This is a genomic window from Enterovibrio paralichthyis, from assembly GCF_019209835.1.
Lineage (GTDB): Bacteria > Pseudomonadota > Gammaproteobacteria > Enterobacterales > Vibrionaceae > Enterovibrio > Enterovibrio paralichthyis.
The window spans coordinates 57672-173014 of the sequence record NZ_JAHUTS010000001.1 but is presented as its reverse complement, the minus strand read 5'-3'; the positions used below and the strand labels follow the sequence as shown (position 1 = coordinate 173014).

Here is a 115343-nt window from a genome sequence, read left to right as displayed (position 1 = left end):
GCCTTTTCTCACCAAATACGCGGTGCCTGATCGCGGCTTAGGATGTAAACGTCGCATCAATGACCAGCCCTGATACTGGTTGGGATTCAGGTTGCCCAGACGTGATGGTATGTCTTCGCCAAATACGCAGTGACCCCCACCCTCACCTTGGTTTTTCAATACCCATTCATCCAGTGGTCTTTGCGCAATCCAGCTCTGGCTGTTTTCGTTTACCGCAATCATCTCACCCAGAAAGTGCTTCACGGTTTGCGCTTCTTCCAGAGAAAGACCAAAGCGTGACAATGCTTGCTCTGGCATGGAAGAAAGCAACATTTGGACTCGCTTGCTGGTCGCCAACTGCTGACTGACGGTGGCATTGACTGCCACACAGTGTTTTTCAATCATCACGCGGGTTTGGGTCAGCGCTTCACAGCAGGCTTTTCCGATAATGTCATGGGCGACATAGTCACTGTATTGGTAACCGGCACGCAGATACACACAATCAATGGCACCAATGCCCTCCAGCATCAGGCGGTGCCCTTCACCTGTCGACAGGCCGTCGTAAAGCTCTCGGAATGTCCGGCGAACGGTTCTCACACCACGTGATTGCAGGGCATGTTCCAGCAGGTGTTGGTCGTAAACATTGTCTTCGTTGTCTTGTACCACCATCAAGAACGTTGGGCGCCCTTCATCACCAAACTGATTTTTTATTTGGCGCGCAGCCTGTTCAATGCCTTCTGCCAACCGGCTTAGAGCGAGGTTTTCAACAAAATCATCGGCATCAAAACCTGCCCATTCTTTGTAAGGTGTCGGCCACTGGACGGACAAATAGCGGTGTAATTCATGAATGCGCTGTCCAAACGGGCCCATTCCCGCAGCAATGCCGTTAAACTCCACCAGCTTCGGCCCCAACGCTTCATCATCCATAAAGTCACTGCGCATAATCAGCAGCGGCACACGGCGTGCGGGTTCTGACCCATGGTGGATCTCGCTGTGCATTTGCAGCAATGCTTTGAAGAAGATGTCACCTGACGTGATGGGGGCAATCGCTTCCTGAATAAACCCGGCATCTTCGGAGGCAGCGTGAATGAGCTTTGCCAGCAAAGGAACGGACGATTTGAGTTTCTCAAATCGCGGACGTGCAATGGCTGTTGGTGTCAGCGTGAAGGCAGGATGCCTTGCAGAATCGGAGGTTTGTTTGATTGCCATGCCATGGGTCAGCGCCCATTCGACAGCTTCGTTTTTTGCTTTTTCTGTGTTTCGGTAAGCCATAATCCGGCCTCAATGAGGAGTAAAGCTTGAGGCCTTAAGTATACCGAAACAAATCATGGCTGGCACAAAGCTGGGTCTAAATGGCAGAGATCAACGGGCGACAAGGCAGCAGCCTGGAAATAGCCCCACACTGACAAACAGAAAAGTAACAGTGGCATGAGGATTTGCACGGACGATTGAAGGGTCGCCATGGCGCCAAAACGTATGGCGGTTTTGCGATAAACCTTGGTGCCTTTCGGTGGATATTGCCCATCCTGCAATCCACGGACGCCGAATGGTATCAATGGCAATGTCAGGAGAAACACGCTCAGCGGTATGCCGCATAAGATTAAGTACCAGATATATTTGCCTATCTGAATATCGAAAACCTGATAGCAGTGCGGCTTCACTGCAAAATCTTCTATCAACGGAAACAACCAATATTCGCTAAAAAAGACCACTGCCGCCCCGATAGCGCCAATAAGTCCCAGTCGGATCAGTTTTTCTCGTTTCGTATATTCTTCCGCGTACATATCCATGACTTCCCTGCCTGTGGTTCAACACGCAGTGTGTCGATTAGCCATGTGCAGAGAAGCGGGGAAAAATTGAATTCCAACCCAGATCCCAAAGGGAAACGTTGAAATCCGTGTCATATCCCGGCCATTAAAAGAAGAAAGCCCGCGTTGCAGCGGGCTTCAGGATTTACTTGTAAGTGATCTCGCCGTTTGGCTCGAACTTGTTTACGTCGATTGGGGAGTGCTTCTGGATGTACTCTTTCAGCACTTCCGCATCAACATAGCCAGTGTTCACAAACGCTGGGTGGGTAGAGATTTTCGGGTAACCGTCACCGCCTGCCGCGTTGAATGAAGGGATGGTGAAACGGTAAGTTTTTGCTGGGTCCAGCGCTTCACCGTTAATCTTCACGTTGCTGACTTTGTCTGCTTCAACCGTCATGCTCACACCCGCGAACTGCGCGTAGGCACCAGAGTCTTTGGTTTTGGTACCCACAACATCCAGGTAGTCCTGAATTTCAGCGCCTGACATATCCACGTAAGTCAGGATATTGCCAAATGGCTGAACTTTCAGCACGTCTTTGTATGAAACATCGCCCGCTTCGATAGACGCACGCACGCCACCAGAGTTCATTACCGCAAAGTCTGCTTTCGCGCGTTCTTTGTGCGATTCAGCAATCAGACGGCCCAGGTTGGTCTGGTTGTTACGTACAATGCTACGCTCACCGATCAGCGCACCGTTGGTGTTGCCGATAACGATTTCCAATGCCGCCTGGCCTTTCTCTTTGAATGGCTTCAGGGTGTTGTAAACCTCTTGATCCTGCGCGATTTCATCTTGGATAAACACGCGCACTTGCTTGCCGTCTACTTCAACTTTTTTCTTCAGGTTAACTGGGATCAAGTCGTAAGATTTCAGCTCAAACTCACCATTCTTAAAGGTGAAGTCTGCACGGCCTACGTATTTACCCCACTCATGCGCCTGAACAATGGTCGTACCGTTTTGGACATCAGGCTTACATTCGTCGCCAGGTTTGAAGTCAGCGTATTGGTTTTCGCCTTCCATACACACAGGCTCTTGCGAGTGACCGCCAACGATCATGTCCAGATCGCCTTCGTTCAGGTAGCGTGCCAGCAGCACATCACCCGGTGCATTTGAACCGTGGTTACCGTCTGCATAGTGACCCATGTGCGTCGCGGCAATGATGACGTCCGGGTTGTGATCGCGCTTAAGCTCGGCAATCACTTTTTTTGCTTCTTCTTTAGGGTCAGTAAAGTCCACTTGTGCAATGAACTCAGGGTTACCGATCTTCGCCGTGTCTTCAGTCGTCAGACCGATAACAGCGATTTTCACGCCCTGCTTTTCGAAAATCTTGTACGGCGCAAACATACGTTTGCCATCTTGGTAGATGTTCGCTGCCAGGAATGGAAAGTTTGCCCACTCAACTTGCTTTGCCAGCACATCAAGTGGGTTGTCGAATTCGTGGTTACCAACGGCCATTGCATCGTAACCGATCATGTTCATGCCAAGGAAATCTGGCTCTGCATCCTGCAGGTCTGATTCTGGCACACCGGTGTTGATGTCACCGCCAGACAGCAGAAGCACTGAACCACCTGCTTTTTCCACTTCTTCACGGATTTGCTTCACCAGTGTGGCGCGAGCTGCCATGCCCAGTTCACCATTGCCATTCTGCCAAAAGTTACCGTGGTTATCGTTCGTGTGGATGATGGTGATGTCGTAAGACTTATCCTGCTCCCATGCTGGAGCGTTGTTGTTGCTTGCTGCACAGCCTGCCAATACAGAGGTCGCCAGCAGGGACAGCGCAAGGTTTCTTTTTTTCATCATTGCCTCAAAGCGTTGAAAAGAAGCCCCCCATTTTGGGAGGCTGCGTTAATTCGAAAGGAAAGTGATTAGAACCAGTAGAAGGCTTTCGCGAAGAACAGCGCGCCTGATTCACCGTTATCCATCACGTCACCCGCTGCCACTTCTGCTGCCAGCTTGATGTTCTTGGCGTACATGTAGTCCGCACCAAACACACCGAAGATGTTTTGATCTTCAGCACCTTCAATGTCTTCGTAGTTGAAAGTCGCGATCAGGTTGGTTTTTTCATTCAGCGCGTATTTACCGCCAATGTTTGCCGCGAAGGTGTTAGTGTCTGTGCCGCCATTGAAGTTCTTGGTTTGGTCAAACACCAGGCCGCCCAGTGTGAAATCACCGAATTTCGCTTCTGCGTGTGCAGAGTAGATCTTGGTTTCGTCACCGGTTTCACCCGCCAGGATCACCGTGAACGTCTCACCGTAGTAGCCGATGTAACCGTTGGTTACCGCGCCGTACAGAGAGTCAGTCACGTAGCTGTATTGCACAGGCTGGTTGCCCTTTGTTGTTTCGCCATCCCAACCTTCCAGTGAGTGGGATACAGACAGTTTGATCTTACCGAAGTCACCGATGTAGCGAATGGTGTTGTCCTGGTCACCTGCTTCAGAAATGCCGGTAGACAGTTCGTTAGACAGATCACCGAATGAATCAACTTTGTCGTACGCAGTATCCGTACGGCCGAACTCCAAAGCGTGGTGTTCGTTGAAGTTAAAACCTACCATCAGTTTGTCGATAACCAGACGCAGGTTGTTGTCACGGGTCCAGTCCTGACGCTCTGCATCAACTTCGAACTTACCGTAGAAACCACCGGTTTGACCTTTCAGGCCGATCGTTGCGAAAGATTGATCAACGTAGGTTGTATCTGTACCAAACGGCGTTTTGTCAGTGTCAGAAACAAATGTGCCACCAACTTCTGCACCACCATAAAGTTTAATGTTGTCGCCATTATCATTTTTATAAATGGTTGCAGCTTGAGCAGTGCCCGCTACCAGAGAAGACAAAACCACCGCTAATACTTTCTTATTCATTTTCTGTCCTTAAAAAATACCACTTTCAGGCGGAGCGGACAGTATATGAATTAAATCTCACAAACAAGATGGAATCTCAAAAATATTAACTTTCCTGAACGAAAACTTACGAAAAACGGAAAGCAATCGTTTTCCCACGCTAAAATCAGATTATTTTTCGATCATTTAAAAACATAGCGTTAACAAATTACACAACACAGACTATTCGGGCGCTCCTCACACAATAAACAGAATTACATCCACAAGGTGAATAAATGCCCTGCCACAAAAAATTCGGGCTAGATTATTTCTCACCCACAATGTAACTAAATATTTCGCGTTTGATTATTTTAAAGTCAGATTTAATTAATCATGTGACGCTCTCATTCCTTTTCTGTGATTATATTTTGAACTCATAAGAGACATTATTTAACCAGCTTAAAATCTTGGTTATTGCTGTTTTTATTGAAACGGGAAATGAAGAGGGAAAGATTTGAGATAAGAGATGGAAGACAAGAGAAGGAGATTGGAGATTGGAGATTGGAGATTGGAGGTTGAAGCAAAGAATAGAAGACCAAACCAAGAATGCTCACTACCAAGCCACACATTCGTGACGGCTATCATTCCCAACAATTAATAAACATATTAAAGTCAAGGGATTGTATGGATTGCAGTGAGTGATGAAATGGCAACAAAGTTTATTGTGTGGTCAAAAATCTTCGAATCCGGCGTACCTGAGATAGACGCCGAGCATAAAGTGCTGTTTGAAATTGCCAACAAGTTCTATGACAACATCCGCCATGGCGATTCAGAGGCTGTAGTATTTGAAACGCTCAATAAGCTGGTGCGCTACGCCGAACAACACTTTCGCCGTGAAGAAAAGATGCTTGAAGAAATTGGGTATCCCGAAGATAAAGTGATGCATCACAAAGCCCAGCATCAGCGACTGATCACCCAAATCTTCGAAGTGTGGGAAACACAGTATGAGATTGTGGGAGAGCGTTTGATTGACCAACCCGAGAAGATGAAACACTTCCTGACAGACTGGCTGATCATGCACATCCTGATTGAAGACAGGGACTACTTCCAGCATGTCGAAGAGCAAAAGGTTCGTGACCTCACCACGCTCGGCATTAATTAGCCCCAATTTGCTGGCTGTGTGTCTGGACTCCAGCCAGTAGATTGCGTTGATTACTACAGACAGAACCCTGCTTCCCTTGCTCTAAACTCTGCTTCATTGAGAGACAACTCAAGAAACGGGTGCCAAATGGCATCAGAGCCCTTAGAATGCGGCCATTGAAATTTATACCGATGTAGAGTGCCCCAATGTCTCGTGATTACACCTTTGAATGTCTTGTCACCATGCCACGCCATGAACTGGAAGAGTTCAGCGCCCGCATTATCAGCCGAATGGTGCCAGAAGATGTGATGAGTGAAATTTTCACTTTTGAGCAGGAAGAAGTCGATAGCGAAGAGCGTGCGTTGTCTGCAAGACTCGATGCTATGTTGCGTATGACCGCCATCGCACTGTACGAAATCCAGCAAGCGTTTGATGATTCTGAAAACGCCAAGCAAAACAGCGAACGCATGACCCGTCTGGTGCTGTGGCATTTCTATGCGATCTCGTTCCGTCTGGAGGAAGCCATTTCGCTGGAAACCCACTGCGAACACGTTGAGAAACTGCTGCAAAACATGCCGAAAGACATCTTTGGCTGGGTGAATACCCTGACTGAACTTCTGCACACTTACGCAGACATTAACGCGAAGGAAAACCCCGAAGCCTAAGTGGGCGCAGCACCAAACGAGAGATCAATAAAAGCTTCCCTCAGCAACAAACGCTTTGGGAGGCTTTTTCATTTCAGTGGGTTTAGTGCAATTACCAGATTTCTGGTTTGTTCATTGCCGCTACACAACCCGTTTCACCTGCGATAGCTTCAATCTCTTTACTCACCAGAGATTGACCCAACCACCCTTCCGGGAAGCTCAGTTTGCAAGGCGCTTTGACCACGTCTTCACTGATTTGCTTAAAGCCGACGCGGCCGTAGTAATTCGGGTCACCGTAAGTAAACACCAGTTCAACGCCTTCGCTTTTCAGTACGTCCAAAGCCGCGTTTATCAGCGCGCTGCCAACGCCTTGTTTTTGGTAAGACGTTGCTACAGCCACAGGTGAAAGCAGAAACGCCTTCGCGCCGTTTGCTGGCATCAGGCGTGTAAACACGATGCTGCCTGCCAGTGTTTCGCCGTCCATCGCAACAAAACCGTAGAGGTCTTGGCTGTCTGTGGTTGTCAGTGCTTCGTAGGCCAGCTCGCTGACCATTTTGCCTTCCGCTTCACCTTCTGAGTCAGTGAATGTGTTTTGGAAAAGGGTTTTGATCTCTTGCAGCTGTGCTGCGTCGTATTGTTTAAATTCCACAATCATTTCCTATTTCTGGCTGCTCTTTAAGGGACATAGTCTTACTTTGCTTTCGCCAGGATAAACAGTTGGTAGTTCACTTCACCGAAGTAAGCCGTCATCAAGGCTACTTCGCGTTTAATTTCATTTAATGCCGCCGAATCCGGCATGCTTGTTTCAAGTTCAGACACGCGCTCGCCCAGCGGCGTGTAATAGGCGTCCCATGCCTCTTTACTCATGGTGAAGGTATCAAGCACCGCATAACCAGCAGCTTTTGCCTGTTCAATGCGCACCGCTGCGGTCGTCAGGTCGGGATATTCCCCAGCCAAAAATTCTTGGATTGCCGGATTGGGTGATTCCACAGACCATACCATGTCGCTCAGCACCAATACGCCATTACCTGACAGCAAAGAACGCCATTGCTTCAATGCGTTATTCACGCCCATCACATAGGCACTGCCTTCTGCCCAAATCAGATCAAACTGACCTTTTTCAAGCGGGATATCGGTCATGCTGGCGCAGACAGTCTCAATCCTATCTGCCACACCGGCTTGTGTGGCGCGTTCCATCATCCTCGCCAGCGCAGTGGTTTCGTTATCCAGTGCCGTGATCTTGGCATCCGTATTTTGTGCAAGCACTGTGGTTGCAATGCCCCGGCCGCAGCCGATTTCCAGAATGTTTTCTGGTTTAAAAGGCACCGCTCCCAAGGCGCGTAGCGTGTCTTCTTCCGAGCCAGGCCCCCAGCGATCCAGCGCGTTGAAAACGTGCATGAAATCCGCCATGTATTGGTCGTGTTCGTTCATGTTCTTAGATAACCACTTCAACCGCAGCGCCTCTTTTTCATTGAAGCCCTGCTTTATTAACCACTCCAGATGCGCATCCGGCGCGCTCTTACCCGCCTCGGTATGCCAAGCTTTGGTGTCACCTTCGCCCAACAGCGCCGCAAGCAAATTGCGCGAACGCTGTTTCTGTGCGATTTCGTCATCCAAGGTTTTCAGCCTTCCTTGCAGCAATTCGCGGTCAACTTTGGCATCTAAGCAAGCCTGACACTCTTTCAGCGTCAACCCACCCGCCTGAAGTTGCTGAATCAGTTTGAGGCGCTGAAGATCTTTATCGCTATACATGCGATAGCTATTTTCCAGCCGCTTGCCTTTGATCAGGCCAATTTTTTCGTAGTACAGCAGCGTGGTACGGGAAAGCCCCACCCGCTCTGCCAACTCAGAGATACGATACACCCCGGCACTCCTTATCTCTCATCATGGTGCGCAGCATAAACTGTAGAGTAGTAGACAGGTCAAATGTATTTTGAGGATGAGACAAACAAAAAGCGCCGTATACACTGGCGCTCGTTTAAAATTGAAGGCTTGGAGTAGTGAGCAGGAAATTTGCCTCAGATATCTCCAAGTGGTTATCGCATATCAAACAACTCTTGGTGAAATTGCTTGCCCACATCCATACCGATGCGACTCAGCCCTTCCCGCAGTGAGCGGGAAAACGCCTTTGGACCACAGAAATAAACCTGTTGTTTGTTTAATGTCGCATGATCATGCTGAAGCTGATTAACATTCAACAACTTGTCGCACTTGCTATTGACGATGGTCAGCGTCATACCATGTTGTTCGCAAAGCTGGGCCAGCTCTTGTTCCAAGATTTCATCATGACCATGGGTACAATAGTAAAGATGTACCGGCTGCGTGTTGGTTGCAGCATCACCTTGCTGCGTGCTTTTTCTTACCGACAGCGCTGACAGGAAAGGCGCAATGCCCACCCCGCCCGCTATCCAGATTTGCGGCTGCTCGAAATCAAAACTCAGCTTTCCGTAAGGGCCTTCCAGCTCCACCTTATCCCCTGCGGCCACACGCTTATGCAGGCCATTGGTAAAGTCACCAAGCTCTTTTATCAGAAATCGGATTTCTGCTTCCTCCGGCGAAGACACAATAGTGAATGGATGTGGCTCCTCACCCGCCACACGTAAATAAGCAAATTGACCGGCTTTATGACCTGCCCACTTTCCGTCTGGGCGCAGCGTCAGCATCAGGGTACGGGAATCTGCAAAATACCTGCTATTGCTGACAGTCGCAGCCACACGACGATGCCGCCCCACCAATCCCAATAAACTGTAAAACGCAGCCATTGATCCCAGGGCGATGATCGCCAAGGTAACCATTCCGATCGGCTGACTGTAGTAGCTGACTTTCATTAACAGCGCCGAATGGAAGGCGACCATCAAATATGCCGCTGCCATCAAACGATGAGAGAATTTGAAAGGCTTGTATTTCACCGCAGCCCACAATGACACCACCACCAGAACCAGCAGCAGGTAGAACCCCTTTTCACCAATCTCCAGCGCTGGCTCACGAATCTGCAGCAACCACTCCTGCCACTGGGGCAACACAGCATTACTGGCGCCGGCGCTGCGGGCAGGACGGTTCAACCAACCCGCAGCCACTAACCATTTAGGAACCTGATACCAAAGCCAATGCGTCACACCCAGCGCCGCGCCACCAATACCCAGCCATTTGTGGATTCGGTAGGACTTATCAAGCCCCCTTGTCCACTGTTCAATAAAAGGTAAGCGCAATGCCAGCACCATGGTCAGCGACATTAGGACAACCGCGATAATCCCTGAATACTGGATTATTGCCGCGCGCCATTGAAAAAACTGTGTCGAGCCAAAGAGATCTGGCTCTGCCACAAGCCACATTACAGAAAGGATACCCAGTGAGAGCCAAACGGGTTGGAGTGTTTTGTTCATCGTTTTTATTCCGCAGGAAGGATAAGCGTATCGTAGCGAGCGGAAAGTAAAGAAAGGTCAGGCGATGTATAACAGCGTAAAACCCAGTAAATATTCAGACCAACAATACTGGGAATTCAAGTCGTCCAACCCTCTGAGCAGCATGTATTTTCTTGACGATACTGGTAGGCTGTCTCTCTTTTCCATTTATATTTGTCATTACAAGGATGTGATTAATGAGCCGCTCTCCGTTTGAAACGTTTGTCTGGCACAGTGACATTTTCAATTGCAGCAGCACGGATATTCACCGTTTTTATTCTTTGCTTGAACAAGAAAGAAACCGCCTGGGTTTGAGTGCAACAAAACTTGCTGACGCCGCGGGCTATCCAATTTGGTTGATGCAATCGCCTCAGCACCACCCTGAACGTCCAAACCTTCTTATCAGCACCGGTTTTCACGGTGAAGAATCTGCCGGCCCTTGGGGATTGCTGTATCTTCTCGCGCAGCTGGACGAGCGTATGTTTAAACGCGCCAATCTGAGTTTGTTGCCACTGGTGAATCCAACCGGATTTGCCAATGGCCACCGATTTAACGAATTGGGCGAAAACCCTAACCGCGGTTTTTATATCGAAAACGATAAGCCTAAAGTGGGTAATGACACCTCATTTGAAGGCAAAGTGTTACTGGAAAATGCCGCTATGCTCTCTGAGCTGAGTCGCGATGGCATTCTTACATGCCATGAAGATGTGCTGATGACAGAAACCTATGTCTACACGTTTGAACCAGAGCAATCGCCGGGGCATTTCAGCCACCGTTTACGGGATGTACTCGGTCAATACTTTCCTATCGCCAAAGATGGCGACATTGATGATTGCCCAGTGAAAGACGGGGTAATTTTCAATCACTACGATAGCTCTTTCGAGTCATTTCTGGTGCGCCGAAGCGCCTCAGTTGGTTGCTGCAGTGAAACGCCGGGACAGATGCCACTGGATCAACGCATCAAAGCGAATTCGGAAGTGATGAGTGCATTTTTGGAATTACGCGGGGCGTAGTACTTTCTTTGTAAGCCAATGTTCAAACGCTGGAACTTGGGACAGGTGGAACTTGGGACAGGCACTTCTAAACTGCTCTGCCAACTCAGAGATACGATACACTCCGGCACTCCTTATCTCTCATCATGGTGCGCAGTAAAAACTGTAGGGCGGTAGACGGGCAAAATGGAAAGTGAAGATGATTTGAGATTGGGATTTCAAGTGACGTTTCTGATGCGAACGTACCCCAAAAGCCTGAATACGCCTCCAGCTTTTTAGTCCCTTCCCCTTTTCAAGGGGAAGGTTAGGATGGGGTTGGTTTTGCTCCTACTTGTGTCAGGTCGGTCTACTATGCCCGTTCATGCTCCGTTCCATGTTGGCGAAAGCTAACGTCATCATTCTCATATCGAGATATTTCCATAGATTTTCTAATCCAGTGGTGAGGTGTGGAGAAAATACCCCACTTTTTGTCGTATTTTCTCGTTCGTGATTTTGTGGAGTATGATGATACTCTATTCAAAACATGCGCTTATGCTAAGTACAAGTGTCCGGCGTGTGTACGAAAAATCCCAAAGTGGGGTGTTTAATTACCCCACTTTGGGATCTAATAAATTGTTAGGCTTTTACGAGGTATAAATTGACTTACGAGAATAATATAACAGAGTTACAACAGCTATATGCACAGTATGCAGGGGCTGTCGCTTATGTTTCTGTAGAGAACGCTGATGGAACTGCTGGCATCGGTTCAGCTTTTCATATTGGTGATGGGATCTTTGTTACAGCGAAGCATGTTATTGAGTCCCAAACGATTGTAGAAGTCGCCACAACTAAGAGAGTTGAAGTAACTAGAGATAGTGATGAGGTTAATCAGAATACATACCATATCAATCCTCGGATCTTAGAGATAATCGAGGGTCCTTACGAGCATGCCTCTGAAGATGTTGCAGTATTCCGAGTTGAGTTAGTTGACGAATTTTTACCTAAAGTTCAATTGGGCTCACACACATCACATGAAATACAAGACAATGAGTTCATATTAACGGATGCGTTGGTAATTGGTTATCCTCCGATACCTTTCACTACAACCCCAAATCAAGTAGTTGCTAGCGGTCAAGTTAATGCTGTTATTGATGTTCGACATTCTGAATACGTACACTTTGTCTTATCCACTATGGCTAGAGGTGGATTTAGTGGAGGTGTTGCTCTAACGAAGTCCGGTATTGCTCTTGGCTTAGTTACGGAGAGCTTGGGAACAAGTAGTTCTTTGGTCGAAACTGGCTATATGAGTGTCATGTCAATTGATGCGGCTATTGAATTGGCGAAAGAAAAATTTGATATAAACCTTGTTGAGTTTGAGATATATCGAGATTTGGATTCTCTAATAGAAATAAAAATGGTTAACGATAATTTAGGGCGTTTGAACTCTAGGCTATATAACGCTTGTGTTTATGTTTACGATGATGATCGAGATCTTTTTATGGAAATTCATTGTGATGACCGATCCTTACTTCATTCTGCTTATGAAGTATTTAACTCATTCACCCCAACGTACATTATTGAATCAATGAGCAAAGAGGATTTGATTTTTTTCCAAGCCGAGGATAATCCATCAGCATCTGTATTGGTAACCGCAGCTCATGCAGTTAAGCAATTTTTTGAAAATGCAGGCTATAAGGAAATGTCGATTAAGAAAAATACGTGGCAAATAAAAGGGTAAAGCCTAACACATATGAGCCCTTCTCCGGTCAATAGGCAATAGCTTTCTGTTGGCTGCGCTAGCAGCCAATGCTCCCGAACAACAAAGTCGTCTACTTTGCTTTTCCCAATATGAAATTATGCGAAATAGACGCTTTGAGCACCAACTCTAGGTCACTCTTTTCCCTTTCCAATTCGCACGCGCAAAGAGCCAAAACCCCCTTCTAACCTCCCCCTTAAAAAGGGGAAAGAACCAAGAGCACGTTCCCTTCAAGCCGCCTGCGAAAAATGCTTCCCTAGCAGCGCATGATAGAAATCATTGTCTGACAGCACGCCGACCACTTTTTCATTATCGGTGAGCAACAGCGGCAATCCGGTTTGATAGCGTATTTCCAGTGCGTTGCGCATTGAGATATCGGCATTCGCCATTACCACTGCATCTTTCGACAGCGATGAGATCTCCCCTTTTTCCTGCCACTGGATAATCTCCAGCGCTTGCGCGCCGCGCATTGCACCTTGCAGTTCGCCATTGTCATCGACAATCAGCTTGGTGTTTTCGTGCTTGTTGAGCACCAGCGCATTGCCCTCTTTTTCGAGGTCGCTGAGCGATGTCATCAGCGAACGGCCGCGCAGCACATTTAGTGGATTGGTATGGGCGACAAAGTCTTCGACATATTGGGTTTCAGGGCGCAGAACGATGTCTTCCGGTTTGCCGTGCTGGATGATCTTGCCGGATTCCATAATGGCGATATTGGTGCCTATCTTCAGCGCTTCATCCAAATCGTGGCTGACAAACAGGATGGTTTTGTTGAGCTTGCGTTGAAGTTCTAACAGTTCGTCCTGAAGCTGGTTTCGGATAAGCGGGTCCAGTGCCGAGAAAGGTTCGTCCATCAACAGGATGTCGCTGTCCATACAAAAAGAAACATGGGACAGGCACTTCAAAAACAAGAGAGCTTGAAGCTGCCTCAACGAGTGTTTTTAATCCCTAAGGCTATCTATTTGAGTTCATTTTTCAGCGTGATGGGGAATATAACGGACAGTTTGCGAATTGAAGAAAGCACAAGGCTCAGACGTCTGTCTGATCGTGTTTTTGAGCTAGCTAGCGGATTCGAATCAGTGGTCGGGCAATCGCAGCCCAGATATCCGACGTCGTTTGAGATGAGGAAGGGCGGCTTGAATAGACGTTTGCGTGCCAATGATATTTCCACGCTCAATGCGTGTGCAGGTATCAAGCCAGCTGTCAGGCTCTAAACCTAATCGTTCGAGTAGGGGCGGCAATGCCTTATCAATATGACCAAATTTGTCATCGCGAAGTTGCCGTCCAGTCCATTCAACCAATTCGAGGTAATCCATCAGCCGGAATGGCAGTCCAGCAGGCATCTTTTCTCTTGGGTTGCCGACAAAAGGAAACAGAAAAGGCGCAGTTGCTTGTTCTTTCCTAAGTACTTCGATTCGAGCTTTGACGGAAGTGTGTTCTGATTGTTCTGGCGTCTCTGCGATAGCGGCACGAACGGGATTCAAATCAACGTAGGCCATCGCAGCAGCCAACGCCTTTTCGTCCAATAACGCCTGGCTTTTAAACCGCCCCTCCCAGAAATGCCCAGTGCACTCATCTTCCCGATTGGCTTCCACCGCAATATGCTGATTAAGGAGCCGCATAAACCAACTGATGGAGGTTAAGCGTCCACGCCAGCATTCCACTATTTCAAGGCAACGGGCTGTTTCAGCGTCTGACAGTTCACCACCTTGCAACCAACGTTGGATTAAAGTTGGCCCTTGATGAAACGCCAACCACCGCTCTGCAACTTCCAAAGGCGATAGTGCATTCGCTTTGTCGGTATTGATGTGCAGCACAACGTGGTAGTGATTGCTCATAATGGCGTACGCACACACATCAACGCAGAAAGCCTGAGAAAGCGCCAAAAGCCGCTTCTCTATCCATCCACGGCGATGCTCAAAACTCTTTCCCGCAGATTCATCAACACCACAGAGAAAAGAACGACGCACACAGCGTGACACGCAATGATAATAAGGCGTGGCGTCAATGGAGATAAGGGATGAACGTGCTTTAGTCATTCTGCCTGCCGTCATGTATGAAGATTCACAATCATTTGAAAGTAGCGTGGCCGCGAAATGATTTCAGCTCAGATTACCGAGAGTTAGAACGGGGTTTCGAAATGATGAAAATGACAGATTTGTGCTTTTCTTATAGTGTCTGTCCACATAAGAACTTACTTATAGTGTCTGTCCACATAAGAACTTAAATACGCCTCCAGCTTTTAGTCCCTTCCCCTTTTCAAGGGGAAGGTTAGGATGGGGTTGGTTTTGCCTCTAGTCGGGTCAGCTCGACCTGGTATGGGGCGTTAATCCCCCAAAACTGGTTAGAACAAATTCTCATACACATACAGTTGACTTACACCCCCACTAAAAGTTATGAGAATGCTGCACATGTATAAATTAGGCATCCATGAGCGAGCCCCCAAGGGCTGAAGGTAAATAATTGATTTAAATTGAACTATAAAATAAAAGGAAGCAGTATGTAGGGATTAAGAGTGGTCTAAGTAGCGTTAGCTTACGTTGTTAACATTGGAGTGTAACTTGAACAAAACTGGCGGCATTCAATCATATTGGAATTTGCACTTATCTAAACAAAATGGAGCCAAGCCATACTCAATTTTTGAGGTGCCACTTTTCACAGATAGTTATATTACTGGGGAATTCCTAGCCAAGTCAGTACCGTATAGCATATTGAATTTAGTCCCGAGGCACCGAATTAGCGGTCAGATAGCCGAAGCTATGATGTTGCGCATAGAATGGTATTTGACGGTTGACCGCAACTACGATTTGGCTACTGACAGTTCGTCATATCATGGCGGGTGGGCTCCAGATGAAATTGCTGCACTAATGTCATTAACATTAGGAATTCGTGTTAAGGCTGGAGGAGTGGCAAGAGAGTTCGGGGGCTATCATTCAGACCCTTTAGGGACACCACGTGCGTCAGATAAAATGGCTCCAAGTTATGTAGCTAGATCAACAAAACCGATCGTTCCAACAGCAATCAAAACGGTTAACATTACCAGCGCTTTCTGCTTTGGTAAGTTACACGAACTAGATGAAGAACACTATGTGGCATTAATTCGCAGTGCAAGGATGTATCAAGAGGCATTGTGGATGGTTGAAAGTGAACCTGAGCAAGCATGGTTAATGATGATCTCCGCGTTAGAAACTGCTGCCAATTATTGGGACAATACAGTTTATTCGCCATCGACGAAACTTAAGGCTAGCAAACCAGATCTGTATAAAGAGTTGGAAGCCAGAGGCGGTGAGGAACTATGCAACTTAGTTGCAAAGCATGTAGAAAAGTCACTCGGTGCTACCAATAAGTTCGTAAAGTTTTGTTTGAAATACATGCCAAAGGCTCCCAGTGAGAGACCTAGAGTGTGGGCTCAAATAAAGTGGTCAAAGACAAGCTTCAGAGAGATTTTAACTAAACTTTACGGCTATCGTTCCAGTGCATTGCATGGAGGCATTCCGTTTCCTGCTCCTTTATGTAGCTCACCAGATCAGACAGAAAAGGATATGCCTCCATCTGAGAAGGGGATGCTGGGGTTGGCAACTCATTCTCTTGGGGCTACTTGGTCAGCCGAAGATCTGCCGATTTCAGCGAATACCTTTTTTGGATTCGCTCATGGAGTGCTAAATAATTGGCTCAATGAAGCACTTAGTGAAAAAAACATATAAGCGACTACGACGTCAATGATTGATTTTTAGCATTGTTTTCATCCCACATCACCTCTGACCTAGTCGATTAGCAACGCTAGGTGGTGCGTCACTAACCACTTAAACGAGCGTGAGCCTTCTCGGTTAAATATTTTTGTTGTTGCATGTAAATTCGTTAGCCAGATAAAATTCGCCCCCCTCTCTAATTGATTGGAATTTATGAACTTAAATCACACAAAACACAAAGAAATTATCGATAAGGTCGAGTCTCTAAAATACGATGGATATCCTTTGATTACCAAAGAGCAAGAGTTGATGGATTTTATCGACGAATTAATCCCTAACGTCGATGGTGATATCAAAGATCAGCTAGTCGAGTATTTTGTTGAGGGTAAGCCAGTCGATTGGAGTTCTTATTTGCCTATTTTATTACAAGCAGTGGCGCATCACTTTGAGCCCAAAGGTTAACGAATCAGATTAAGTTTAGCTCAGCCGAAACTTCATTCGGGTAACTAGCCCACCTCGTAGCTATGGGTTGAGAATTTTCCCCAATCTGAAGTTATCCGAAGTGACCGCTTTAGGGCAAAAGGTCTAACTTGTTTTTGTCCCTTTCCAATTCGCACACCCAAAACGCAAAGAGCCAAAACCCCCATCTAACTTCCCCCTTGAAAAGGGGGAAGAACCAAGAGCACTTTCCCATCACGCCGCATGCGAAAAATGCTTCCCTAACAGCGCATGATAAAAATCATTATCTGACAGCACACCGACCACTTTTTCATTATCGGTGAGCAACAGCGGCAATCCGGTTTGATAGCGGATTTCCAGCGCGTTGCGCATTGAAATATCTGCATTCGCCATTACCACTGCATCTTTCGACAGCGATGAGATCTCCCCTTTTTCCTGCCACTGGATAATCTCCAGCGCTTGCGCGCCTCGCATGGCACCTTGCAGTTCGCCATTGTCATCGACAATCAGTCTGGTGTTTTCGTGCTTGTTGAGCACCAGCGCATTGCCCTCTTTTTCGAGGTCGCTCAGCGAAGTCATCAGCGAACGGCCGCGCAGCACATTCAGTGGATTGGTATGGGCGACAAAGTCTTCGACATATTGGGTTTCAGGGCGCAGAACGATGTCTTCCGGCTTGCCGTGCTGGATGATCTTGCCGGATTCCATAATGGCGATGTTGGTGCCTATCTTCAGCGCTTCATCCAAATCATGGCTGACAAACAGGATGGTTTTGTTGAGCTTGCGTTGAAGTTCTAACAGTTCGTCCTGAAGCTGGTTTCGGATAAGCGGGTCCAGTGCCGAGAAAGGTTCGTCCATCAAGAGGATGTCGCTGTCCATACAAAACGCACGTGCCAAACCAACACGTTGCTGCATACCGCCAGAAAGCTCGTGCGGCAGCTTGTCATGCCACTCGCTCAGGCCAACCATTTCCAGCTTTTCCATCGCCCGTTGGCGGCGTTCTGCTTTGCCAACACCTTGCATTTCAAGGCCAAAGGCGACGTTATCGACCACACTCAACCAAGGCATCAGGGCGAATTTCTGGAACACCATAGACACGCGGTGCGAGCGGATGTGGCGCAAGGTAGTTTCATCAATACCGTTCATTTCCACCAGCTTGCCGTCGTCACAGATTTTCAGTGAACCGCGGGTAATCGGATTAAGGCCATTGACTGCGCGCAACAAACTGGATTTACCCGAGCCGGATAACCCCATCAGCACGCAGATTTCCCCCTGCTCTACCGAAATGCTGGCGTTACTGACGCCGACCACATTGCCGGTCTCTTCCTGAATTTCCTGACGGCTTTTGCCTTCATCCAGCATGGCGACGGCTTTATCCAGACCATAGCCAAAAATCACATCGAGGTTTTCAATCGATACTGCTTTCATCTTTTAGCCCTCTTTTCCTTGTGATGCCGGAGCCTTACACAGGCGATCCAAAATGATCGCGACCAATACAATCGCAAGTCCTGCCTCGAAGCCCTGGGAAATGTTTACTGTGTTCAGGGCGCGAATAACCGGCTTGCCGAGACCGTCTGCCCCTACCAGCGCGGCAATCACCACCATAGAAAGTGACAGCATGATGCACTGGGTAATGCCCGCCATGATGTTTGGCATGGCCGCGGGCAGTTCGACTTTAAACAGCAGTTTACTTGGGGTTGCGCCGAAGGCTTTGCCCGCTTCAATCAGCTCCTCCGGTACGCTGCGAATGCCGAGATACGTCAGTCGGATAGGCGCGGCAATCGCGAAAATTATGGTCGAAATCAGTCCCGGCACCACGCCCAGCCCAAACAACACCAGCGTGGGAATCAGGTAGACAAAGGTCGGGATGGTTTGCATCAGGTCGAGCACCGGACGCATAAAGGTATAAAGCCACGGCCTGTGCGCCGCAAGAATGCCCATCGGCACGCCAATCAAAACCGACAAGGTGGTCGCTGTCAGCACCAGTACGAAGGTTTCAATCATCTCCGTCCAGTAGCCCAGATTCAAAATCAGCAACAAAGCAGTGACCACAAAAACCACCAGCGAAATACGTCGGTGCAAAAGCCATGCAATGCCCGCCGTCAGTGCAATCGGCACAAATGGGGGGAACCATTGCATCAGGTCAACAAGGGAGAGGATCAGCCATTCCAGTGAGATTGAAACAGCATCGAAAAAGCCTGCGGCGTTGTCTGTCAGCCAATCAACAACGGTTTCCATGTAGTCGCCGAGAGGAATTTTATTGTCAGTTATCCAGTTCATGTGTACTCCAAAATCCATTCTATATGGACGGACTGGTCACCAGTCCGTCCTCTGCTTCCGCTATTACTGCCTGCGGAGAGCGTTTACTGGATATTGAGGTGAGCTTTCACTGCTGGCAGGGCGTCTTTGCCATCTACCGTTTTCACACCATCCAGCCAAGCTGTCAGTGCATCCGGGTTGCTTTGCAGCCACTCTTTTGCTGCCACATCTGGCTTCACGCCGTCGTTCAAAATGCCGTCCATGATTTCGTTTTCCATCGGCAGACTGAACGTCAGGTTGGTCAGCAGCTTGCCAACATTCGGGCATTCGCTGGTGTAGTTCTGGCGAACGTTGGTGTACACATTCGCACCGCCGTAGTTAGGACCGAAGTACTCGTCACCGCCATCCAGATACGCCAGCTCGAAGTTGCTGTTCATCGGATGTGGCGCCCAACCGAGGAACACAATCCACTGGTCACGGCGAACGGCGCGTTTCACCTGAGACAACATGCCCGCTTCGCTTGATTCCACCAGCTGGAACCCTTTCAGGCCAAAGGCATCAGAATCGATCATGTCCTGAATAAGGCGGTTACCATCGTTCCCCGGTTCGATACCGTAGATGCGCCCTTTCAGCTGGTCTTCAAACTTGGCGATATCGGCAAAAGTTTTCACGCCGCCTTCAAACGCATATTTCGGCACAGCCAGGGTGTATTTCGCGCCTTCAAGGTTGCGGTGAATGGTTTCAACGGTACCTGCATCGCGATATTTGGCGATATCCGCTTCCATGGTCGGCATCCAGTTGCCCAGAAAGACATCGATGTCGCCGTTTGCCAGCGAGGTATAGGTAACAGGGACAGACAATAATTGGATGTCTGTTTTGTACCCCATACCTTGCAGTACAAGCGTGGTCGCCGCCGTGGTCGCGGTAATGTCTGTCCAGCCTACATCGGAAAAACGTACCGTTTCGCACTGGTTTGCCATCGCAGGTGCTGCTACCAAAGTTGCCGCCAATGTGATGCTCAAACCTGCCAGTCGCTTGGTCTGTTTAGTTTCCATGATTGCTTTCCTCTTCCTTTCTTTTTTGGCTGCAGGACATGGTGATCACGTCCCATCAGATTTTTAATTTCGTGTTTACGCTTTCTCTTTTTCGATTGCTGTTTGATTCGTTGTGGATGGATTCAGTCGTTGTTGTGTTTCCCAGTTCGGGTCAATCCACACGCCAACATTGGCAGGCGCTTGCAACGGTTTACCCAAAATCATGTCTGCGGCGCGCTCTGCCACCATGATGGTGGGGCCATTGAGGTTGCCGTTGGGAATGGTCGGGAAAATGGAGGAATCCACCACGCGCAGGTTGGCAATGCCGCGCACGTGAAGTTCGCTGTCCAGCACCGCCATGGGGTCGTTATCTGCGCCCATTTTGCAGGTACAGGACGGGTGATACGCGCTTTCTACATTGGCTTTCACCCAGGCATCGATCTGCACGTCGCTTTGGACGTTATCGCCCGGCTGGATTTCGCCATTGCGGTAATCGGCCATGGCGTCCTGCGCCAGAATTTCTCGGGTCAGGCGGATGCAATCGCGCCAGTCCTGTTTGTCCTGCTCGGTGCTGATGTAGTTGAAAACGATTTCCGGTTTGTCGTTGGTATCTGCGCTGGTTATGCGCACATAGCCGCGACTTTGCGGTTTGTTGGGCCCAACGTGAACCTGAAAACCATGCCCTTTGACGGCGGATTTCCCGTCATAGCGGATCGCCGCGGGCAGGAAGTGATATTGAATGTTCGGCCACTTAATTCCGGCGCGGCTGCGGATAAAGGCGCAGGACTCAAAATGATTGGTCGCACCCAAGCCGCCTTTAAACAAAATCCAGCGCGCACCGATCAACCCTTTGCTGATCAGGCCAAGTTTGCCGTTCAGGGTGATCGGTTGTTTGCAGTAATACTGGAAGTAAACTTCAAGGTGGTCTTGCAGGTTTTCGCCCACCCCCGGCAGGTTGTGTTTCACTTCCACGCCCGCGTTTTCCAACACGGCTTTGGGGCCTACACCGGAAACCTGAAGGAGTTGCGGTGACCCAATCGAACCCGCCGCGCTGATCACTTCTTTACGCGCTTTTGCTTCAAACTGCTGACCGCCTTTTTCGTAGGCCACGCCTGTTGCCGTCAGGTTTTCAATCAGGATCTTTTTGACCGTCACGCCTTTGATCAGCGTGAGGTTTGAACGCTTAAGTGCGCGGCGCAGATAGGCGTTGGATGTGGAAGCACGAACCCCACCATCTACCGTCATGTGCATGGGGCCGAAGCCTTCCTGCTGGTAGCCGTTATAGTCTTCGGTGACCGGATACCCCGCCTGTTCACCTGCGTCGATAAAGGCGCGATAAAGCGGATTCAGCGCCATGTCGTTACCGTTGCAGGTGCCAACGGGGCCATTACCGCCGCGGTAATCATCTTCACCACGCACCCAGGTTTCAGCGCGTTTGAAATACGGCAGGCAGTTCTGGTAATTCCAGCCTGCTGCGCCGTTTTGTTCCCATTCGTCAAAGTCGCAGGCGTGACCGCGTACATACACCATGCCATTGATGGATGAGCTGCCACCCAGTACCTTGCCGCGTGGGCAATGCAGCTTGCGGCCATCCAGCCCTGCTTCTTCCTTGGTCTCAAATTGCCAGGCGTACTTTTCCGTATTCATTGGGTAGGAAAGCGCCGTTGGCATCTGTATAAAAATGCTTTTGTCTGTGCCACCCGCTTCAAGGATCAGCACCTTGTGCTCGCCGGATTCAGTCAGGCGATCGGCCAGCACACAGCCTGCCGACCCTGCGCCTATGATGATGTAATCAAACTCTTGCTTAGACATTGCGACTCCCATTTCCATTACGCATAAGGACTGTCTACATCGCCCAATTCGACGTAGACACTCTTGGTTTGGGTGTAGCTGTTGAGAGTTTGGAGTCCGTTTTCACGGCCAATGCCGGATTGCTTGTAGCCACCAACCGGCATTTCCGCTGGCGATGCGCCCCAGTTGTTGATCCAGCAAATGCCCGCTTGAAGCTTGGCAATCACACGGTGGGCACGGGAGAAATTGGTCGTAAACACACCGGCAGCAAGGCCGTATTTCGTGTCATTGGCGCGGGAAATTACTTCTTGCTCGTCGCTGAAACGCAGCACGGACATCACCGGGCCAAAGATTTCGTTTTGCACGTGTGGCATATCGTCGGTGCAATCGGTAAAGACTGTTGGCGCAACAAAGTTGCCTTTCGCCAGCACGCCCTCTGTCACCTGATAACCGCCACACAATAGCGTTGCGCCGCTTGCTTTACCTGCTTCAATAAAGCCGAGCACTTTTGAAAGATGGTCTTTGGAGATCAGTGCGCCAATCTGGGTTTCGGGATCCGTCGGGTCACCCACCACCAGCTTTTCTGTGCGAGCTTTGAGCTTCTCAATAAAGGTGTCGTAAACAGTGTCATGAACAAACACGCGGGTGCCGTGGGTACAGACCTCACCCTGGGTGTAAAAGTTGGCGATCATGGCACCGGAAACAGCGTTATCGATGTCAGCATCGTCAAACACAATCAAGGGTGATTTACCGCCAAGCTCCATAGTCACAGGTTTTAATGTGCCCGCTGCATCCGCCATCACTTTTTTGCCTGTACCGCACTCACCGGTAAACGACACTTTGACGATGTTTTCATGGCGCGACAGCATTTGCCCCACGCGGTAATCACCTTGCACCACGTTGAACACGCCATCTGGCAAGCCAGCCTCGGTGAAGATCTCTGCCAGTTTCAGTGCGGTCAGCGGGGTTTCTTCTGACGGTTTGAACACCATGGCATTGCCCGCCGCCAACGCAGGGCCTGCTTTCCACATCGCAATCTGGATGGGGTAATTCCACGCGCCAATTCCTACGCACACGCCCAGAGGCTCTTTGCGGGTGTAGAAAAACTGGTTTTCGCCCAGGCTTTGTTGCTCACCCTGAATGGCAACCGCCAAGCCTGCGTAGTATTCGATCACGTCCGCACCGGTCACGACGTCTACATACTGGGCTTCCTGCATCGGCTTGCCGGTATCCAGCACTTCCAGTGCGGCCAGTTCGTCGTTGCGTTCACGCAAAATAGCAACCGCGCGGTTCAGAATAGTGCGGCGCTCTGCCCCGCTCATTGCCGACCAAACCTGAAAGCCTTCCCATGCAGACGCCACTGCAACATCCACATCAGCCTGACTGGCTTGCTGTACCTCAGCCAGGGTTTCTCCAGTCGCTGGGTTCAGGGTTGGAAACGTCTCCCCGGATGTCGCGCTAACGTACTTTCCGTGAATATATAACTGCTTAATATCCATTTAGTTTTGCCTTTTAGATATGGACGGATGGTGAGAGCTGGCGCTCGAGATAATCTTCAATCGTTGCCACTGCCATTTGCGGATCGATGCCGCTTGGCCTCAGGGCGCCACGCAGCCAAATACCGTCAACCAGTGCAGCGATCCCTTGGGCAACAAATTTCGCCTGTTCAGCAGGCATCAGTTTTTTGAGTTCAATGCGAAGGTGGGAAAGAAGGCGTTTTTCATTCACGCGCTGCAACCTGAAAAGGGCGGGGTCATGCATGGCGTGAGACCAGAATGCCAGCCAGGTTTTGGTGACCTTACCGTTGACTTGGTTTGGGTCGAAGTTGCCATCCACAATCGCCATGATGCGGGCTTTGGCATCATCGGCGTGTGTGGCATTTAGCCTCATCTGCACACCGCGCGAAAGTTCACGCAATACGGAGCGCATGGTTTCTTCAAGCAGGCCATGTTTGCCGCCAAAGTAGTGGTTAATGATGCCCGCGGAGACACCGGCTTTGCGGCTGATCAAGGCCACGCTGGCACCGGCAAGACCGACTTCGTCAATCGCCGACATGGTGGCAGCAACCAGTTGTGGTCGCCGAATTTCGGGCATTCCTACTTTTGGCATTCAACCCTCCTTGATTGAACAAAAATGTAGCGTAAATGTTTCTTAATTGAACGTTCAATTAAAAACAGACTTACAAATTATTCGTTTGATGTCAAAACAAGATGAATGCTGTAAACATTTCCGACACAAAGACATTTCAATGCAGACAGCGCCATAGCTGGTGATGCAAGCTATAAAATCCGCAAATTTATTTTTCATCCATTTTGATTAGACATCTAACTTTTGCAGCGCTATTTTTCCGTCCCCTTTCGATGGCATAACCTGCTGTTTTGCATCTGTATCATTTACGAAGAATACCCAGACGCAGCAACTGCTCTATGCTGTTGAGTAGCATCAATTCCTGCACGGTAATGAGACGTATGACAACCGAACCTGCCGAAGAAACGCCGATTCAAGATCTCCCCGAAAGAAAGCCACCTTCGGGTGTCATGCGGCGTTTTATGGCCGTGCACCGAAGCCCTCTCCATATCCTTATTTTGTCGGCATTTGTCGGCCTGCTGGCCGGGTTGCTGTGTACCTTTTTCGATATCGCCATTGACTGGGTGATCCACCAGCGCGAAACCTTGTTGGATGCCAAATCCGGGCTGGATATTTCAACGATTCTGCTGGTGATCGGCAGCAGCACTTTGCTCGCAGCATTTGGTTTTTTCCTGGTCATTCGCATTGCACCGGAAGCCGCAGGTTCCGGCATTCCCGAAATAGAAGGTGCGTTGGATGGCGTACGCCCCGTGCGTTGGTGGCGGGTCATTCCGGTGAAGTTTTTTGGCGGGATTGGCGCTATTGGTTCTGGACTGGTACTCGGCCGGGAAGGCCCGTCGGTTCAGATGGGTGCAAGCGTGGGCAGAATGCTGTCTGACACTTTCCGTTTCGACAACGACGAGAGCCGTCACACCCTTGTCGCATCCGGTGCGGCGGCAGGTTTAGCGGCGGCGTTTAACGCTCCGATGGCGGGCATTATGTTCGTCGTTGAAGAGATGCGCCCACAGTTCAAATACAACCTGATATCCATCAAGGCGGTGATGATTGCATCCATTTGCGCCACCATCACCTATCGCTATTTTCAGGGGCAAGGGGCAATGATCCCCCTGCCCGCGCATGATGACGTCCCGCTGCAGGCACTGACCCTGTTTCTTGTCCTGGGGCTGATTTTTGGCGGGATTGGCGTGATGTTTAACCGCTTGGTCATTTTTTCGATGGATCAGTTCGAGCGCATTCACCGCCATGAAACCAAGCGCTATGTCGCGCTGGGCGCAATATTGGGTGCCACCTTCGGCGCACTGACCCTGATCATTCCCAAAATTACCGGCGAAGGGGTTGAATTGATACCGGACTCCGTCAACGGCGTTTTCTCTTTGTCGCTGCTGATGATGCTGTTTTTGATGCGCACCCTGACGACGCTGGCCTGTTTCTCCTCCGGCGCTCCGGGTGGCGTATTCGCCCCAATGCTGGCGCTCGGCACTCTATTTGGCACTGCGTTTGGCGCTTTGTGTATGGTGCTTTTTCCGGAAATGAAAATATCGGTTGGCATGTTTGCGGTGGCGGGTATGGGTGCGTTATTCGCAGCAACGGTGCGCGCCCCGATGACGGGAATTCTGTTGGTAATTGAGCTAACCCATAAATACGAGCTGATCCTGCCTTTGCTAATCACCACGGTTGGCGCGACCATGACAGCCCAGGCGCTTGGCGGCAAACCACTTTATGCCCAATTGTTGCAACGTACGCTGAGTAAGCAAAAAGCGGCGCAGGCAGAGTCTGCGCCGACCGCTGAAAGCTAAACCCCCACCTTCTTTGCCTTGCGGCGGTTTAAAATCAGGGTGGCCATGTAGGCAACAACCACAAGGTTGATCAGCAAGGCCGCCCAATCCAACCAATGTCCGCGGGTGATCACCGCATCAATTTCAAACGGGAAGTAAATTGCGCCGCTTGCCATGGCAAACCATTCTGTCCAGGCAAAGGCGTGCCATAGGCCATAGGCTTCCACCATGCGAACACTGGCATACAGCACAGTGCCAGCGGCAATCAACGTGATATTGTTGTTATTCACCTCATGGATGGCGTGATAAATCGCGCCCGGCAGTTGGCTGGAAGGGTTCAGGTGCAGGTGCGACACCAGTTCGACAAAAAGCTTCTGGATTTCGACGCTACCCAGCTCGTGCAACGTAAAGCCCACAATCAATGCCAGAATACCTTTCGAGGCTTCCAGCGCCGCAATTAATCTAAGCGCCTTGGGTTCTTTTTCCATTAACTCTATTCACTGTTTTCAGACTTCTAAATCATGGTCGAAGGGATACTCTCAATTCGTCACAATGGCAAGACTCCCCTTTTCTACCGCGCAAAGTTTGGGCATTCGAAACAACCGCGACCGCTTTTTTAACCTATCCGCTTCCCTTTTTGATCGAAAACGCAGTAGTATTTCGCTGCTCACAGTGAGCACATTATTCTCAGGGCGGGGCGAAATTCCCCACCGGCGGTATGTCAGCACACATTTTGTAAGATTGACGAGCCCGCGAGCGCCCAAACGTGGTTTGGGGTCAGCAGACTTGGTGAGATGCCAAGGCCGACGGTTAAAGTCCGGATGAAAGAGGATGATAAGAATGCACCGGTCAAACGGCGATCCTGTCGTATGTTGGTGTATTGCGTCTGGCTGCGCCTGCAGTCTGCGCTCATCTATGCCCTGATTCTGGTATTTAATTGAAGGAGCTACCATGAATCAGATCCACACGTCTCTATTGGCCGAATTCGGCACCCCATTTGAACGCGTTGAAGCAGCGCTTGAAGCACTGCGCGAAGGCCGCGGCGTTCTGTTGCTTGATGATGAAGATCGTGAGAACGAAGGCGACATCATCTACTCAGTTGACCACCTGACCACCCAGCAAATGGCGCTGTTGATCCGTGAATGTTCAGGCATTGTTTGCCTGTGCCTGCCAGAAGAACAAGCTGATCGCCTTGAACTGCAACCTATGGTGGCGAACAACAATAGCGCCAACCAAACCGCTTTCACCGTTTCCATTGAAGCGAAAGTCGGCGTGACGACTGGCGTTTCCGCCGCAGACCGCGTCACCACCATCAAAACGGCGTCTAACCCGAATGCTGTGCCATCTGATCTGGCACGTCCGGGCCACGTGTTTCCACTGCGCGCACGCAAAGGCGGTGTACTGACCCGTCGTGGTCACACCGAAGGCACCATCGATCTGATGCAAATGGCAGGTTTGTCCCCAGCGGGTGTTCTGTGCGAAGTGCAGAACGAAGATGGCTCAATGGCAAAAACACCGGAAATCGTCGCATTCGGTAAGAAACACAACATGCCAGTGCTGACCATTGAAGATATGGTGCAATACCGTCTGTCCCAGGCTGAGAAAATCGCGTAACCGCGATTTCGGGAACAGATAGGACAAGGGCGTGCAATGCACGCCCTTGTCGTTTAAGCGGGAAGTTTACGGCTTCTTTTGGCGCGAAGCTCATCCGCGATGTAGATAACACAACTCAGTACGGTACAGGCGGCAATCAGATTAATCGCTGATGTCATGGTGCCATCGAACAAGCCACCACTGATATCAATTAAAAGTGCCACCAACGCCAGGCGAATCGCCGTGACCAGCGAAGCACTCACACCGGTTTGATCCGGCACGGCTTCCATTGAGCGCGCGAAGAAAATGCCAATGCAAATACCTGCCCCCAGCGAGTAAATCAGCATGATGCCGGTAACAACGATAGGCGTTTGTTGCCAAGCCGTAGGCATCACGAACATCACCAATACCGCCATAGCAATCATGCCAAAGCCAAAGCGGCGCATGCGCGTGAGACCAAACCATTTGATCATTCGCCCGGCATTGAGACTCGCGACAACGAATGCCACCAGCAAACTGACCTGATAAAACGGGAACACGGCGACATCCACGCCAAGGTGATTCACAAATACCAGCGGCATGTTGGAAATGAAGATCATGTAACCTGCGAATATCGCGGTGGTAATAAGCACATTGGCCCAAAACTCACCGTTTTTCAGCACAGTCAGGTAATCGCTTCCTACCCCCTTCAACGACAAGGCTTTGCGTTTTTCTACAGGAAGAGATTCCGGCAGTTTAAAGAAGCAGATTAGCCCCGTTGCGACGGTAAGTACGGCAATAAACACAAAGTTGTAGGTGTATCCAAACTGGTAGTTAATCCAGCCGCCCAGCATTGGCGCGAACGCAATGATGCTAACCACAAGGCTATTCAGATCAGAGACGATTTCCGCCGCTTTTTCCTCTTTATAAAGGTCAAACACCATCGCAGCGCCGATGATCATACAGGCAGCACTGCCAAACCCTTGCAGGAAGCGCCAGAAAATCAGCATTTCTATGGTGTCGGCAAACACGCAGCCAAGGCTACCGGCGATAAAGAAGCCATAGCCAATGTTCAACACTTTGCGACGCCCAATCGCATCCGACAGCGGGCCATAAATCAGCGACGCGAGACAGATACCCAGGAAATTGAAACTCAGCACACGCTGAATCATGGTTTCATCGGTATTAAATGCCGCCATCATGTCCGGAAAAGCCGGAAGATAGATGTCGGTTTCCATCGCTGCAGCGAGGAAAATCATCAGAATCAAAAAGCGAATCGTACGCTCGCTCATCCTACTCGTAGGCATGGTTATCCTTTGAAAACGGTGCGCCAAAAACAGAGGGTTGGTGAAATCAACACAAAAAGCATCAGGGCGCGATTGAGAGATTTGCAGTGTCTGGAACAGGGATCACCACTGTACAGACGGGGAGGGTCAGAGTTGAGTCCAGCTCTAAGAATATCGGGGCGATATTCCCACGACGTAACCTGACTATGATTACTTCGTGTAAGGTCACCTAAACGGCAAGGGGATCCCGGACGGGATCGGGCGCAATTCTATACCTAAACGGGAAAATCAAAACCCTTTTTTTGTGCATTGAAGCAACATCGTCACAGACAGCATAAAAAACGGTGTACAAATTACCATTTGGCAAATTAGAGCAATAACTCTAGAATATCCGTATCTTCTCTTTTGATGGTAAATCGGATGTTTATCAAAAAGACCCACAAATCACTCTCACTGCGTGCTCTCAGCCTGTGCTGCGCCATGGCGCTGTCACCGCTGGCGAATGCCCAATCCATGTCATTCTCCGAAGCATGGCAGGCAGTGTTAGAGCGCAACGATAGCATTGCCGCCCAACGCGCCAATGTCGACCGCGCTGAGCACATGAAAAACGCGGCGTTTGCCCATCACCTGCCGACTGTGACCCTAAGCGGTAACTACACCCGACTGGACAAAAACGTCGAGCTCAAACCTTCTGAGCTGGCACATCATATGAACGGCGGTGATGCGCTGGGGCAACTGGCAGGCTCTCTGCCACCCAACTTAGGCGCAATTCTTGGCAATCTCGACAATATTGCCACCACAACTCTTGCGGATCGCGACATCTACACCAGTTCTATCCGTGCTATCTGGCCGATTTTCACCGGTGGCCGCATCCTGGCGGCGGAAGACATCGCCAATGCGCAACAGGATGAAGCGAGCTACCTGCTGCAAATGGCGCAACAGGCAAAATTCGAAGACTTGGCCAAGGTTTACTTTGCTACTGTCCTCGCTGAGCAAGTGCTGCAAACCCGTGTAGAAGTAGAGCAAGGTCTGGCAAAACACCTGGATCACGCCAAGAAGATGGAAGCGCAGGGTCAAATCGCCCGCGTTGAACGCCTGCAGGCTGAGGTCTCCTACGACAAAGCCAAGACTGAGCGCCGCAAAGCCGAACGCGATCTAGAAATTGCACAGGCCGCCCTGCAAACGCTGGTGAAAAGCGACACCCCGGTTGAACCAAGCAGTGACCTGTTCACGCAGGACAAAGTGCCTGCCATGTCGCCGTTCCTTGACCAGACGCTGGCGACTTACCCAGGCCTGAAAGTGCTGGATGCCAAACGCAAACAGGCGGATGGTCTGGTTGATTTGGAAAAAGGCAAATACTACCCACAGGTCTTTTTGTACGGTAACTACAACCTGTACGAAGGTGACTCGCTGACTGCATCCCTCACCCCAGACTGGGCAGTAGGCGTCGGCGTGAGCATTCCGCTGATTGATAACGGCGGCCGCTCAGACAAAGTGAAAGCCGCCCACAGCACCGCGGTTCAGGTGAACTATCTGCGCGCGCAGGCCGAGCAGGACTTGTCGCTGCTGGTTGAGAAAACCTGGCGCGAGGCAGGACAGGCACTGGAAGAGTATCAGGGCTTGTCTTCGAGCATCGCACTGGCGGAAGAAAACTTGCGCCTGCGTGAAAAAGCGTTCGCACAAGGGCTGTCGACGTCCCTTGATGTGGTCGATGCCGAGCTTTACCTCGCCAGTATCAAAACCCAGCAACTGGCAGCGGCGTACCAGTACGTGCTTTCTCTGTCACGACTGGTTGCTGTCAGCGGCGAAACCGACCGCTTTGCAGAATTCCAGTCTGCCGCCCTTAACGTCTTTCAACCCGCACCACAGGAGTAACGAACATGAGTAAATTGAAATCTGCGGCTTTGGTTTTGCCAGCGGCAGCTGTGCTGGGTTGGATTGGTTACAGTTTCTATCAGGCTTACCTGCCGCAACCGGAACATTTTCAGGGTCAGATTGAAGCGCAGCAATACAGCATTTCTTCCAAAGTAGCCGGCCGCATTGATGAAGTGCTGGTACACAAGGGCGAGCAAGTGAAGCCGGGCGACCTGATTTTCACCCTGTATAGTCCAGAACTGGATGCCAAACTCGAGCAGGCAAAAGCAGGCGAAGAAGCGGCCAGCGCCATGGCAGAGCAAGCCGAAAGCGGTGCACGCACGCAGGAAATCAATGCTTCCCGCGACCAGTGGCAAAAAGCCCGCGCGGCGGCACAACTGGCAGAGAAAACCTATCACCGGGTGAATGCCTTATACAAAGAAGGTGTAGCGGCAGAGCAAAAACGCGATGAAGCCTATACCCAGTGGCAGGCAGCGAAATACACCGAAAACGCAGCGCTGCAAATGTATGAGCTGGCAAAAGCTGGTGCGCGCACGGAAACCAAACGTGCGGCTCAGGAAAAAGTGCGCATGGCTGCCGGTGCGGTTGCAGAAGTGGAAGCCTACGCCAAAGACACCCAAATCCACAGCTGGTATCAAGGCGAAGTCAGCCAAATTTTGCTTCATCCAGGCGAATTGGCACCACAAGGTTTCCCAGTGGTGACAGTGATTGACCTGAATGATGCGTGGGCGGTCTTCAACATTCGCGAAGACAAGCTGCGACAGTTTGCAAAAGGCGCTGAATTCGATGCGACCATCCCAGCCCTGGGCGACAAGGCGTACCGTTTCCAAGTGACCCATGTGGCTGCAATGGGCGATTTCGCTACCTGGCGTGCAACCAACAGTCAGCAAGGTTACGACATGCGCACGTTTGAAATTGAAGCGCGTCCAGTATCACCGATTGAAGGGCTTCGCGCAGGCATGAGTGTGTTGGTGACTGAACAGCCAAATCAGGGTTAATCGCCATGAAGAACTCTTTGATGGCAGGCGTATTAAGCGAGTGGCGGTTGATCCTGACCGACCGCTGGCTCACTGCCCTGCTCGGCCTGTTACCGCTGACACTGTTTGTGTTGATGTGGGCGATTTTTTCCGCAGGCACAGGCCGTGACTTGCCTGTGGGTGTGGTCGACCTCGACAACAGCAGCCTGTCACGCCAGTTGATCCGTTACTACGATGTGAGCCCGACGCTTCAGTCACAGGCTTTTGAGGATGTTGAGTCCGCATCGTCTGCGCTGAATAGCGGCAAAACCTATGGCACGGTGATCATCCCTGTGGGTTTTGAAAAATCGACAATTCGCGGCGAATCGCCGGAGGTGACGGCGTTTTACAACAGCCAATACATCCTGATCGGCAAACTGGTTAATGCGGCACTCAACCAAAGCCAGAGCACCTTTGCCGCCATGGTGGAAACCAAAGGCAAAATGCTGAAAGGCACGACGGTCACTTCGCAGGCAGCAGGTTTATCCGTGCCATTGCGCTTCCAGTTGGTGCCACTGTTTAACACCGGCACCAACTACGCACAGTTTCTGGTTTCAGCGATTGTGCCTGCCCTTTGGCAAATCGTGATTGTCGCCAGCGGCATGCTATCTATGGCGCTGACCGATAAACGCATTGGCCTTGAGCAACAGTTCCGCCCGTCGGTTGCCAAAGCACTGGTCGCGAAGATCATCAGCCTGTTTGTTCCGCTTTGGTTGCTTGGCGTGGTATTCGCAACCGTGATGCACTTCTGCCTCGGCTGGCCGATGAACGGCAGTTGGTCGATTGTGTTTGCCGCACAGGCGTTGATGGTGCTGGCAGGCTTGGCGGTGGGTTCACTCCTTTATCTGGGCACACGCAACGCCACCCGCGCCATGAGCCTGGTGGCAGGTTTTACCGCCCCGGCCTTTGCCTTTATGGGCGTGAGTTTTCCTGCCAGTGATATGCCATTTCTGGCGCAATGCTGGCGTGCACTGCTGCCGGTGAGCCATTACATCACACTGCAAATCGGCCAGTTCAACTATGGCGCAGCTTTGAAAGATGCAACGCCCGCCCTGCTTGCACTCGCGGCATTTAGCCTGATTTGGGGCTTGGTAGCACTGAAACTTCGCCGCATTGCTGCTCCAGTGGGCAAACAGGAGGTGGCAGCATGAATTGGCGCAACCTGTTTCTCCAGGAGCTGAAAGCACTATTCTCCAATCCCGCAGTCGTGTTTACCGTGTTTGGCGGCATTGTGATTTATTCACTGCTCTACCCGTTGCCATACCAAAACCAACTGCCTCGTGAACTGCGTGTGGCCGTGGTTGACCATGACAATAGCCAGCAAAGCCGCTCCTTTGTACGCATGCTGAATGCCACGCCTCAACTGGCGATTACAGAGCAATTGGGCGCAGAGCATGAAGCAAGCAGCAAAATTGCGGCAGGCGACATTGAAGGCGTGGTGGTGATCCCGGAGCACTTCTACCGCGATTTATTGCTTGGCAAAAGCCCGGTGGTTTCTGTGGGTGGTGATGCCTCATTTTTCCTCACCTACGGCACCATCGCGGAAGGCGTGGTGAACGCAGGCGGCACTTTGGGCGCACAGGTGAAAGTCACCCGTGCCATGATGCACAACACCCCAATGGAACTGGCAGCCAAACAATATTCGCCGTTCACCTTGAATCTGGTGCCTGTGTTTAACCCGACCACCGGATACGGCAATTACGTGGTGCCGGGGGTGTTTATCCTGATCCTGCAGCAAACCCTGCTGATTGCGTCCGGCTTGCTGGCCTGTGCAGACAGTGCGCCCCGTCGCCGTAACTTGGTTGCCCGCGGTGTTATCCTCCTCGGCATCTATACCGTGATGGCGATGTACTACCTTGGTGCGAGCTTCTCGATTAACGGCATCAACCGACTGGCTGATCCGGTAAATCTCGCCATGATGATGTTGCCGTTTTTGCTGGCGACTTTCGCCTGCGGAAGTCTGATTGGTCGCTTCATCAAAAGACCGGAGATCATCACGTTGGTGATCTTGTTAAGCTCCATGCCGCTGCTGTTTACCTCTGGCTTTGTCTGGCCTGCGAGCGCAATGCCAGACTGGATGAACGCATTGGCACAACTTGCGCCATCCACACCGGCGATTCTCTCCACCATCCAGCTCAATCAGATGGGCGCGACGCTGCAAAGCCAGGCCGGTCACCTTGTCCATCTTTGGGTGCTGGCACTGCTGTTTATGCTTGGTTTGGTATTCACCAAATCGAGAAAAATGGATTAACTGGAACAAAGAACCCCGCAATTGCGGGGTTCTTTTTTACGGCAACAAGCGGCGGATATTTTCCAGATGCGCGAGGATTTCCTGCTTGTCATAGTGGGTATCGCTTTTCATCGCAGTGCTATGGCGCTCCACCAAATGGACGGGCAAGACTTTGGCTTGTGGTTGTCCGGGCTTCGACACTTGGCTTAATGCGAGGATCACCGCTTGTCTGCCCAGTTCATTAAAGTCCTGTTTTACGGTCGTCAGGGGCGGTGAGAAAAACTGGCTGTCCTGAATACCATCAAAGCCGACGACAGACACCGTTTTCGGCACACGGATACCGGCTTCAGACAATGCACACAGCACACCCAGCGCCATTTGGTCATTAGCGACCAGCACAGCATCAAAATGCAGCCCTTTCAGCAGCGCATCCTTGATGGCGTTGTAGCCCGATGCGGCTTGCCAATCCCCCTCGTAGCGGGCAATTTCCTTTATTCCACGCTGACTGATTTGGTTCTGCCACTCGTTGTAGCGAATCGACGACGCCGTTGAAACGGCAGGTCCGGAAATACAAATAAAGGCATCGCGGTTTAGTCCAATCAAATGTAATGCCGCCATGCGTGCCCCCGCCAGGTGGTCACAGCTGATGTGATTCACCGGCGTTCCCTCCGGCACATCAATAAACACCAGCGTGAGGTGACTGAACTGATCAATCAGAGTTTCAGCCATTTCCCGCGAGACCGGCGCATTGATAATAATCGCGTCCACTTGCTGGGCGATCAGCTCACGAATCGCGCCCCTGAATTCTTCAATGGTGTTATCGGCCAGCACCGCCAACGCAGTGGCGTAGTCCATTTCATGTGCCTGGTTGCGGATACCATTGGCAATCAAGGCGACGCCATGCAGGGAGATATCCAGTGACACAATGCCGACAATGCGGGACTTTGCCCTGCTGAGCATTTGTGCCCCTTTGTTTGGCACGTAGCCCAGCTTTTTAATCGCATGGTTAACTCGCTTGCGGGTTTCCTCGGCCACATTGTCAGCACCGTTTGTCACCCTTGATACCGTTTGTGTCGACACACCCGCCAAACGGGCAACATCTTTGAATGTGACAGCCACTCTATTCTCTCCCTCTTTGTCCGCAGATAAATCTATCAGAACAAAGCCTTCCCGCCCGTGAATCATGTCTTAAAAACATCAATAAATGTTTCCGAAAACAGAAGATCCAAACCACAAATACAGATTTTGAAACCCACTTTAAATCACATTTATAGGGCTATTAAATCCATTCATGAGGCATTGAACGCATGATTACGCACAGAGTTAATGTTTACGAAAACAGAGATGTAATATGCAAAAAATCATTCACCTGAAATCCAAAAATCACAGCCTGATCATCAAAGTGGATCGTGTGCCGGAAATCCTCCACTGGGGTGCAAAAATCGCGCAGATCGACCCGGATTTAATGCTGTCGACTGAACGCCCTATTTCTCAGGCACGACTGGATGTGGATGTCCCCCTTTCGCTTTGCCCCGAATTGGGAAGCGGTCATTTCAATGCGCCGGGTATTGAGGGTCACCGTCACGGTGAAGACTGGGCACCGGTGTTTGAAATCACAGCCATGGATCATAACGATTGCAGCGCCACCTTTACTTTGCAGGATGCTGTCGCCCAGCTTGAGTTGTTTATCGAAATAAAACTGGATGCAGAAAGCGATGTGGTGCAAAAACGTATCTCAGTGAAAAACCTGTCGGCAGGCGAATATTGTCTGGGCAAACTCTCGGCGACCCTGCCTCTCCCAAACCATGCTCATGAACTGATGACCTTTCACGGCCGTTGGTGTCACGAGTTCCAGACCCAGCGCCTGAAATTCGAACACGGCGGCTTTATGCAGGAAAACCGCCGTGGCCGCACCTCACACGAAAACTTCCCCGGTCTGTTTGCCGGCACACAGGGCTTTAGCGAACAACTGGGCCAGGTGTGGGGCTTCCACCTTGGCTGGAGCGGTAACCACCAGCTACGCGCCGATGTAAGAAGTGATGGCCGACGTTTTGTCCAAGCCGGTGAACTGCTGTTGTCCGGCGAAAAACGCCTGCAAAGCGGTGAGGAATATCAATCCCCTTGGCTGTATGCCACCTACAGCAATACCGGCCTGAATGGCATTTCAGAACGCTTCCATGCTTTTGTGCGCGCACAGATCGTGAAGTTCCCATCCAATAAGCCGCGCCCGGTCCATCTCAATACGTGGGAAGGGATCTACTTTGACCATAACCCTGATTACATCATGCAAATGGCCACCGAGGCAGCACAGATGGGCGTTGAGCGCTTTATTATTGATGACGGTTGGTTTGTTGGCCGCACCGGGGAACGCGCTGCGCTCGGCGACTGGTATTTGGACACTAACAAGTACCCGAACGGCCTTGAGCCTGTCATTGCCCACGTTAATGAGCTGGGTATGGAGTTTGGTCTTTGGGTGGAACCGGAAATGGTCAGCAAGGATTCAAACCTGTACCGCCAACATCCGGACTGGGTACTGGGATTACAGGGATACCATCAACCTTCCGGCCGCTGGCAGTATGTGTTGGATCTGCAAAACGGCGAGTGTTTTAACTACCTTTTTGAACGCCTAAATGATTTGCTAAGCAGCTACAACATCGGCTATCTCAAGTGGGATATGAACCGCGAACTGGTTCAACCGGGGCATCAGGGACAGGCTGCTGTTCACGGCCAAACCAAAGCGCTCTACCGTTTGCTGGATGATCTTCAGGCTGCCCACCCAAATGTGGAAATTGAATCCTGCTCGTCCGGCGGTGGCCGTATCGATTTTGAAATTCTTAAACGTACCCAGCGGTTCTGGGCATCAGACTGCAATGACGCCTTGGAGCGTCAGGCTATCCAACGCGGCATGAGCTACTTCTTCCCGCCAGAAGTGATGGGCGCACACATTGGCCCGGCGGAGTGTCATTCCACCAACCGCCGCCATGCCATCAATATGCGCGGCGTGACAGCACTGAGCGGCCACATGGGCGTGGAGCTGGATCCGGTAAAAGAGAGCCCGGAAGAAAAGCAGGCATTTGCCCACTACATTCAATTGCACAAGCAATACCGCGATTTGCTGCATTCCGGCCGCGCGTTCCGTATCGATCCCGCCGACAGGAATCAGAACATATACGGCGTCGAAAACGGCGACGAAATGTTGATCACCGTCTGCCAGTTGGCAATGCCCAGCCACGCGTTGCCAGCCCCACTGCGCGTCAGCTGTGCCGAAGAAAACGCCCGCTATGACGTAAAGATTATCGAGATGCCAAAGACCAGCTTCCAGCTGATGAAACAACGCCCCCAATGGCTGGATAAAACCCTGACACTGAGCGGCGACAACCTGAAGGAAATCGGTGTCACTTTGCCAATACTCGACCCGGAATCTGCACTGATTGTTCACCTGAAAAAACGATAAAAACCAAGCCGTTCCCTCCAGCGTCAGAGCAACCACCCTTGCCTGATAACACACTCCAGAACTCGCTGGAGGGACACCCTACAACTCAAGGGCAGCCACTTGTTGCCTGATTTGGTAAGGAAACAAAATGTCGATCACCGTTCTATTTTCATTTTTGCTCTTTACGGGCTTTGTGGTGGTATTCACCTACAACAAAGTCAAAAACGACAAAAACAACTCTCAGGATGGCTTTTTCCTCGGTGGACGAAGCCTGACTGGTGGCCTCATTGCCAGCTCCCTGATCCTGACAAACCTCAGTGCCACCAGCTTTGTTGGCATGAGCGCCCAGTCTTACACCCACAACATGAGCGTAATGGGCTGGGAAGTCGCTTCCGGCGTCACCTTGGTTATCATTGCGCTGTTGTTGGTACCGCGCTATCTCAAGCAAGGTATCACCACCATTCCTGATTTTCTGGAAAGCCGCTATGACATGTCAGTGAAGAAGTTCGTGACGCTGTTGTTCTTGTGCCAATACGTCATCAATATCCTTCCAACCACACTTTATGCCGGTGCCGTCGTACTGGGTGAAATCTTCGATGTGAAAGGGTTGCTGGGAATATCTGAATTCAGTGCGATAGCGCTTATCTCAGCCACCATTGGTTTGCTTGGCTTTTTCTATGCCATTTACGGTGGTCTGAAAGCCGTGGTCATCGCCGATACCATCAACGGTGTTGGTCTGATCATCGGCGGTTTGATGATCCCGGTATTTGGCTTAATGGCTCTAGGTTCAGGTAGCTTTATGGGCGGACTGGATGTGCTGTTAACCGCCGCACCTGAAAAGCTGCAATCGGTAGGCAAGGAAACTGATCCCCTGCCATTCTCCACCCTGTTTACCGGTTTGCTGTTGGTGAACCTCTATTACTGGGGTACCGACCAGTCCATCATCCAGCGCGCACTGGGCGCCAAGAACCTGAAAGAGGGTCAGAAAGGCGTTATCCTGGCCGGTGCGATCAAAGTGATTTCACCCCTGTTCCTGATCATTCCCGGCATCATCGCTTTCCACATGTTCGGGGCAGATGCAGGCAACCCGGACACCATGTACACGCGACTGGTGAATGAGGTGCTGCCAAAACCGCTGGTCGGCTTTTTCGTGGCGGTCATGTTTGGTGCCATCCTGAGTACTTTCAACGGCGTGTTAAACAGCTCAACCACCCTGTTTGCACTGAACGTCTACAAGCCACTGTTTGGCAAAGGAAAGTCTGACGAAGAATTGGTCAGTGGCGGCCAGATCTTCGGTATCGTCATCGCCATCATTTCGGTCTGTATTGCTCCCTTTATCATGTACGCACCGGAAGGTCTGTTCCAATACCTACAGATGGTAGCGGGCTTTTTCAGTGTGCCTATCTTCACCATCGTCTTCGTGGGTTACATTTCTAAACGGGTTCCTGCGGTTGCGGCAAAGGTTGTGCTGGTGGTATTTGTCTCCTCCTACGCTGCGATGCAACTGGTGTTCGACACCCCTATTCACTTCCTGCACCAGCTCGCCATTTTGTTTGTAGTGTGTACAGCGCTGATGTTCGTCATTGGCCACTTTATGCCACGCAAAGAAGATTACGTGATGCCAGTCAATGAGAGCATCGACGTCACGCCGTGGGCTTTCCGTTTTGAAGCTTCTGCCGTGATCATTTACATGGTACTTGGCGCTTACATCATGTTTTCGGACGCGGGCTTTGTCTCGAACGATCCGACCATCATGCAGGTATACGGATTCTGTGGTCTGGTTCTGATTGTCGGTGTGGTCTCGAACTATTTCATCAAGCGCAAACAGCAATCCAAGGTTTCAGCACTGAAAAGCGTGTAGCTTTGTAATGTGATTTAACGAACGCATTGGTATCAAACAAAGAACCCCGCTACTGCGGGGTTCTTTGGTTATCACGACGTAGAAACGGTCAGAATTCAAATTACTTCTTGTTGGGTGCATCCTTGGTTGAAATTTTTTCGCCCCGAGTCCATTCAACAAACCCGTTTAGCAGGGGATAGAAAAGTGGGTCATCCAGTCCCGCCCAGTTGAAAGCCTCTTTTTCGATATGGAGCACTACCTTGCCAGACTCGGGATCGTAGGCTTTGAGGTTTGCAACATAGTCATAGCCCCCATTCCATTCAACGTAGGGTTCAACAACCAAAAAGCTGCCCATTTCTTTTTGTAGATGGTGCAGGCCAATCTTGTCGGAAATATTAGAAACCTTGTCAGTCAGGCCTTGCTCAATAACCAGGGATTCAAGCTCACTTTGGTCAACCACCTTGTCGAAAGCGTTCATGTTTTTAAAAGACGTCAGATAAAACTCTTTGTATCGTTCGTTCTTTTCATCTCCCGTCTTCACATAAAGCATTTTGCGATATTCAGGCTTGAACGGTTGCTCAATGATGACACCTTCCGGTCTCAGCGTGGAGCTTGTGTCAAAGTATCCATCTTCCTTGAGCGTGGTAGGTTTAAGCGTGCTCGAACACCCTCCATGCAGGAGCAACAGAGTGAGCGTACCGAGTTTGATAAGACAACTTTTCATAGTAATTCCTTTTAATCTGCCGTTTAGTTCACAGGCAAAATTCAGAGACATCCATTGTCAGGCGCTTTTACAAGCAATGTATGAAAAGAGTACAAACACAGGTCAACAAAATTCAAACCCCTACAAGAGATATGACATCCTCAAACAGAACTTTTTACAGGTGTCTGATTCATGAGCGAGAAAGGCAGAGGTTGCGTAAATTTAGTGCCTCAAAACACAGTGCCGGACAAGTTTCTGGCACTGATTTATATTCCGAAAGGTAAGGTTAAACAGCCACTATTGACTTGATTGCCAGTACAACGGCTTCCACATTTCCTTTGTCTGCTGCGAATAGATGCGGTGCGGCAAAACGCTGGGAGTCGTTATCGAAGTATTTACCTGATGCATCAGCGAACTCATCACTCAATGCTGCCCGGGAAAGAATGTCTGCGCCGATACCGATGTCACCGCCCGCGACACCAAATCCTTCGGTCACCATCTTGCTACCAAGCATGGAGCCAGGGTTGACCGCCACCAGTACCGGGCCATTGGCTCCTAACTCTTCTGCCATTTGCTCTGTCCACATGGTGAGTGCCAGTTTGCTTTGGGCATAGGCGGAGAAATCATCGCCAACATTCACTTCTCCTTTCAGCGCGGCAATATTGAATGGTGCCTGCGCAGCAGAAGACAGGTTCACAACCCGCCCTTCAATGCCTAACAACGGCAGAAGCCTGCGGGTTAAAAGGTAAGGCGCAAGGGTGTTAACCACAAAGCGGACATCCTGACCATCGTCTTTGACCGGATTGGAAACCCGGAAAATGCCCGCGTTATTGATCAGCACATCCAACGCTTCGTGTTTTGCTTTTACTGCGTCGGCCAGTTGTTCAACCTCTTTGAGATTGGAAAGATCCGCGAGATAGGTTTCGACAATGGCTGAACCCTTCACATCCTGCACATCGGATTTGGCACGTTCAAGTTTGTCTGCAGTGCGGCCATGAAGGAGGATGCTGTGACCTTGCGCTGCCAACTGCTTTGCCGTTGCCAACCCGATACCGTCAGTTGAGCCGGTGATAAGAATGTTTTTTGTCATGAGGAATGCTTTTCCTTGTCGTTTTTCAGCCGAAGCTGCGCTCGAATGATATGCCCGATTTTATGACTACCCACTTCATTGATAATTAGCCTTCAACAAGAATGATTTTCTGTTTTTCTTTGAGAATAGAATCCAAACCATCCCCTTTCTGCCTTGTTTCGGATTTTAGCCGCCAAGCATCATCTGATTTTTCTCATATTGAGAAACCCAGCGTTCCAATCCCACATCTGACAGTCAATCTGAGAAAAAACGCTCTCCCAAACTGATTTTCACAATGAAAAAATGTTTAATTTCATGCAATTAAAACTGGCACAGTGCTTGTAGTAGCAAATTCATTCTGAGTAGAAAGGAGAGCGCTATGTCTCGCTTTGCTATCCCTCTTGCGCTGGCTCTGACATCGCCCTTTGCGACAGCATCACCTTTTGACACCTGTCCGAGCAAGGCTTACCTTTTTCAATCCAGCCCGGTGCAGGTCTATGGCGTCAATCTGGTCACTGGCGAAACGGCACTTTTGCAGTCTGATACAGGGTTGAATGCCAACATCAACGGTGTCGGCTTTGATTTCGAGGACAGGTATATCTATGGCTATGACACCTCGAACAAACAGATTGTCAGGCTTGGGCAGGAGTTTCAGGCAGAGGTGTTAAACACGACAGGCCTCCCAACTGACCACACTTTCTTCGTCGGTGACGTTTACGACCACACCTATTACCTCTACAGGCAAGGAAAAGGCCTGTTCAAAATTGACCTCACACCGCTGGATAGCGACCCCAGCGCGACGCTGGTTGTTGAGCGCATCACCACTACCGCCTCCGTCTCCCTGACGGATTTTGCGTTTCACCCCGGCAACGGCGGTTTGTACGGTGTCGATAACCGCACCGGTGATTTGTTCCTGTTCAGCACCGATAACGGCGACACCACTTACATCGGCAACATTGGTGTGACCGGCACATTTGGTGCAGGCTATTTTGATGTGAACGGCTACTACTACATCTCCCGAAACAGCGACGGGGATATCTTCCGCATCGACCTTTCCGATTACGGCGATGATGGTGATGTAACCGCCGTGAAGTTTGCTGACGGCCCAAGCTCTAACCAGAACGACGGTGCACGCTGTGCCAATGCTCCTGTGATTGATGAAGACTCCACCATCGACTTCGGTGATGCGCCTGATAGCTATCTGACCTTGCTGGCTTCTAACGGCCCACGCCACCAAATTGGCAGCGACTACTATCTGGGTTCTGTCGCACCGGACAGCGAAGGCGATGGCCTGATTTCCCCGCTTGATGACAACAAAGCAGGCCTTGCCGATGAAGACGGTGTGGGCTTTGTCACCGCGCTTGAAGCCGGTGAGGTGGCGATTGTCTCTGTACAGGCATCACGCTCTGGCTATCTTTCCGCGTGGATTGACTGGAACCAGGACGGTGATTTTGCTGACAGCAATGAGAAGATCATCAGCGATTCGCTGTTAAGTGGCGGCACCAATACCCTGATAATCAACGTTCCCGTCGATGCCGCGATTGGCTCAACATTCAGCCGCTTCCGTTTTGCCGAGCAATCCGGTCTCGACTACTACGGTGGTGCCACTACCGGTGAGGTGGAAGATCACCCGATCACTGTGCTGAAAACCGGTACAACACTGGTGCACTACCCCAGCGAGCAAGGCTACGCCACCCTCGCCTTTGAGGATAACTGGCCGAAAGAAGGCGACTACGACATGAACGACGTGGTCATCCGTTTTCGTATGACCGAAACCCTTGATGAGAACAACCACGCCACGCGCATTCTCATCCAGGGATATCTCGCGGCCTATGGTGCTGGCTACCACAATGGCTTTGCGTTCCGTCTTCCCGGTTTGAACAGGTCGGATATACAAAGCGTCACGACCAAACTCAAACACAATGCCGTGCTTCAGCAAAGCAATGGACTGGAGGCAGAATCAGATGAAGCGATCTTCATCATCTCAGAAGATTTGAAAGCCACAGTGCCTGCCAGTGAATGCAACTTCTATCGCACGGCGCAATATTGCCAGCAGGAAATTGCCTGGGAGTTTGAACTGGATATCCGCACGGTTGAAGGCGCTAACACCTATGGATTGGCAGACATGCCTTACGACCCGTTTATCTTCTCCACGCCTGGTGCTTATGTGCGTGATTGGATCTGGTACAACCCCGGTCGCGGCCTGGAAGTTCACCTTCCTGATCAAGCACCGACGGAGCAGTTCGATACCTTCCTTTACGGCTGGCAAGATGATGACAGCGTGCCCGCAGAAGGGCGCTATTACAAAACATCGACCAACCTGCCCTGGGCATTGCTGATCACTGATGCGTGGAAATGGCCGCAGGAGCACATTGACCTCATCAGCGCCTATCCCCTGTTCGCCGGTTATGCAGAAAATGCAGGCGCGGTAAACACCACCTGGTATACGGAAGAGAACGCCGTTGCCGACACCTACTACCTGCCAGAGGAGTGATCACGATGAAACGTAAATTCCTGAGTATTTCTCTGATTGGTTTTGTCACTGCCTGTGGGGGAGGTGGCGATTCGTCCCCCTCAGCCTCACCGGATTCAGAAGTGATTGTGGACAGCGCCACGCAGGAGGTTGGCCAGACGACAGGCAATACAGCGTCTGCCACTATGCTGACCTCCACGGGATTGAGTGTCACTATCCCGCCAAATGTCACCAGCAGCGCAACCATGATGTCTGAAGTGTCTGTGCCTTCAGACTTCAACTACAACGGTGTTGATATTCAAAACCTCAGTGTTGATATTCGCGGCTACAGTCTGGCAAAAGGATACGTGTCCATTTACGGGGCGTTTGAAGAAAATGCAGATGGTTCCTACAGTGCGGATTACAACAGCCGGATCACCTCAGCAACCGTTGAAGCAGGGTTAGCCGACTTGAGCTATCCCTTGGCTGATTCGCAGTATTACATGCTGGCAGAAGTCTACTTCTATGATGGCAGCACGCCGATCCAGACCCGCATTAACAACCAACAGACCAGTTGGATTTGGTAACGGTTTCACTTGGAGGATTTGGGCGGACTCTCCGCCCTTTTTTTTGCTTCTTGGGATATCAGTGAGAGATAGCTGCCGTGGTCTCCCTGACCACCAGTTTGGCTTCAAGCTCAAGATGATCCGCAACCGGATCCTCATTCAGCCGTGACAGCAAATAATCGGCGGCTTTTGTACCCATCTCCCGCGAAGGGACCTGCATTGTCGTCAAAGCGGGGTGAATATGCGAAGCCATCGCGACGTCATCAAAGCCGACGATGGAGAGATCTTCCGGTACACGAATGCCCAGCGCCTGCGCTTCCAGCAATGCGCCCATGGCGATGATGTCATTACCACACACGATAGCCGTCGGTTTGGGCTCCGCTTTCATCAACTTTCGCAGCGCCTGACGGCTCTCCGCCAGATCGTATCTGCACTCAATGATTCTGTCCGCGGTCAGGCTGATCCCCTGCTTTTCCAGCGTATCAAGGCAACCGGCAAGGCGGTCTTTGGTTCGGTCATTCAGGCGGGTAATACCCGGAATAGCCGCAAACTGTTTGTGGCCGAGATCAATGAGAAATTGGGTCAGTTTCGCAGAAGCGCGGTAGTTGTCGAAACCGATACATGGGTGATCGATCCCAGGTTTGAATGACCAGGTATAGAGATACGGGATTTGCTTTTTCTCCAGCAGTTCAAACAGGCTGGGATGGTGTTCTGCGCCCACCAGCATTAGCCCCTCTACGCCACGGGAGACAAGGCGCTCGGCCTGTGCAAGCTCTTCATCCACCGAATAGTCAGAACTGGCAATAAACAGGGTGTAACCCTTTTCCTGCAACCGCCATTGAAATGCCTGAATGCCCTCGGCAAATATGGCGTTATCCAGTGTCGGAACAATCACGCCGATGGTACGTGAACGTTGAGAAGCCAGCGCCTGAGCGGCGCCGTGCGGAATATACCCCAGACTCTCAATGGCCATCCGGATCAGCGTGCCGCGCTTTTCACTCACCGAAGTGGGGTTAGCAAGATAGCGGGACACCGTGGCAGTAGAAACCCCTGCTGCAACAGCAACATCCTCTGCGGTTGGGGTGTCTCCTGCCCTTTTTTGTAAGCGCTTACGTGATGCTTGTCTCTCTTTTTCCAAAACTGACGTTCTCTTTGGCTCATTAATGGGAAATCTTCACCAGAACTTACCTGATTATAGTTACCGTACAAAATTTATCCGTTATTTCCTTGACAGTTTTCCGACCTCGCTTCTACCCTTCAAATGTAAGCGCTTACATTTAACAATCATTTTACATTCGATGTGGGTGCTATAAATAAAAAATCCTAAACGGCGATTCCCGCCAGCAAGCAGACGAAAGCGAGGCATGACACGATGACGCTTAAACGACGCTACCTCTTACCGCTGGTGTTCTTTGTTCTTTATTTTGCCAACGTAATCGCCACCAAAATTCAGATTGCTTCGGGTGCTAAATCCATTGTTCGCGTGGGTGATGTTGGGGAGTTTGTTTTGCTTCTCCTCGCCTCGCTGACTTTCGTCGTCGCCATGTTGCTTGCCGAAAAAGAGGCAGACAGCAAGTCGGCAGATTTACGATAAACGCAGAAAGGAAGTAGATATGTCTGTTCACAATAAGGATGACTCCCCACAAAACTCAGAGCGTCGCCGTTTCCTTGAAATCACCAAGAAAGCGGGCTTCACAGCAGCTATCGTTGCCGCGTCTTCGGGAGCATTGTTGACCTCAACCACCGCACAAGCGGCAGTCAACGAAGAAAAAGAACGACAAAAACGCGCCAAGTACACCATGACAATTGCGACCGCCTACATCATTGGTGCGTCCCGCAGCTACCCGATCATGCAGCTCGATTTTAAAGAAAACATCCAGAACATGACCAACGGCGAAGTCTACGTGAAACTCGCTCCGGGTGGTCAGTTGGGTGCTGGTGGTGCACTGGCGCAAAAAGTGCAGGCAGGCACTATCCAGGCGGCGCAGCATTCACTTTCTAACTTTGCGCCGTTCGCACCAGCCGTTGATCTCATCAACATCCCTTACTGGTGTGGTGAAAACCAAAAATTCATCAACCTCGTGACATCAGATGCATGGAAACAGGAAATCCACCCGAAAGTGGAAGCCAAAGGCTTCAAGCCTCTTTGGTATGTGGTGATTGACCCTCGCGTGGTTGCCCTGCGTAAAGGGCTAGAAGGCCCCATCAAAACGCCGGATCAAATGTCAGGCATTAAGTTCCGCGTACCGGGTTCGAAAATCCTGCAACAGTTCTACCGCTTGCTGGGCGCAAACCCAACGCCGGTTGCCTGGGGTGAAACCCCTTCTGCGATTAAACAAGGCGTGGCCGATGCGCTCGACCCTTCCGTTGAAGCGCTTAATGTCTTCGGCTTTAAAGATGTACTTTCCTGGGTGACTTTCAACCGCGCAGTGCCGGATTCACAGGTTTTCTCCTGTAACCTCGAATGGTTCAAGAGCCTGCCGCCGCACATTCAGGAAGGCATTGAGTTCGCGAGCGAAGTGACCTCACTGCAAAACCTCGCAAAAGTACCGGCTGCCCGTGCCTATGCCATGGCAGAACTTCGTCAGGCGGGCGTCGAGTTCTACGCACCGAACGACGATGAAATGGCGCTGTGGTCGGCCAAAGCGGGTCACCAATTGCCTGAGTGGGATTCGTTCAAAACTGAACTAGCGGGCTCAAAAGCGGCATTCAATAAACTGCTGGATGCGGCAAACGACCACGACGGTCCATTTGTCCACGATGTGTAGCTGAAAAAACCGCCGTTTGGGTGGCGTCGCCTCCTTTTAGTCACTCAAGCGGCACTTTCTGCCTTCTTCCAAAACGGACGTTGGAATACCCGATGAAACCTTTTCTAAAACAAATTGATGAAAATGGAGAAAGATGGCTACTGCTGTTTTTCTACACCACCATCGTCATCACGATCGCTATGGAAGTGCTGCGACGCTTTGTGTTCAGCTACTCCTCTATCTGGGGAGAGGAAGTCGCTCGCTATGCTTTTATCTATCTTGCCTGGGTGGGTGCGTCGGCTGCCGTGAAAGAACGTGCCCATATCCGGATTGATGTTTTGCTTCATTACCTGCCAAACCGTGGCAAAGCAGCCATCTACCTGTTTGGCGATATCTGTACCCTGATTGTGGCGCTGTTTGCCCTTTACTGGTCGCTTCACCCTATCGACATTTCGCTCAAGTTTGGCTCTGTCACCCACGGTTTGGGTATCAGCCAGGCCTGGTTTCTCGCTGCGGTTCCCCTCGGATTTTCACTGATGATCTTCCGCCTTGGACAGTCTATGTACCGCGATATCAAAAGCCTGACACAGAACACTCCTGTGTTTGAAGGCAACAAGCTGTTCGATTAGGGGGCACTGTGCTGAATTATTACGTACAACAAACCGCTGTCGAACTGGGCTGGGAATTCTATGGGCCAGTGATCGCCATGTTGGTGTTGATTGCACTGGCCGTGCCGGTCTGGGTTTCGCTGGGGATTGGCTCTATTGCGCTGCTTTACATCACCGAAGTATTGCCCCTTTCGTTGTTCGGTGAATCCCTGTTCGATGGTATTGATGCCTTTGCTCTGATTGCCGTGCCACTGTTTATCCTGACCGGTGACGTTCTGGTGCGCACAGGTCTGTCAAACAAACTGCTCGATGTTGCCGAGGCCAGTGTGGGCGGTGCACGGGCAGGTTTCGGCAGCGCCACTGTGCTGGGCTGTGGCTTCTTCGCCTGTATCTCAGGCTCGGACGCCGCAGGTGCAGCCGCGGTGGGTCGCATGACCATCGACCGCCTGGTCAAACAGGGCTACCCAAAACCCTATGCCTGCGCATTGGTGGCAGCAGGTGCCTGTACCGGCATCCTTATCCCGCCTTCTATCGCGTACATCATTATCGGTCTGGTGCTGGGTATTTCCGCCTCCACCCTATTCCTGGCAGCAGCCGTACCTGGGGTGATGGTGATGATGGCTATAATGCTGACCAACGTGGTGATGAACCGCATTTATGGCTACGAAAACGCGCGTCAGGGATTTTCATTCAAACGCTGGATTTCGGTGGTAATTGATGCGCGCTACGCCCTGCTGGTGCCGGTCATTATTCTCGGCGGTATTTATTCTGGGGTATTTACGCCAACAGAAGCCGCTGCCGTCGCCGTGGTCATCACCATCATCATTGGCCTTTTCCAGGGCACATTGAAAGTCAGCGACTTCCCGAAAATGCTGGAAAGTTCTGCCAAGGTCAACGGCGTGATTCTGCCCATCATCGCGCTCAGCCTACCCTTGGCGCAAACGCTGGCCGCGCTGGAAGTGCCGCAAGCGTTTGTGGAAACCATGACATCGCTGACCGACAGCCGCACTGCACTGATCCTTATCATGATTGGCATTCTGATCATTGCGGGCTGCTTTATGGAAACCACACCGAACATCCTGATCCTCTCCCCTATCCTGCTGCCACTGGCGAGGGAGATCGGCATGGAAGACATTCAGTTCTGCATCATGATGGTGACCGCACTTGGCGTCGGGTTTATTACCCCACCACTTGGGCTGAATTTATTTGTTGTATCCGGATTAACGGGGACCTCGGTACTTAAGATTGCCGCGCGATCGGGGCCCTACGTGATATCCATGTTAACCGTGGTATTGCTGCTGGCATTTATACCCGAACTGTCGCTCTGGGCTCTCGACTAACCCAACGTATTTAACCCCTAGCTGGCTTGTCCACGATGAGCCAGACAGGAAAGTTGCGCCCAAAATTTAACGAGGAATTTTTCGACATGGCTGTTAAGTATCTGAAAAAAGCGGAAAAAACTGCTGCAACTGGTGAAGATGATGTTCGCGCGATTGTCGCGGACATGCTGAAAGACATTGAGCAAGGTGGCGAAGAAACGTGCATCGCCTACACCCGTAAATTTGATAACTGGCAAGGCGATATTGTCGTCTCGCAAGAAGACATTGATGCCGCTGCAGCCAAAGTGCCGGAGCAACTGAAAAAGGATATTCAGTTTGCTTATGAGCGTGTGCGCGACTTTGCAAAAGCGCAGCTTGCCAGCATGAGCGAATTTGAAACCGAGCTTTCCCCCGGCCTGTTTGCAGGGCAACGCCTTATCCCGATGCAAGCGGCAGGTTGTTACGTGCCGGGTGGCCGCTATTCCCATATCGCCTCGGCGATTATGTCTGTCACCACCGCCAAAGTTGCCGGTGTTGACCATGTGATTGCCTGCTCGCCACCGGGGCGTGAAGGCGGTATCCACCCAGCCATTCTTTACACCCTGCGTCTTTGCGGTGCAGACACCATTTTAAACCTGGGTGGTGTTCAGGGCATTGCCGCCATGGCATTCGGCCAGTTTACCGGTCATCCGGCAGATATCCTGGTCGGCCCCGGCAACCAGTTTGTCGCGGAAGCCAAACGCCAGCTCTATGGTCGCGTCGGCATTGATATGTTCGCCGGCCCTTCTGAAATCCTGGTGATTGCCGATGGTGATGCCGACCCAGAACTGGTTGCAGTCGACCTGCTCGGTCAGGCAGAACACGGCCCCAACACCCCGGCCTGGCTGGTCACAGATTCAGAAGAATTGGCAAATACCGTGATGAACCGCCTGCCGGAGTTGATTGCCGAGCTGCCCGAACTCAACAGCAAATCCGCGGAAGCGGCGTGGCGCGATTATGGCGAAGTGATCATTGTCGATACCCGCGAAGAAGCGGTTGCCGTCAGCGACCAATACGCGCCGGAACACCTTGAAGTACATGCAGCAGATCTCGACTGGTGGCTGGCAAACCTTCGCAACTATGGCTCCCTGTTCCTTGGCGAGGAAACCAATGTCGCCTTCGGTGACAAAACCTCGGGCCCGAACCACATTCTGCCGACCAAAGGCGCAGCCAAATACACAGGTGGCCTGAGCGCTGGCAAGTTCATCAAAGTCGTGACCTATCAACGTTCGACCAAAGAAGCGAGCAAAGACGTGGCGCAGGTAACCGCGCGTATTTCGCGCCTTGAAGGCATGGAAGCCCACGCCAAAACTGGCGATGCACGTCTGGCGAAATACTTCCCTGATGAATCTTTCGATTTAGCGCCTTAATCCACGATACAAGAGGAAGTGAGACCGATGACAGGCACCATGATTGACAACCTTTTCTGCCTTGATGGCCAAGTCGCACTGGTGACCGGTGCAGGCACGGGCATTGGGCAACGCATGGCCTATGCACTCTCGAAAGCGGGTGCCCAGGTGGTGCTAGCCGGACGCCACGCTGAAACACTGGCAAAAACCGCTGTGGCCATTGCCAGTGAAGGCGGTGATGCGGCCATTGAAACGGTCGATCTTCTCAAGCGGGAAACCTTGCCCGCTTTCGTGGAAAAGGCATCCACCCATTTCGGTGCTCCCAATATTTTAGTGAATGCTGCAGGAGTGAACCTTCGTCAACCTGCTGATGAAATTACACTGGAGACTTGGGACACCACGTTGAATCTCAACCTGTCGGTGCCCTTTTTTCTTGCCAAAGCTTGCCTGCCGGGGATGCGGAAAATTGGTCGCGGCAAGATCATCAACATCGGCTCGCTACAGTCTTACCGCGCATTCGCCAACTCCATCCCCTATGGCGCATCAAAAGGCGGTGTAGCGCAGCTGACCCGGGCAATGGCTGAAGCTTGGTCGAAAGAAGGAATCACCACCAATGCCATCGCACCGGGATTTTTCCAGACCCCGCTGACTGAGAAAGTGTTCCGTGATGAGGCGTTATCCCAGCACCACGCTTCGATGACTGCGATTGGGCGAAACGGTGAGCTGAGTGATTTTGACGGACTGACGGTATTCCTTGCCTCCCGCGCATCGGACTACATCAGCGGCCAGATGATCTCGCTCGATGGAGGGTACACCGCAAAATGAGGCCTGAGATGAATCAAACACACATGAATGCGCTGGTATACACCGGCCCCAAAGCCATGCAATTCCAGCAAGCCGCGATGCCGGTTCCCAAGGAGGGCGAAGTGCTGGTGCAAATCGGCGCTGTCGGGATTTGCGGCTCTGATCTGCATGCTTTTCTCGGGCATGACGAACGCCGCCCGGCGCCTCTGATCCTCGGTCACGAGGGTGCAGGTTATGTGCGCGGCGGTGACATGGACGGTCAGGCAGTGGCCATTAACCCACTGGTGAGCTGCGGTGTCTGCGAGTACTGCACGACAGGCTTTGTGAACCAGTGTCCATCACGCCAGATCATTTCCCTGCCACCACGTGAAGGGGCATTTGCCGAGTTTGTGGCAATCCCAAAACGCAACCTGGTGTTAGTGCCGGATGGCATGTCGCTGGCAAAAGCCTCGTTGGTTGAACCCATTGCCACCGCCTGGCATGCAGTCACCAAAGGTGCAGAGCTCAGCAAACGCCCGCTAACAGAAAACCGCGCGTTGGTTTACGGCGGCGGCGCTGTGGGGCTGGCGGCAGCGCTTTCCCTTCGCGCCCAGGGTTGCCAACAGATCTACCTGGCAGAAACCAATGCACTGCGCCGCGACACCGTGGAGCAGCAACAGGTCGCAACCGTATTCGACCCAACCACTAACCCGCTTGTCGGTGCCAACACCGTTGATCTCGTGATTGATTGTGTCGGCAACCAGCACACCCGCATGGGTGCGTCACAAGCGGTAAAACCCGGCGGCGTGATTGTGCATGTCGGGTTGCAAGACAGCCTCGAAGGGTTGGATGTCCGCAAGTTCACGCTTCAGGAGGTGACCTTTGCAGGCAGTTACACCTACACCATGCAAGACTTCCGGGCCACGCTCGAAGCCATGCATAACGGTGCGCTTGGCGCACTGGACTGGATTCAGGAGCGCCCGCTCAGCGATGGTGCGAACGCTTTTGACGATTTACTTAACGGACGTATTGCCGCCGCCAAGGTGGTGTTAAAGCCCAATGAGTAAGCCTTAAACGGAACGAAAAAACGCAATACCTACTTTCACAAGGAGATGAAAATGCAAGCACCGGATTTTCTCGTCCATGACTCGTCTGACACCGTCGGCGTGATCGTGGTTGAGGGTCTTGAAGCCGGTAAGACCCTCACAGGATGGGTGATGGACACCGATGAAACCATCGAAGTTCTCGCGTTAGATGCAATCCCTCTTGGTCACAAAGTGGCGCTGAACGATATCAGTAACGGCGACACCATCATCAAGTATGACAACGACATCGGCAAAGCGGTCGCAGACATCAAAAAAGGCGGCCATGTACACGTCCACAATGTGAAAACCAAGAGGTGGTAACCATGAGCGAATACAAATTTATGGGCTACCGCCGCGAAAATGGCCGAGTCGGTGTGCGTAACCATGTGATCATCCTGCCTTTGGATGACCTTTCCAACGCCGCGTGTGAAGCGGTTGCCAACAACATCAAAGGCACGCTGGCACTGCCCCACCCCTATGGGCGCCTGCAATTCGGTGAAGATTTGGAGCTGCATTTCCGCACCCTGATTGGCACCGGTTGCAACCCGAACGTGGCAGCGGTTGTCGTGATCGGCATTGAACCAGCGTGGACAAACCGTGTGGTGGAAGGCATCAAGGCATCAGGCAAACCTGTGCAGGGTTTCGCCATTGAGCAAAACGGTGACATCAACACCATTGCGGCAGCATCCCGTGTTGCCAAAGAGTATGTCCATTACGCCAGTGAGCTAACCCGCGAAGAGTGCGACGTGAGCGAGCTTTGGGTTTCGATGAAGTGCGGCGAATCAGACACCACCTCCGGCCTTGCAGCCAACCCTACCGTCGGCAACCTGTGTGACAAGTTCTCAGCCAAAGGTGCAACGCTCTGTTTCGGTGAAACCTCAGAGCTGACCGGTGCAGAGCAAATCTGTAAAACCCGCGCGGTTAGCCCAGAGATTGGCCAGAAGTTTCTCGACACGTGGCAGGCCTACATGGACGAAGTTATCGAGCCGTTTAAAACCTCGGATTTGTCTGACAGCCAGCCAACCAAAGGCAACATCGAAGGCGGCCTGACCACCATCGAAGAGAAGGCGTTCGGTAACTACCAAAAAATCGGTAAAACCACCCAGTTCGTCGATGTGCTGAAACCGGCAGAGCGCCCTGAAGCAGGCCCGGGTCTCTATTTCATGGATACCTCATCAGCAGCGGCAGAATGTGTGACGCTGCAAGCCGCTGCCGGTTTCGCGGTTCACCTCTTCCCTACCGGGCAAGGTAACGTGATTGGTAACCCGATTGTGCCAGTCATCAAGATCACCGCGAACCCACGTACCGTGCGTACCATGGGCGAGCACGTGGATGTGGATGTGTCTGGCATTCTACGCCGCGAGCTGAACCTGGATACCGCGGGCGACATGTTGATTGACATGACCCTTCGCACTGCGAATGGCCGTGCAACCGCCGCCGAAGCACTGGGTCACCGCGAGTTCGTACTGACCAAGCTTTATCGCAGTGCGTAATTAGGTTTTAGAACGGAAAAAGACGCCGGGAAACTGGCGTCTTTTTGTTTTCTACCGTCATTCAGGACGGGAATTGCCGGGCGTTTTATCGATGACGGTTGCGTCTAATCCAGATACTGCCATGTGTCCGCACCATCAAATCGCCTGATTTTTACCTGGGAAATGAAGAAATCCGGAAACATTCGGTAGTTGACCGCTAACCGGGCGCTCGGTGAGGGCGTTGTTGAGGTGTAATGCGTCACGCATCCGCATTCATTGCAGCGGTTGAAGTTGATGGTTTTATCACCGTGGCTATAGGCGCTGATCCCTTTAGAGCCAATAGATACGACAACATCCGCTTCAGTAAAATAACCCCAGATTACGGCATAGCGGGAGCAAATCGAGCAGTTACACTTCGTCGCGGTATCTGTCAGTTTCTGAACTGACAACTGCACATTTCCGCAATGACAGGATCCTTTAACCATGCGTTTCACTACCGATTAAGACAACCAAAGGTGAAACCAGAATAGGTTAGATGGCGATATACGGCAAAGAGAGCGACAACCGCAGCTCCCTTCAATGCTGGGAGTTAATTTTCGAGCGCTAACACCTCATCACCTATCCAGCGCTGGATCATCACGCCAAACTCGGTGGCGATATCAGCCTCCGGAAACTGATTTTGCAGGCTGGCGCCGATTTGATCTAAGGTTTGCCCCGCTAACACGCAATCAATCGCCGCTGATTCAATAGGCGAGATGCTGCGAAAGTGCGGTGAGTGTTCTTTACGCCAAACCAACACATCCACGGCAGAAGGGAATCTCACTGCGGCAGGAGGTGTATTGTCCTGATCAATCGCGTGCCAGATATCCAGGGTATTGAAGTAATGTGTCACACGGGTGAGCGTCGGCACAAAGTGCAGGCGGCAACCCTCGGGTGATTGCATGGCGAACTGCTGCAAATCCTCCAGCGTCATCACGTTGGAATCTGCCCCATCAAATGCGCGGCGAAGCACCCAGTCCATGGTCGCAAGCTCGGCAACATCGCCGTCATCTGGTAGTTGTTTTGCCAGAAAAGCACCAAACTCAGCGCCATAGAGCCCGATGTTGTTAAAGCTTGAGGGATGGGATTGCACATAAGCATTTGCCAGACGGTCAAACCACTCATCGCCCAGGTACACCTTGGTGTGTTCAAAGGTGTCTTCCATCACTTCCACCAAACGCACACGATAGGCATTGTGATAGATCCTGAGCCTGTCTTTCGTCGAAAGGTTCGAAGCTTTCCCACTCACCCAATTCGCATCTGAGCACTCTTTTTCCAGCACGATGCGCTGAAAGTCGCTTTGAATATTCTGCAGCTTCATTAGGCACCTTTTGCGAGTGGGACGTTTTTGGGGAACACGCTGTACGCCAGGTTTCTTGCCTTATCCAGCTCAGCAAGCAGTTCTTCCAATGGGGGAATATTGGCGTCGCGCTCAATCATGGTTGGGGTTTCACCAAAACGAATCAGCGCATAGATATACAAATCCCACACATCACCACAAACCGGGTGGTCATGGGTATCAATCAAGTAATCCCCATTATTCTGGTGACCCGCCAAATGGAACTGACGGACACGGTCAGCAGGCACACCATTGATAAAATCTTCGGCTTTGAAACCATGATTGACCGCACTCACATAGATATTGTTGATATCCAACAGTAACTCGCTTCCTGCCCTTTCACACACCTCAGAAAGAAACTCCCATTCGGTCATCTCCGAGCTGGTGAATTCGACATAACTGGAGACGTTTTCCAATACTAATGGGCGTTGCAAGACTTCCTGAGCCTGCTGAACGTTGCGAACCACCACGTCAATCGCTTCAAGGGTAAAGGGCAGTGGCATTAAATCGTGCAGCTTTTTACCGTGGCAACCCGTCCAGCAAAGGTGATCAGACACCCACATAGGTTCGATGCGTTGTTCCAGCTTTTTGAGCTTCTTCAGGTAGTCTTCGTCCAACCCATTGATTGAACCAATCGACATCGACACACCGTGCATGGTCATTGGGTAGTCAGCGCGAATGCGGTCAAGCATGGTCAATGGCTTACCGCCATCGACCATATAGTTGTCAGAAATGACCTCAAGCCAGTCAACAGGCTGTGGTGCAGTCAGGAAATCATTGTAATGCTGAGTGCGAAGCCCCAGACCAAAACTTAACGTCATCTCTGTACTCCTTTACTTATTTGATGTCGCCGATCACGCCACCGTCATCAAGGCACGCTTTTGCGTCCATCGCTTTAAAGCCATGGCCTGCACAAACGTTTTGACCTTTACAGGCGTTTTCAGCGGTTTTGCAGTCGGAGTTACCTTTGCAAGAATGAACGCCGTAGCAGTGTACTTTGTCGCCTGCACCAATAGCCGCGCCAGAGCTACCGGCTGGGGCTTCAGCAGCAAACGCCGCAGAGCTCATTGCAACAGCCAAAGCGAGAGAAGCAAAAGTGGCGCCTTTTTCAGTCTTGTTCATGTTCCGTTCTCCAATATCCAATTTGGTGAGAATCTTAATAACCATTGTGGGCGCTCAAAGAGTAATTTCAGCGCTCCGACAAATTCAGGTACAGACACTTGTCCAACCGCCTAATCAGACCTCACACGGAAATTTTAAATTTCACAAAATTTTAAAATTAGGTGGGATAAGCAGGAGTATCCATACGCAAGAATCCGTCTTATTTGGTTGATATAAAGGGAAATTAATGAAGGCGGAAAAATCTGTATTTTTTTCGAACAATTCGGAATTTGAATAGAAAAAAACGGAAGCGCGATCTTTTCAGGCTACGCGAAAGAAGAAATTTCAGGGTGGATAATTCCACCCTTTTTAAAGAAAAACAGATTATAGGATTGTGCGGAACGCGAGTCTAAATACGAGCTAAATACGTGCCACATCCACCGACACACTCAGACTGTGTGTGTCGCCACCTTCGAACACTACGCCTTGCAGTGGTGTGATGTCGGCGTAGTCCCTTCCCCACCCTGTCACGATGTGTTGATCGCTGGCGATGAGGTTGTTGGTAGGGTCGAATTCTACCCAACCCAAATCGGGAACAAACAGGGAAAACCAAGCGTGGGACGCATCCGCCCCCACCAGTTTTTCCTGTCCCGGCGGTGGCAGGGTTTCAATGTAGCCACTCATGTAGCGGGCAGCTAATCCAACTGAACGCAGGCATCCAATCGCCAGTTGTGCGTAGTCCTGACACACGCCGCGCTTTTGCTCCAAGACCTCTTCGGGCGGCGTAGTGACATCTGTTGCCGTTGGGTCAAACGTGAACTCTTTGAATATCTTGCTAGTCAGCGTCATGGCCGCCTTTAGCACGGGTTTTTCATCGCTGAAAAGCTCCTGCACAAAGGCCGCCAGTTTGGGTGAGCGTTTGATTTGCAACGAATCAAGGCAGTATTCGCTCGCCATTCTGGCCTCTTCTGTGGTGCCATCTTTGAGCATCTGCCGCAGTTCACCGCAGGTCAGCGTGTGGGTATCGATTTGCGCCGCCCAAGGGGTTGGCTGCACATCCAGATAACTCACCACATCAATCGTCAGCACTTTGTGCGGGGACTGGATGGAAAAGTAAAAGGTGCGATTGCCGAAATAGTCTTCACCTTCATTCTGGTAAACCGGCTCTGGTGAAACCGAAATAAGGCTACTGAAACAGCGCTGGTTCTCTGTTTCCCTCGGCACCAGATGCGCCATGTTGTAGCAGAGCATCACCGGCGCACTGTAGGAATAGGTCGTTGTATGCTGGATTCTAAATTTCATACATCCAATTTCCATTTGGGTTTGATCAGCTGCTGAGGGCCTGCTGTATGGTCGAAGTACTTATCGGCAACCAGTGATGTGAACTGTTCAAGTTGCTCACTCAGGGTGTTCAGCAACAACTCAAGCGCTTCACGTTTACCGTCACTTTCCGCGGAAACCGCTTCTAGATCGACCAGTTGAATATCAGTGAGCGTTTTCATCACCAGCTTGTATTCCGGCGACAAACCACCGGGCACATAGGTATGCGGCGTTGGCAACCTGTCCAGATACTCACGCAGTTTTTCCATCTGGTAAACCAGCGCACGCGGGTTGGTGCGGTCTATCATCAGCAAATCCAGACCAAAGGCGACCCGGGCTTTAGTGCGGTAACGACGTCGGAAAGAGATCAGGGCTTCCACGCTCAGCAATACCGATTCCAACACCTGCTGTTGGGCAAGTTCCGGCAGCGGGTTAACCAGCGTCGATTTGAGCAGGGTGATGGTCTGGATTGCCCGTTCAGTGCGCTGCCCCATGCGCAAAAACAACCAGTCATGCCCGCGTAACATACTTTCATTGCTCAAACCCGAAAGGGCAAGCAGTGAGGTAACCAAGCCGTCCAGCGACTCTTCCGGTGCTTCCGGCAAGCCGTTTTCATAGGCACGGTCTATTTCGCTCAGGCGATCGCGCAGGCGGTTTAAGATGATACGGGTATCCGCAGAAAGCCGTTCCCTCACCTGCTCACCACAGGCCAGCATGGCGAGTAAATTGGCTTTGATCGAACCTACCCGCTTGGCGTTGGTGACCAGATCGGCAAGCTCCTCTTCCGGCTCCTCAAACAAGTCAGGTTTGCCTTCAGTGAATCCCGGCAGGCATTTGGTTTGCAGCGAAATAGCGCGAAGCAGGGTTTGCTGGCTTTCCGGCTCCATCAGTTCAATGCCATTAAGCTGTTTGAACACGACACGGATAAGGCGGAGGCTCATCTCAGCGCGTTCGGCATAACGCCCGAACCAGAAGAAGTTGTCGACCACGCGGCTTGGCAGATTGCCTTCCTGCACCATCTCGAACGCAGTGCGATCAAGCATGGATTGGTGGGTTAAATCCGGGCTGTCTGCCGTAACCCAAAAATCTTTGCTGCGCGCGCCGGAAAGGTAGGTCACCACATAGTCATCCGGCGTGTCTGCCACGCGGTTCAGACCACCGGGCATCACGGCGTAACTTTCGCCATCCGCCACGGTAAAGGCTTTCAGCAGGCTTGGGCGGCTTTCCAACGAGCCATTCGCCCATACGGGCACCAAAGATCCGGGAACATAACTTTGTGCGACAAACCCACCCGGGTTGGCGCGGATTTTCTTTAATGTCGTCTGCTTTTCAGCATCGCTCAGCATATGTCCGTAAATGGATTGACCCTGCGAGCGTCGGTAAGCGGGCTTGATGATCAGCGTCGCCAGATTGCTTTCGACAAACGCCAGGCTGGTTGGGTCGCCACACCACAGAGTGTTGACGTTTGGCAGGACGAGCGGCTCACCCAGGAAGAAATGACAGATTTGCGGCATAAAGGCCATCAATGCAGGCGATTCCAACACCGCACTGCCAAGCGGGTTGGCGATGATGACATTTCCGCTTCTGGCCGCTTCCAGCAGCCCAGGAACGCCATGCAGCGAATTGGCACTCAGCTCGACCTGATCGCAGTCATTGTCGTCTGTACGGCGAAGGATGACATCGACCGGAGAAAGCCCGTTAATCGATTTTAGCCACACTTTTCCGTTTCTTACCGTCAGATCGCCCCCTTTTACCAACGGATAGCCAAGGTAGTTGGCAAGGTAAGTATGCTCAAAATAACTGCTGCTGGATGACCCTGGTGTCAACAGCACGATTTTCGGATCGTCCGTTTTGTGCGCGGCAAGTTCGGTCAGCGTGTTACGCAGGGTATGGAAGAAACCTGACAGACGCTTTACGTAACTGTGGCGGAACAGGGAGGAGTGCACACGGGAGATCACGGTGCGGTTTTCAAGCGCAAAACCCAAACCTGCCGGGGTCTGCGTTTGATCCCCGATGGCAATGAATTCGCCATTTCTATCCCGCACCAGATCCGTGGCGTGCAGTGTCAGGTGTTTTAGCCCCGGCATGTTTATACCGACACACTGGCGCAGGAAATCCGGATGGTTAAAGATAATTTCCGGTGGGACGATGCCTTCACGGATCAGCCGTTGTTCACCGTAAATATCCTGCAAGATGAGATTAAACAACTCTGCACGCTGGATAAGCCCAGTTTCAAGGGTCTGCCATTTTGCAATGTCTATGGTGTTGGGAATGATATCCAACGACCAGACCTTGGGAAGCAGTGGGTCATTTTTCAGATCGTAGGTTGCGCCGTCATCGCGCAGAATACGCTGCGCCAGGCGCTGGAGTTCATCCAACCGCTCAGCGCGTAATGAGGAGAAATAAGACAATATCGATTGCCAGTGCGGCTTAACGCTATTGTCTTCGTCGTAAACCTCGTCATAAGCGTTTCCATGCATCTGATGAGGATAAGAGAGCGGCGATACCGTGTTCGCCGCTTTTGGTTCAGAACCTGAGTGATTCGTCATTATTGGTTTTATACCTTCATGGCCTTAGCGAGAAGGATACATCATGTTAACAACCCAGTATCGGATTTATACCAACCCTGCGCGCTGCTTTCTCAAATCTAAGGTGTTGGGGTATTCCATACTCACCTCTTCTTTCGGCGGCGACATTGGTTTCGGCACATCCTCATTTGGATAGAACTGACGTAGCGCATCAAATGCAGGTGGCGGCATCAAAGGGCCCTGCGTAAATCCGGTATCACTGAAACGGCTGACCCGGCGCCCTTCCGCTTCATTGGCATTCACCGGGAAGGTATCGTAGTTCCGCCCACCCGGATGGCTAACATGATAGGTACATCCACCAATCGACATGCCATTCCAGCTATCAATGAGGTCGAACACCAAGGGCGCATTAATCCCAAGTGTCGGGTGCAACGCCGAAGGCGGTGCCCAGGCACGGTATCGCACGGCGGCGACATATTCGCCCTGCCTTCCCGTGGCTCTGAGCGGCACTTGACGGCCGTTACAGGAAAGCACGTAGCGGTTTTCGGTCAGGCCACTTAGCCGCACCTGAATACGCTCCACGGAGGAATCTACATAGCGGCTGGTACCGGATTGAGTGATTTCTTCGCCCAATACGTGCCAGGGTTCAATTGCCCAGCGCACTTCCAGCTCGATATCGTCCAGTTGCAACCTGCCGTAATGCGGGAACCTGAACTCCTCGAACGGCGCCAGCCATTCCAGCTTGAACGGCAAGCCATGACGCTGCAGGTCATCCACCACTTCTTTGATGTCTTCCCACACATAGAAAGGCATCATAAATTTGTCGTGGAGTGAGGTGCCCCAGCGTACCAGTGGCTTGTGATACGGCGATTTCCAGAACCGCGCGACCAGACAGCGGATTAACAGGGTTTGCACCAGCGACATACGCGCATGGGGCGGCATTTCAAAACCACGGAATTCCAACAGTCCCTGCCTGCCGCTCGCCGAGCCCGCCGCATAGAGTTTGTCGATACAGAATTCTGAACGGTGGGTGTTGCCGGTAATATCCACCAGCAGGTTGCGCATCAGCCTGTCAACCAGCCAAGGCTGCTCCACTTCGCCTTCAGGGAAGTTCTGGAACGCAATTTCCAGTTCGTACAGGGCTTCATCCCGCCCTTCATCAGCGCGTGGCGCCTGACTTGTCGGGCCGATAAACATGCCGGAGAACAGGTATGAGAGCCCCGGATGGTGCTGCCAGTAGTTGACAAAACTACGCAACAAATCCGGACGGCGAAGGAACGGACTGTCCGCAGGTGTTGAGCCACCTAACGTGATGTGGTTACCGCCACCAGTGCCTGTGTGTCGGCCATCGAGCATGAATTTCTCGGTGCCAAGGCGACATTCGTGGGCAGCCTGGTACAAGGTTTCCGTGTTGTTGACCAGTTCCGACCAGTTCTTGGCAGGATGGATATTGACCTCGATAACCCCAGGATCCGGCGTTATCAGGAACTTTTGCAAACGGTGATCTTTCGGCGGCTCGTAGCCTTCAATCACTACCGGCATGGAAAGCGTACGCGCTGTCATTTCCACGTGATGGATCAGCGCCACGTACTCTTCCAGGGTATTCATTGGCGGCATAAACACATGCAGCTTGCCTTGGCGCGGTTCGATACAAATGGCAGTGCGCACCACGTCTACCAACGCGCCAGATGCCTCCGGTTGTTGTTCAACCTGCTGTTGCGCTGAAGCGGGTACGGTTTCATCCAAACCGAAAACTGGCAAAGGTTCACGCGGTTCAAACGGATCGCGCTCAGGGATCACTTCTTCCGGCGCAACCGGAGGCAATGAGCCCAACGGCAGACGGAATCCCATTGGGCTGTCACCCGGGATCAGGGTGATCACGTCCGATCGCATTGGCCACGGCGAGCTGTACCAGCCATTTCCAGAATGAGCGATAGGGAGAATAAACCCAGATGCCGTATCCAGACCACGGCTCAGCACCGCCGCCAGTCTGCGACGTTCTAGGTCATCACTCAACTTGGCTTTTTTCGGGTTTACCCCATCAGGCAACTGCCTTTCCAGCCACATGTAATAGAGCGCGTCTTCATAGGCAGGCTGGACAAATACCGTTGACAGACCCAGTGACTGGCACAGGGTTTTGCTGAAGGTTTCGGCATTTTCTAAAGTGTGGCCGTAGTCTTTGTCGACCCTTGCCAGCAGCGAAGGTTCTTGCCACAGCGCTTCACCGTCTTTGCGCCAGAAACAACCCAACGCCCAGCGAGGAAGCTCTTCACCCGGATACCATTTCCCCTGCCCGTAATGCAGCAAGGCATGGCTGCCGAACTCTTCTTTCAAACGCACCAGCAGATCTTTTGCCAAACGCAGTTTGTCAGCCCCCAGCGCTTTGGTGTTCCATTGCGCCGAGTCCATATCATCGATAGAAACAAACGTCGGCTCACCGCCCATGGTTAGGCGAACATCGTTTTCTTCCAACTCTTTGTCGACCGCGTTGCCAAGGGCTTTGATGTTTTCCCACTCATCATCGCTGTAGGGTTTGGTCACGCGCGGATCTTCGTGGATGCGGATCACTGTGTTGCTGTAATCGAAGGTGACTTCGCATTTATCAGTACCGCCGGTGATTGGCGCGGCAGAGACAGGGTCAGCAGTACAGGCCAGTGGGATATGCCCTTCCCCAGCTAACAGGCCACTTGTCGGGTCAAGCCCAATCCAGCCTGCGCCGGGCAGATAGACTTCACACCAGGCATGGAGATCAGTGAAATCCTGCTCCGGGCCTGACGGGCCATCCAGCGCTTTGACATCCGCGGTTAACTGCACCAGATAACCGGAAGCAAATCGCGCCGCTAATCCCAGCTTGCGCAGGATTTGCACCAGCAACCAGGCAGTGTCACGGCACGACCCTTTTTTCAGAGACAGGGTTTCTTCGCAGGTTTGCACGCCCGGCTCAAGACGGATGCCATACTGGATTTCATTGGCCAGTTTGCTGTTAATGTCGACCAGAAAGTTAACGATCGCTGCTTTTTCACGGGAGATACCTGCGACATACTTATCCAACGCTTCGCTTTCTTCTGCCACGCAGAGGTATGGCGCCAATTCCTCTTTCAGGTGTTTGGTGTAGGCAAACGGGAAGTGTTCGGCGTATTCCTCGATAAAGAAATCAAACGGGTTGATCACCGTCATATCGGCAATCACTTCCACCTCGAATTCCAGCTTGCGCGTCTTTTCCGGAAACACCAGACGCGCCTGATAGTTACCAAACGGATCCTGTTGCCAGTTGATAAAGTGATCGTCTGGCGTCACCTTCAAGGAATAAGCGTGAATGTGAGTGCGTGAATGGGGAGCAGGTCTCAACCGCAGTATATGCGGCGAGACATTCACATCCCGGTCAAACTCGTAAGAGGTTTTGTGCAGGATCGCTACGCGGATAGTCATGCTGCATCTCCGCGTTTGAAGTGGAACCAGGTTTCACGGATCTCGTTTTGCATTTCAATCAGCGCTAACTGGATATCATTGAGATAGCCGCTGAAATCGCGGTTGATATCGTCGTCTGTTTCCATCGAATAGGTGTTCGCCAGAATTTTATCCACGGCGACCACGACGCCTTCATGGCGTGGCAAATAGCTCGCTGCATTCTTGATTTGCTTGAGGCAATACACCAGGGTGCGCGGAAACGCTTCGTCCGTTAACAGGAACTGGCAGGTGCTGACACCGTCAATTTCTGAACGCATGGTGCGCTGGAAACTGAGGTAGGCACTTTGGGATTTGAGCACTTTCGCCCAGATAACCTGATTGAGCAGGCTCAGCTCTTCATCTGTGGTGCTGCTTTTCAGGGTAGCGGCAGAATCCAGAATTCGGGTGTTCATGTCTGCACGCTCAACATAGCGCCCCAACATGACAAAACTCCAGCCTTCATCGCGGCTCATGGTATTGGTCAGCAGGCCATTAATTTTCTGGCAGCTTTCAATCACGGCATTGAGGTAGGCGTAGCGGTTTGAACGGTTAATCCCCTGCTGAATATGGTTACGGGCATACATGCACAGTTCGTTGATCAGCTCCCACATTTCTTCCGGCACCACATCGCGGGTGGTGCGGATATTTTCGCGCACCATCATCAGCGAATTGAGCAGCGAGCTTGGGTTGTCCTCTTTCGCCAGCAGAAAACGCATGACATTCTTTTCGCCGTGATCTTTGTAGATGTTGGTGAACTCTTCCACACAACCGTTAATTTCGATCAGGTTGAACCAGGTAACCTTCACATCCCGTGGCAGGTCAAACAGCAGTTCATCGTAAACACTCACCAGGCGAGCGGTATTTTCTACGCGCTCCAGATAGCGCGCACTCCAAAACAGGCGTTCTGCGACTCTCGATAACATCACTTCGCTCCTTTCGTTTTAACTATCCATGTATCTTTACTGCCACCACCTTGAGAGGAGTTAACCACCAACGAGCCCTTTTTCATGGCAACGCGGGTTAAGCCACCAGCAGTCACGTACGTCTTGTTGCTTTGGAGAATAAACGGCCGCAAGTCGAGATGGCGCGGTTCCAGTTTGCCACGCGCCACCAGCGTCGGTGCCGTCGAGAGTTTCAGTGTGGGTTGCGCTATGTAGTTGCGCGGGTTTTCCTGGATAAGTTTGGCGAACATTTCCTGATCTTTTTTGGTGGAATGAGGGCCAACCAACATGCCGTAGCCACCGGACTCATTGGCTGGTTTCACAACCAGTTTGTCGAGGTTGGCGAGCACGTATTCGCGCTGTTCGGCATCTTCACACAGGAAGGTTTCCACGTTCGGCAGGATAGGATCCTCATCGAGGTAGTAGCGGATCAAAGCAGGTACATAGGCGTACACCACTTTGTCATCCGCCACACCGGCACCCGGTGCATTGGCGAGCGCGACATTGCCCGCTTTCCAGGCGCGCATCAGACCAGGTACGCCCAGCATAGAATCCGGGTTGAACACTTCCGGGTCAATGAAGGCATCGTCAATGCGACGGTAAATCACGTCCACACGCTCAGGGCCAAAAATGGTTTTCATGTAGACGCAGTCGTTGTCGTCGACAAACAAGTCCTGCCCTTCAACAAGCTCAGCCCCCATTTGTTGCGCGAGGAAGGCGTGCTCAAAATAGGCGGAGTTAAAAATGCCCGGTGTCAGCACCACGATCTCCGGTTGTTTGATCTTACGCGGTGACAATGCTTTGAGGGTGTTAAACAGTTCAGAGGTATAGGCATCGACCGGCTGGATATCGTCATTTTCAAACAGCTCCGGCAATACCCGTTTGGTGATGGCACGGTTTTCCAGCATGTAGGAAACGCCTGATGGCACCCGCAGGTTATCTTCCAGCACATAGAACTGACCATCTCCCGCACGGACTAAATCCGTACCGCAAATGTGCGCCCAAACGCCGTAAGGGGGCGAAACACCCACGCATTCGGGGCGAAAGTTCTTGGAGTCTTTGATGATATGGGCGGGAATGATGCCGTCTTTGATGCAGTTTTGATCGTGGTAGAGGTCGTCGATAAAGCGGTTCAGGGCGGTCAGTCGCTGCTTCAATCCTTTCTCTGCAACTGCCCATTCGTCAGCGTCAATCGTTCTGGGGATAATGTCGAATGGCCAAGCCCGGTCGATATTTCCTTCGTCGGTGTAGACGGTAAAGCTGATCCCCATATCCTGGATTGTCGACTCAGCGGCTTGCTTTCGCCGCTCGAGTTCATCTTCCGGCAACTCTTCGAGATAACGAATCAGCCCTCCCGACGAAACGCGGCAATTCCCTTCGCTGTCTACCAGCTCATCGAAGAACTCTCCGCTCTCGTAATTTTCCAATAAATCACTCATGGCTGTCCGTCCTTGTTTTTTGCGATCCACACCGCAAACATTACCTGTGTTTTATTCAATCGAACGTGAGCGAAATCGACATTTCATACTGATTTATCGAATATTTTTCAGGGCAAACGACTAATCATTCGGACGTCTCACTCACCGGAAATACATCAGTCTTATATCTAAAACAGCGTAGTCAGGATTTTTCGTCTACACCTGTAGTCGAAAGTTATTTTTTCGTCCTTGAGAACAAACACGCACCAAATTGGTTTTTTTTAACAGATTCATTGGAAATAAAATCAATATCTCTACTGACTAACTTCATATTAAAGAAAGGAATATCGCTCTAGTACAGGGATGCACCACAATGATGCACCCGATTTTGTTACCTTGAATACAAAGGAATCAACGAAAGCGATTTCTCTACACTCTGTTTCATTAGGCCGCATCAGGGGATTTTTGTTGCATCCTCACCCAGGGCAAGGCTTGCCAGCGAAACAGGCATTTAAAGCATAACCACGTAAAAATCCCTATTCACATCCTCAAGCTATGCCAAAAACAATGGCTAACCGCACTGCCATTTCCGTTGAAAAAACTCACCGAAATTTATTTGTTTCCGCTTTCCTTCATCTAATCAATCGGTAAGACCTCCTCTGACGTGGTATGCCAGACGGTAAAACGTCGTTTTCCACGATCTGATACACATCAGCCCCACAATGATGCGCCATAACTCATTCAGGTCATTTATTCGCCACACATGAATCAATTTGACTCACGAGAAGTAAGCCAGTGAGTGAGGAAAAATGGACACCTCTACTAACAAACAAAACCTGATCAGTGAAATGTCTCAGGCCGAACTGAACCCGGCAGAAAAGCGCTTGGTCGCCCTGTTACTTTCACTGTCCGAGTATCAGCTCGCCACGCTCAGTACGGACAAGATCTGCGAGCAAGCCAGCGCCAGCCGCGCCACCATCGGGCGACTCGCCAAACGTTTTGGCTGTTCCGGGCAGAAGGAGCTGAGGGCAGAATTGCTCAAAGCCAGCCGCGCAATGAAAGCCAAGGTGGATGCCAATCCGGGCAATGGCCCCGACATTTCGGCTGACGACACTCCATCCGTGATTGCTGAGAAGATCTTGCAAAACGCCTCTGTGCGTTCATTGCGCTTTTCAGACATCCTCGCCCAATCCAATGTGCTGGAAGAGGTACTCACCCAAATCCGTAAGGCGCGACGCATTATTGCGTTTGGCGCAGGGCAATCTTCCATTGCTGCGCTGGATTTATACCAACGCCTTTTGCGCATTGGCATGCCCATCAGTTTTGACCTTGATTGCCACACCCAACTGGTTCAGGCATCCCTGATGACCGCAGACGACCTGGGCATTGTTATCTCCTACTCCGGCATGACCCGGGAAATGATCGGTGTTGCCCAAACCATCAAAGAGCGCGGCGCCAAGCTGATGGTCGTTACCGCCAAAACCCATTCCGAACTGAATGATTTAGCCGACCTTACGTTGCTTATGCCCCCGGGAACCGGGCTTTACGGCATGGATGCGGCCATGAATCGGCTGATGCAAATCATGTTTAACGAAGTGATTTATCAATGTCTGGTTATCGATTCGCCGGACATGCTCGAGATATCCGCTCAGGTTGATAGCGCGCTCGATCGGGGCAAGTTGTTCAACGAAACCAAAAGGATCAGACAATGACTGAAAGCACCGCCATAAAACCCCTGCAGGCTTCAGCAAAGCAGGCACGAAAGTATGTTTTCGACCAGATATACGCCTCTGGCTCCGGTCACCCCGGCGGCAGTCTGTCTTGTATCGATGTTCTGGTTGCGCTCTACCTTGGGCGGATTAAACCCGATAAAGCGTGGATTTCGCGCATCGACCGCGACCACGTCATCCTGTCAAAAGGCCACGCTGTTCCTGCGCTTTACTCGGTATTGGCACTGTGTGACCTGATCCCCGAAGAAGAGTTGAAAACACTGAGGCACCTCGGCAGCCGCTTGCAGGGTCATCCCGACAGAAGCCGCTTGGCCGAAGTGGAAATGTCGACCGGTTCTCTGGGGCAAGGGCTCTCCGTGGGCATTGGTCAGGCGCAAATCCTTCAAACTCTTGGCCGCGATCATTTCTCCTTCGTCATTTTGGGCGATGGCGAGTTGAATTCCGGTCAGGTCTGGGAAGCCATTGCCTATGCAGGCAGCCACCAATGCCGTCAGGTCGTTGCGATTATCGATGCCAACGGCATCCAGAATGACGGGCGGGTGGAAGATATCCAGAACATTACCCCTTACATCCCCAAGCTGAATGCGTTCGGCTGGGCGGTCACTGAAATCAACGGCCAGGACATGAAAGAAGTGGTTGATGCCATTGACTGGGCAACCTGTGACGCACCGGGAGACCGCCCTCGCTGCATACTTGCGCACACCACCAAAGGTGCTGGGGTTTCCTTTATGGAAAACAAAGTGGAGTGGCACAGCCACGCCTTGAGTGACGAGGAATACCAAAAAGCCTGTGAGGAGGTGATGCAATGAGCCACACTGCGATTTTTGAACACCTGACACCCATTTCACTGCGCGATGCCTACGCGCGCATTGTGATGGCAGTGGGTGAATCCCAGCCGGATGTCATGATGCTGGATGCTGACTTGTCCAAGTCGACCAAATCCTCCGGCTTTGCTGACAAGTGGCCTGAGCGGCATATGAATATCGGGATCGCCGAACAGAACATGGTCGGCATTGCCGCCGGGCTTGCCACCATGAACAAAATCCCGCTGGTGAATACCTTCGCGGCCTTCCTAACCCGCCGCGCCTGCGACCAGATTGCTATCTCTGTGGCCTACCCCAAACTGAACGTGAAGTTTTTCGGCTTCCACGGCGGTATCAACCTCGGTGAAGATGGCGCAACCCAACAGGCAGTGGAAGATATCGCCATCATGCGTGCGATTCCCAATATCCGCGTCTACTCCCCGATTGATGCCAATGATCTTGCCTGGGTAACCGAAGAGATCCTCGCGTATCAAGGGCCAACCTATGTGCGGCTTTCGCGCTTCCCTTCGCCAACCCTGCTGGCACCGGAATCCCACCCTGAAAATGGCACCCCGGCATTCCGTGTCATGCGCGAAGGCAGTGACGTCACGGTACTCACCACCGGCACATTGACCGCGAAAGTGCTTGCTGCGGCAGATGTCATGGCGCAACGGGGACTCGAAGCACGGGTTATCGCCGTTACCCGCATCAAACCCCTTGGCAGGGAACTCGCTGCCTCGCTGGCGAAATGGGACACACCCGTCGCCGTGGTGGAAGAGCACTCCGTGCACGGTGGCCTTGCCGATGCAGTCAGCTTCTTGCTGGACGAACACGCCATGCCTCACTTGATCCACCGAATCGGGATCAACGACAGGTTTGGTGAATCCGGTCACCCGGATGCGCTCATGGAATCATTTGGCTTGGCAGGCTCGCCACTTGTAGAGCGGCTTACATCGCTTTGCACCGCGAAAGGTGCCGCCTGAATCATTCTGAACGGGCAGCTATAACGCCCGAAAAACAGGAGTAAACAGATGAAAACAGGACTGAAATTTGCCGCCAGTGCGCTGATACTGGCAGGCCTGACCCAACCCGTTTACGCAAAGGAAACGGTCACTGTTTGGTCGTGGTTTATCCAAAGCACGATGGAAAAGTCCATTGCGGCTTTTGAAAAAGAAAACCCCGATATCGACGTCAAATACACCTACTACAACTATTCGCCCGAGTACCTGACTGCGCTGAAAGCCGCCGCGGTTTCCGGTGGCTTGCCGGATGTCATCGGCTTGCAGCCCGGCGCATTTACGCAGCGCTACCGCGATAACCTGACGCCATTGAATACGTTGGCGGCAAGCGAATGGGGCGAAGACTGGATTAAATCCATTTTCCCTATCAACGTGAAACAGATGCTGATGGGTAATCCGGAAGGCGACAGTAACTACTATATTTTGCCGCAGGAATCTCAGGTGCTGGCGGTGTGGTATAACCGCAAATTGTTTGAAAAATTCGGTATTACCGTCCCCACCGACTATAAACAATTAGTGTCTGCCGCAAAAACCCTGTCTGAAAACGGGCTGATCCCTATGTTTCAGGGCGCTGCAGACGGTTGGCAGAACATCAATGTCTTCCTGATGCTTGCTAACCAATATGCTCCCGGTATGGCTGAAAAAGCCCAGTATGGTGACGCAAAGTGGACTGACCCGGCCATGGTCAAAGCATTGGCGGCCTGGAAAAAGCTGTTTGATGATGAAGTATTCCAAAAAGGGGCACTGGGCGCACACGCCTACCCTACTGGCGCGCAGCTGTTTGCACAGGGACGGGTTGGCATGATGGCGCTCGGCTCCTGGTGGATGCAGGAAAGTAAATTCCCGCCTCCCCTCTCTGAGTATGTTCAGAATATGGATGGCTTCGATTTCTTCCAGCTGCCTGCCATGCCGGACTCCGAACGGGCATCGCCACCGGTTGGCGGCATTGATATCGGTTATGGCCTGACGCAAAACGGCAAAGACAACCCGGCAGCGTGGAAATTCCTCGCTTCGTTGGTGAACGGTGCGGGATTGCAACAGGCACTCAACGACCTGAACGATTTGCCTGCCTTTGAAGGTCATTTGCCGCAGGGCGATATCAGCGAGCATGTTAAAGAGATGTCTGCACGGTTCATGAAAGATCTGGCCGTTGCGGAAAACCAGCGTTTTGCAGAGCCCGCTATTTCTGATGCGCTGGAAAATGTACTGTCCGGTGTGGCTGCAGGCAGCATGACACCACAACAAGGCGCGGAGAAAATGCAGCAGGCCACTGACAAGGTACTGGCTAAATAGCCGCGCTATCGGGCATCTGGTTTCAGGTGCCCGCCTTCAGGCGTCCCGATGTAAGGAACCCTAATGAAGCCGAATTATCGACACGTAAAGACGCCGACTACCCGGCTTCATTCCCCCGTCTGGTTGCGTGGGCTCAGCAGCTATCTTTTTCTGGTTCCCGCAACTGTCGTGTTTATGGCGTTCATTGCCTACCCCATTGCCTGGGTGACCGTCGAAAGCTTGTTTACCGGCACCAGCGCCGCCAGTTCCCAATTTGTCGGCATCGATAACTATTTCGCCGTGCTGACCGACCCTGTGTTCTGGACGGTGATGAAAAACATGTTCCTCTGGGCGCTCATCACCATACCGGTACAGATGTTGATTGGGGGGAGCATCGCCTACTTTATTGAGTTCTATACCGACAGCTGGCGCACCTTTTTCCGCACCATGTATTTCCTGCCCGTTGTGACCTCCGTTTCTGTTGTCAGCCTGATTTGGCTGCAAATCTATGCCCCTTATTACGGCATTGGTCAGGAGTATCTCAAACTGATTGGGGTCACCTTAGCTACATCCCCCTTAGGGGATCCGGATAGCGCCATTTACGCACTGATTGTGGTGAACATCTGGCAATGGACAGGGTTTTCCATGCTGATGTACATCGCCGGTTTAACCAACTTGCCAAAAGAGATACTGGAAGCCGCACGGGTTGATGGTGCACGCGGCTACCGCCTTGCTGTGTCCGTGATCATTCCTATGTTGTCCAACGTCACCAAATCCCTGCTATTGCTCGGTATTATCGGCACCCTGCAGACTTTCCCGATTGTGTTTTTGATGACCAACGGCGGCCCCAACCATGCCAGTGAAATTTTCGGCACTTATATCTTCAAGCAATCCTTTGTTTTGGGCGATCTCGGCACCGGGGCAGCACTGTCAGTGATTGTCCTGCTTATCGCTTTCGTGCTGTCTGTGGTGCAAATCCTGTTCCTAGGCAGTCAGTTGGGCAGCGGCGGGAGGAAAAGCGCATGATCCACTCTTTTATCAATGCCCTTGCTGACCCAGCCGGACGCCGACGCATCATCATCCATCTGGTTTTGCTGGTTGTGCTGATGATCTGGATGATCCCGGAAGTCTACATGTTCACCATGGCGGTACGCTCTCCGGCTCAGGTGTTTGACCCCCAACTGTTTGTCTGGCCTATCACCTTCGACAACTTTATTACGGTCATTTCCGACAACCCGCTTTACGTTTTTTTCATCAACAGCCTGATTGTCACGCTGGCGACTGTGGTGGCGGTGCTGGCGCTCTCATCTCTGTTCGCTTTCGCCATTACCATTTTGCGCCTGCCTGGCTCCTTGCTTCTGTATGCCATTCTGCTGACCACCCTGATGGTGCCTATCGCATCCCTGGTGCTGCCGCTCGCTATCCTGCTTAAAACCTTTGGCTGGGTGAACAAGTACGCTGGACTTATCCTGCCGTACATTGCCCTCGGCGTGCCTTTTGCGGTGGTGATACTCAAAGGCTTTCTGGAAGACTCGCCGCAAGAGCTGTTTGACGCCGGAAGGATTGATGGCTGCACCACCTTCCAGGTTTACTGGCATATCGCCCTGCCTCTTATCCGCCCTGCGCTGGTCTTCGTGGCTATCTGGCAGTTCATCACCACCTGGAATGAGTTCTTTCTCGCACTGGTGATCATGACCGAAACGGAAATGAAAACCCTCACCATTATTCCCATGCAGTATTCCGGCTTTTACATGGCAAATCCGGGCGCGCTGTTTGCCATTCTGGTGATCATCGCAATCCCGCTCATTCTGCTTTATGTCGCGGTTCAACGCGCCTTTGTGCGTGGCCTGACAGCCGGTGCGGTGAAAGGTTAACGGAATAAGGAGCATTCCATGACACGGATTTTCGGCGGCATTGATTTAGGCACATCATCCATGAAAGCCGTTTTGGTTGAAGTGGAGGGTGACCATTGCCGCTTGGTTTGGTCATCGACACAGGCTTACAACGATGAAGGCGCACCGGAACGGAACCCGGCTCAGTGGTGGCGTGTCGCCAATATTCTGCTGGATGAAATGGTCAACGTAGCGCTGCCTGAAGCCATCGGTTTTAGCGGACAGATGCACACCCTGCTCGCGGTAGATGATAAAAAGCAATTGATTGCACCGGTTAAACTCTGGCTGGATATGGATGGCGATGCCGCGCTCGCCCGCTTTCCCCTCACGCAATCCGAGTGGGTCGCCAAAACAGCCAACATTCCGCTGCCGGATTTTACCCTGGCGAAATGGCTGTGGGCGAAAGAGCAGAATCCTGCGCTTCCGCGCCAAACTTCACGCCTGTATTGCGCCAAAGATTATCTGCGACAGCTTATCGACCCTTCTGCCCGTTTTGTTACTGACAGAAATGAAGCCGCCGGTATGCAGTGTTACGATGCCATCACTGACGATTGGGAAAGCGGTATTCTGGAAATGGCAGACATTCCTCCGTCTGCTCTGCCGCAACTGGACGACGCCAAAGCCATCAGCGGTGTCTATGCACCTAAAGACCATCGCGGCGAGCCTATCCTGCTTGTTACTGGTGCCGGAGATCAGGCAACTGCAGCGCGCGCCGTGGGCGGTTACCGCTCAGGCATTGTTTCCGTTTCTTTAGGGACATCCGGTGTGCTTTCATTTCCGCTGAGGAAAGAAAACCTCTCGTCTGACTGGACGGGCGACTTTCATCTGTTCCCTTTTGGGTTTGGTGAACATCTTCAGGTTATCGGCACCATTCCCGCTTTAGGCCCGACCCTTCTGTGGTTGCAACGCACACTTAACCTGAGCCGGGAGGCGTTTATCGCCCTGAGTGAGAAAACGCTTGGTCACGAAACAGAGGTACTATTCCTGCCCTTTTTATCTGGCTCCGGCGCCCCCGAGCCCAATCATAAAATCACGGCCAGCTGGGGAAACCTCACCGTTCACTCAAGCAATCTGGATTTGGTCAGGGCCGCATTTAATGGCATCGCACTGGAATTTGCTCACATTGTCACTCAGGCCAAAGCCTGCGGCGTGGAGGTATCAGCCCTGCACTTTTCCGGCGGCGGCACACATATCCAACCGCTGTTGCACATCATCGCCCAAGTGACTGCAGTTCCCTGTTTTGTTTCAGACAGCGCAGATGCCAGCGCGGTGGGCGCTGCTTTACTGGCGGCGGACGCCCTTATTCCGGATAACCGCGCCGTGCTTTCCATGTCTGAGGTGCCGTCATCGACGGTGAAAGCGCTATCCGATGCCTACCGCGGGCAATGGCACCAACACCGGGCTATGGCAATGCGATCCCCAACCCGCTAACGGAGAAGAATTATGGCGACTTTGCAATTAGACAATGTCAGTAAATCTTTCGGCAACCAGCGGGTGATCCTGCCTTTGAACCTCGATATTCCAGATGGGGAATTCTGCGTTTTGGTTGGCCCTTCCGGATGCGGGAAATCCACCCTGCTGCGTATTATCGCCGGGTTGGAGAAGGTCACGACTGGCCGCATTTATATTGATGACGATGACGTTACCCAGGGTGAACCCGCTGACCGCGGCATTGCCATGGTGTTTCAGTCCTATGCGCTTTACCCACATATGACGGTAGAGCGGAATATTGGCTTCGGGCTCGAAATCGCCGGTTTGCCCAAAGACGAAATCCAGCAAACCGTGCGCCGCACTGCAGAAGCGTTACAAATAGGCCACCTGCTGAACCGCAAACCCCGCGAGCTTTCCGGCGGTCAGCGCCAGCGCGTTGCCATTGGACGCGCCATCAGCCGCGATCCAAAACTGTTCCTGCTTGATGAGCCACTGTCCAACCTAGATGCCGCTCTCCGGGTAGGCATGAGGTTGGAGCTGATCAAGCTCAAACAGCGGCTCAAGTCCACCATGATTTATGTTACTCACGACCAGACGGAAGCCATGACGCTGGCAGACCGCATTGTGGTGCTGAACAAAGGCAAAATTGAGCAACAGGGCTCGCCCATGGAGTTGTTCCACAACCCGGTCAACCGCTTTGTCGCCAGTTTTATTGGTACGCCCGCCATGAACTTCCTGCGCGTTGAACAGGCCAAGGTCGGAAACAAAGATCACTTCATACTGGGCAGCCACACCTTGACCATGCCATTAAAAGCACGGGCACGAACTTCAAACAAAATGTATCTGGGGGTACGTCCCGAACACCTTTCGCTTTCACCGGAAAATGCCGATTACGAGATCCGTGGAAAAGTCTTTGCGGTCGAGAAAATGGGGAGTGAAAGCTTTCTCTATCTCTACGCGAATGACCGGGAATTGGTATTGAAATGCGGTGAAGATGTCGAAGTAGCAATAGGCAACACCATTCCAGTGTATGGCAAACTCGCGACAAGCCACCTGTTTGAATATGGCGGAATGCGGATCAGTGCAGACCGCCCTTTGGGCAAAAAAACCGTGCGTCCTGCGTCCAATCAATAACCGCCCATTGAGGGCGGCAGGAAAAGTAAATCCGCTACGGCGCACTTTGCCTGTGTGAAGCGATAAGTTGGGGAATCTTCTCCCGCAGCGTTTCCGGCTCCCGATAGGCGTAATAGTTAATCACTACCCGCGTATCACCACTTAGAATCACCATCGAGAAGTCGTTTGATTTTGCGTCAGTGACCTCTTCCCACCGGATCTGGGTTTTTCCTTTGGCGACATGGTTTGCAGTGACTTCCGTGTTGTAGGAATCAAACACCCAAAATATCGCAACGAAAATCCCGATAAAGCCTAAAAAGCCGTACAGCACTCCCAGCCATATGCTCTGGTGCTCGTCTGAAAAGGCCAATTGCAAATTCATAATGCCAAACGCCACGCCGAGCATAAGAATCACAAAAGCGAGTGCCTTGTTAAGTTCAGCGTAGTTAAGCTGTGGGTTTTGGCGTGATCCAGTCACACAATTTCCTCATCCATTGGGTCTTTTAACATTGATGGGTATGTTACTGAAAATCCGCCAGTGGATAAGGCTGGCACATTCCCCAAAAGCAAAAATCCCACCTACACTCTTAACAATAAGACACTTCTATCTTTGGAGGAGTTACTCGTGCTCGAGACCTGGATACAGAAATTTGAGGATTATCCTCTCGTAAAAAAAATGACCGTTATTCTGTGTGTTATAGGTCTTGTTCCCACTGTCCTTACAGCCCTGATTGGCCTGTATAACTCTTCAAGTTCCCTGGAAGAGCAGAAAAGCGAGGCATTACTTGCCATTGCGCAGCTCAAATCAGACTCACTGAAAAACTATTTCGATAACTCCAAATCCATCCTGAAAAGCATAGCTACTAACCCAGCCACCATTGAGGCGACCCCCCGCTTTATCGACGCTTTTAACCGTTACGACGGTGCCACACAGATGCAGACCAAGATGCAGTCCCTGTCTGCTTTTTACGACAATGTTTTTGCCACCAGCTACAAAGCCCAGACCGGGTCAGACATTGATACGGGTCTGTTGCTGGACGGCGCGAATCCAACGTCCATTGCTTTACAAAACGCTTACATCTCCAACAACCATTATCCGGTCGGCCAAAAAGACCAACTGCGTCAGGCAGGCACGACCAATTACGATCTGGTGCACAAGGAATACCATGCCGATTTCAGGCAATACGTCTCCAACTTCGGCTTCTACGATATCTTTCTGGTCGATTTAGCGACTGGCAATGTGGTCTATTCCGTTTTTAAAGAGATCGATTTTGCTTCCAACCTGGAAGACGGTCCCTATGCGCAGTCTGGTCTGGGTAAGGTATTTGGCACCCTGAAACAGAAAATCCAGTCCGGTGAAGAGATCGAAACGGTATTTAACGACTATGCCCAATACCTGCCTTCCTATGATTCACCGGCAGGATTTGCAGCGACGCCCGTTTACATTAACGGTGTTCCCAAAGCAGCACTCATCATCCAGTTACCGCTGGATCAAATCAGTGCGGTGATGAATAAAGACTACGGTCTGGGGCGTTCCGGGGAATCCTACATTATCGGAACCGACCGCAAGCTGCGCTCTGACACCTTCCGCAGCGACACAATGACGGTGGTGAACTCCTTTCGCAATAACCTCACGCTGAATTCTGAGGCCATTGACTATGCACTGGAAAGCGGCGCTCCTTTCTCTCCTGTCGCTTTCCACGGTGAGAACTACCGCGACAAGGACGTGTTCACTGTGTTCAACCGAATGCAAATTGGCGACGACACCAGTTGGATTGTGGTGGTTGAACAAGAAGTAGGTGAAGCCCTTGCCGCAGCGTTTTACCTGAAAGTGGTGTACCTCATCATGGCCGTTATTTTGGTCGGGCTGGTGATCCTCTCTGCCCGTCATGTCGGCCAATTGATTGCCAAACCAATACAGGATTTGTCCGCTTTTATCCTTAAACTGCGCCAAAACTGGCATTTCTCCGACCGCGCTGTTGTTCACAGCAAAGACGAAACCGGTCAGGCGGCCGAAGCGCTCAACACCATGCTGGCGTCTCTTGAAGGGGCGGTGGTCAATATCTCCTCCACCATGAATGGCCTTTCAGAAGGCGATTTCTCCCAGCGCGTCACCTCTGACATGACGGGCGATTTGCAAAAGCTCAAACTCAGCATCAACCAGTTCGCCAGCGAAATTGAAGCCACCGTAACCGACATTGGCGACGTGATGGCAAAAATCGAACAGGGGGATTTCAGCAGTCAGGTAAGCACCAACGCCAAAGGTCAGCTGGAAACGCTGAAAAAACAGGTCAATACTTCTGCGAAAACCACCGCCGCATTTATCAATGATGCCAAGAAAACCATGTCCGCCCTTGCCAGTGGCGACTACAGCCATCGGGTGACTGCGCCAGCGGCTGGAGATCTGGCCTCGTTAAAAGAGCTGATGAACCAGTCGATTGCCGACACCGAGCGCGTGGTCGTTGAAATCTGTGAAGTGATGCATTCGCTCAGTGACGGCCAATTTGGTGGCACAGTGAATGTGGAAGCAAAAGGCAAGCTCAACGAAATGAAGCGAGCAGTCAACCAGGCGTCCATATCCATCGACGGCGTATTGGGCAACATTGGCACCGTGCTCGGTAAAGTATCCGACGGTGACTTTTCTGCCCGCTGCAAAACGAAGGATGTTTCCGGCGATTTGCTGGCACTGTCGAAAACCGTTAACCAGACCGCCGCGAATATCGACGACACCCTCACCCACACCCGTGAAGTGCTGGATAAGCTTTCCAAAGGCGATCTTACCGACAGCTTCACGCTTGACGTTTCCGGCGACTATAAAAAGCTCAAAGCGGGTATCAATGAAACCCTAGCCGCCCTTGCTGAAATGATGCGCGAAATCCAGTCTTCCGCCGGCAACCTCACCAACACTTCGGAAGAAACCAACGTTGAGGTCTCTGACCTGAATGAGCAGCTCGACACTCAGGTTAAGCAGCTCAAGGATGTTTCACTGCTGATGAAAGCCATGCGCAGCAATATCGAGGAAACACTGGATCATTCCAAAGTCTCTGTCGGTGTGTCGCAGAAAGCGCTGGATCACGCCCATGAAAGTGAAGTGCTGGTGAAAGAAATCGAATCTGCCATGATGTCGATTACCGACTCAAGCCGCAAGATGCAGCAAATCATCAGTACCATTGAAGGTATTGCCTTCCAGACCAGTCTGTTGGCACTGAACGCCAGTGTCGAAGCCGCCCGTGCCGGTGAGCAGGGACGCGGGTTCTCGGTCGTGGCCGGTGAAGTACGCAGCCTCGCCCAGCGCAGTGCGGAAGCGGCGAAAGAGATTTCAGCACTGATTAAAGAATCGGACGAGCGCATTACTGTTGGGGCTGAAAAGGTCAATATCTCCGGCGATTTACTGAGTAAAATCACCGATTCCAGTAAGGAAGTCTGTGCCAACTTCGACCGGGTAAATATTTCTATCAAGGCGCAGTTTGACCGGGTCAGGGATGCCTCAGATGGCGTGAGCAATGTTGGCCAGAATATCCAGCAATGCTCGCGGATCCTTAACCGGATTAACGACAACATGGATGGGGTGAGTGAACAGGCGGAAAACCTGAACACCATGATTGGGCGGTTTAGCTATTAAGTCTGCGCAAAAAAGTGGGGGCTGTCACAGCCCCTGTTTTTTGAGTTCCGAATACGCTTCGAGTACATGTTCGGGAATGGCTTGTGGGATTTGATACCCAAGCGCCGGGTAATCACGTACCCGCTCAAAATCAGCCAGTGTCGCCTCGACAACATGGTCGAAAGGCAGAGAATCGTTGGGGTAATCGATAAAGTCGATCGGCGGCGAGGTACAAATCACGCTTTCCTTCTCACCCGGCCACTGCTTCAGAAACGTGGCGTACGCACGTCTTTCCATGAATGGCTTCTGCACCAGAATGAAACGGGAAAAGTGCAGCCCTTTTTGAATCATCACAGCATGTGACAGTGTCATGTTTTCTCCGGTATTCGTTGCCTCGGTTTCAAGTAACAATGCCGATGCCGGTACCCCTTCATCCATCAACACGTCGGCAAAGGTTTCAGCTTCAGACTGATCAAAGTCTTCCGTAAAGCGCCCTTTACCACCTGATACCATCACATAAGGCGCCAATCCCTGCTTATAAAGTTGCGCAGCATATTCAGCGACACGTAAATCGTTACTGCATAGTACGAACAGGCAGTCGGCTGCCTCTAACTGGTGACCCATTAACTGGTAGTTCCATATGGTTTCCAGATGCTGGAATAATCGTGCGGACATATTCTGTTTCCTGCATGCCATTGCCTGTTCGCCCATATTAACAGGCCATTTGTGGCAGTTATTTGATATACCTAAACAACCTGAAGATGCCGGGTGGCTTTTATCAATTCGCCACGCGCTCCGGGTAGTTTTCTCCGGCAGTAAGCTGGAACGGCGCAAAGAGTTCAGACAGATTCACCTTCGCTCCCAACCTTGCTGCCAGCAAATACAAGCCGCCAATTTTCCGGTGCAAAAACAAGGCCGCGGCTGGCGGCGTATGCCAGTAACCTTGTTCCATGCTTAACGCCATGCCAGCATCGTGTAACCGGCTGCCAAGGTCAGTGTTACCAAAATCATAAATGTCACCACAACTTAACGGTTCACACGCCGTCATCACCATGTTCACCACCGCCGCTTTCTGCTCGGGGAATATGTGGTCGCTGAAAAAACCGATTTGCGACATCGCATCGGCCAGACGCGCTTCATCGCGGTGCATTGCTGCCGTCAATAACTGGCGGTAACCCTCACCGATGGTTTCGGAATATTCCCGAGTTGCGCCAAAATCCAACAACACTATCTTCTGGCTGTCTCGCTGGTAGAGGTAATTGGCAAAATTGGGGTCTGTCTGCACCAGGCGAAATTCAAACACTTCGCGGAAAAGCAGTTCAAACAGGTTTTCAATCAGGGTATTTCTTTCAGCCTGGGGCAGTGCCTGCAACGTTTCGATGGGTTCACCCTGCTCATAACTCATAGCCAGGATGGAAGGGGTAGTCAGTTCGGGTCTGATTTCAGGCACCACAAAGCGCGGATCGTGACGCAACAAGTTGTAAAATCTGTCAGCCATCGAGGCTTCAAGGGCGTAGTCGGCTTCATCATGAAGCTGCTTCTTGGCTTCTTCCAGCAGGTGCTTGTAGTCCACTTCTTTCGGGATCAGACCCGTGATACGCAGTAAGGTCACCACATTGTCGACGTCGCTGCTGATACTTTTCTTTATGCCGGGATACTGCACTTTAACGGCCAGCTCCGACGCATCGTCCGCATAGGCAAAATGCACCTGACCAATCGATGCGGCCGCGATCGGCTTGAAGTTGAACGAGATAAAGTGCTTTTGCCAATCACTACCCCATTCATTGCTGAGAACGGCTGCCAGTTGCTTGGCAGGCATTGGCGATGCATCAGAACGTAACTTAGCGAGGATATCCGTCAGCTCTTTGGGAAGGCTGTCTCCGGCATCCATACTGAGTAGCTGACCGACTTTCATCGCTGCACCACGAAGCTGCGCCAGTTGGTCTGTGATATTGGCGATATTTTTCGGTGTCAGAAGTAGGTCTTTTTTGCTCGGGCGTTTGCCAGACATCCACTGTTTTGCGCCCTCTGCTGCCATATTGGTCGCCACTTTGGTTACCACTGAACCAAACATGCCAACCCTGCTGAGTCGGTTACTTGGGACTTTCTTGCCGTCTTTGCTGTCTGCCACTGCGCGCTCCCCTCCACTGTGTTTATACCCAAACATCCTGAAGATACAGAATTCAGTGAGATTGACTGAATTCTGTATCTTCAGATCTTAGGGTCTGTTGACCTTAGGGCTTAGTAGGTTTATACGCAGCAAACGGGCATTGAGTCCAGTTCTACAGGCACAAAAAAACCGCGCTTTGAAGCGCGGCTTTTTTCGCGGTTAAGACTGAATCACACTTTCTTAACGAATTCTGATTTCAGTTTCATCGCACCGATACCGTCGATTTTACAATCGATATCGTGGTCACCGTCTACCAGACGGATGTTCTTAACCTTGGTACCCACTTTAACGACCAGAGAAGAGCCTTTCACTTTCAGGTCTTTAATAACAGTAACAGTGTCACCGTCTTGCAGTACATTGCCGTTAGAGTCTTTGATGACTTTTGTCTCTTCTGCATCTGCAGATGCATCTTGAGACCACTCGTGACCACACTCAGGGCATACGTACAGTGCGCCGTCTTCGTAAGTGTATTCAGAGTTGCATTTTGGGCAATTTGGTAAAGACATGATGATTACCTCGGATGGGGATGGGTAAAGAGGGCGTAGTCTAAACTAATCGCCCCTTGCCGCCTATAGGTTTCCCGACTAATCACATAAGTTTTTTCCGGTTTCTTTCCTTTGTTTCCTTAAGGTTCGAAACTGTTCATCCACCGTTAACCTTTTGCTTCCAAACTTTTAGCTTTCGAAACGATTTTTCATCGCTAGGGTCTGCCCTATTCGAGCTTTTGGGCATCATCCCAATGCCCTTCACAGCCCCGTTTGTAGTAGTGGCACGGCAACCCTTCATTCTGTTGCGTCCACGGTGACTCCGCCAATGCTTGTTTCATATCTTCATAACCGCATTCACGGCGTAACCGGATTGATCGGCGTGAAAATTCTGCATCGCTCAACGGAATATGCCCTTTCAGCGGCTCAAACGTGATATGGACGATATCGACTTTTCTGCCGGAGCGGAGCTTGGTGGTTTTCGGTGCCTGTTCGCTGTCGACCAGCTCAGGATGGGTTGCCAGCACATAGTCCAGGTTTCTTTTCGCCATCAAGGCTTCAATATGTTCACTGGTGCGGCTCGCGTAGCGGATTTCTTTTTCGCGCCACAACACTTCACTCATGGTTTGGGGCAAAGGCCCTTTCGAATCCCACAAGTCGACCATAAAGATCAGCAGATCCTCTGATGGCCCAGCTAAATCCAGCAAGCCATTTACCGGGGTATTGGAGACGACACCGCCATCCCAGTAATGGTCTTCATCAATTTTTGTAGCCGGAAAGCCCGGCGGCAGCGAGCCACTCGCCACCGCATGCTCGGGCCCAAGATCCTCGGTTTTGCTGTCAAAAAAGACCAGCTCGCCGTCGGTAACCCGCGTTGCCCCTACCGTCAGCCTTGCTTTGTTCTGGTTAATCAAATCGAAATCTGCCAGCTCCGCCAAAGTAGTAAGCAGAGGGCTGGTATCGTAAAAGCTGGTCGCTGCCTCCCCTGCGGGTGCCAGCCAAGGGTTAAGTGGACGCGGGACAAAGAAATCAGGTTGGCCGAACATCAACGCCTGCGAAGCGCTGTAGGTGTTATATGCCATTGCCATATTGTCAGGCATGGGAAAGTCTGTTTCAGGACGGGAGATCCGGTTCCAGAACTGCTCCAGCTTTTGCAACCGTTCTTCGGGTTTATTCCCGGCGAGAATGGCAGAGTTCAACGCGCCAATGGAGATCCCGGCGAACCAGTCTGGCGTGAAGCCAGCTTCTTCCAATGCCTGATAAGCGCCAATATGGTACGCACCCAAAGCGCCGCCGCCTTGCAGCACTAAACACACGGTGGGCTTTTTCTTGCTTCGCGTCGTTGCCATGTTTTCTGTCTCCTGATCTCAAACTGACTCCCCGTCACCCATCACCCATCACCATCAGTCATGAGGCTTTAAGTTATATAGACCAGATAGTTGTGCAAACTTGTTAAAAATTTGGTTCACACCCCAACATATCGAAAGAGGTCACAGGAACGCACAGTGGCTTGCAAGGCTTTCAACGAATTGCTTAATGCCGCAGAAAATAGACATAGCATTCCCTGCCAACTGCTAACTTGTAGAAATAGTGTTTACCGCTAACGGTTATGAGGCTGATTATGGAAGATGTTTTTTCGCGTAAAGACGATTCACTCTTTGCCAACTCATACTCTTTTCTCCGTCTTCCGATGGTGAAAGATCCCACTGATACTGCAGCCGATATCGTAGTGCTGGGCATGCCCTACGACATGGCAACCACCGGCCGTTCCGGGGCGCGTCTTGGGCCTGATGCCGTTCGCCGCGCATCGGTTAATCTGGCTTGGGAAGGCCAGCGCTACCCCTGGCCATTCGCGCTGAAAGACAAGTGCAATATTGTTGATGCGGGAGATATGGTGTTTACCTGTGGCGACAGTGAAGATTTCCTTAACACAGCAACCGCCGCTGCCAACCAGATCCTGGCTGCCGGCAAGGCGCTGCTTACTCTGGGCGGCGACCATTTTGTCACGCTGCCATTGCTCAGGGCGCACCACGCCAAACACGGTGAAATGGCACTGATCCATTTTGATGCCCATACAGACACCTACAGTCAGGGCAGCAAATACGACCACGGCACCATGTTTTACCACGCTCCCCGAGAAGGGCTGATTGACCCGGCAGTTTCAGTGCAGGTGGGTATCCGCACCGATTACGACAGGGACAACCATCCATTCAATGTGATTTGTGCAGAAGCGGCAAACGACATGACAGCCGATGACATTGCCAACCATATTAAGGCGCTGGTTGGTGCAAAACCTGCCTATGTAACCTTTGATATTGATTGCCTCGACCCCGCCCATGCGCCGGGTACCGGTACGCCTGTGATAGGCGGCATTACCTCAGATAAAGCATTGCGAATACTTCGTGGACTTCGCGGCATCAACATTGTCGGTATGGATGTGGTGGAAGTAAGCCCGCCGTTCGATAGCGCGGAAATTACCTCACTGGCCGGCGCGACCATTGCCGTTGAATTGCTTCATCTCTGGGCATCCAAATAAATCATTGAGCTGAAAATACAAAAACGGCCTTTCTGTTCAAAGAAAGGCCGTTTTTTATTGCTGTTTCGGGTCAGCCCGCGTTGCGCCTTGCATGGCTAATCGGAGAGATTGGGTTGGCTTCAATGAAGTTTTCGACATCCTGACGGTAGGATTTGAAAAACAGGTTGGGAGCGTGCCCACAGCCCAGATAATAATTTACCGCCATGTCCGGCTGCATCTCGCGCATTTTCTTCACGATGTCTTTAGTAAGAACGTCAGAATGTAATCCGTGCATCAGCATCAAAGGAACCTGCACTTTGGCAAACTGGTGCCAAAGATTAATCGGCGTTGAACTGGGCTCATAGCTCGCGAGTATTTGCGGATCATAATGGGTGGTGTAATCGCCGTTGTCCAAACGCCTGACGGAAGCAGCAATCATCACCTGCCACTGGTGTGAAGTATGCGGGCCAAAAGGCTGGTAGAGGGTTTGCAGGTACTGGTTGATTTCGTTGTAACGGCGAAATGTCAGTGGCGACTGCACATAATTGACGATGCGTTCCAGTGCTTCCTGCGGCACTTCCGGGCCAATGTCGTTAAGCACCAGAGAGCCTATCCTGTCGGAATACTCGTCACTGGCGGCAAGCAGCATACCAATGAGTCCGCCCATGCTGGTACCAACCCAGTGCACCTTGTCGCAGCAATAAAAGTCCATCAGCTTTATCGCCAAATCCATGTAGTTGGCATAGCTGTATTCTGCTTTCGGATCTTCTGCCCATTCAGACAGGCCACGCCCCAGGGTGTCGGGAGCGAGCACGCGATACCCTTTCTTGCCCAGCTCAGCACCAATCTCGACAAAGTCGATACTGTTACGCGCAAGCCCGTGCCAGAAAATCACGGTTTCCCCGCCTTCAGGGTTCCATGTCCTTACATGGATCTCCCTGCCATTAATGGTTGGATACTGTTGCAGCATTTCAGACATGGCCTGACACCCCTCCTTTATCCTGCCGAATTGTTGCACAGGTAACCTAAAGTATTTGACTGAATGCCGCTTTACTCAATGTCTTCGCGAAAAAAAACGCTGCAAAAGTTTCTTTCCTTTATTTGCACAATTGTAAAACGGCGAATGAGTGCCGGGTAAAGCAAGGGCGTGCTACTATCGACACCCTTATCAGTTAGGTGAATATTCAAAATGATCAAAGTGTTAGTCAGTGCCTGCTTGATGGGCGAAAAAGTCCGTTACGATGGGAATGACCTGCGCCAGACACACAAAGCGTTTACAACCCTTGAAGGGAAAGCCCAACTGGTTCCTTTCTGTCCGGAAGTGGCGGGAGGCCTGAGCACACCCCGCCCGCCGGCGGAAATTGATTTAGCGAATGGGGAAAGCGTATGGTCAGGAGCCGGAAAAGTGATCGCCACCACCGGCAGTGATGTGACAGACGCATTCTGCGAGGGTGCGAAGAAAGCGTTGGCCATTTGCCAGCAGCAAGGGATCCGGTTTGCACTGATGACAGAGTCCAGCCCTTCTTGTGGTAGCTCGCTAATCTATAACGGTAAGTTCAGCGGTCAAAAGGTGAGTGGTGAGGGCGTAACCACAGCACTGCTGAGAAAAAATGGCATTGCCGTGTTCAGTCAGAATGAAGTTGATGCTTTGCTCAATGCCCTGAAGGATTGCCAGTAAGGCTTCCCCCATGTGCAAACCGGGTGCATATCGCTGACCTTGTGACTCAAAATTGAGTAAATGGCTATCAAAGTCTGCTAATTTGCAGTTATTGCTTAGGTTCAGTTTTGCAAATCGTATCGCTTCATGGCAAAAATAACGCCGTACGATTGAAACGCCGCACACACTGCATAACTTTTCACCACCTACCCACCAGCCTGCCTATCAGGAAAGTGGCAAGGAAGGTAAAGAAAGCCCTTTCACAAACTAAATCAGGGTAGATAGCAGCGCGCTGCAATCATCAGGGATTGAAGGAAAGATACATTGATTACCATTAAAGAAGTGGCCGAGTTCGCTAACGTGTCTCAGTCCACCGTATCAAGAGCGCTAAATGGCCATGCCTCGGTGAAAGAGAAGAACCGGGTGAAAGTGTTTGATGCCATCGAAAAGCTGGGTTATCAACCCAATGCGTTTGCGCAGGCCCTGGCATCCAATCGCTCCCTCAGTATTGGCATGTTAGTAGGTACCCTTGATGGCCCCTACTTCGGCCCGCTGATGCACCACGTCGAAAAAGTTGTCCGCCAGAAAAATTACCACCTGATCATCACCAGCGGGCATGAAAAGTACGACGAAGAGCAGGAGTCCATCCGTTTTCTCAATGCGAAAAAGATTGATGGATTAGTGCTTACGTCAGACATGCTGACAGACGCTGACATCCTGAAAATCGTCGAGAAAACCCCCGCCACCATGCTGATGAACCGGTACATCCCAGAGATTTCAGATCAGTGTATCTGCATGGATAATGAATTGGGCGGTTACATTGCCACCGAGTATCTGATCCAGAATGGTCACCGCCGCATTGGCTGTATTACCGGCCAACTCAGCAAAATCGACAGCCGCGAGCGTTTGCAGGGCTACCGGAATGCGCTGGAGAAATACGGCATAGAATACGATCAGAATCTGGTGGTTGAAGGACGCTTTGACCACGACGGCAACGATTTAGCCGTGCGTCGCCTGCTCGACAGGGACAGTAGCATCACCGGCATTTTCTGTCTCAATGACAGTATCGCCCTCGCAGCCTATGGAGTGTGCCATGAACGCAAATTGATTGTGGGCGAGGATATTTCGATTGTCGGCTTTGATAATCACGCCTACAGCCAATACATGACGCCGAGTCTTTCAACGATTAATTTCCCGCTGGAGGAGATGGCGAGCGAGGCGGCGAAAGGTGTGCTGAATATTCTGGATGGCAAACCCATTGATGCGATTAAATCGCGCCTGTTTCCTACATTAATGGCGCGTGGTTCAGTGAAAAACCTCAACGCATAACTGCTTCTTCCTACAAACAAAAACCGCCCTGGCGTTATCGTCAGGGCGGTTTTTCTGTTTAGGCTATCGCTTTATACAGGGAAGACTGCGGGATCCAGACTTCAATTTTCGCAATCTCTCCAGCATGGGCGAAAAGCGCCTGACAAACTGACTTCGGCAACCTGTCACCCTCAACCGGCAACCGGGCACCTGACATCATTGTCACGATCATGTGGGTACGCTCACTATCACGCAGTTTGTAAACAAACGGCACCTGACAATAGGTAAACGCCAATTCACCGGCTAACAGCGCAACGGTTTCCTTCTTTCCTTCCCGTACATAGTTAAACACGGAAGGATCTTTGGAAAACTCAGTAGCCTGCAACAAAGAAGGCGCGATGCGGAGTATGCCCTCCTCCACCCCAATTCCCAACTCACCGAAACGGGTGATCACTTCTTCTTTCACCTGCCCTGTCATGCCCGGTTGCTGGGCTCCGGCATGCTTCGGTGTGTGTGAGTAAGGGTCGGTTGGGAACGCGCCATACGCTTCAGGTGTTTTGTTGAAACCAATACCGTCGCGGACGCGGTAGTAGTGTGCCGCCAACGCATTGGTTTCCTTGCTGTCCGGGTTCGCTTGCCAGCTTGCGAAATAGGCTTCCTGCACCGCCAGCAACAGCTTGGAGACCATGTGCCAGTAAATACAGCCCAAGCCTTCATACCCAAACATGGTACCTGATCGCCCGGTAAACTCGCGGTGGTTAAACACAGATTCATATATATCCAGCACATGGGAGAACTCTTCATCCACAATATGCGGATAATCTGCACGCACAGTTTCCAGTGCTGACTTTAACACGCCAGCATTTTCAAAAGCCGCGTTGAAATGGAAAGTACCATCGGCATCTTTGATCACTATCCGCTTGTCCTTGCGCTGGACCATATCCCAAAGCAAAGGGCTTTTACGCACGGTTCCCGCATCCATGCCGTTTCTGCGCACAAATCCGGCAAGTTGTCTGTCCGGATAGAGCATGAATGACTGCTGGTCATCACGGTAAATGGCGCTGGCAAACAGTTTATCCAACAAAGAAACTGCTTGCTCAGGAGACAAAGCACCGGAACTGAGTGCTGCGACCTGTCCTTCCAGCATGGGGTAGAGTGGATAGCTTTCCAGCGTTTCGGCGTTATATCCCACCACGTTGTAGGCGTTGAAAAGCCCATCTTCACGCAGGTTATGCAGCGTTGAGCTGTGCAGAAGCAAACGGCTGGTTTCCAGCAGCGATTCGATCTCTGTTTTATTCACCAGTATTTTGCCGCTGAAGCCACCTTGTCCGTAAACAGCGTGCCGGTATCGGCTGGCCGCTTCGACCAGTTCGGTCAGCAATTTGTGTTTTGTCTGGCGCGTCACCCTGTTTCTTTTCACATCCCCCCAGGCACGTTCAAGAACGTCTGAGGTATCGCGCAGCCAGTGTGCCACTTCTTCTGACAGGCGCACTTTCTCCGGCGCGTGGTTGAACAGTTGCTGCATGAATACCACGTAACGGTGCATGTAGTAGAGCGTCACCATGGACAGTCCATTGCCTACAATGGCGTTGTTGGCATCATTCCATTCCGGACGCTGGGTGTTGAGCCAGATCCCGCCGTCCACCACCCAGTTGCTGAGTTTCGAAAGCAGCGGAACCAAAAGCTTTTCAGTGAGATTGACCAGATACACTTCGCGATCAGTATCGAGCAGCAGCTTTCCATCACTGCCGATTTGGGTCGTGAGGAATTCAATTCTCGCGTGCAGATCAGCGTCGAAGGTGACGGTGTCTTTCGGGTTATCAAACAGCGTCTTGGTATCCCCGATGCGGTAAGGCACATTGGCATAGCTGTAGATTTCACGTGAAAGATTTGCCGCCAATTGGCCCGGTTCGAATCGCTCCGACCATTCAAGGAACTTGAGCAGGTAAATGATTTGGTGGTCGCCCCAGTAGCCAATGTTGCTCCATGGGTCTTCCGCATCCAGCACTTCCCAGTCAATTCCCTCTTTGGTGATACGGTAAGGGTTATACCCATCCACAGTCGAGGCGTTAACAAACTTGGCAATAAATGAACGCAGGTAGCCGGGGTAACTCAGCGCCAGTGCCTCCCAGTTCTGGAAAATATCACGCCAGTTGCCCTGATACGCCAGCAACGGATTCCCTTCCCGGTCACGCACCTTGATGTCGTAATGGTTCCACGGCCGGCTCGGATCGCCATGGCGGCGACCAAAGGTCAACGGAAGGTACTCGTAGCACAGGCGCAGCAGCTGAATATCATCTTCCTGCTCGGCACGTTTAATCAGGCTTTCGTGGCTGAAACTTTCCGGCAAGGCATCAAAGAATGCGCGGTTGCGAAAGAAAACCTGTTGGTTGGTTTTATGCGCCGTTGCCGCCACATCGTCTTTTCTCAAAAGGTAACCTTGTTCAAACACCCCGCCACGCATGCTGTTGAACAAGACGTTGGCATAGTGATGAGTGCTGGTCGCTTCATCCTGTGAGAACTGCCAGCCATCTACCGCACCCATTAGGGCAAACAGTGCCTGACGGTTCTGGGCACAGTCAGCCAGCACCGCTTCGCGCAGTGCGTCGGGTCTGCTCAGCGCTCGGCGCATTTCGACAACGTCAGCATGGTCTTTACCGCTATCAAGCACTAGCAGCCACTCGTTGGTTTCGAAGGCACCCAACGTGATAGTTTTATGGATAAAGTATGCACCGCGGACACCGCGGGTCAGGGTTTCAGGTTCAACCGCTTCACCGCGGCGAAAAGCTGGGATTTGCTGGCTGCTCAGCAAAATGTCTCTTGGATCGCTATCCAGGCTGAATACCGTGTTCGCCAACAGGGCTTCTGCCGGCTCAGCGCGATCGCTCAGTTTGGCGTACATGGTGAACAGCGCAAGCGTGGTTCCCTCGAGCCGCTCGTTCCATTTGTAGGCATCCACCAGCGCACTGCGGGTTTGCAGCGCTTGCAGGGGCGCACTGTGTGGCAGGATATTTTGTAAGCCGTCCAGAACTTCCACTGAACGCGCCTTCCCGGAATGGTCGATAAGTTCGCTACGGCGAACAAAACCAAAACGGCTTCCACTTTCCCAGCTGTACCTGAAGGTCAGGCTTAAAGAGCGGTTTTCCTCTTCGAAAATCACTTTATCGCCGACCACATTTTTGTAGAGGTCACGGCTGACATCAAAACGGCCATCATGTTGCGGGTTGAACGGTTCCCATGTCACCTGCTCCCCATGCACATCTTCAATGCGGATATAGGTTTTCGGCCCGGTGTTTTCCGCACTCTCGTGGATCATATCGACAGAGCGGTAAGGAAAAAGCGCGTTTTCCGGGTTACCGCGACCTGCCGACAAAGCGCCCGTGGAAGAGGCAAACAGCCAGTGATCATCCGCCGATACCACACTCATAAAAAATGGAGGCATATGATCGACGTTTTCTATTCGGTAGAAACGCTCGCCATTGATATCAACGAATTGTCCTTTAACTGGCGAAGCTGCCAGGTTTTTGCAATGTTCCATATTTACTTACATCCTCTAAAAGAAAGCGCTTTCTTTTTGAGTGATACTAGGAGAACTGAGGGCTACAACAAGACGGTGACGAGGACTTTGTTAGTAAGATCACAGTTACTGGGTTGCGAAGTTACGCCTGGTATCACTATTGATATTTATTGCATGGTTACACGACGATATGCGCTTTAAATTCAAGAAACGCTTCTACGCGCCTATTAGTGGGATTTCAGGAGAAAAGAAAAAGGGAAGCTATACGGCTTCCCTTTTTTATTTGATTAGTGAGCAATTGACGCTCGCTATCAGGATGGTTTATCCGATAAGTGCTCAGAAGAACCAATCATTTACTGAAATAGATATTATCTATGTAGATATCTACAGGCTGGTCCAAATCAGCTCTTCCAGCACTAATAACCATCTGAGCTATGGCATTTCTTGTCAGAAGACCACTTTCATGCACACTTTCAAAATCATCTAGAGGAATTGACAGTGTTACTACTTCCGTTCCTGTTGCTGCATGAGTGTAAGAAATGGCACTGGTCTCACCATCCCCATCATGATTGGACAACTTAATACTAATCACTTGCCCCGGCAATAAAGGGGACACACGATATTGCATGTTAAACGTTGTCAAGTTGGTTGCGTCAAACTTCGACGATGTAAAACTAACTGCGCCATACGTTTGACCGGCTCCAACATTAATCACTTTTGCGGGACTGCCATCCAGTGTTCCGTCCACTATTGCACTAGCTTCATCTGACCAAAAAGCTCCCCACTCATCCACCGTTATGTCCGAGTAGTCATCACTGAAAATAGAAACAATGTCTCCTGTTGTATCAGTACCGCCGTCAGTGCCGCCTTCGGATGTCGGAGAGACAACCACATTGTCTATCGCATACTTAGCTCCACTACCTGAACCCCAAGCTGGGAACACCATGATGACATCGATGTTAGCGAGGTCGATGCCACGGTTAGAGAGTTCACTTAGGTTGAATGTATAGGTTTTCCATACGTTCAACTCTGGGGAAGGATCTAAGTCAAACGTTGTCTCCTCGCCTATTTCGTTATTCGCATCATAGATACCACCGTTGGACTCAACCTTAAACTGCCAAGTTGTCACTGAAGGCTCTGAATCTGCAATCAGCTTCATATCGAATGAAATGACACCATCAACCATCCATGCCTCAACATTGATAGGGCTCGCTGTATCAGCGATACGTGTGTTGAAACCCGTCGCTGACCATTCACCAGATGGTTGCTCGAAAACCGTCACTCCACCATGTGCAGTATCGCTGTCCGTCTCAAGCGTTGGTGCCGGCTCTCCTTTATCACTCCACGCAAGCCATTCAGGATTAGCCGCATCTTTGAAGATGACAATTGGGGTGCTTCCAGTCGTACCACCATCAGTGCCGCCGTCAGTGCCACCATCGGTGCCACCATCGGTGCCACCATCGGTGCCACCATCGGTGCCACCATCGGTGCCGCCATCAGTGCCACCATCTGTGCCGCCATCAGTGCCGCCGTCAGTGCCACCATCAGTGCCACCATCAGTGCCACCATCAGTGCCGCCGCCAGTACCGCCATCAGTACCTTGATTCACTAAAGTAACATCGGCAATCTCAAAAGAGCCCGCTTTAGCAAATACCAACGCGAAAGCTGTCATTTGATTGAACTCAGGCAAAGATACTTCCATCTGCACCCAACCATCTGAAAGCGCCTCGCCCTCTGAGATGAAGTAGTTCTCTTGAACTTCCTCCTGATTAATGATGCTTTGAATCAACACGCCGATTTCTGGCTCGCTTGTCAGCACCTTAAACTGCGCGTGTGTATATGAAGTGATATCAATAGGATTTAGGTTGTACAACCAAGTGATAGACTGCCAATTATCATTTGACGTGACCTCGAATATAGGGTCGTAAACACCCCCTCCTTTCGTTTCGCCATCGAGCGCCCCCCAGAACTCCAATGCATCGATTGGTGGGTTAGTGACTTGGCCTGTGTACGAAAGATAAGCAGTCTCTGGAGAAACTGGTCTTTCTTTGGTGATAAATGCTATGTCAGCAATTTCAAAAGACCCTGCATTCTCAGCTGCAAACGCAAAGGCAAACGTCTTCATATCAGAGTAATTTGGCAATGGCACTTCCATTTGTACCCAACCATCTGAAAGCGCGACACCACTTGAAACTGCGTAGTTTTTGTTGGACTCTGGTTGCGACAAGCTCTGGACAAGCACACCTATCGTTTCATTATCCGTACGCACTTTAAATTGTGCATTTGTATACGAGGTAATATCCGCAGGATTATTGTTGAACGTCCAGGCTAATGCTTCCCATTTTTCACTTGAGGTAACATTGAATACCTCATCAAACGTGCCACCACTTGTAATCTCAACACTTAAACCTTCCCAATACGCAATATCTTCAGCTGGGAAGTTGTTCGCCTTACCTGTGTAAGAAATATAAGCAGTTTCAGGCGCACTGCCGTCTCCACCGTTGCTATCGTTATTCACAAATGCAATATCTGCTATCTGCAATGTTTCCGAGCCTTGGAGGTCAACGAGAGACAGAGCAAATGTTGTCATGTCAGTGTAGGAAGGCACTGGCACGCTCATTTGAACCCAACCGTTGGCAAGCGAAGAACCAGTTGCAGTGCCGTATTTGTTTTCTGATTTCCCTCCATCTTGATTTATAACAGTTACCTGTACATCAGATGCAGCCGTTTTAACTTTGAACTCAACATGGGTATATGCGGTCAAGTCAACAGGGTTATCGTTGAAAATCCAAGCGACAGCCCCCCAACCAACAGTTGCAGTAATCTGCTTAACCGGGTTGTAGGTATCATCATTCACATCTTCAAGTCTAGTGTCTTCGCCGTTAGGCCAAAGCTGAATATCGTTGACGTTGTGAACACTTTCTTTACCGGTATACATGACGTATCCAGCACCAGAATCATCAGAGCCCGTTTCATATGGGATAGCGAAAATTGCATCAATGACGTTTTGTTCTACACCACCGTGTGACTTAATGATCTGATTGCCACCACGAGTAATTCTTTCAAATACGCCTGCATCTACAAGATCCCAAATAGCATATTTGGCATTCCCGTCAATATCGATCAAACCAAAGTGTTTCTCTGAGTGACCCTCAGCTTGCTCTCTATCTCCATCCCAACCACCTTTCCATGGTTCATCAAATGACTGGAAGAAGAACACAGAAGCACCGTAATCGACTGCCCATTGGCTCATCGCATCGAAGTACTTCTTCTGGTTGTACTCGCCAGCAGCACCCGTGCGGCCCAGACCTGCACCATCAGTAGACTCGCTAGACCAACCAGTTTCCCCAATATGGATCTGTTTGGTGCTGTCAATGGCCATCACACTATCTTTAACTGCGTCAATCTGAGTTAGCGCTTTATTGAACGCTCGCTCCATGGCTTTATCAGCTTGTTCTTGACGAGTAAGAGACTGCTCTGACTCTGGAACAGACCAGAAGTCGTCATCATGGATTGTGTCGTGGAACGGGTAAACATGGACAGACACGTAATCTACAGCTTGAATCAGTGCTTTGATGTCTGCTTCATGTGCTTGATAGTAGCCATTATTAATAGCCCAAACTGCCCAGTTGTCTGAACTGGTGATCCAGATGTTTTTGTCGATCGTGCCATCAGCTTTCAGCGCTTGAAGCTCTTTCACGCGATCCAATATGATACGTGGAACCACACGGTAGCTGGTCGCCCATTCCACCATCGCTTCGTTACCAACAGCGATAACTTTGATGATGTTTGGATAAGTTTGAGCAAACTCGACAGCTTTCTCCATCTCTAGTTGGTTATTGGGGTGTTCTTGAGTACTGTCTATTTCAAGACCAGAAAACGCATTCAGAGCAGAAATCCAAACACCAAGCATCACATTCATTTCGAAATTGGCGTCTTCCTGTTGGAGTTCGCTAATCGCTTGGAGCAGCCTTTCAGTATCGATAAAATCACGCGTATTGTAAGTGCGTAACATACGGATACCTGCGGCATGCATAATCTTTAGATCTTCTTTAATTTCTTCAACGCTAGGAGCGTATGTGTTAGAACGCTCTTCCGCGCGGAAAGCACCATATGAGATTGCAGTCAGCTCCGCAGTACCAAGCACTGGTTGCCCAGGAGCAACACCACCGGCTACTGAAGAAACAGGGAAGTTACCCGTAGGCGCAGGCTGAGGCGCAATTTCAGGCGCTACAGCGTAATCGCTACTGCTGCTGCCACCACCAGTACCTCCGTCAGTACCGCCACCGTTGCCACCGTCTCCACCATCGCCGCCGTCACCACCGCCGCCGTTCAAATCAGAGCCAATAACCCCTTCTTGGGTGACACTGTAGAACACATTGCGCACTTCAATGGTGCCGCTATCTTCCTCTCCACCTTGGAAATACAGAGGTGAAGTAACGTCCGTCATGTCGACAAACTTACCATTGAGAAGATCGGAAATAGGGATCTGGTAAGACTGCCAGTTAGAGGTGATGCTGCCATCGTTCGCGTCAAACAGTACGCCATTGCTTGATGGTGGGCGCTCAGTGCTGTCAAACACGCCGGTTTGGAAACCGATAGTGACGTCTGTGGTCACCGTACCTTTAATATCAAAGTTCAGGTAGCCGTCTTTGAAGCCAGAAAGGTCAAGGCCATTCGCGCCCTGAGGGACAACCAAACCTGCGCCCCAACCCCATTCTTTAATGGTGCCGCCTTGCGGTGGTGGTGTCAGGACGAGCGTCTGGGTATCAGGGTCTGCACCCAGGAAGGATGTTGCTTCCCAGCCGACTGCGGTCAACTGCTGCTCAAGCATACCTTCGAAGTAGATAGTCGACGTTGCATCGTCAGAGATCGGTGAACCACCATCGCCGCCGCCATCGATATCATCCCCGACCTTACCTTTGCCATCTTTCGTAAAGAAGATATTCCGGAACTCCAAGATACCACCATCATCGATTTCCCCTTGAATATAGAAGGGCGAACCGACGTCTGTGAAATCGATGGCTTTACCGTTGATCAGATCTTTCAGCGCGACGCGGAATGTTTGCCATTCACCGGTAATGGTTCGACTTGTCGCGTACTCACCAACGGTGCTGGATTGCATGGCATCAGTCGTATTGAACACCACACCGTTAGACGTCGATGGGCGTTTGGTATCTACCAATTGTCCATCGTCGTCTGTTTCTGTTGTGCCAGTCTGGAAGCCAATAGTGACTGGCGTGGTTGTGGTGCCTCGGGCTTCGAAAATCAAATAGCCGTTTTCAAAACCGGAAAGATCAGGCGTGTCACTTTTCGCGACTCGTGGGGATACGCCGCTGTTGGTTTGCGCGCTTTGAGCAACCACACCTGCACCCCACCCCCAAGGCGCTGATGCACCTGCGGTGGGTGGCGTCGTCAGCTCCAACACCTGCTTAGACGTATTGTTGGCCATATAAGACGTGAGTTGCTGATTGTCGTCCTGCCAACCCACAGCCTGAAGGTTATTCACCAGGCTGCCTTGATGGTGAACCGAGAATACACTGCTTGTGCTATCCGGATCCCCGATAATGGAGCCACCTTTTACTGGTTCATCGCCCCCACCACCACAGCCACTGAGTGCGACTGAAGCAATGAGAAGCGTTTTCGCTAAGATGTTTTTCATCATGCTGTCCGTATGTTTGATCCTACATCGCGCAGCGGTCAGCTTCGTGATACCGCCGCTCTGAAAGATCTCCTGATGAGTGGAGAAATCTTGCTTTGTAAAAGGTGTCGTTTTTGAAAAGAAAGCGCTTTCTGCTCATTTTCAAAATAAAGCCGGCAAGCCGACTTCAGGAAAGCATCGATTAGACGTTGCTCATAATGTGAACATAATGTTAATCGCACTCTAGACTCAACGGAAAGCGCGAAAATTTGGATAAATACCCGGAGTTCATCACTTCAAGAAATGTATGAAATGCAAAATTCTAATGAGTGATTCATATCTCGCATATGAGCATCCTTTGCTTATTAATGACGACAAAACGTATTATTCAGCCCGCAAAAACGCTCTTAATGTGAAAATTATGTGAATTGTGCTAAGTTTCGAGTAACTCCGATTTGCAGTTCAAAAAACGTACGAACTGTTGTTGTTATGACGAGCGGTTTCATCAAGCTGTTTCTGAATTCGCATGTCATCAAGTTCGTACAAAGTAACCACAAATCTAGTCATGCTCGATAGTTAGCAAAGATCCAGCCTCTGGGTGTCAGGCCGTTTCTCAGTAGACTTTCGGGTATTTTTTGCAACAATCAAGAAAGCGCTTTCTTTCAGGAGTAACTCAACCTCTTATGGAGTGAGAATGAACAAGTGCAGACTGTCGATGGTCGCGACAGGCGTGTCAGCCGTGCTTTTAGGGATGACAACCGCCAATGCAGACATTATTGACGACGTAGAATTTCACGGGTATTTCCGGGCAGGCTACTTTGTCAGCCAGGAAAATGACTTCAAGAAAGCAGACATTGGCGGCCAAAAAGAGCTGCTGGGTCGCCTTGGGTTGGAGTCTGACAACGATGGCAATCTCACCTTTACCACCATCTCTAACATTGGCGAAGACAAGCAGTTGCGCATCAATGTCGGGATCGGTGATACCGAGTTCGATGACCTGATTGGGTTTATTGAAATGGACGGCATTTTGCGAACCGGTACGCTGTGGGGCGGTAAGCGCAAGCTTGGTGAGCAAAACTACATCTTCATGACCGACTTCTTCTATACCGATCTTGATGGTTTAGGTGTGGGTGTTGAAGACTACGAGTGGGGCGAAAGCCTTATCGATATTGCCTACATTGTCAGTGACCGCAATATCAGCGAAGGCTACGACAAATACGAAGACTTTGTTGATGCCGCACTGCAGCCGGGTACATCTGTCGATGCCAATCTGAACAGTAATTTCATCTTCAGTGATGCTGACTATGCCCGCATCAAAGATAACCAGAACAACCCAATGCACACTTTCCACCTCTCTTATACATTGGGTGCGTTGACCTTACAGGGCAACTACAAATACATGCCCGACAACTGGGGACTCAGCGCGGAAAACAACCAGATAAAAGAGTGGGCAGATACGGGTTACGACGTGACCGCTATTTATCACATGCTCGATTTCTTTGGTCTGGAAGGCAATGCGTTTTCCTATGCCATTCTCCAGGCTGGACGCGGTTTGGGTTCCGGTAACCTGCTTGGCGGCACAATCACTGACTACGCAGCGCTGCGCCCGGGTTCACTGACCCAGGGCTACAAAGTCAATGATAAGAACTACGGTTCATTTTACGGCGACCCGTACTACCTCATCACTCATCGCGAAGAAGATGCGACCTCCGTGCGGGCACTGCTTTGGGGCGGCTATACCATGAACAATGGCATTGGCTTCTTCCCTTCCCTGCAGGCGCAGTACAACGACGAAGGTACCAACGACATCGGGCCGGATGCCGGATACAACTACTGGGTATCCGCCATGATGCGCAACATCTTCCCGGTGGAAGATAACTTTATCGTTCAAACCGAAGTGGGCTATTACGAGAACGTTCAAAATGGCGGGCACTGGCATCAATCCAAATTCACTGTTGCGCCGACTTTTGTACTTTCCGATGGCCTGTCCACTGCTGAGATCCGGTTTATGGCGACCTATTTACCTCAGTCCTGGACGACCGGGGAGCGTGGCTCGAACGATACGCCGCTTAAAGATGACTTTGTGTTTGGTATTCAGGCTGATGCCTACTGGTAATCGCACTTTGTTACCGGTTAATGCAATGAGCAAGGCAACAGCCTGACATTCCGACGTGTAAGGATACGACAATGAACAATTTCCCCTATCGGCGAGCAGTGATTGCCAGCGCAATATTCGCGGCACTCGTCGGTTGTGAATCAAAAATCTACGCCCCAATCACGCAAGGGCCTGATACCAGCAGCCCTGTAGTTCGCCCTGGTAATGGCTGGACGCTGGTCTGGAACGACGAATTCAGTGGCGAAAACATCGATTCCTCGAAATGGAACCTCGAAGAAAACTGCTACGGCGGCGGTAACAACGAGCGGCAATGCTACACAGACCGTGAAGTCAACGCCTTCGTGAAAGACGGTAATCTCAATATCGTCGCCAACGATTATCAGTTTACCGGGCCATCCGACCCGCAAGGTGTTAGCCGTCACATGGCGACCCTCCCCTACACTTCCGCCCGCCTGAATTCTAAAAACAAAGGCGACTGGAAGTATGGCCGATTTGAAATCCGCGCCAAGCTGCCTTCAGGGCAAGGTACCTGGCCTGCAATTTGGATGCTGCCAACAGATTCCGTATACGGTGAATGGGCGGCTTCCGGCGAAATCGATATTGTGGAAGCCGTAAACCTGAAAACGCCGACCGATGAACTGGGCGCAGAGCCCGGTAAAAAAGAAGGCCGCATTCACGGTACGATTCACTACGGCAGACAATGGCCTGACAACGTCAGCACCGCGGCGGAATTTGAATTGCCGGGGCATGTTAACCCTGCTGACGGCTTTCATACCTACGCGCTGGAATGGGAAGAAGGCGAAATGCGTTGGTATGTGGACGACGTTCACTACGCAACCCAACGCGCTGACGGCTGGTACAGCCAATATAAAGAAGGTGGCAAATGGGTAACGGGCGAAAATGATGCGCCGTTTAACCAACGCTTCCATCTTTTGCTGAATTTGGCGCTCGGCGGCTCATGGGCTTCTAACGCCAATGAAGGTGGTGTCGACCCGTCTATTTTCCCGCAAACCATGCTAGTGGATTTTGTCCGCGTGTATGAATGCGCGGAAAACCCGCAAAACGGCAAAGGGTGTGCGACCGTGTCTGAAGACGCGCAATTTGTGGCAGGAACACCGGCACCGGAGATCATCATCCCGGGCCCAGACTATGCCACTGGTCCGCTGTTTACCCTGTTTGATGACAAACCGGATAAACACCTGCGCTCGAAAGAGTATGATCCACAATTCAAGGTCTACACAGAAACCAAAGCGGTTGAAGGCCGCGGCAACGTGCTCGCGATTAAGAAAACCGGCGACGTTGGTAACTTCTATTTCGAGTCACCGGAAGTGAACCTAGATGAGTGGATGCAAGGCGGTGAAATCGTGTTCGACCTGATGGTTGAAGACAAAGCCCCAGATGCGAAAATCATGGTCAAAGTCGACAGTGGCTGGCCACACGCCAGTGATATTGATGTTGACGTGCCGCCGCTGGGTCAATGGAAGCAGGTACGCATCAGCTTTGCGGAGCTGGTAGAAAACGGCAACCGCTTCGCAACTGATGCCAAAGCCAACGTTGAAGCTATTCGCAATGTCTTCGTCATTGAGCCAACCGGCCCTATGGTGCTGAATATCGACAACATCCGCTACGAAAAGTAGACCGATGAAACGGTTAAAAGGGAGGCATTTCGCCTCCCTTTTTGTTTCAAGCAGGCAAATATAAGGGTTAAGAGTTGATCAGACTCAGCAAATACGCCGATATACCCGCGATAAAAGCTGGAAAAAGCCCGTGACTGATTGATAAAATCCCTGCCACTTCAATAAACGCATAGCAAAGAGAGTGACTCCCCATGGGACGCAGTTTCGAAGTTCGTAAAGCTTCAATGGCGAAAACACAAGGCGCCAAAGTTAAGCTGTACTCTAAGTACGGTAAAGAAATCTACGTTATCGCGAAAAACGGCGGTGGCGACCCAGAAACCAACCTGTCGCTGAAGCGCATGATCGAGAAAGCGAAAAAAGATCAGGTGCCAAGCCACGTAATCGAGAAAGCTATCGAGAAAGCGGCTGGCGGCGGCGGTGAAAACTATGAAGTTGCGCGCTACGAAGGTTTTGGCCCAGGCGGTTGCTCAGTGATCGTTGACTGTCTGACTGACAACAACAACCGTACTTACATGGAAGTGCGTCAGTGCTTCGTGAAAACCAACTCTAAAATTGGTGGCCCAGGTACTGTAGCTCACATGTTCGACCACCAAGCGGTTTTCCAATTCGCCGGTGACGACGAAGAAGCAGTGCTGGAAGCACTGATGATGGCAGACGCAGACGTGACTGACATCGAGTGTGAAGACGGCGTGATCACAGTATTTGCACCAAACACTGAATTCTTCAAAGTGAAGAGCGCGCTGGCTGAAGCAATGCCAGAAGTGACTCTGGACGTTGAAGAGATCACTTTCGTTCCACAAACCATGACAGAAGTTACTGGCGACGACGTTGCGACTTTCGAGAAGTTCATGGACATGCTGAACGACTGTGACGACGTACAAAACGTTTATCACAACGCAGAAGTAGAGGCATAATCTCCCCACTGCGTATGAAATGCCCGGTTTACGCCGGGCATTTTTCGTTTACCTTAAAAGTAAGGCTCCATCATGGAACAACAAGATTTTGAAACGCTGGTGAAAGCGCTGAGCGCAACCACCGGCCTGCCAGAGGCGCTGGATATGCTGAAAGCCAGCGAAGACGAAAACGTTGCAGAAGCGGCGAACGCTCTGACTGGTCAATTCGCACTGGCAGAAGTTGAAGGTGAAAACCGCGTTTACCACGTTTTCACTGAAGAAAACGAGAACGGTGAAGAACAAGAGTTCGTTGAGCACGTAATGAACGTGGGTGACGACGTGATGGTTTTCGTTGCCTGGTTCTTCTACACTCAGTTCGAGATCAAAAACCGCGACACCTACGCCGCCGCTGGCCGCACCTACAAGCAGTCAAAGCGCAGCTGATTCCGGAAAGCCTGACAAACGTCAGGCTTTTTTGTAGTGATGTAATGCTCTTACACGGAGGGACTATGAAAAACGGACTTTATCTGTTCATGCTCGCGAGCTTTTTCTCTTACTCATCTGAAACCGTGGTCGAGCTGCCCAAGTTCACTGAAGAAGAACTCCCCCACTGGGAGATGAAAATCTTCTCAGGTGAAACCTTCTATCAAGCACTTCCTTCCGAAAATATACTCAAAGCACAAAGTAACTGCACAGCATCCGGATTAATGTTCAAGCAGAAAATTGATCTGCAGAAAACGCCATACCTCAACTGGAGCTGGAAAATCAGCAACAAGCTCCCGCCGTTATCTCAAAGAACCAAAAAGGGTGATGACTATGCCGCCCGAATCTACCTCATTATTCACAAAGGCTTTTTCCCCTGGAGCAACAAAGCGTTGAATTATGTTTGGTCAGGTTCGAACAATATGGGTGAACACTGGAACAATCCTTACGCCGGGGAAAAAGTAAAAATGTTGGCCGTTCGTGATGCCGATTCAGAGGTGAACGTCTGGTATGCCGAAAAGCGGAATGTTTATCAGGATTTGATCACCCTGTTTGGGGACGAAGGCAGTGAGCAAGCCAACCTTAAGAGTTATCAGTACATTGATGTCGTCGCGCTAATGACAGACACCGACGACAGTTCATCAAGCGTTGAAAGTTATTATGGTCCTATCTCGTTTAGTTCAGAATAAGACTTAGCTAAACGTCAACTAAGCCCGATGCAACATGTGTTCTTGGTTTATCAGACCACGGCAGAAGACGATAAAGCGCTCTTGTTCTTCCCCCTTTTCAAGGGGGAAGTTAGATGGGGGTTTTGGATCTTTGGTAGCGTGAATCGGAAAGGGACAAAACCTTGTTACGAATTACTAGAGTCTCAGTTGCTTCAGATAACCTAAGCTAATCCAAAGTACACGAATGCTTCACAAATTGATGAGCAGTGTCAATTTAGAAGCCAAAGACTTTGATTGGGATTATTTAATCCTAAAGAAACTAAAGCAGTTTTCATCAATAACGCTTAATATTGCGATTATTTTATCGCATTGCTTAGGGTGCATTGATGGAAGCAAATATTTTAACAGTTATAGCTATTTTAGTTGCAGGTTATACGCTCTTGTCTGAGGAAAAAAGAAACGATTTACTTCTTAGGATGGGATGGATAGATAAGCTATTGCTTCTTACTGCATGCATAATTGTCGCATACATCACTTTTATACCAGTATTGTCACACTTCAAATTGACAATTCCACTTCCTTGGCTTTGGGGTTTTAACGCCGACCTCACGACATTTTCTGTCATTTTGCTAATATTAATCTATCTAGTCTTTAAACTGCTTGGTAATCGACTTCCACAATCCCGCATCAAATCTTGGAACGACACATCACTACAATTACTTCGTCAGCGAAAGTACAAAGAGTTAAGTTATCTCGTTGATAACTATCATCTCCAGTTTTGCTCTATTCATAAAGATAAGTGGTATGACAGGCTGCGTTCCAAGTTGCAAAGTGTTTATCGTGATGAGTTAGATGCTCTGATTAAAGGCGAGCAAAAAAAAATTTCGGCAACAACAAGATGGGGAGTTCGAGTTATTGATTGGTTATTACCTACTCGTCAAAAACTAAAAGACAGATCCACGGTTGGTTTGCAACATTTATTACACTCGAAATCATTTGTTCAATATTATGCTCTTCATAATCCTCAAGCATGCATGGAATTAACGTTGCTACCATGGGCTGTTTCAGATAAGTTTAGTGACCTTTTCTTGCAAAGTCTGATGCTAGACACTGAAAGTACGTTTTATCGCGAAGTCCGTGACACTCAACAAATCAGTATTAGTAGTGGGTATTATATTGACCCTGCTAATCCACTTTTATTCTTCTATCTTAGTGACCTGACTATCGCTACTGATCAACAAATATGGAAGCCCATTGGTGACAGTGCAGCAACATATATATCAAAACAAAATGACTGTGCTGAAAATCACTATAATCAACCTTATCACTGGTCATATGAAGACGAAGAACGTTGGGTTTGTCCTATCTATATTACATTACACTTTTTTGATGTAATGGTGCAGAGAGCAATCTACACTAATTTTGCTGATCACATGTGGCTACGGTATTACCACACTTTCCTGAGGCATATACTTGAAAAGTATCAACCATCACCTGGAGTCAGCCAAGTCAGTAGCATACCAACGCGCTATGATTATCTGGTTGACGAGATTTTTAACAATTGTATTTCATGGCTTGAAGCTGCAATCGATAAGAAAGTGGTTTTGATTGAGCAAGGACATCAGCTCTGGCCGATCCCTGTTAGCTTCTCGGCAAAAACATTAGGAGAGCTGTTACTATTGTTATTGCAAGCAGAGAACTTCTTCGACTCAAGATGCACACAACAATTGAGTAAGGTTATTCGTCTTAGCAACAAGCTAGAAGAGGCGGGATTAACTCGATTAAACGAAGAAATAGCAACGGAGTGCCTGCCCACGTGGGGAATTGAAAATACTGAAAAATATCAGACCAGATTGAGAAAATGTTTTGTTGATGTTGACCCTCATGAAACTAGCTTAGATTCCACGTTATGCAGAAAAATAAAAATTTACGTAGGGATTGAGTAATCCATATTTATTACTAATTGCAGAATTTAACCATCTTAGTTTAAGTGTGGCCATTCGATTACTTAAATTGAGGTGGATTGGTAAAAGTATATATGTAGCGAGCTTCTACTCTAAATCATTTTTGGGGCATGAACGTGCCATTGAAGATCGACCTGGCAAGAGTAGAGCAAAACCAACCCCATCCTAACCTTCCCCTTGAAAAGGGGAAGGGACTAAAAGCGGGAGGCGCGTTTGGGTTTGAGGCATAAATCATTAAAAACAATCTGCCAGTTCTGAATATCCCTTGAACTAAAAACTGACAGATTGCGTTTTGGCTATCCGATGTTTTACAACACGACTTCCAAATCCGCGGGTTGCAGGCACTGGCCTTGGTTTTGACTGTCAACACCTACCCACGCCCACTTGTACCAGACTTGCTCGTTATTCACAGTCTGATTCCATGTTTCATCCTGTTTGAGGTCAACAGCTTCACAGTCCCAGCCGCCGATTGCGTCATATGCCTTTACGCAGGTGTTTAGCATGATTTTACTTTGGCAGGAATTTTTCAACGTAATGACCAGTTTTTCTGGCATCCAATAAGAAGCGTCTGCAACTGTACATTGTGAAAATTCCGGAGCATTGGATGCACTCACCCAGCACTCTCCTCCTTGTGTCGATTGACCGGCGGCGCCAAACGTTGCCAGCCCCATACCTAACCCTGCCAGTGTTCTCGTTATAATATTTTTCATTGCGATACCTTAGTGTGAAACTTTGCACACAAGGGTATACAAACAGATCCGCGCGTTTTCCAGTGCTGTGTCACACTTTTTGCCGTGTATGTGAATTTAGGCACACCAATAAGTAATTTACGGATCACACAGAAAGGGAATGAAGCGAGCGATACCGGGAGGATCATTTTCGGGAGACGCCCCCCCAGAAAGCTGAACCTCAAATGTGGGTAAGCGCATCGAATACCCGGCTTACTTTCGTGTCTTCAATATCTGCATATCAGCACTGCTTACCTTTGTCGCCGTCAATATCGCCTATCAGCAAATTTATTCGCCTTTGTTCACACAGTAACGGGTACAAAAAAACCGCCCAATCAGGCGGCTGTCATTTCTGGTTTAACTGCAATTAGCGGGTGACGTAAGTGCGGACAAATTCGGTGACCGCAACCAAGTCAGCAATCGCGATAAACTCATCGGTGGTGTGCACTTTTGACATACCGGTCGACAGGTTTACGGTTTTCAGACCTTTCTCGTTGAAGATGTTTGCATCTGAACCGCCACCGGTTGGTTTGGTCATTGGCTCAACACCGTTCGCTTCAAACGCTGCTTTGATTGCCATCACGTGCGGGTCGTTGTCTGCAATGCGGTATGCGTTGTAAGAGCGGGTAGATTCAATCTCGATGCCTGCACCGTGTTTTTCAGCTGCAGCTTCGAACGTTGAAACCATGTGCTCAACCTGCTTCGCCAGCTTGTTGTCATCCAGCGAACGCGCTTCTGCTTCGATGTACAGCTCAGGCATAACAATGTTGGTCGCCTGACCGCCGCGCACCACGCCGATGTTCGCAGTGGTTTCTTCGTCAATACGGCTCAGCGTCATGTTACAAATTGCATCAGACGCGACTGTCAGGGCGTTGATGCCGGTTTCAGGGGCCAGACCTGCGTGCGCCGGTTTGCCTTTGATGGTCACTTTCAGGCTTTGCTGGCCAGGTGCTGTTGTGATGATGGTGCCGATTGGGCCGCCTGAATCCATCACAATCGCCTGCTGGGATTCAATTTTGCTCATGTCGAAGTGCTTTGCGCCTTCAAGGCCCAGCTCTTCGTAAACGGTGAACGCCACTTCAATGGTCTTGTGCGCTTCGCCGTTTTCTTTGATGGTGCGTACCGCTTCCATCACTGCCGCGATACCTGACTTGTCATCACCGCCCAGAATGGTGTTACCTTTTGAGCTGATGATGCCATCGTTGATCACAGGCTCAATGCCGTTGCCCGGCGTCACAGTATCCATGTGGCTGCTAAACAGAATGCTGCCTTCCAGCTCACCTTTCAGTTTGCCATAGATGTTGAAACCGTTAGTGATGTGCGCTGGCACGTCCAGTTTTGTTACTTCAAAACCCATCAGACCCAGTTGTTCAGCCAGTGTTTCGGCCATGGCTTTTTCATTGCCTGATTCGCTGTCAATTTTTACCAGCTCAATAAAATGCTCAACCAGTCTTTCTTGATTAATCGTTATCATCGGTATGCGACTTCTTTTCTGCGGGACGAGGCAGACACCTTAAACCGACTTGGCCGCATTTTTTGATGGTCTATATCAAAGAAATGGCCGATTTGGCCGTGATAAGTACGCAAATGGCGAGCATTTGCCCGCCATTTAGAACATTGAACCGTTTCGGTAAATTAAGCGTCGATTTCCACGCCCGCTTCATCTTCCGGCACCACTTCAGTGTCGGATTTTGATTCCTCTATCCACTGCCTGACCGCACTGTTTTCCAGCACTTTTTCTGCGTATTGCTGGGCAGCAGGTGACAGCGATACACCGTAGGTGACAAAACGCAGCACCACAGGCGCATACATCACATCCGCCATGGAAAACTCACCAAACAGCCAGCCACCTTTTGCGCCGAACTCAGCCATTTGCTGCGACCAAATCTGGTCGATGCGGGCAATGTCTTTGAGGCACGCCTCACTTGGGGAAACCTGGCGACGTCCCCGAATGTTCATCGGCATTTCATTGCGCAGTGCGGAAAAGCCAGAATGCATTTCGGCTGAAACCGCACGGGCTTTTGCACGCTGCGCAACATCTTGCGGCCAGCCTTTCCCGTCGAGGCACTGCTCATTCACATACTCGGCAATCGCCAGTGAGTCCCATACGGCAATCTCACCATCCACCAGCACCGGCACTTTCGCTGCCCCTGAATAATTGGCGATTTCATCATAGAAGGCGTCGGTGAATAGCCTCAGTTCGATTTCTTCAAACTCAACACCAAAGCCGCGAAGTGCGAGCCAGCCGCGCAGTGACCAGGTGGAATAGTTTTTATTGGCAATGATCAGTTTCATGAGGCAACTCCTTTTGCGTTCTTTGGTTTGAAACGAGTATGCTCAGTCAACCACAAGGTTTCCAACGCATAGTTTTGATACCTTGTATTCGAAATCGTGATGCAAGGACAAATCAAGCAATGGATATTGAGTCACTGAGAAGCTTTCTGGCGATTGTCGACACCGGTAGTTTTACCCGCGCCGCAGCACAGATACACCGCACCCAATCGGCGATCAGCATGCAAATCAAAAAGCTGGAAGAAGAGTTGGACAGCAGTTTGTTTGACCGTGAAAAACGGCCATTGACCCTTAGCATTGCCGGACAACGATTGGTCAGCCATGCCCGCCGCTTGGTTGCTTCACACGATGACGCGCTGGATGCATTTTCCCGCGAAGACACCACCCGCCCTATCCGTATTGGCTGCCCGGATGATTACGCTGAAAGCCTTCTTCCTGCCCTGCTCGAAACGTTCCGCAACCAGCTGAAAAGCAGTGTCACCTTTGACGTATTGTGTGCATCCAGCACACGGTTAAGGCAACGGCTGGACAGCGGCGAACTGGATTTGGCCGTGGTAACCCGCGCACCAGACAGCGATGAAGGCTGGCTGTTAAAACACGACAAAGGTGTGTGGATTGGTGGCAGCGACAAACGCTTGCTGGAACGGCGTCCCCTGCCCGTCGCCTTGTTTGATAAAAACTGTAAATTTCATACCACCGCGCTGGACGGCCTCGGCAAATATGGCATTGAAGCGGAGCTGTACGTTTTCACCACCAGCGCATCCACCCTCAAGGGATTAGTGAGAAGCAATCAAGCCATTTCTGCCATGGCACTGTCGAGCGTACCGCCAGATTTAACGATATTGAACCATGCCAATCTGCCGCCGCTTCCGGCTATTGATATCGTGATGGTCACTGCTACCCATTCACATCCATTGATTACGCCATCGCTGATTTCATCTATTTCCCAGCAGTTTTCAAAAGCAACAAAACAGGAGACGGCAGCAAAGATCGCCTAACAAAAAGCCGCCCAAAAACAGGCGGCTTTGTATTGTTCACCAGGTTGTTCGCGGGCATGAATTACCGGCTGATGGCCAGATACGCTCCAGCCCCAATCATGATAGAGCCGGCACTGCGGTTCATCCGTTTGAGTGCCTTTTCAGTTTTCAGCAATTTGGCCGCGCGATCCGCACCCAGCGCAATCATCATGCCGCCACTCATCAAGGCGAAACCAGCCAGAACATTCACCAACGCTACATCTGCCATGCTCAGGACAGTTAAATCCATAAATGTTGGCAGGAAGGCGATATAAAACAGGATCACTTTCGGGTTCGAGGCTGAAATCAAAAATCCCTGCATAAAATCCGCAACCAGACCTTTGGACTTCCTTACCGGTTTAGCAGAGAAATCCGTCACCTTAGGCAAGGTTTTAAACATTTTGTACCCAAGGTAAATCAGGTAGGTCGCACCCACATAACGGATGACAGTAAACAGACCGGCATAATTCTCCGCAATAGTAGCAAGACCAAAGCACGCTAGGGTGAGATAGACAAGATCACTCACCACCATGCCCGTCATGATGACAACGCAGTCGCGCCAACCCGTCACCATGGCTCGCGCCAGAATCGCGAAAATTCCGGGACCCGGGGTGATCACAAAAATGAAAATCGCAAACGTAAACGTCAGCGCAGCCTCGAACGACATGGTTTTCCCTGTTCATATTGTGTTAAGCCGCCTTCCACGCTAACAGAATCCCATTCCTTGTCGAGTGGAGTTTAGACTGAGTTTGGTGACCCAAATTCGCGCCAGATACGGATTCGAAACCACAGGTTCTCGCCCTGCTCGAAAGATTAAGGTAACGTGTGATTCGAACACTTGCTTATCCATCATCACAATACGCCCATTTCACTTCAACAACGAGGAAATGCCATGTACCTGCTTGCAGAGAACATTTGGATTGTTGATGGCGAAACCGTCTCCTTCTATTCCCTGCCGTACACCACGCGGATGACCGTTGTCCGGCTTGAAGAAGGCGGTTTATGGATTCATAGCCCTGTCGGGCTGACAGACACGTTGCGAAAGGAGATTGATAAGCTCGGCGAGGTCAAATACCTGATTGCCCCCAATCACCTTCATCACCTGTTTTTGGGAGAGTGGCAGGAAGCGTATCCCAACGCACAAACCTTTGGCACACCGGAGGTTATTGATAAGCGGCGTGATCTCAAGTTTGACAACACTCTTGGAAAACAAGAAAACTGGCCGCTGGATGGTCAGATATCACAACGGCTTTTTACCGGCTCGCGCTTTATGGCGGAATGTGTGTTTTTCCACCACCGCTCCAAAACGCTCATCGTCACCGACCTGATTGAGAACTTCGATCCTTACCAGTTCAACAATCTACAGCGCCCCATTGCCAGGCTGGCGGGTATCCTCGCGCCTGAAGGCAAAATGCCTATCGACTGGCGGCTGAGTTTTATGTTCAACAAAGCCACTGCCCGTGAACACATGGAAACCATCATCGGCTGGAACCCTGAACGCATTGTTATGGCCCACGGTGAAATCATTCCCCATGATGCCGTGCCGTTTCTAATGCGCTCTTTCGACTGGTTGCTGGACTGAGCCTGAATAGGCTCAATCCACCAGTTCCGGCGCGTCACTTCGTATAAAACACTCTGCCCCTTCCGGTGCAAACGCATAACCATTTTTGCCATTGGCTTTTGCTTCGTACATCGCGCGGTCAGCTTGTTCAATCACTTCAGTCAATGTCGCGCTGTCGTCTGCTTTCCAGCAACGCACACCGATACTCGCACTGACGTTTGGCATACAACCATTGATCTGGATGGTTTCCGACAAACTCTCCAGCAGGCGCTGAAGAGGCTGTTTGACATCCACCGCATCCACCAGCGCAATCAGGAATTCATCGCCGGATAAGCGGGCGACGAAATCACGTCTCGATACATTGGATTTCAAACGCTTGGCGATAACCTTCAGCAGTTCGTCCCCTACTTTATGCCCAAACTGGTCATTCACTGCCTTAAACCCATCCAAATCGATGAACAGCACGTGAAGGTCGCGCCCTTTCTCGTGGTCATCACTCAGTTTTTCATGGGTTCGGATCCGGTTTGCCAACCCGGTTAATGCGTCATGGCTGGCGATATGGTTCAGGCGTTCAATTTCCAGCACCGCCGATTGGTCAACGAGCGTGACGACAAAGCCATCAATTCTTCCCAACGGATTGGTCAGGGTGGTCACATGCACTTCGCACAAAATCTCTTTGCCCAATGCGGTGACAAACAGGCGCTGCCCCTGCCAGAACCCGTTGGCGTAGAGGTTTTTAAAATCAGAAAAACGCAGGGTGAGACTACTGCCGTCAGCGAGGGTTTTCCAATACTCATGGGCACCAAACAACTGCAGGCAAGCGGCATTCTGCGTTTTTATTTCCAGCGAGCGGGACAGGACCAGCGTTGCATCCTGACTTTTATCGAAGATAAGCTCGGCAAGTTTACGACGGCGTTCCGCTTCCCGCTGCCCTGTTACATCATCAAATTGAACCAGGGAGTGCTGCTCTGACGCCATAGGTTGGGCGCTGACCAGAAATATCGTGCCGGTAGCCGGGTGCTGCAATTCGGTATAACGCAACACTTCCTGATTCTCGATAGCGTATGCAAGGGCGGCGACATTTTCTACCGGAACCAGCGCTGCCATCACCGCTTTCAGATTACTTGCGTCACAGGCGATCACGCCAAGCAGTTTTTTCGCCGCAGGGTTGAAATAGTTCACCGTCTCATTCGGGGCAACAACCAGCACACCATGTTCCATGGTATCCAGTACCTCACCGATATAATGGCTTTTGTTTTCGAGCCGTTTCAGCGTCTGCTTAAGTTGGTAGTCACGGTCTGTTAAATCTGCCACCAGGTTGTTGAAACACGCTGTGAGCTGACCCAGTTCATCATTGTGACGAACCGGTATCGCTCTGCTGAAAACGCCAAGGCGCAGCATTGACGACATTGACTGGTGCAACGACGCCAGCGGCATAGAAACAATACGGTGAAGCATGATGCCAAAAAGCAGTGAGAACACGGAAAGAACAGCGATGCCCACAATCAGGTAGATACCAATTATGTCGCGTTCCTTCTCCATGGCTTCCCGGGAAACAAACATTTCAATGTGTGCCAGCTCATCCGGGCCCAGTTTGATCGGTCTACTAATGGTCACAAAGCGAGTGTCCTGACAGGTCATCCCTGACAGCCTGATGTAGCAGTCTTCTGGCATGTTAAGGTAGCGGGCGAATACCTCTGTATCATTTGTCACCACACGTGCGGCAATCAGATCCGGGTCGGCACTTAATGCTTCAAGCAGCTCACGCGCCGTCATTTTGTCATCAAAGGCAACCGCAGCGGTCAGGTTGAGCGCGGTAGCATTTGCCAGGATTTTGGTGCGGCTCAGCAGATCCTGCTCAAGTCTGTCTTCTGCCGCCTGATTTACAAGCGCACCCAGAATGACAATACCGCTGGTCATCAACACCCAGGTTGGTATAACCAGCTTCACCCGCAAAGAGAGATTGGAAAGCCACTTAAATATCATGGTCTATCCCCCTTGATAACGACTGCGATGGAAAGCAATTGCGACCGCAGCCTGAACGCTGAACCCTGGATATTCCCAAGATGGATAAGAGGCTTAATGCGGTTGTTAACACGCTTGAACGCGACCATGCCACCTGCATCGATAAACCGCCGCCCTTCACCGACAAGCAGTGCACTATTGCTGCGTTTGCGCAGATCAGCCACATAGTCCCGGTCGCTGGAGGATGTGTACACCACATCGCAGCGCAAATCAGACTGTATGGATAAATCGAGCAGGGTAAAGGTTGCCTGGTCTGATTTTTGTTTCACCACTTCCGCCAAGCGTTGGCTGACCGGATTTTCATTGTCTGAGCAAAAACGGAATCGGGTATCTGATTCGGGACGGGAATCCCAATCAATCAACATGGCGAACCGGAACAGGTAGACGGCTTTTAAGTCCTCATCTTGAATATCGGTGGCGCTCACCTGGGCACTGATGATGGTCAATACCATCACCAGAAACCCGGTTAACAAGGGACGTATACGATTGGGGCGAAATGCCAATACAGCGTTCTTCTTCATCAATTCTTTATGGCCACTGCCAGTCTACTTCCAGCCAATATTGGGTGCCGTTGTCAAAGCTACTGTAGCTTTGCGGGAATTCGTTCACCTGGTCATTAAACAAGTTCTCCACCGTCAGGGTGAATTCGGGATAGTTTTTCGCCGGTGTCCAGCCAACGATCAAATCCCAGGTCAGCATTGAAGGCCAGGATACCCGCTCTTCATCCCCAAGAATGGCATCCGGTTCGGAGGAGGCAATATATTGGAATACATTGCTCACCCACAGCGATGGATTGATATCCCACATCACCTGCGCGTTAGCGATATGCAGCGGTTCGTTTTCATAACCACGCAGCGCATTTTCGGCTGCAGCGCAGGTATTGCCATTACATTCTGCTTTGATGCGTTTAAACGAGTAGCTCGCATTCGCCTGGAAGTTAGCGTTGGGTTGCCATTTTACGCTCATCTCGCCGCCATAGGTTTCAGAGCTGACTGGCGCAATATGGTCGTAACGATAAACATCAATGATGGTGCCTGCCGTACCCGGCGATGAAGCAGCAACAAACTTACGTTCAAACCCCGTTAACAGCCACGCAGGGATATCTGTTTCCTCACTGTAAAAGAGGCTGAGATCAAACTGGACGACCTGCTCTTCCCACAAGCGGTAACCTAATTCGAAGGTTTCCACTTCAGGCACCGGCATGTTTTCATTTCCGGTATTAATGATCACCTGCATGTAGTCATAGTTATTGGGCAAGCAGTCGTTTACATCGCCGTTCTTACAAAAGGTAACATCACTCGCATAGGCATTTTGGTGAAAGTCGGTGGTTCTTCCCTGCCGGGCAGGTGTGATCACTGAACGTCCCCACCCAGCCCAAACACGTTGATCTTCACCAATTTCCTGCATCAGGCGAATCTGCGGTTGAGCAAAGGTATCGTGAACCAGGTTGAAGTATTGCCAACGGTTGCCCACCATCAACTCTGTGGTTTCAGTCAGTGGGTAGATGTAGTTGAAATACATTGCCACACTGTGGTTGATAAAGTCAGACTCATCCGTTACCCGAACATAGGGCAGCACATAAGTTTCGCGGTCACTGTATGGGCGAAAATGTTCGTCGATCAGCCGGTAATTGAATCCCAAAGATAAATGACCACCAAAGACGTCACTGTCCGAGTAACTGGTTTCGGAATCTAAGCGGGTGAAGTAGGCGTTGCGATCCGGCGCATCACTGTTGCTGTAGGTCAGCCAGAATTGCTGTTCCCAGTTGGTGCTTTCGCTCAGCTCTTGCAAGAACTTGATGCCGGCAAAGTACTCTTCACTCAACATTTCTGTGTTGTAGCCAGCAATGTCTTCTCTGTCTTCGCCAGGAAACAGAAAGTGCGGTTGGTAACTACCCCAGTAGTAATCTTCCCGTGAACGGATACCGCCAAGTTGGAATGAAATGGTGCGATCCAGGTTCTGGTAGTCTCCACGCAAACCAAAACGCTCGGTGTATACGCGAAAATCCTGATGAGGCTGAACCCGTTCTTCGTCGCTTGTCCATGGCATGTGCTGGACAAATTCCGCATAACCACTGAGGTAAAAATTCTCTGAGACTTCCCCGCCATCACGGATGTGATATTCGCGGTAGTCGTAGTTCCCCGCCGAAGCCGATACCCGGCGGCGTGGCGCATCTTCTGCATCCAGGGTAATGATGTTGATCACCGCGTTGGCAGCGTTCCCGCCCCAAATGGTGCCAACAGGGCCAAGTACCACTTCGATACGGTCAATGTTATCGAGGCTGACTGGGATTAGATCCCAATCCACACCGGAGAACATACCGTTGAATACACTGCGGCCATCTACCATCACCAGCATCGTATTGCTCAGTGCTTCATTGGTGGTGCGGGCGGCAATACCCCAGTCATAGTTGGAAAATTTAGCCACATGCAAACCCGGCGCAAGCACCAGCACATCTGCCACTGAACGGGCACCGGATCGTTTAATTTCTTTGGCAGTAATAACGTGAACAGCAGCGGGAATATCGGCAAGGCTGAGTGAAGTTCGGGTTGCTGAAACCACTTTGGTGTCTGACAACGACTCAAGTGGCATTTCCAGCAAAGCATCCAGATCAACGTCTGCATTTGAAGGGGCGGTGTAGAGTAAGCTCAAACAGGCACATGTCGTCGCCAGACTGACTTTAAGCATTTATGGTATCCAACAACTAAGGCAGTAGCACAAAAATCACCCGCCTATAAAACAGGCAGGCAAGGCTTCGCACATCCGTTGGCCTGACATCAGGCTATAACTTACGATGTATTTTTAGCGGAATTATACGTATAGCTGGCGGGATTTCGTAGCAAATCCGGAGGAGAAAAGCGCTTTTAATTGCGCTCTAAGATGCATATCTCATCATGTGCCACAAAGATGACTATCTGTCAGGATTTTCTGACATTTTTCTGGCGGTTAGATCAAAGTTTATTACAAACTGTCTCGAATATTTTTATCAAACCAACCCCTTTAATTTTGCCAATCCATACGCTGCAATGGTGACGTTATCTTTTATTTCACCATTAATGATCATTTGCTCAAACTCACCAACAGTGAATGGGCGCGTTAACAGGTCTTCTTCCTCTGCATCGAGGTCACGACCAACGTCTGTCAGCCCCGTGGCAAAGTAAACGTGGCAGGTCTGGTTGAGAAATCCGTATGCGATATATTGGGCACCGACATACACCATGCTTTGCGCTGACATGCCAGTTTCTTCCCTTAACTCTCCTTTTGCCAATGAAAGGTGATCGGCATCCGGGTTGTTTTCCCATGCGCCTTGTGGCAATTCCCAACAACGTTGTTGTACGGTGTAACGGTACTGCTGAACCAAATGGATTTGCCCCTCGTCGATGGCAATGATCACCGCACAGTCGGGCTTATCGACCACCCCATAAATACCGTGCGCACCGCTTGGTCGTTCAATTTTATCTTCCCGCACTGTCATCCATTTGTTCTGGTAAACAATTTTGCTGTCGAGCTGCTTTATCATTGGGGGTGGGTTTCCTAGGTTATCGGTTAAGTGTCTTCCAGCGTGCCGGACTGCCAAAGCGCGGCAATACGTTCAAGCATATTCAGCGAGGTTTGATGCTCTTCAGCCGAGTGGGCAGCACAGGCATCGCAGATAATGTTGACCTTGTAGTCCCTGTCATGGGCATCCCGTGTGGCACTTTGGATTGCCCAGGATGTACTCACGCCGCACAGGTACACTGAGCTTATCCGGTTAGCGCGTAAAATAGAATCCAGTGAGGTGTTGTGAAAGGGATTAACTCTTGGTTTTACGACAACCAAATCAGAAGGTTGCACATCCAGCGCATCATGAAACGCGGTTCCCCAGCCACTGAGATCCAGTGCGCCTATTTCACCTGCCTTTCCAAACATCGGTGACCATACCGGCACATCCTGATAACTCGATTGGAAACCCACTTTCACGAATATCAATAAATGGCCTTTTTGCCGGGCCCAGGCAATGGCCTGGTTTGCATTCTCAATCACTTTGTTTTGGTTGACCTGAACGGCGCAACTTGGGATTTTTCCTTGCGGGTGAACAATATCGTTAATGAAGTCGATGACTATTAATGCACTTTCCATGCTACTTCCACCATTCCACGACACATCGAACGATCAGTATAGAAGTTATGCATTCTGTGGATTCACCGCAGGTAAACCATCCGCCCGAGTTACCAGTTTCGATACACAGGTAACCCGAACAAGCCGTCTTACCCGTGCAAACAGGCATGAATGAATCAAAGAACCCTCACTTCCATCTTGCCAAAAACCGAATTCATGATATTTTTCGCGAAAGTTATTCAACTGGAATAGTGACCATGCCAAAGGCAAGTGAAATCAAAAAGAACGCCGTTATCGAGTACAACGGCAAAGTACTGGCAGTTAAAGACATTTCCAAACTGACTCCTAGCGGTCGTGCGGGTAACAGCCTTTATCGTATGCGTCTGTACGATGTAGCAACCGGTGCGAAAGTTGACGAAAGCTTCAAAGCGGACGATATGCTGAACCTGGCTGACTTCAGCCGCCACGCTGCAGACTTCTCTTACATCGACGGTGACGAGTACATCTTCATGGATTGTGAAGACTACA

Annotated in this window: 92 protein-coding genes, 1 pseudogene and 1 riboswitch (2 of these 94 cut by a window edge); of the genes and pseudogenes, 46 read left to right on the top strand and 47 right to left on the bottom strand. The window is 50.8% G+C overall.

Annotation, left to right across the window (positions count from 1 at the left end):
• The 4 genes from KU854_RS00715 to KU854_RS00700 form a co-directional block, all read right to left on the bottom strand.
• Nucleotides 1-1251 carry the 5' portion of a glutathione synthase gene (locus KU854_RS00715; protein ID WP_218356584.1) on the bottom strand. The gene continues 186 nt to the left of window position 1, outside the view, so the window shows 1251 of its 1437 coding nt (coding positions 1-1251); the start codon lies at nucleotides 1249-1251; its stop codon lies beyond the left edge, outside the window.
• Nucleotides 1252-1304: 53 nt separating this feature from the next.
• Nucleotides 1305-1763, bottom strand: coding sequence for a hypothetical protein (locus KU854_RS00710; protein ID WP_218356583.1), 459 nt, complete (start codon nucleotides 1761-1763; stop codon nucleotides 1305-1307).
• Between the two features lie 169 nt (nucleotides 1764-1932).
• Nucleotides 1933-3582, bottom strand: coding sequence for a bifunctional UDP-sugar hydrolase/5'-nucleotidase UshA (ushA, locus tag KU854_RS00705; protein WP_218356582.1), 1650 nt, complete (start codon nucleotides 3580-3582; stop codon nucleotides 1933-1935).
• 68 nt (nucleotides 3583-3650) lie between these two features.
• Nucleotides 3651-4643, bottom strand: a complete 993-nt coding sequence (locus KU854_RS00700; protein WP_218356581.1) for a porin — start codon at nucleotides 4641-4643, stop codon at nucleotides 3651-3653.
• A gap of 664 nt (nucleotides 4644-5307) precedes the next feature.
• On the opposite strand from KU854_RS00700, the gene KU854_RS00695 reads away from it, so the two are divergent.
• Both KU854_RS00695 and KU854_RS00690 read left to right on the top strand, forming a co-directional pair.
• Nucleotides 5308-5763, top strand: coding sequence for a bacteriohemerythrin (locus KU854_RS00695; RefSeq protein WP_218356580.1), 456 nt, complete (start codon nucleotides 5308-5310; stop codon nucleotides 5761-5763).
• 185 nt (nucleotides 5764-5948) lie between these two features.
• Entirely contained in the window at nucleotides 5949-6407 is a 459-nt protein-coding gene (locus KU854_RS00690) for a hypothetical protein (protein WP_054780453.1), read from the top strand.
• Nucleotides 6408-6498: 91 nt separating this feature from the next.
• Here the strand turns inward: KU854_RS00690 and KU854_RS00685 are convergent, their stop codons facing one another.
• The 3 genes from KU854_RS00685 to KU854_RS00675 form a co-directional block, all read right to left on the bottom strand.
• A complete protein-coding gene (locus KU854_RS00685) occupies nucleotides 6499-7041 on the bottom strand; it encodes a GNAT family N-acetyltransferase (protein WP_218356579.1) in 543 nt (180 codons plus the stop codon).
• 35 nt (nucleotides 7042-7076) lie between these two features.
• Entirely contained in the window at nucleotides 7077-8249 is a 1173-nt protein-coding gene (locus tag KU854_RS00680; protein ID WP_218356578.1) for a MerR family transcriptional regulator, read from the bottom strand.
• Between the two features lie 173 nt (nucleotides 8250-8422).
• Nucleotides 8423-9769: a ferredoxin reductase family protein gene (locus KU854_RS00675; protein WP_218356577.1), complete on the bottom strand. Its 1347-nt coding sequence runs from the start codon at nucleotides 9767-9769 to the stop codon at nucleotides 8423-8425.
• 215 nt (nucleotides 9770-9984) lie between these two features.
• On the opposite strand from KU854_RS00675, the gene KU854_RS00670 reads away from it, so the two are divergent.
• The gene (locus KU854_RS00670) at nucleotides 9985-10800 is read left to right on the top strand and encodes an N-acetyl-ornithine deacetylase (RefSeq protein ID WP_218356576.1); all 816 of its coding nucleotides are present in this window, start codon (nucleotides 9985-9987) and stop codon (nucleotides 10798-10800) included.
• Nucleotides 10801-11416: 616 nt separating this feature from the next.
• On the top strand, nucleotides 11417-12496 hold the full coding sequence (locus tag KU854_RS00665) for a S1 family peptidase (protein ID WP_218356575.1): 1080 nt from the start codon (nucleotides 11417-11419) through the stop codon (nucleotides 12494-12496).
• 248 nt (nucleotides 12497-12744) lie between these two features.
• Here KU854_RS00665 and KU854_RS00660 read toward each other — a convergent pair.
• Together KU854_RS00660 and KU854_RS00655 are read right to left on the bottom strand one after the other, a co-directional pair.
• Nucleotides 12745-13395 (bottom strand): annotated as a pseudogene (locus KU854_RS00660) (CBS domain-containing protein); the annotation flags it as partial.
• A 192-nt stretch (nucleotides 13396-13587) separates the two neighbouring features.
• Entirely contained in the window at nucleotides 13588-14550 is a 963-nt protein-coding gene (locus tag KU854_RS00655) for a transposase (RefSeq protein ID WP_218356574.1), read from the bottom strand.
• Nucleotides 14551-15072: 522 nt separating this feature from the next.
• Here KU854_RS00655 and KU854_RS00650 point away from each other — a divergent pair.
• Nucleotides 15073-16215, top strand: a complete 1143-nt coding sequence (locus KU854_RS00650; protein WP_218356573.1) for a hypothetical protein — start codon at nucleotides 15073-15075, stop codon at nucleotides 16213-16215.
• 198 nt (nucleotides 16216-16413) lie between these two features.
• The gene (locus tag KU854_RS00645) at nucleotides 16414-16662 is read left to right on the top strand and encodes a hypothetical protein (RefSeq protein WP_218356572.1); all 249 of its coding nucleotides are present in this window, start codon (nucleotides 16414-16416) and stop codon (nucleotides 16660-16662) included.
• 231 nt (nucleotides 16663-16893) lie between these two features.
• Here KU854_RS00645 and choV read toward each other — a convergent pair whose 3' ends face one another.
• From choV to betI, 6 genes are all read right to left on the bottom strand, one after another.
• Nucleotides 16894-18084: a choline ABC transporter ATP-binding protein gene (gene choV / locus KU854_RS00640; RefSeq protein ID WP_218356571.1), complete on the bottom strand. Its 1191-nt coding sequence runs from the start codon at nucleotides 18082-18084 to the stop codon at nucleotides 16894-16896.
• Nucleotides 18085-18087: 3 nt separating this feature from the next.
• On the bottom strand, nucleotides 18088-18936 hold the full coding sequence (choW, locus tag KU854_RS00635; RefSeq protein WP_218356570.1) for a choline ABC transporter permease subunit: 849 nt from the start codon (nucleotides 18934-18936) through the stop codon (nucleotides 18088-18090).
• Between the two features lie 83 nt (nucleotides 18937-19019).
• Nucleotides 19020-19970 (bottom strand): choline ABC transporter substrate-binding protein, encoded by a 951-nt coding sequence (locus tag KU854_RS00630; RefSeq protein ID WP_218356569.1) that lies wholly within the window; start codon nucleotides 19968-19970, stop codon nucleotides 19020-19022.
• A gap of 75 nt (nucleotides 19971-20045) precedes the next feature.
• Nucleotides 20046-21761, bottom strand: coding sequence for a choline dehydrogenase (gene betA, locus KU854_RS00625; RefSeq protein WP_218356568.1), 1716 nt, complete (start codon nucleotides 21759-21761; stop codon nucleotides 20046-20048).
• A gap of 17 nt (nucleotides 21762-21778) precedes the next feature.
• Complete coding sequence (betB, locus tag KU854_RS00620) at nucleotides 21779-23239, bottom strand: betaine-aldehyde dehydrogenase (protein WP_218356567.1); 1461 nt, start codon at nucleotides 23237-23239, stop codon at nucleotides 21779-21781.
• Between the two features lie 13 nt (nucleotides 23240-23252).
• On the bottom strand, nucleotides 23253-23849 hold the full coding sequence (gene betI, locus KU854_RS00615; protein WP_218356566.1) for a transcriptional regulator BetI: 597 nt from the start codon (nucleotides 23847-23849) through the stop codon (nucleotides 23253-23255).
• Nucleotides 23850-24208: 359 nt separating this feature from the next.
• Here betI and clcA point away from each other — a divergent pair, with 359 nt between their 5' ends.
• Complete coding sequence (clcA, locus tag KU854_RS00610) at nucleotides 24209-25624, top strand: H(+)/Cl(-) exchange transporter ClcA (protein ID WP_218356565.1); 1416 nt, start codon at nucleotides 24209-24211, stop codon at nucleotides 25622-25624.
• Here the strand turns inward: clcA and KU854_RS00605 are convergent.
• The gene (locus KU854_RS00605; RefSeq protein ID WP_218356564.1) at nucleotides 25621-26091 is read right to left on the bottom strand and encodes a DUF2127 domain-containing protein; all 471 of its coding nucleotides are present in this window, start codon (nucleotides 26089-26091) and stop codon (nucleotides 25621-25623) included. The genes clcA and KU854_RS00605 overlap by 4 nt on opposite strands.
• Before the next feature lie 191 nt (nucleotides 26092-26282).
• Nucleotides 26283-26440, top strand: a riboswitch (FMN riboswitch).
• Between the two features lie 114 nt (nucleotides 26441-26554).
• Between KU854_RS00605 and ribB the strand changes: the two genes are divergently transcribed.
• Nucleotides 26555-27217 (top strand): 3,4-dihydroxy-2-butanone-4-phosphate synthase, encoded by a 663-nt coding sequence (ribB, locus tag KU854_RS00600; protein WP_218356563.1) that lies wholly within the window; start codon nucleotides 26555-26557, stop codon nucleotides 27215-27217.
• Between the two features lie 53 nt (nucleotides 27218-27270).
• On the opposite strand, the gene KU854_RS00595 is transcribed toward ribB, so the two are convergent.
• The gene (locus tag KU854_RS00595) at nucleotides 27271-28482 is read right to left on the bottom strand and encodes a multidrug effflux MFS transporter (RefSeq protein WP_218356562.1); all 1212 of its coding nucleotides are present in this window, start codon (nucleotides 28480-28482) and stop codon (nucleotides 27271-27273) included.
• 399 nt (nucleotides 28483-28881) lie between these two features.
• Here KU854_RS00595 and KU854_RS00590 point away from each other — a divergent pair, with 399 nt between their 5' ends.
• From KU854_RS00590 to KU854_RS00575, 4 genes are read left to right on the top strand one after another with little or no spacing between them, the layout of a single operon-like run.
• Nucleotides 28882-30336, top strand: a complete 1455-nt coding sequence (locus tag KU854_RS00590; protein WP_218356561.1) for a TolC family protein — start codon at nucleotides 28882-28884, stop codon at nucleotides 30334-30336.
• A gap of 5 nt (nucleotides 30337-30341) precedes the next feature.
• Entirely contained in the window at nucleotides 30342-31334 is a 993-nt protein-coding gene (locus KU854_RS00585) for an HlyD family secretion protein (RefSeq protein ID WP_218356560.1), read from the top strand.
• Nucleotides 31335-31339: 5 nt separating this feature from the next.
• Entirely contained in the window at nucleotides 31340-32503 is a 1164-nt protein-coding gene (locus tag KU854_RS00580) for an ABC transporter permease (protein WP_218356559.1), read from the top strand.
• Complete coding sequence (locus KU854_RS00575) at nucleotides 32500-33603, top strand: ABC transporter permease (protein WP_218356558.1); 1104 nt, start codon at nucleotides 32500-32502, stop codon at nucleotides 33601-33603. The genes KU854_RS00580 and KU854_RS00575 overlap by 4 nt, the downstream gene beginning before the upstream one ends.
• A 36-nt stretch (nucleotides 33604-33639) precedes the next feature.
• Here the strand turns inward: KU854_RS00575 and KU854_RS00570 are convergent, their stop codons facing one another.
• Entirely contained in the window at nucleotides 33640-34701 is a 1062-nt protein-coding gene (locus KU854_RS00570) for a LacI family DNA-binding transcriptional regulator (protein ID WP_218356557.1), read from the bottom strand.
• 232 nt (nucleotides 34702-34933) lie between these two features.
• Here KU854_RS00570 and KU854_RS00565 point away from each other — a divergent pair, with 232 nt between their 5' ends.
• Together KU854_RS00565 and KU854_RS00560 are read left to right on the top strand one after the other, a co-directional pair.
• Nucleotides 34934-37036, top strand: a complete 2103-nt coding sequence (locus KU854_RS00565) for an alpha-galactosidase (protein ID WP_218356556.1) — start codon at nucleotides 34934-34936, stop codon at nucleotides 37034-37036.
• Nucleotides 37037-37163: 127 nt separating this feature from the next.
• Nucleotides 37164-38876 carry a solute:sodium symporter family transporter gene (locus KU854_RS00560; protein ID WP_218356555.1) on the top strand — a complete coding sequence of 571 codons (1713 nt, stop codon included), beginning with the start codon at nucleotides 37164-37166 and terminating at the stop codon, nucleotides 38874-38876.
• Nucleotides 38877-38976: 100 nt separating this feature from the next.
• Here KU854_RS00560 and KU854_RS00555 read toward each other — a convergent pair whose 3' ends face one another.
• Both KU854_RS00555 and KU854_RS00550 read right to left on the bottom strand, forming a co-directional pair.
• Nucleotides 38977-39579, bottom strand: coding sequence for a hypothetical protein (locus tag KU854_RS00555; protein ID WP_218356554.1), 603 nt, complete (start codon nucleotides 39577-39579; stop codon nucleotides 38977-38979).
• Nucleotides 39580-39844: 265 nt separating this feature from the next.
• A complete protein-coding gene (locus KU854_RS00550) occupies nucleotides 39845-40648 on the bottom strand; it encodes an SDR family NAD(P)-dependent oxidoreductase (RefSeq protein WP_218356553.1) in 804 nt (267 codons plus the stop codon).
• A 358-nt stretch (nucleotides 40649-41006) separates the two neighbouring features.
• On the opposite strand from KU854_RS00550, the gene KU854_RS00545 reads away from it, so the two are divergent.
• Nucleotides 41007-43121: an LruC domain-containing protein gene (locus KU854_RS00545; RefSeq protein WP_218356552.1), complete on the top strand. Its 2115-nt coding sequence runs from the start codon at nucleotides 41007-41009 to the stop codon at nucleotides 43119-43121.
• A 5-nt stretch (nucleotides 43122-43126) separates the two neighbouring features.
• Complete coding sequence (locus tag KU854_RS00540; protein ID WP_218356551.1) at nucleotides 43127-43666, top strand: hypothetical protein; 540 nt, start codon at nucleotides 43127-43129, stop codon at nucleotides 43664-43666.
• 58 nt (nucleotides 43667-43724) lie between these two features.
• On the opposite strand, the gene KU854_RS00535 is transcribed toward KU854_RS00540, so the two are convergent.
• Nucleotides 43725-44783, bottom strand: a complete 1059-nt coding sequence (locus tag KU854_RS00535; RefSeq protein ID WP_218356550.1) for a LacI family DNA-binding transcriptional regulator — start codon at nucleotides 44781-44783, stop codon at nucleotides 43725-43727.
• Between the two features lie 234 nt (nucleotides 44784-45017).
• Here KU854_RS00535 and KU854_RS00530 point away from each other — a divergent pair, with 234 nt between their 5' ends.
• The 9 genes from KU854_RS00530 (at nucleotide 45018) to KU854_RS00490 (ending at nucleotide 53068) form a co-directional block, all read left to right on the top strand.
• Nucleotides 45018-45239 carry a hypothetical protein gene (locus tag KU854_RS00530; RefSeq protein WP_054779691.1) on the top strand — a complete coding sequence of 74 codons (222 nt, stop codon included), beginning with the start codon at nucleotides 45018-45020 and terminating at the stop codon, nucleotides 45237-45239.
• 19 nt (nucleotides 45240-45258) lie between these two features.
• Nucleotides 45259-46413, top strand: a complete 1155-nt coding sequence (locus tag KU854_RS00525; RefSeq protein ID WP_218356549.1) for a TRAP transporter substrate-binding protein — start codon at nucleotides 45259-45261, stop codon at nucleotides 46411-46413.
• A gap of 92 nt (nucleotides 46414-46505) precedes the next feature.
• The gene (locus tag KU854_RS00520) at nucleotides 46506-47021 is read left to right on the top strand and encodes a TRAP transporter small permease (RefSeq protein ID WP_218356548.1); all 516 of its coding nucleotides are present in this window, start codon (nucleotides 46506-46508) and stop codon (nucleotides 47019-47021) included.
• A gap of 8 nt (nucleotides 47022-47029) precedes the next feature.
• Nucleotides 47030-48340 carry a TRAP transporter large permease gene (locus KU854_RS00515; protein ID WP_218356547.1) on the top strand — a complete coding sequence of 437 codons (1311 nt, stop codon included), beginning with the start codon at nucleotides 47030-47032 and terminating at the stop codon, nucleotides 48338-48340.
• An 86-nt stretch (nucleotides 48341-48426) separates the two neighbouring features.
• Nucleotides 48427-49728, top strand: coding sequence for a histidinol dehydrogenase (gene hisD, locus KU854_RS00510; RefSeq protein WP_218356546.1), 1302 nt, complete (start codon nucleotides 48427-48429; stop codon nucleotides 49726-49728).
• A gap of 27 nt (nucleotides 49729-49755) precedes the next feature.
• Entirely contained in the window at nucleotides 49756-50532 is a 777-nt protein-coding gene (locus KU854_RS00505) for an SDR family NAD(P)-dependent oxidoreductase (protein ID WP_218356545.1), read from the top strand.
• Between the two features lie 8 nt (nucleotides 50533-50540).
• The gene (locus tag KU854_RS00500; protein ID WP_255555312.1) at nucleotides 50541-51557 is read left to right on the top strand and encodes an alcohol dehydrogenase catalytic domain-containing protein; all 1017 of its coding nucleotides are present in this window, start codon (nucleotides 50541-50543) and stop codon (nucleotides 51555-51557) included.
• A 51-nt stretch (nucleotides 51558-51608) separates the two neighbouring features.
• A complete protein-coding gene (locus KU854_RS00495; protein WP_054779690.1) occupies nucleotides 51609-51896 on the top strand; it encodes a UxaA family hydrolase in 288 nt (95 codons plus the stop codon).
• Between the two features lie 2 nt (nucleotides 51897-51898).
• Nucleotides 51899-53068, top strand: a complete 1170-nt coding sequence (locus KU854_RS00490; protein ID WP_218356544.1) for a UxaA family hydrolase — start codon at nucleotides 51899-51901, stop codon at nucleotides 53066-53068.
• A gap of 104 nt (nucleotides 53069-53172) precedes the next feature.
• Here the strand turns inward: KU854_RS00490 and KU854_RS00485 are convergent, their stop codons facing one another.
• The 9 genes from KU854_RS00485 to KU854_RS00445 form a co-directional block, all read right to left on the bottom strand.
• Nucleotides 53173-53532: a GFA family protein gene (locus KU854_RS00485; protein WP_218356543.1), complete on the bottom strand. Its 360-nt coding sequence runs from the start codon at nucleotides 53530-53532 to the stop codon at nucleotides 53173-53175.
• A gap of 104 nt (nucleotides 53533-53636) precedes the next feature.
• Nucleotides 53637-54407, bottom strand: a complete 771-nt coding sequence (locus tag KU854_RS00480; protein WP_218356542.1) for an HvfC/BufC family peptide modification chaperone — start codon at nucleotides 54405-54407, stop codon at nucleotides 53637-53639.
• Complete coding sequence (gene bufB, locus KU854_RS00475; RefSeq protein WP_218356541.1) at nucleotides 54407-55246, bottom strand: MNIO family bufferin maturase; 840 nt, start codon at nucleotides 55244-55246, stop codon at nucleotides 54407-54409. The genes KU854_RS00480 and bufB overlap by 1 nt, the downstream gene beginning before the upstream one ends.
• 16 nt (nucleotides 55247-55262) lie before the next feature.
• Nucleotides 55263-55547 (bottom strand): BufA2 family periplasmic bufferin-type metallophore, encoded by a 285-nt coding sequence (gene bufA2 / locus KU854_RS00470; protein WP_054779708.1) that lies wholly within the window; start codon nucleotides 55545-55547, stop codon nucleotides 55263-55265.
• A gap of 399 nt (nucleotides 55548-55946) precedes the next feature.
• The gene (locus KU854_RS00465; protein WP_218356540.1) at nucleotides 55947-56828 is read right to left on the bottom strand and encodes a transglutaminase family protein; all 882 of its coding nucleotides are present in this window, start codon (nucleotides 56826-56828) and stop codon (nucleotides 55947-55949) included.
• Complete coding sequence (locus KU854_RS00460; RefSeq protein ID WP_218356539.1) at nucleotides 56825-59395, bottom strand: circularly permuted type 2 ATP-grasp protein; 2571 nt, start codon at nucleotides 59393-59395, stop codon at nucleotides 56825-56827. The genes KU854_RS00465 and KU854_RS00460 overlap by 4 nt, the downstream gene beginning before the upstream one ends.
• A 66-nt stretch (nucleotides 59396-59461) precedes the next feature.
• Nucleotides 59462-62803 (bottom strand): transglutaminase family protein, encoded by a 3342-nt coding sequence (locus KU854_RS00455; protein ID WP_218356538.1) that lies wholly within the window; start codon nucleotides 62801-62803, stop codon nucleotides 59462-59464.
• Nucleotides 62800-63744: an alpha-E domain-containing protein gene (locus KU854_RS00450; protein ID WP_218356537.1), complete on the bottom strand. Its 945-nt coding sequence runs from the start codon at nucleotides 63742-63744 to the stop codon at nucleotides 62800-62802. The genes KU854_RS00455 and KU854_RS00450 overlap by 4 nt, the downstream gene beginning before the upstream one ends.
• On the bottom strand, nucleotides 63744-65201 hold the full coding sequence (locus KU854_RS00445) for a circularly permuted type 2 ATP-grasp protein (protein WP_218356536.1): 1458 nt from the start codon (nucleotides 65199-65201) through the stop codon (nucleotides 63744-63746). The genes KU854_RS00450 and KU854_RS00445 overlap by 1 nt, the downstream gene beginning before the upstream one ends.
• Nucleotides 65202-65989: 788 nt before the next feature.
• Between KU854_RS00445 and KU854_RS00440 the strand changes: the two genes are divergently transcribed.
• From KU854_RS00440 to KU854_RS00405, 8 genes are all read left to right on the top strand, one after another.
• A complete protein-coding gene (locus tag KU854_RS00440) occupies nucleotides 65990-66892 on the top strand; it encodes a MurR/RpiR family transcriptional regulator (RefSeq protein ID WP_218356535.1) in 903 nt (300 codons plus the stop codon).
• Entirely contained in the window at nucleotides 66889-67719 is an 831-nt protein-coding gene (locus KU854_RS00435; protein ID WP_218356534.1) for a transketolase, read from the top strand. The genes KU854_RS00440 and KU854_RS00435 overlap by 4 nt, the downstream gene beginning before the upstream one ends.
• Nucleotides 67716-68696 (top strand): transketolase family protein, encoded by a 981-nt coding sequence (locus tag KU854_RS00430; protein WP_218356533.1) that lies wholly within the window; start codon nucleotides 67716-67718, stop codon nucleotides 68694-68696. The genes KU854_RS00435 and KU854_RS00430 overlap by 4 nt, the downstream gene beginning before the upstream one ends.
• A gap of 48 nt (nucleotides 68697-68744) precedes the next feature.
• Nucleotides 68745-70025 (top strand): ABC transporter substrate-binding protein, encoded by a 1281-nt coding sequence (locus tag KU854_RS00425; protein WP_218356532.1) that lies wholly within the window; start codon nucleotides 68745-68747, stop codon nucleotides 70023-70025.
• Between the two features lie 63 nt (nucleotides 70026-70088).
• Nucleotides 70089-71030, top strand: coding sequence for a carbohydrate ABC transporter permease (locus KU854_RS24720; protein WP_255555310.1), 942 nt, complete (start codon nucleotides 70089-70091; stop codon nucleotides 71028-71030).
• A complete protein-coding gene (locus KU854_RS00415) occupies nucleotides 71027-71878 on the top strand; it encodes a carbohydrate ABC transporter permease (RefSeq protein WP_218356531.1) in 852 nt (283 codons plus the stop codon). The genes KU854_RS24720 and KU854_RS00415 overlap by 4 nt, the downstream gene beginning before the upstream one ends.
• A gap of 18 nt (nucleotides 71879-71896) precedes the next feature.
• Nucleotides 71897-73327, top strand: a complete 1431-nt coding sequence (locus tag KU854_RS00410) for an FGGY family carbohydrate kinase (protein WP_218356530.1) — start codon at nucleotides 71897-71899, stop codon at nucleotides 73325-73327.
• A gap of 12 nt (nucleotides 73328-73339) precedes the next feature.
• On the top strand, nucleotides 73340-74461 hold the full coding sequence (locus tag KU854_RS00405; protein ID WP_218356529.1) for an ABC transporter ATP-binding protein: 1122 nt from the start codon (nucleotides 73340-73342) through the stop codon (nucleotides 74459-74461).
• 34 nt (nucleotides 74462-74495) lie between these two features.
• Here the strand turns inward: KU854_RS00405 and KU854_RS00400 are convergent, their stop codons facing one another.
• The gene (locus KU854_RS00400; RefSeq protein ID WP_218356528.1) at nucleotides 74496-74918 is read right to left on the bottom strand and encodes a hypothetical protein; all 423 of its coding nucleotides are present in this window, start codon (nucleotides 74916-74918) and stop codon (nucleotides 74496-74498) included.
• A gap of 198 nt (nucleotides 74919-75116) precedes the next feature.
• Here KU854_RS00400 and KU854_RS00395 point away from each other — a divergent pair, with 198 nt between their 5' ends.
• Nucleotides 75117-78062 carry a methyl-accepting chemotaxis protein gene (locus tag KU854_RS00395; protein ID WP_218356527.1) on the top strand — a complete coding sequence of 982 codons (2946 nt, stop codon included), beginning with the start codon at nucleotides 75117-75119 and terminating at the stop codon, nucleotides 78060-78062.
• Nucleotides 78063-78086: 24 nt separating this feature from the next.
• Here KU854_RS00395 and KU854_RS00390 read toward each other — a convergent pair whose 3' ends face one another.
• From KU854_RS00390 to KU854_RS00375, 4 genes are all read right to left on the bottom strand, one after another.
• Nucleotides 78087-78716, bottom strand: coding sequence for a YdcF family protein (locus KU854_RS00390; RefSeq protein WP_218356526.1), 630 nt, complete (start codon nucleotides 78714-78716; stop codon nucleotides 78087-78089).
• A 103-nt stretch (nucleotides 78717-78819) separates the two neighbouring features.
• A complete protein-coding gene (locus tag KU854_RS00385) occupies nucleotides 78820-80208 on the bottom strand; it encodes an ABC1 kinase family protein (RefSeq protein WP_218356525.1) in 1389 nt (462 codons plus the stop codon).
• A gap of 173 nt (nucleotides 80209-80381) precedes the next feature.
• Nucleotides 80382-80717, bottom strand: coding sequence for a zinc ribbon domain-containing protein YjdM (locus KU854_RS00380; RefSeq protein WP_054779678.1), 336 nt, complete (start codon nucleotides 80715-80717; stop codon nucleotides 80382-80384).
• Between the two features lie 206 nt (nucleotides 80718-80923).
• A complete protein-coding gene (locus KU854_RS00375) occupies nucleotides 80924-82045 on the bottom strand; it encodes a patatin-like phospholipase family protein (RefSeq protein ID WP_218356524.1) in 1122 nt (373 codons plus the stop codon).
• Nucleotides 82046-82317: 272 nt separating this feature from the next.
• Here KU854_RS00375 and speB point away from each other — a divergent pair, with 272 nt between their 5' ends.
• Entirely contained in the window at nucleotides 82318-83232 is a 915-nt protein-coding gene (gene speB / locus KU854_RS00370; protein WP_218356523.1) for an agmatinase, read from the top strand.
• Between the two features lie 70 nt (nucleotides 83233-83302).
• Here speB and KU854_RS00365 read toward each other — a convergent pair whose 3' ends face one another.
• Nucleotides 83303-84190 (bottom strand): alpha/beta fold hydrolase, encoded by an 888-nt coding sequence (locus KU854_RS00365; protein ID WP_218356522.1) that lies wholly within the window; start codon nucleotides 84188-84190, stop codon nucleotides 83303-83305.
• A 210-nt stretch (nucleotides 84191-84400) separates the two neighbouring features.
• On the opposite strand from KU854_RS00365, the gene KU854_RS00360 reads away from it, so the two are divergent.
• Together KU854_RS00360 and KU854_RS00355 are read left to right on the top strand one after the other, a co-directional pair.
• Nucleotides 84401-84889 (top strand): 2-thiouracil desulfurase family protein, encoded by a 489-nt coding sequence (locus KU854_RS00360; RefSeq protein ID WP_218356521.1) that lies wholly within the window; start codon nucleotides 84401-84403, stop codon nucleotides 84887-84889.
• 303 nt (nucleotides 84890-85192) lie between these two features.
• On the top strand, nucleotides 85193-86197 hold the full coding sequence (locus KU854_RS00355) for a LacI family DNA-binding transcriptional regulator (protein WP_218356520.1): 1005 nt from the start codon (nucleotides 85193-85195) through the stop codon (nucleotides 86195-86197).
• 58 nt (nucleotides 86198-86255) lie between these two features.
• On the opposite strand, the gene KU854_RS00350 is transcribed toward KU854_RS00355, so the two are convergent.
• Nucleotides 86256-89714 carry a hypothetical protein gene (locus tag KU854_RS00350; RefSeq protein WP_218356519.1) on the bottom strand — a complete coding sequence of 1153 codons (3459 nt, stop codon included), beginning with the start codon at nucleotides 89712-89714 and terminating at the stop codon, nucleotides 86256-86258.
• 328 nt (nucleotides 89715-90042) lie between these two features.
• Nucleotides 90043-95355, bottom strand: coding sequence for a glycoside hydrolase family 17 protein (locus KU854_RS00345; protein WP_218356518.1), 5313 nt, complete (start codon nucleotides 95353-95355; stop codon nucleotides 90043-90045).
• A 673-nt stretch (nucleotides 95356-96028) separates the two neighbouring features.
• Here KU854_RS00345 and KU854_RS00340 point away from each other — a divergent pair.
• The 6 genes from KU854_RS00340 (at nucleotide 96029) to KU854_RS00315 (ending at nucleotide 103077) form a co-directional block, all read left to right on the top strand.
• Nucleotides 96029-97450, top strand: a complete 1422-nt coding sequence (locus KU854_RS00340) for a carbohydrate porin (protein ID WP_218356517.1) — start codon at nucleotides 96029-96031, stop codon at nucleotides 97448-97450.
• 71 nt (nucleotides 97451-97521) lie between these two features.
• Nucleotides 97522-99087, top strand: coding sequence for a family 16 glycosylhydrolase (locus KU854_RS00335; protein WP_218356516.1), 1566 nt, complete (start codon nucleotides 97522-97524; stop codon nucleotides 99085-99087).
• A gap of 191 nt (nucleotides 99088-99278) precedes the next feature.
• Nucleotides 99279-100001 (top strand): YebC/PmpR family DNA-binding transcriptional regulator, encoded by a 723-nt coding sequence (locus KU854_RS00330; protein WP_054779671.1) that lies wholly within the window; start codon nucleotides 99279-99281, stop codon nucleotides 99999-100001.
• 72 nt (nucleotides 100002-100073) lie between these two features.
• Nucleotides 100074-100424, top strand: a complete 351-nt coding sequence (locus tag KU854_RS00325; RefSeq protein WP_218356515.1) for a hypothetical protein — start codon at nucleotides 100074-100076, stop codon at nucleotides 100422-100424.
• A 65-nt stretch (nucleotides 100425-100489) separates the two neighbouring features.
• Nucleotides 100490-101152 (top strand): DUF3047 domain-containing protein, encoded by a 663-nt coding sequence (locus KU854_RS00320; RefSeq protein WP_218356514.1) that lies wholly within the window; start codon nucleotides 100490-100492, stop codon nucleotides 101150-101152.
• Nucleotides 101153-101517: 365 nt separating this feature from the next.
• On the top strand, nucleotides 101518-103077 hold the full coding sequence (locus tag KU854_RS00315) for a hypothetical protein (RefSeq protein WP_218356513.1): 1560 nt from the start codon (nucleotides 101518-101520) through the stop codon (nucleotides 103075-103077).
• Between the two features lie 326 nt (nucleotides 103078-103403).
• On the opposite strand, the gene KU854_RS00310 is transcribed toward KU854_RS00315, so the two are convergent.
• From KU854_RS00310 to KU854_RS00300, 3 genes are all read right to left on the bottom strand, one after another.
• Nucleotides 103404-103805 carry a hypothetical protein gene (locus KU854_RS00310; protein ID WP_218356512.1) on the bottom strand — a complete coding sequence of 134 codons (402 nt, stop codon included), beginning with the start codon at nucleotides 103803-103805 and terminating at the stop codon, nucleotides 103404-103406.
• Between the two features lie 385 nt (nucleotides 103806-104190).
• Complete coding sequence (locus tag KU854_RS00305; RefSeq protein WP_218356511.1) at nucleotides 104191-105297, bottom strand: M20/M25/M40 family metallo-hydrolase; 1107 nt, start codon at nucleotides 105295-105297, stop codon at nucleotides 104191-104193.
• A gap of 161 nt (nucleotides 105298-105458) precedes the next feature.
• Complete coding sequence (locus KU854_RS00300) at nucleotides 105459-106118, bottom strand: glutathione S-transferase family protein (RefSeq protein ID WP_218356510.1); 660 nt, start codon at nucleotides 106116-106118, stop codon at nucleotides 105459-105461.
• A 119-nt stretch (nucleotides 106119-106237) separates the two neighbouring features.
• Between KU854_RS00300 and KU854_RS00295 the strand changes: the two genes are divergently transcribed.
• The gene (locus KU854_RS00295; RefSeq protein WP_218356509.1) at nucleotides 106238-107113 is read left to right on the top strand and encodes a LysR family transcriptional regulator; all 876 of its coding nucleotides are present in this window, start codon (nucleotides 106238-106240) and stop codon (nucleotides 107111-107113) included.
• 61 nt (nucleotides 107114-107174) lie between these two features.
• Here the strand turns inward: KU854_RS00295 and KU854_RS00290 are convergent, their stop codons facing one another.
• Complete coding sequence (locus KU854_RS00290) at nucleotides 107175-107798, bottom strand: LysE family translocator (RefSeq protein WP_218356508.1); 624 nt, start codon at nucleotides 107796-107798, stop codon at nucleotides 107175-107177.
• Between the two features lie 225 nt (nucleotides 107799-108023).
• On the opposite strand from KU854_RS00290, the gene KU854_RS00285 reads away from it, so the two are divergent.
• The gene (locus KU854_RS00285; protein ID WP_218356507.1) at nucleotides 108024-108713 is read left to right on the top strand and encodes a DUF4336 domain-containing protein; all 690 of its coding nucleotides are present in this window, start codon (nucleotides 108024-108026) and stop codon (nucleotides 108711-108713) included.
• A 12-nt stretch (nucleotides 108714-108725) separates the two neighbouring features.
• On the opposite strand, the gene KU854_RS00280 is transcribed toward KU854_RS00285, so the two are convergent.
• The 5 genes from KU854_RS00280 to KU854_RS00260 all read right to left on the bottom strand — a co-directional run bounded on the left by KU854_RS00280 (nucleotide 108726) and on the right by KU854_RS00260 (nucleotide 114836).
• Nucleotides 108726-110678, bottom strand: coding sequence for a sensor domain-containing diguanylate cyclase (locus KU854_RS00280; RefSeq protein WP_218356506.1), 1953 nt, complete (start codon nucleotides 110676-110678; stop codon nucleotides 108726-108728).
• Nucleotides 110675-111238: a YfiR family protein gene (locus KU854_RS00275; protein WP_218356505.1), complete on the bottom strand. Its 564-nt coding sequence runs from the start codon at nucleotides 111236-111238 to the stop codon at nucleotides 110675-110677. Before KU854_RS00275 ends, KU854_RS00280 begins: the two co-directional genes overlap by 4 nt.
• Nucleotides 111239-111245: 7 nt before the next feature.
• Nucleotides 111246-113405 carry a TonB-dependent receptor plug domain-containing protein gene (locus KU854_RS00270; RefSeq protein WP_218356504.1) on the bottom strand — a complete coding sequence of 720 codons (2160 nt, stop codon included), beginning with the start codon at nucleotides 113403-113405 and terminating at the stop codon, nucleotides 111246-111248.
• 298 nt (nucleotides 113406-113703) lie between these two features.
• A complete protein-coding gene (locus KU854_RS00265) occupies nucleotides 113704-114237 on the bottom strand; it encodes an NUDIX hydrolase (RefSeq protein ID WP_218356503.1) in 534 nt (177 codons plus the stop codon).
• Nucleotides 114238-114263: 26 nt separating this feature from the next.
• The gene (locus KU854_RS00260; RefSeq protein WP_218356502.1) at nucleotides 114264-114836 is read right to left on the bottom strand and encodes a cysteine hydrolase family protein; all 573 of its coding nucleotides are present in this window, start codon (nucleotides 114834-114836) and stop codon (nucleotides 114264-114266) included.
• 236 nt (nucleotides 114837-115072) lie between these two features.
• Between KU854_RS00260 and efpL the strand changes: the two genes are divergently transcribed.
• On the top strand, nucleotides 115073-115343 hold the start of the coding sequence (efpL, locus tag KU854_RS00255; protein WP_218356501.1) for an elongation factor P-like protein EfpL. Its footprint extends 305 nt past the window's final position; the window shows 271 of its 576 coding nt (coding positions 1-271); it begins with the start codon at nucleotides 115073-115075; the stop codon falls past the right edge of the window.

What these genes read in the sequence shown, in the direction of transcription:
- KU854_RS00360 (WP_218356521.1), top strand. Translation starts at nt 84,401, where the DNA reads ATGATCAAAGTGTTAGTCAGTGCCTGCTTGATGGGCGAAAAAGTCCGT.
- KU854_RS00695 (WP_218356580.1), top strand. Translation starts at nt 5,308, where the DNA reads ATGGCAACAAAGTTTATTGTGTGGTCAAAAATCTTCGAATCCGGCGTA.
- KU854_RS00430 (WP_218356533.1), top strand. Translation starts at nt 67,716, where the DNA reads ATGAGCCACACTGCGATTTTTGAACACCTGACACCCATTTCACTGCGC.
- betI (WP_218356566.1), bottom strand. Translation starts at nt 23,849, where the DNA reads ATGCCAAAAGTAGGAATGCCCGAAATTCGGCGACCACAACTGGTTGCT.
- KU854_RS00405 (WP_218356529.1), top strand. Translation starts at nt 73,340, where the DNA reads ATGGCGACTTTGCAATTAGACAATGTCAGTAAATCTTTCGGCAACCAG.
- KU854_RS00540 (WP_218356551.1), top strand. Translation starts at nt 43,127, where the DNA reads ATGAAACGTAAATTCCTGAGTATTTCTCTGATTGGTTTTGTCACTGCC.
- KU854_RS00440 (WP_218356535.1), top strand. Translation starts at nt 65,990, where the DNA reads ATGGACACCTCTACTAACAAACAAAACCTGATCAGTGAAATGTCTCAG.
- KU854_RS00505 (WP_218356545.1), top strand. Translation starts at nt 49,756, where the DNA reads ATGACAGGCACCATGATTGACAACCTTTTCTGCCTTGATGGCCAAGTC.
- KU854_RS00555 (WP_218356554.1), bottom strand. Translation starts at nt 39,579, where the DNA reads ATGAAAAGTTGTCTTATCAAACTCGGTACGCTCACTCTGTTGCTCCTG.
- KU854_RS00375 (WP_218356524.1), bottom strand. Translation starts at nt 82,045, where the DNA reads ATGGCAACGACGCGAAGCAAGAAAAAGCCCACCGTGTGTTTAGTGCTG.
- KU854_RS00425 (WP_218356532.1), top strand. Translation starts at nt 68,745, where the DNA reads ATGAAAACAGGACTGAAATTTGCCGCCAGTGCGCTGATACTGGCAGGC.
- choW (WP_218356570.1), bottom strand. Translation starts at nt 18,936, where the DNA reads ATGAACTGGATAACTGACAATAAAATTCCTCTCGGCGACTACATGGAA.
- KU854_RS00700 (WP_218356581.1), bottom strand. Translation starts at nt 4,643, where the DNA reads ATGAATAAGAAAGTATTAGCGGTGGTTTTGTCTTCTCTGGTAGCGGGC.
- KU854_RS00265 (WP_218356503.1), bottom strand. Translation starts at nt 114,237, where the DNA reads ATGATAAAGCAGCTCGACAGCAAAATTGTTTACCAGAACAAATGGATG.
- KU854_RS24720 (WP_255555310.1), top strand. Translation starts at nt 70,089, where the DNA reads ATGAAGCCGAATTATCGACACGTAAAGACGCCGACTACCCGGCTTCAT.
- KU854_RS00380 (WP_054779678.1), bottom strand. Translation starts at nt 80,717, where the DNA reads ATGTCTTTACCAAATTGCCCAAAATGCAACTCTGAATACACTTACGAA.
- KU854_RS00395 (WP_218356527.1), top strand. Translation starts at nt 75,117, where the DNA reads ATGACCGTTATTCTGTGTGTTATAGGTCTTGTTCCCACTGTCCTTACA.
- KU854_RS00690 (WP_054780453.1), top strand. Translation starts at nt 5,949, where the DNA reads ATGTCTCGTGATTACACCTTTGAATGTCTTGTCACCATGCCACGCCAT.
- KU854_RS00465 (WP_218356540.1), bottom strand. Translation starts at nt 56,828, where the DNA reads ATGAAATTTAGAATCCAGCATACAACGACCTATTCCTACAGTGCGCCG.
- KU854_RS00490 (WP_218356544.1), top strand. Translation starts at nt 51,899, where the DNA reads ATGAGCGAATACAAATTTATGGGCTACCGCCGCGAAAATGGCCGAGTC.
- KU854_RS00445 (WP_218356536.1), bottom strand. Translation starts at nt 65,201, where the DNA reads ATGAGTGATTTATTGGAAAATTACGAGAGCGGAGAGTTCTTCGATGAG.
- KU854_RS00520 (WP_218356548.1), top strand. Translation starts at nt 46,506, where the DNA reads ATGAAACCTTTTCTAAAACAAATTGATGAAAATGGAGAAAGATGGCTA.
- KU854_RS00525 (WP_218356549.1), top strand. Translation starts at nt 45,259, where the DNA reads ATGTCTGTTCACAATAAGGATGACTCCCCACAAAACTCAGAGCGTCGC.
- clcA (WP_218356565.1), top strand. Translation starts at nt 24,209, where the DNA reads ATGACAACCGAACCTGCCGAAGAAACGCCGATTCAAGATCTCCCCGAA.
- KU854_RS00340 (WP_218356517.1), top strand. Translation starts at nt 96,029, where the DNA reads ATGAACAAGTGCAGACTGTCGATGGTCGCGACAGGCGTGTCAGCCGTG.
- KU854_RS00580 (WP_218356559.1), top strand. Translation starts at nt 31,340, where the DNA reads ATGAAGAACTCTTTGATGGCAGGCGTATTAAGCGAGTGGCGGTTGATC.
- KU854_RS00575 (WP_218356558.1), top strand. Translation starts at nt 32,500, where the DNA reads ATGAATTGGCGCAACCTGTTTCTCCAGGAGCTGAAAGCACTATTCTCC.
- KU854_RS00365 (WP_218356522.1), bottom strand. Translation starts at nt 84,190, where the DNA reads ATGTCTGAAATGCTGCAACAGTATCCAACCATTAATGGCAGGGAGATC.
- bufB (WP_218356541.1), bottom strand. Translation starts at nt 55,246, where the DNA reads ATGACGTTAAGTTTTGGTCTGGGGCTTCGCACTCAGCATTACAATGAT.
- KU854_RS00275 (WP_218356505.1), bottom strand. Translation starts at nt 111,238, where the DNA reads ATGAAGAAGAACGCTGTATTGGCATTTCGCCCCAATCGTATACGTCCC.
- KU854_RS00590 (WP_218356561.1), top strand. Translation starts at nt 28,882, where the DNA reads ATGTTTATCAAAAAGACCCACAAATCACTCTCACTGCGTGCTCTCAGC.
- KU854_RS00320 (WP_218356514.1), top strand. Translation starts at nt 100,490, where the DNA reads ATGAAAAACGGACTTTATCTGTTCATGCTCGCGAGCTTTTTCTCTTAC.
- KU854_RS00390 (WP_218356526.1), bottom strand. Translation starts at nt 78,716, where the DNA reads ATGTCCGCACGATTATTCCAGCATCTGGAAACCATATGGAACTACCAG.
- KU854_RS00550 (WP_218356553.1), bottom strand. Translation starts at nt 40,648, where the DNA reads ATGACAAAAAACATTCTTATCACCGGCTCAACTGACGGTATCGGGTTG.
- KU854_RS00670 (WP_218356576.1), top strand. Translation starts at nt 9,985, where the DNA reads ATGAGCCGCTCTCCGTTTGAAACGTTTGTCTGGCACAGTGACATTTTC.
- KU854_RS00315 (WP_218356513.1), top strand. Translation starts at nt 101,518, where the DNA reads ATGGAAGCAAATATTTTAACAGTTATAGCTATTTTAGTTGCAGGTTAT.
- KU854_RS00350 (WP_218356519.1), bottom strand. Translation starts at nt 89,714, where the DNA reads ATGGAACATTGCAAAAACCTGGCAGCTTCGCCAGTTAAAGGACAATTC.
- KU854_RS00385 (WP_218356525.1), bottom strand. Translation starts at nt 80,208, where the DNA reads ATGTTTGGGTATAAACACAGTGGAGGGGAGCGCGCAGTGGCAGACAGC.
- KU854_RS00280 (WP_218356506.1), bottom strand. Translation starts at nt 110,678, where the DNA reads ATGATATTTAAGTGGCTTTCCAATCTCTCTTTGCGGGTGAAGCTGGTT.
- KU854_RS00495 (WP_054779690.1), top strand. Translation starts at nt 51,609, where the DNA reads ATGCAAGCACCGGATTTTCTCGTCCATGACTCGTCTGACACCGTCGGC.
- KU854_RS00585 (WP_218356560.1), top strand. Translation starts at nt 30,342, where the DNA reads ATGAGTAAATTGAAATCTGCGGCTTTGGTTTTGCCAGCGGCAGCTGTG.
- KU854_RS00450 (WP_218356537.1), bottom strand. Translation starts at nt 63,744, where the DNA reads ATGTTATCGAGAGTCGCAGAACGCCTGTTTTGGAGTGCGCGCTATCTG.
- KU854_RS00260 (WP_218356502.1), bottom strand. Translation starts at nt 114,836, where the DNA reads ATGGAAAGTGCATTAATAGTCATCGACTTCATTAACGATATTGTTCAC.
- KU854_RS00285 (WP_218356507.1), top strand. Translation starts at nt 108,024, where the DNA reads ATGTACCTGCTTGCAGAGAACATTTGGATTGTTGATGGCGAAACCGTC.
- speB (WP_218356523.1), top strand. Translation starts at nt 82,318, where the DNA reads ATGGAAGATGTTTTTTCGCGTAAAGACGATTCACTCTTTGCCAACTCA.
- KU854_RS00710 (WP_218356583.1), bottom strand. Translation starts at nt 1,763, where the DNA reads ATGTACGCGGAAGAATATACGAAACGAGAAAAACTGATCCGACTGGGA.
- betA (WP_218356568.1), bottom strand. Translation starts at nt 21,761, where the DNA reads ATGTCTAAGCAAGAGTTTGATTACATCATCATAGGCGCAGGGTCGGCA.
- KU854_RS00595 (WP_218356562.1), bottom strand. Translation starts at nt 28,482, where the DNA reads ATGCCTACGAGTAGGATGAGCGAGCGTACGATTCGCTTTTTGATTCTG.
- KU854_RS00435 (WP_218356534.1), top strand. Translation starts at nt 66,889, where the DNA reads ATGACTGAAAGCACCGCCATAAAACCCCTGCAGGCTTCAGCAAAGCAG.
- KU854_RS00345 (WP_218356518.1), bottom strand. Translation starts at nt 95,355, where the DNA reads ATGAAAAACATCTTAGCGAAAACGCTTCTCATTGCTTCAGTCGCACTC.
- KU854_RS00565 (WP_218356556.1), top strand. Translation starts at nt 34,934, where the DNA reads ATGCAAAAAATCATTCACCTGAAATCCAAAAATCACAGCCTGATCATC.
- KU854_RS00560 (WP_218356555.1), top strand. Translation starts at nt 37,164, where the DNA reads ATGTCGATCACCGTTCTATTTTCATTTTTGCTCTTTACGGGCTTTGTG.
- bufA2 (WP_054779708.1), bottom strand. Translation starts at nt 55,547, where the DNA reads ATGAACAAGACTGAAAAAGGCGCCACTTTTGCTTCTCTCGCTTTGGCT.
- KU854_RS00480 (WP_218356542.1), bottom strand. Translation starts at nt 54,407, where the DNA reads ATGAAGCTGCAGAATATTCAAAGCGACTTTCAGCGCATCGTGCTGGAA.
- KU854_RS00655 (WP_218356574.1), bottom strand. Translation starts at nt 14,550, where the DNA reads ATGACTAAAGCACGTTCATCCCTTATCTCCATTGACGCCACGCCTTAT.
- choV (WP_218356571.1), bottom strand. Translation starts at nt 18,084, where the DNA reads ATGAAAGCAGTATCGATTGAAAACCTCGATGTGATTTTTGGCTATGGT.
- KU854_RS00485 (WP_218356543.1), bottom strand. Translation starts at nt 53,532, where the DNA reads ATGGTTAAAGGATCCTGTCATTGCGGAAATGTGCAGTTGTCAGTTCAG.
- KU854_RS00325 (WP_218356515.1), top strand. Translation starts at nt 100,074, where the DNA reads ATGGAACAACAAGATTTTGAAACGCTGGTGAAAGCGCTGAGCGCAACC.
- KU854_RS00310 (WP_218356512.1), bottom strand. Translation starts at nt 103,805, where the DNA reads ATGAAAAATATTATAACGAGAACACTGGCAGGGTTAGGTATGGGGCTG.
- KU854_RS00530 (WP_054779691.1), top strand. Translation starts at nt 45,018, where the DNA reads ATGACGCTTAAACGACGCTACCTCTTACCGCTGGTGTTCTTTGTTCTT.
- KU854_RS00675 (WP_218356577.1), bottom strand. Translation starts at nt 9,769, where the DNA reads ATGAACAAAACACTCCAACCCGTTTGGCTCTCACTGGGTATCCTTTCT.
- KU854_RS00300 (WP_218356510.1), bottom strand. Translation starts at nt 106,118, where the DNA reads ATGAAACTGATCATTGCCAATAAAAACTATTCCACCTGGTCACTGCGC.
- KU854_RS00295 (WP_218356509.1), top strand. Translation starts at nt 106,238, where the DNA reads ATGGATATTGAGTCACTGAGAAGCTTTCTGGCGATTGTCGACACCGGT.
- KU854_RS00460 (WP_218356539.1), bottom strand. Translation starts at nt 59,395, where the DNA reads ATGACGAATCACTCAGGTTCTGAACCAAAAGCGGCGAACACGGTATCG.
- ribB (WP_218356563.1), top strand. Translation starts at nt 26,555, where the DNA reads ATGAATCAGATCCACACGTCTCTATTGGCCGAATTCGGCACCCCATTT.
- KU854_RS00605 (WP_218356564.1), bottom strand. Translation starts at nt 26,091, where the DNA reads ATGGAAAAAGAACCCAAGGCGCTTAGATTAATTGCGGCGCTGGAAGCC.
- KU854_RS00500 (WP_255555312.1), top strand. Translation starts at nt 50,541, where the DNA reads ATGAATCAAACACACATGAATGCGCTGGTATACACCGGCCCCAAAGCC.
- KU854_RS00290 (WP_218356508.1), bottom strand. Translation starts at nt 107,798, where the DNA reads ATGTCGTTCGAGGCTGCGCTGACGTTTACGTTTGCGATTTTCATTTTT.
- KU854_RS00630 (WP_218356569.1), bottom strand. Translation starts at nt 19,970, where the DNA reads ATGGAAACTAAACAGACCAAGCGACTGGCAGGTTTGAGCATCACATTG.
- KU854_RS00645 (WP_218356572.1), top strand. Translation starts at nt 16,414, where the DNA reads ATGAACTTAAATCACACAAAACACAAAGAAATTATCGATAAGGTCGAG.
- KU854_RS00410 (WP_218356530.1), top strand. Translation starts at nt 71,897, where the DNA reads ATGACACGGATTTTCGGCGGCATTGATTTAGGCACATCATCCATGAAA.
- KU854_RS00305 (WP_218356511.1), bottom strand. Translation starts at nt 105,297, where the DNA reads ATGATAACGATTAATCAAGAAAGACTGGTTGAGCATTTTATTGAGCTG.
- KU854_RS00330 (WP_054779671.1), top strand. Translation starts at nt 99,279, where the DNA reads ATGGGACGCAGTTTCGAAGTTCGTAAAGCTTCAATGGCGAAAACACAA.
- KU854_RS00685 (WP_218356579.1), bottom strand. Translation starts at nt 7,041, where the DNA reads ATGATTGTGGAATTTAAACAATACGACGCAGCACAGCTGCAAGAGATC.
- ushA (WP_218356582.1), bottom strand. Translation starts at nt 3,582, where the DNA reads ATGAAAAAAAGAAACCTTGCGCTGTCCCTGCTGGCGACCTCTGTATTG.
- KU854_RS00415 (WP_218356531.1), top strand. Translation starts at nt 71,027, where the DNA reads ATGATCCACTCTTTTATCAATGCCCTTGCTGACCCAGCCGGACGCCGA.
- KU854_RS00545 (WP_218356552.1), top strand. Translation starts at nt 41,007, where the DNA reads ATGTCTCGCTTTGCTATCCCTCTTGCGCTGGCTCTGACATCGCCCTTT.
- KU854_RS00335 (WP_218356516.1), top strand. Translation starts at nt 97,522, where the DNA reads ATGAACAATTTCCCCTATCGGCGAGCAGTGATTGCCAGCGCAATATTC.
- KU854_RS00270 (WP_218356504.1), bottom strand. Translation starts at nt 113,405, where the DNA reads ATGCTTAAAGTCAGTCTGGCGACGACATGTGCCTGTTTGAGCTTACTC.
- KU854_RS00455 (WP_218356538.1), bottom strand. Translation starts at nt 62,803, where the DNA reads ATGACTATCCGCGTAGCGATCCTGCACAAAACCTCTTACGAGTTTGAC.
- hisD (WP_218356546.1), top strand. Translation starts at nt 48,427, where the DNA reads ATGGCTGTTAAGTATCTGAAAAAAGCGGAAAAAACTGCTGCAACTGGT.
- betB (WP_218356567.1), bottom strand. Translation starts at nt 23,239, where the DNA reads ATGGATATTAAGCAGTTATATATTCACGGAAAGTACGTTAGCGCGACA.